Raw genomic sequence first — 115,343 nt, 5'->3', positions numbered from 1 at the left:
CTTGACGGCTTCTGTTATTTTAATGATATCATGAATAAAATTAGCTCCTCTTGATATTATTATGCCGGTAAAAACCATCCCCAGATAAGGTATCATAAGGGGTACACCCATAATCCTGAAAAAATCTACCTGAGCCGCTACTGCAAGTATAACACCTGTAATTATGGCTCCTAACCTTTCCTTATTTATTCCTCCATTTGATTTAACCATCAGCAGGGTTTCCCATATAGCTTCCGCGGAAACCGCCAAAAGCAGAAGAGATGCTACCTCCTGCATATTTTTTCTCCTTCTTTAAAAACTATTATTTTTATACATGATTATTCATACATATAGGTTTTAGAATTGCTTTTTTTCTGTTAATCTTAATATTATGGGAAATCACATATATTCGGGGAGAGAAAAAATGCGCCTTAAATATAAATGGCAGGTACTGTTTATAGTAAATATTGGAATTTTTATGTCTACCCTGGATGGAAGTATTTTAAATATTGCCAATCCTACCATTGCTAAAAGCCTTTCTGTATCATTATCTCAGATACAATGGCTGGTAACCTCCTATATGCTGGTAATAACAGCTACTCTTCTATTTTTTGGGAAGCTTAGCGATCAAGTAGGGAGGCATAAAATATATGCCTGCGGTTTTTTAATTTTTGCTTCAGGATCTCTGCTCTGCAGTCTGGCCCGCAGCCTTTATCTTCTGATCGGTACCCGTATAATTCAAGCTATCGGTGCAAGTATGATGATGGCAACTGGTATGGCCATAGTATCTACTACTTTTCCACCTAATGAGCGAGGCAAAGCACTAGGATTTACTGCCAGCATGGTAGGAATAGGTAATATGACGGGCCCCAGTCTGGGAGGTCTTCTGGTGGCCAATTTCCCCTGGCCCGTGATATTTCTTATCAATGTTCCTATAGGCTTTACAGGTTTCTACCTGGCACAAAAATTTTTTAAGGCACCTCAAATAAATAACCCTGGTCAAAGGCAAGATATAACTGGTACCATAATCCTCAGCTTGTCTCTTATTCTCTTCATGCTTTCCCTGTCAGCAGGTGGGAAAATAAACGGCATATTTTTAGTAAGCAGCCTGCTGTTATTTTCTTTATTTATTTTTCTCGAAAGAAAAATACCTAACCCTCTGCTTGACTTCGAACTATTTAATAATAAAAACTTTGTCGCTGGTAATATAATGGCACTTTTGGCCTACACTACCCAAACTTTTGTCGTTTTTCTGCTGCCTTTTTATTTTGAAAACATACTTTCCTTATCCCCGGCTCACTCTGGATTTTTAATGACTATTCCTCCTGTAATCATGGCTCTCATTGCTCCCATAGCGGGCAATCTTTCTGATCGTATAGGAGCTATGCCTCTAACATCTATCTCTTTTTTGATGTTAGCTGCTGCCCATGCCGTTTTTGCCTGCTCCACCTTAAATCTTGACCTCCCCTTGACTATAACAGGTCTCATAATGCTCGGCATAGGGATGGGAAGCTTCGGCTCCCCCAACAACAGTTCCATATTAGGTTCAGTCCCCCCTGAGAAATCAGGCTACACAGGAGGTTTTATATCTACCGTCCGCAATTTTTCTTTTTCTTTAGGAATAGCAATATCAGTAAGTATATTCATATTTTTGCTAAATCATTTTAGACTATCGACATCGTATAATCTCGCTTATGCGAAAGCATTACACTATGTGTATATAGTTTCATCTGGAATAAACTTGCTGGGACTTTTTACATCCATATTCACACGTAAATATCGCCATAGCGCATCCTCGATTACCAAAAATGAATCAATATCATGATAATCAAAAAGTTTTTTTAAAAATCTTGCCTTCTCTTATTTTGACTTCTGCTCTTTTTTTTGTTATACTTATATCGCGATGTACGCCTGTAGCTCAGTGGATAGAGCGCCGGCCTCCGGAGCCGGGTGGGGAGGTTCGATTCCTCTCAGGCGTACCATTTTTATATGGCTGACTTTACCTCTGCAGGTACTGCAAAAAGTACTGGTACTCTGCAGAGGTTTTATTTTTTCATCCTGCCTGCAGCCTCAATCTCCACAAAATCAGAACCCGTTCTAAAATTCCCATCTTAGTTCGCCATTTACAAATACATGGAATATTTTGGAACAAGAATAAATAATATTATAATAAAAACATTGACAGAACTTTTGTTTGATATTATACTTCTATTCAAGAACATTAGTTCTTTAATTTGCGGAGGTGGCGAACTTATGTTTCAAAATTTTACTAAAAAAGAAATTTTACAGACCCTGGCAGGTTCTTTGGGAATGATTACATTGAGTTATTTTCTGGCAGTAGGCTTTTTTCTCCTCTTTAAATAAAAAAGCTCCCTTATGAAGGAGCCGTTTTATCCAATTGCACAGTATTCAGTTTCATAGACATTTATTATTGCCTTTCCTTTGGAAATTGACACCAGGTTTTTCTTAAATTTTTCTGTTTTATCCAGCGGAACCAAAAAATCCGCCTTAACCGAAACATCAAATACAACCTTATCAATAAATACATTTTCTTGATTACATAAATATTCTATTTTGCCCCAGCAAACATAATCCGTTTCAATCCCTAGCCTCTGACATAATACAAAAAGCTGTTTTTCTGCTTTTTCCAAAACATCTAAAGCAGCCGATGAATAAGCTCTTACTAAACCAGAAGCTCCTAAAAGGATTCCGCCAAAATATCGTGCTACCACCACCAGCACATTAGTAAGATTATGATACTTGATTATATTTAATATAGGCAATCCCGCCGTTCCGGAGGGTTCACCATCATCACTGTATTTCTCCTGAGGAGGGTTTCTTAGTATATAAGCATAGCAATAATGATTGGCACCTGGCCATAATTGGCGAGCTTTTGCCAATAAATCGCCAACTTCTTCTATGTGGTTAACTGGAATTGCCCAGGCAATAAAACGCGACTTTTTGATAACCAGCTCACTAACTTTCTCTGATTTAATGGTATAAAAACTGGACATAAACTATCCCTGCTTTATATCTGGAAGTTTTGTCTAAGCCAATTTATAGTATAATATTCTCGTTTTTTATAATCATTAATAAACTTGTGATCGGCTCCTTGAAAAACCTTCAAGGTACAGACAGGTATTTTACCGGTAAGATAAAAAGCATTTTTTAGAGGAACAACTTTATCTTCTTCCCCATGAATGATCAAAGTTGGTCTTCTGCCAATATTCTCGATATATTTATCCATATCATGATTGCTAAAATCTCTTATCAAATCCGGGCCTAATTTAAAAATCCCGCTTTCATCAGCTATTTCTATTTCATACCCCGACCTTAAAAGTTTATACTGCTTTTGAGGTATAAGTCCGGCAAAAGTCAGGTGGAGAAAAACAGGTGCTGACCATAGAATAAAGCCTTTTACATCCGGTTCTCCTGTTCCTCCTGCCAGAACCGTAGTCCCTCCGAAGCTTCGACCCAAAAGAATTATCGGAAGAGATAAATTTTTCTTTACATAATTTATAACTGTTTTTAAATCTTCTGCCTGCCTGGTTAAAGTAACTTTGGCAAAATCCCCCGGACTTTCACCACTTCCTGTAAAATCAAAAGCCAAAACGGCAAAACCAGCTTCCTGTAAGCTGTCAGCAAAATCAAAAATCCTGCCGCCATTTTCCTTGCTTCCTCGAAAGCCGTGGCATACCACTACCATATGAGAGGCAGCAGGAAATATATTAATATATGCCTTAATCTCTTTTTCTCCATCCTTTATGCAGATTTTTTCCATAAATTTTAGCACCTTCTACATAGGTTTCTTAGGTTTTTGTTCTTCCTCGCTATCATACCGCACCTTATAATTGCAGAGGTCGCACACAAAAACTGCATCTTTGGCCTGTACAAGTTTAGGATAATCTTTGTGATCTTCCGCTACATTATAAGTTTTACCGCACATAATACATCTGGCCTGCACCTGATTCATTGCACATTCCCTCCCCGCATAAAATGCTGCCTCTCCTTTTATGAGTATTATAGCTAAATTTTAAAATAAGCCATAGCTTCTTCTAAAGAAGCTACTATATCATCAAGCCGCTCTATGGCTGCATTTATCTCCTCGACCCCCGCCATCTGCTCCTCGGCTATTCTGTTTATTTCCAGGGCAGCCTGAGCATTATTATTTGCTGTTCTGGTGGTTTCCTCAACGGCTACTATAGCTGTTTCGGCACTGGCTGCCATTTCTTCACTGGCTGCAGATATCTCCTGTATCTGTTCATTTACCACGGAAACCGCACTTATTATCTGTCCGAAAAATTCTCCTGCTTTGGCAATTATCCCGGTTCCGTTATTTACTTCCTGGGTTCCTTTCTGCATAGATGCTACTGCATTTTGCGCCTCATTCTGGATTTCTCTGATCAATTGAGCTATCTTCTTGGCTGCCTCTCCTGATTCCTCTGCCAGTTTGCGCACCTCTTCCGCAACTACTGCAAAGCCTCTTCCGGCATCTCCAGCCCGTGCAGCTTCAATCGCCGCATTCAAGGCTAAAAGATTAGTCTGGTCAGCTATGCTGGTAATCAGGTCTACAATCTGCCCTATTTCCTGAGATTTTCTTCCCAAGCCTTCCACTATTTCTGCGGTATGATCAACTGCATCCTTTATGGCATTTATCTGGTTTATAGCTTCCCTTATCCTGTTTCCTCCCTCTTCTGCCTTAGCATTAGCTGTCATGGCTGAGGAAGAAACTTCTCCTGCATTGGCTGCCAGCTGTTCTATGGCACCTGACATTTCAGTTATGGCCATCCTGGATTTTTCAGTAAGCCTGGCCTGCTCAGCAGCATTGCTGCTCATTTCCTCAGCCTTGGCCACCATTTTTTCCATAAGTGAAGAACTCATCCGGGAATTTTCAAGCAGCCTTTCACTAGATTCTTTTACCGTAGTGCTCAATTCTTTCGTCTTGCCAATTAACTCACTTATTCTGTCTATCATTACATTTACCCTGGCTGCCAGCCTGCCAGGCGCATCATTGGCCCTTACCGGTATCCGGTGCGTAAGATCTCCTTCACTGGTTCTGGCCACCGCTTCACCTATGCGCCTTAAAGGCATATAAACAGTATAAGAGATAAGAAAAGCAGCTATTAAGCCTATGGCTATCCCAAAAGCCGAGTAGCCAATCATATTTAACCTGAATCTGGCTACCATATTATCATAAGTTTCCGCCGGGATACCAACATAGAACATGCCTATTATATTGCCATCTTTGTCTTTTAACGGCTCATAGGCAGTGAAATGCTTTATTCCTACTACATCTGCCTCTCCCAGATAAGGCTTTCCCTGTTTGAGAACCGTATCAACAACATAATCAGCCGCTTTCGTATTAATCATACGCTGGTTATCCCGCATGACATTGGTAGCTACCCTGGTGTCACCTCTGAAAACAGTCACCGTATTACCGGTAACCCTGCCAATCTGGTCAACCAGTTCATAATTTTCTTCCATAAGTACATTTCCTTTGTAAAGTTTGCCATCAATTATTTCCCAGTCTCCGGGATATCTCTGGTCAATCAGTTCGTGGGCTAAAGCCAAATCTGACTTTAGTTTTTCTTCGGCAGCAGCCATCATTTTTTCACCCATAATATAAGTAGCATAAATCCCCATCAAGCCGGTTACTCCTGCCAAAACCAGCGTAAAAGCAGCAATAAGCCTTAATCTTACATCAAATATGCGCAAAAACCTTTCAAACCAGTCAAGAAATCCCTGCACCCCTTTTCTCCCCTCTCCTAAAAAATATCCCATTTTATTAATATCTTACTTTATCTTATATACAAAAACCGTCTATTTATGTCACTCTTTTTCCGGCAAAATCTTTATATAGAGTACCCGCTGGTAATTATAGGAACCTATAATATTGCCGTTCTTATCATAAAGATAATTTACCGAAGCCCCCCCTACATATACCTTGGCATCTTCTTCAATCCCCAGGCTTTTTATATAACCAGTTAAGGACTGATTATCGGTAAAAACTATCTGTACCTTAATAAGCTCCGGTTTAGATTTTTTTTTCATTTCCCATTTGGAAAAATCAGCACTGCATCCGCTGCTGCTCAAAAGAAAAGCCAGAACCAGAGTTATCAGAAGATATATAAATCCCCGCGCATTCACCATTCACTCCTCCTGTGAACCCTTTTTTTCCCTTTATTTTCTGTTTTAGGAACCCTATTCTGCTTGCGGCTCCAGGATCTTAATTTATTATCCACCAAATAATGTACAGTACCAGGAGGATATTTCCCGTTCTTATCCTTTTTGCCAGCCGGCATGCCTGTTAATATTTCCAGTCCTTCATCGATATGTTCCACTGCCCATATATTAAATTTTTTAGCCTTTACTGCCTCTATAACTTCTTCATCCAGCATAAGCTGAGCTATATTTTGTTTGGGAATAATAACCCCCTGTTTTCCATTCAATCCCTGCTCTTTGCAAACCTTAAAAAACCCTTCTATTTTCTGATTTACCCCCCCTACCGGCTGTATTTCTCCATTTTGATTTACCGAACCGGTAACTGCAATTCCCTGATAAATAGGAACTTCAGCCAAACTTGACAGCAGGGCATATAATTCGGCACTGGAAGCGCTATCCCCTTCAATACCTGAATAACTCTGTTCAAAAGTTAAGCTTGCCGAAAGGGATAACGGCTTATCCTGGGCATACTTGGCTCCCAGAAAACCGCTTAAAATAAGTACCCCCTTGCTGTGAATGCTTCCACTTAAATGTATTTCTCTTTCTATATTTACTAATCCTTTCTCCCCCATAAAAGTTTTGGCAGTAATCCTTACCGGTTTGCCAAAACTGTAATCTCCCAGTTCATAAACCGCAAGGCCGTTAATTTCTCCCACTCTCCAGCTTCTAGTATCAATAAGCAGAGTACCTTCTTTTATATACTCCTGAATCTTATCTTCCAAAATAGAAGAACGGTTTCTTTTTTCTTCGATAGCCTTTTTCACATGTTCCCCGGTAACCAGTTCGCAATTATCATATCTGGCCAGGCAGTCAGCTTCATATATTATCTCTTCCAGTTTATTAAACAAAGTAGTGAGTTTATTCTGGTGTTCCACCAGCCTGCTTCCATATTCAACCAGCTGCGCTACAGCTTCCGGCGTGAAATGCCGCAAACCTTTGCTCTCACATACTGAACAAACAAAACGGGCATAATCATACATATGTTTGCGGCTGCGCTCCATTTCTGTATCAAAGTCAGCCCTGATTTTAAAAAGCTTCTGAAAATCATTATCATAGTTGTAAAGGAGATAATAGTATATAGGTTCCCCTATGAGAACAACTTTTACCCGGCAGGGAATAGGTTCCGGCTGCAGGGTTTCCGTATTCGTTATACCTATCATCTTGCCAATGCTTTCAATAGTTATTTCCTGGTTTTTTATAACCTTTTTCAGCTTATCCCAGATATAAAAATTGTTCAAAATATCGTCTACATTTAATACCAGATACCCTCCATTAGCCTTATGTACAGCTCCTGCCTTTATCTTGGAAAAATCAGTAGACAATATCCCAAATTCGCCTTCATACTCAATCTGTCCAAAAAGATTCGCATAAGTCGGGTTTTTTTCAAAAATCACCGGAGCATGTTTAAGATGGGAATTATCAACTATAAGATTGACCTGATATCTCCTCAGCAAGCTCCTCCTGCTCACATGAGTAAAAAAGCCCAAAGGAGAATCATCATGTTTTATAAAACTATCTTTATTTTCCAGAAGATCTTCCTGCATATCTTTTAAGTATGCTACAACCCCGGAAAAATTTTGGTACTTTTCTATCAGCTTCTTAAAATAAGGTTGAATAACTTCCCTGGCCGTTTCATCTTCCAAATTTTTTATCTGTTCACGTACATTCTTCTCCAGTTCCCGGTACTGCCGCAAAGCTTCATTTAATTTTTCCTGTACCATCGCTCCCTTCTTCATTATCTCGTCTCTTTCTTCATCAGAAAGACGCATAAAATCTTCCTGGCTCATTATCTGGCCATCTTTAAGGGGGATGGTAGTTACTCCACCTTCATTCCTGGCTATCGTAAAACCGTAAGTCCTGGCTTCTTCCTCCAATTTAAGGTAGCGGCGGTTGGTTTCTTCCATGAAGCTGTTTAATATCTGATTTTTTTTATTTTCAAATTCTTCACTGTTTAAGGCCTTAATCATACTATCTATAATCTTCTCAATATTTTCAGCAACTGCCTTTTGAAAAATCTTGCCCTGTCCGGCAGGAAGTTCCAAGGCCTTTGGCATGTCAGGATTTTTAAAATTATATACATAGCACCAGTCAGAAGGCACTGGCTCTTTTTTAGCCTTGTTTTTCAGAACCTGTCTGGCCAGAGTCATCTTGCCACAGCCTACCGCTCCAGACAGATAAACATTATAGCCTGGATGGTCAATATCTATTCCTAAGGATACTGCTTTTAAAGCCCTTTCCTGAGCAATAATTCCCGAAAGAGGCTTTAGTTCAGCAGTACTCTTAAATTTAAAAATACCCGGATTACATTTTTTTCTTAAATCTTTGGTTTTTATTTTATATTTACTATTCTCCAAATATAAACACCCCCAAAACCATTACATTAGAATGTAAATATCATGCCCGTTTCTCCCTTTATTAATTTATAACCCAGCCTGGTATGTAAAATAGATGCCGCATAAAAACCTGTACAGTGGCAAACTATGATTTTCTCAATATCATAATTTTCTAACCTGGCTATCGTTTTATCTATTCTCTCCCTGGAAGCGCTCATAAGATGAGTTCCGCCTATATAAGCTTTTATTTTGGATTTACCGGTTTTTTGCATCACATAGTCGATAGTGTTAATCATTCCTGCATGGGCACAACCGCTTATTATTATAAGACCATCTTCGTCATCTATAACTAAAGCCATATCATCCAATAATTTATCATCTACCAGTTCATCACCAGCTTTAACCTTAAAACTGCCGCCCACATCTTCAAAATCATTTTCTCTGGGTATTTCACCTGTTAAATAAACCCCTGGATTTATTCTGGTAAATTCATTAATAAAATACAATTCTGCCCCTTTCTTTATAAGCTCATCCTGGCTAACTTTACATCCTATTTCTCTAAAAATCCCCGGCCCCAGCACAAGAGGACGTTGCAGGAAAATATCCCTGTGTGCATATACCTTTTTATTAGGAATTGATTCAATTACCGGAAGCAGAGCACCTGTATGGTCAAAATGGCCGTGACTTATTATTACACCAGCTATCTCTCTCAAATCAACCCCCAGGAGCTGTGCATTTTTCATTAAAGCATTATTAGATCCGGTATCAAAAAGATATTTAACCCCTTCATATTCTACCAGGGCAGCAAAGCCATATTCCCCTATCAACTCAGGTACCGGTGCAGTATTTTCGACCAGAATAGTAACCTTGGCAGCCATCTGAATCCCCCCATATCCTTTTTAAAACATAAAAAAATTATAAATAACTGCCATCGTTAAAATACCTGTAAGCAAAGTAAAAAAAAGGCTTTTGGTTTTTACAGCCACTATAATGGTAGGAATAAAAGCCCAAACATAGTAATTGTGCAGGCTTAAATCAATAAACCCTTTAGGTGCCATTACACTCAGCACCGTCAAAGCCCCCAGAACAGCAGGGGCTATATAGGAAAGCCACTCTTTTAAAACTTCGGGAAACTCAAATCTTGAGAAAAAAGCCACCGGCAAAATCCTGGGCAGTATGCTCACTATCGATACTCCAATAATCATTATCCATATTTCAGTGTTTCCCATTTATAATCACCCCTATAGTGGCAGCAACTATGGTTGCTATTATTATGTTAAACAGATTGTGCATGGAAACAGGCCAGATATATCCTATACATAAGCACAAAGCTGCAGCCATAAGGGCCACTATAAGCTCAGTCTTTTTGCTTATGACCAGAACTAAAAGGCAGGTATACATAGCAGGTAAAGCAAAGCCCAGGCCTATTTTATCTGTATTGGCAATAAGAGAACCTGATAAGGCACCTATAAAAGTGCTTGTTATCCAGCCTAAATGGGAAGTTAGGTTCAACCCTGCCATATAAGAAACCGTAGGCGCTTTTTGTTTATAATGGTTAAAAGCTACGGCATAAGTTTCATCTGTAAGCCCGTAGGAAAGAAGGGTAGCCCATTTGTTAGGCACATTATCTTTTAAAAAAGGCACCAGAGAAGTGGCAAACAAAAAGTAGCGCATATTGACCAAAATATTAGCAATTACTGCAGTAGCAACTGCTCCTCCTGCTTTCATTACTCCAATAGCTATATACTGTCCAGCTCCTGTAAAACATAAAATAGACATAGCTGTAGCCTGGATAACTGACATGCCTGCCTCACTTGCCAGTATTCCAAAAGCAAAACCTAATGGTACATAACCTAATACAATAGGAAACGCGTCTTTCATCCCTTCCCATAATTCTTCCTTCTGCATTTTTCTCTCCCCGTACAGCTTTTAATATGTCACATATAATAAAATTTTAGCATCCAGGCCACATATAAGCTAGACATGTTTGCTATTATTTAAAATTTATATTTTCCTTAACTATATATTTTCCGGAGGTAGATTGTTGTTGTCACCCTGCTCAGCAGGTTCATTTTCCTCAGGCTGGTTGTTTTCCTCCTCAGAAGGAGCTTCTTTATTCTCCTCGGTCTCTTCTGTTTCTTCATTATACATATGCATATAACAAACCTCAGAAGGAGCTGTCCCTCTTACAAAAGCGGTAAAAGATGTGCGCGGGCAAAATTCAGTAGCAATAAGCCCGGTATCCAAACACATATTTACAATCTCTGTATCAGCTGGTTTTTTGAAATCATTCCTGCCCAGCTTAAAAGAAGCCTGTCTTATAAAATTAGCCCATATAGGTCCTGCTATACTGCCTCCTGGCAAACCCACGCTCCTGCCGTCATCATATCCTACCCAAACAGCACAACAGATTTTGGGAGTATAACCGACAAACCAGGCATCCCTGTATTCATCAGTAGTTCCAGTTTTCCCGGCTGCATTGCTGCCAGCTATAGCCTTTAAGTGGGCTCCAGTCCCTCCAGGCTCCAATACTCCTTTAAGCAGATTGGTAATTATATAAGCATTTTCCGCCGATATAACTCTTTTTCCCCGGCTTCTGTTTTCTTCCAGAATCCTTCCCCTTTTATCTTCTATACGCAAAATGTAAACAGGTTCATGATAAAAACCTCCGCTGGCAAAAACAGAATACCCGGCAGCCATTTCCAAAGGAGTAACCTCATTTGATCCTAAGGGTAAAGACAAAACCGGTCTGATATTCTTAAACCCAAACCTTTCGCAATACCTTGCCGTAACTTTAGGATTCAGCATATCATTAACCTTTACAGCTACTACATTATCCGACTTCATGACCGCCTCTTTTAAAGTAAATTCCCGGTTATGATAAGGTATTTTCCCATAGTCTTTCGGAACGTAAAAGGTCCCATCCCCCATCTTAAACTGTACCCTGTCACACATTACCATATCAGCCGCCGTAAACCCTGATTCAATAGCTAATGAATACATAAAAGGCTTAAAAGTAGAACCCGGCTGCCTTTTAGCAAAAACGCGGTTGTAAGGTGAGGTGGTAAAATCTCTTCCCCCTATCAAGGCTCTTATTTGTCCATTTTGCGGATCTATGGCCACCAGAGCTGCCTGTAATTCAGGTGTTCTATATCTCATGACATTCTGGTAAGCCCGGTTAGCTGCCCTCTGCAAATCAAGATCCAGAGTAGTATATATCCTCAAACCGCCTGTGGCCATCGCCCTTTCTCCATATTTTTGGCTTATATACTTTTCTACCAGAGCCACAAAATAAGAAGCTTCTCCGCTTATATAGGGAGATTTTTGAAATACCAGTTTTTCGCTTAAAGCAGCATTTTTTTCTTCTTCAGTTATATATCCTTCCTCCTGCATTCTCTGCAAAACAGTTTCCTGCCTTTTTTTAGCAGCTTCTGGATTTTGATAAGGATCATAATAGGAGGGCCACTGGGGAAGCCCAGCCAAAAGAGCTGCTTCCGCCAGAGTAAGCTCAGAAGCATGTTTGGCAAAAAAAGTGCGCGCTGCTGCTTCCAGCCCATAAGCACCATGCCCAAAATATACATTGTTGCAGTACATAGTTAGAATTTCATCTTTGCTGTATTTGCGCTCCAATTGAAAAGTATAGTAAAGTTCCTTGATTTTTCTGGCTAAAGTCCTTTCATTGGTTAAATAAAGATTTTTGGCAGTTTGTTGAGTTATAGTACTTCCTCCTGCCACAATTTTTCTCGCCTTTAAATTAAGCCAAACCGCCCTTATAACTCCTGTCAAATCTACTCCATGATGTTTATAAAAGTTTTTATCTTCCACCGCTATAACTGCCTGTATAAAATAAGGCGGAATCTGGTTAAAGTTTAGGTTTATCCTGTTTTGCGTTGCTATCCCTTCCACAGGCTGACCATTTATATCATACACTATAGAAGGTTCAGGCTCTTCCGCCCGCGGAAGCACCAAAGCGCAGCCACTTAAATTGTTTAGTAAAATCAGAAAAACTAAAAAAATCAATAATTTACGCATATAACCCCTCCTAATTCCTAAATTACCCAAATTTTATAAATTTTATCCTTAAACCAGAATTACTTTCTCCCTTTTGACGAAAAATAACCATATAGTATATAATAAGGTGTTGAGAAATGATAAAAAAGGTGGTGGTAAAATGGACCCTATACCTGATTACCGATCGCGGTATTTAAATAACCGATCAATACAAAAACAAGGAGGGTTGCATTATACCACCAGGTTAATGGCTGACCCTCTTAAATAAGGAGGGATTTTAGCATGATCAAAACCTACTGGTACAACTATGTAGAAAACAAAATGTACCACGATGTAGACTTAAGCCAGCTCGATTTGCTTTTAGCTTCCCCCAACAGCCTTTTATGGATAGATATCTATGACTGTACTCCCAACGAACTTCATTATATAGGAAATATTTTTGGATTTCACCCTCTGGCACTGGAAGATTGCCTGCAGAGCAGTCCCCGTGCCAAGCTTGACCGCTATGACAACTATCACTTTTTTGTGTTTCATGCTCTTAGGTATTCAGAAGATGTTCTGGAAGAAGATGAGATAACCAGCATCGAACTTGATGTATTCATGGGGCCTAACTATATTGTAACCATTCATCCTATTGCCCTTTCCGCAGTGGGTAAAGCGGCACGTATATCGCTTAAAGAACCTACTTTAATGAATCGCGGTCCTGAATATCTTCTCTACTCCATCGTCGACAACATAGTAGACGACTATTTTCCCATCATCGAACGACTGGGAGAACGTATAGATGAATTAGAAGACGATATATTTATACTGCGCGGAAGGCAAATAACAGAAGAAATACTGGCTCTAAGAAGGACCATCATTCTGCTCAGGAAAGTTTTAATCCCCCAGCGCAGGATTTTCAGCAACATAAATGGCCGTTATTCATTTTTTGTAAAAGAGGAAAATATACCATATTACCTGGACCTGGTAGACCATCTGGACAGCATAATCGATGCAGCCAATGCGTATCGCGAACTGGTAAACAGCTCCCTGGAGACCTATTATTCAATAATCAACGGCAGAACCAGTGAAATTATAACAGTATTGACTATTATATCAGTAATTATGATGCCGCTTACGGTTATAACCGGATTTTATGGCATGAATGTAGACCTGCCTGGCCAGGCAAACCCGCTTACTGTATGGTATATATTAATTGGTATGATAGCTTTATCACTAGGAATGCTGTTTTCCTTCCGCCTCAAAAAATGGCTCTAATGAAGAAATATAAAAGCCTTGCATGTTCTTTTTATATGCAAGGCTTTATATTTTGATTTTATGAATATTTAACTACTATGCCACTTAAAAGTTCTGCCACATCCTGCACATAATCCTGTGCCATCTCAATATGTTCATAAATTTCACGCCACTTTATTATCTGCATGGCATCGTTTTCATTTTCAAACAACACAGCTAATCCATTTCTATACAGGTTATCCTGCTTTCTTTCAAGGCCAGTTATCTTTTCACAACATTCAATTATCTCTTTTTTGTTCTGCTCTACTCCATGCAAAAGATTAAAAGCCTTTTCCTGCAGCTTAATTGCTTCCAGCAATACATCTACCATCTCTTTTACCCTTTCATCAGGTTCTCCAGCTTTATATAATATCATGCGGTCGATAATTCCTGTTATGTAGTCTAAAACAACAGCCAACGACTGTACCAGAGCAAAAGCATCCTCCCGGTCAAAAGGAAGAATAAAGGAAGTATTGAGCCTTCTTACCAATTCTTCAATAATACGATCACCTTCATGTTCCAGAGCGGTAAGTTTGGCCAATTTTAATTCTAAATCCCGGTAATCATAAACTACTTCCCTTAAAATCTCTCCACCTCTTACTACTACCCTGGCACTTTCACTTAACAGCAAAAAGAGTTCCTTATCTTTTCGTCCAAATAGCTGCAAAACATTCACCCTTCATACGATTTTTATTAATTATAACATAACAAATGGACAGCTTATAAAGCCCTCAGGTAATCCGGCCTTAGATACCTGCGGTCATTTTTCTCAATAATAGTCTTAATTAAAGTAAGCATCTTTTCTTTATCATCAGGGAGCCTCCCTTTTATTGGCAGATAGTTGGAAGCATGATTGCTTCTAAATTCAGTTCCCTGACATTCCAGATGCTGTATCATTATATACATTTCTTCCAAAATTTCAAAAGGCCCTGGCAGTTCAAATTCCCCTCTCTGCTGACGGCGAAACAGTTCTGTATTGGGAACTATCATTAAGGTTAAAGCCCCTATATAATCAGGATTTATATCATTCAATATTTTAGCAGTATTTTTAGCATGTTCTACGGCTTTAGGAGTTCTTCCTGCCAGCCCTAAAAGTACAGTGACCGAAAGCTTTATCCCGGCTCTCCTCACACGTCTTCCTGCTTCTACCATTTCATCATAAGTTACCCCTTTACGAATATCCTTTAACAGTTCAGGATCTCCAGTTTCTACCCCTAAATAAGCTATAGAGAGACCAGCCGCTTTTAAAGCCGTAAGCTCAGTTATATCTTTAGATAATATACTGTCAGGACCCGCATATATCCCTACATGCCTCAAACTGGGGAAAGTCTTGTACAATGTTTCCAGTACCTCGAGCAGCTGATCGGTAGGCATAGCCAGAGCATCGCCGTCAGCCAGAAAAACTTTTTCTACATCCCCATAATAAAGTTTGGCCATACGGATATCCGTCTTTATCTCATCCAGGGAACGTACCCTGAATTTTTTATCTTTGTACATAGCACAAAAAGTACAACGGTTATGGGTGCAACCTATGGTAACCTGCAAAATATAGCTGTTAGCCTCACTTGGCGGTCTGAATATATTCCCCTCATATCTCATATATACCTTCAACCTCCCTTATAATATATTATTTTATTACAAAATACGCTAACAGGCGAAATAGTTTACAAATTATAAATTATAATCTAGCTATATTAAATTATCATTTTACTCAAAATAATAACAGGTGCGAGTTAATCATCAAGGAGGTATTATAATATGTCCAGACGAAAAGGTATTATGTCTGAACAGTTAAAGTACGAGATTGCCCGCGAGCTCGGAGTGGACCACATCGTGGCTACTGAAGGCTGGGGGGCAGTAAGCTCCAGGGACTGTGGTAACATGGTCAAAAAGGCTATTGAAATAGCCGAAAGGAGTTTAGCTAACCGTCAGTTTTAACTCGCACCTGACTTATTATCAAAGAGGGGTTTATCCCCTCTTTGTTTTAACTACAAAATAAAGGGGAAACCCCCTTTATTTTGTATTGTAAGTTTTATTGCTATATTTTATAACCCGGTTTTCCCAGGTGCGTATAGTTATTTCCTCTTCTCCCATTGATATTAAATATTCGGGAAGCATAGGCGTTTTACCATATCCTCCCGGAGCATTTATTATATAAGTAGGTACTGCCAGACCTGAAGTATAGCCTCTAAGTTTTTCCATAATTTTTATCCCTGTCTCAACTTTCGTGATAAAATGGGAAGTCCCTCTCACCTGTTTGGCATGGAAAATATAATAAGGCCTTACTCTTATCTTTAATAATTCCTGATTTAGTTTTTTCATAATATGTTCATCATCATTTACCCCTCTTAAAAGAACAGCCTGGTTTCCCAGTACTACCCCGGCTTTTATAAGCATATCACATGCTTTTTTGGCTTCCGGAGTAACTTCCAGGGGCGAATTAAACTGGGTATTTATATAAATAGGAGGATGTTTTTCCAGAATACTGCAAAGCTCGGGAGTAATTCTCTGTGGTAAAGTCACAGGCACCCTGGTTCCTATACGTTTTATTTCTACATGGGGTATAGAATCAAGCTCAGTTAAAATCCAGTCCAACATAAAATCACTTAAAAGCAGAGCATCTCCCCCGGTAATAAGAACATCCCTTATTTCTCTATTTTTTCTTATATAGTTTAAAGCCTCTTTTATCTGTTTTTTGGTGGCATGTTCATCTTTTTCACCAAAATTGCGCCTTCTCTGACAATGCCTGCAGTACATGGCGCACTGGTTAGTAACATTTATTATAAGCCGATCCGGATAACGCCTGGTAATAAGCAGTGCTGGATTAGTATAGCTTTCTCCCATCGGATCATCACAGCCATTTTCATCCAGCAACTCATCAATTACCGGTACAGCCTGTTTATATATAGGCGAATCTTCAAATTGTTCAAAATCGATTAAGCTCAAGTAATAAGGCGAAATAGCCCAGCGAAAATGTTTAGATAGCTCTACCAGTTCCTCATACCTTTTTTCTCCCAGCGGCAAAAAATGTATCAATTCTTCTGGCCTGCATATCCTGTGCTTCATGTGCCAGATCCAGTTATCCCAATCCTTCTCTTCAGCATTAAAATATTCCAAAATCTTTTTCTTATTGGCTTCAGTGCGCTCTACAACTCTAAATCCAGTTTCAATAAAAGGCTCCTTTTCCAAATAATCACTTATACTCTGTTTAAGTTCATAAGCCCTCTTAAGCGCAATGTCCCTTCTTTCCTCTGCCAGATTATAAATCATGCACTATTCCCCTCCTTAATGATAGATTATGCTGAGTATGTTCCTTAATATAAAATACCAAGCATAACTCTGGAGGGTTTTTTAACCTGTTCCCTCCCTTAAAACGCTTACGAAGTTAGCTGACGGGTTAGGGCCTTAAGGGTAGCCCCTCGAATATAAATTCGATTCACCCCAAGAAAGTGGTTCCCCCGCTCCAGATTTTTAAACCTGGATTCAGCGTTTACTAAACAGGTATACAAGCATAATATTATTTTAAACCATAATGAAAAATTTGTTAATAACTTACCGCATCCCAATCACTATACCTATTATAGCTACTATCCACAAAGCAGCCGCTTTATTTAGGCCCCTTATCTTTTTATCTTCTCCCAGCCAAATAAAACCTGCCCCAATAAAACCCAGAGCACTAACTATTTGCGCCGATAACCTGCCCGGATCAGCATACCAGGGAAAACCGGAAACCTGAAAAAAATATACTGAGGTTATAGTTATCAAGGTAGAACCCAGACATACAAAAGCGAAAATACGCGCCGTACGTCCGTTATACAGGAATAACCCCAGCAAAAATGGAAAAACAGTAGCAAAAACAAGTTTCAGGATTACTTCAAGCATACTACCCCCTGTAATTAGGCGCCTCTTTAGTAATATCGACATCATGCGGGTGGCTTTCAATAAGTCCGGCATTGGTTATTTTTATAAACCTGGTTTTGGTCTGCATTTCCTTTATATTTCTTGCTCCACAGTAACCCATGCCAGCTCTTAAGCCTCCAACTAGCTGGAAAATAGTATCTGCTACACTTCCCCGATAGGGAACCCGGCCTTCTATCCCTTCGGGCACAAGTTTTTTGGCATCTTCCTGGAAGTAGCGATCACTGCTGCCCTGAGTCATGGCTCCCAGTGAGCCCATACCTCTATAAACTTTGTAGCTCCTTCCCTGCCATATAACAGTTTCTCCCGGAGCTTCATCAGTACCAGCCAAAAGATTACCAAGCATTACCGAATCAGCCCCAGCAGCAATCGCTTTAGCTATATCACCTGAATATTTTATACCTCCATCAGCTATAACGGGAATATTATACTTTTTGGCTGCCTGACTGCATTCATACACAGCCGTGATTTGCGGCACACCTATACCTGCTACTACCCTGGTAGTACAGATAGATCCAGGTCCAATTCCTACCTTAACCGCATCAGCACCTGCTTTGATAAGTTCTTCTGTAGCTTCTGCCGTAGCCACATTCCCGGCTATAAGGTCAACTTCAGGAAATTTCTGTTTTATCTTTTTGACCATATTGATTACACCCAGCGAATGTCCGTGGGCGGTATCAACCACAATAACATCAACTCCAGCCCTTACCAGAGCTTCTACCCTTTCCAGGGTATCTTTAGCTGTACCTACAGCTGCCCCGGCAAGAAGCCTTCCTTTCTTATCTTTGGCAGCATTAGGATACTTGTTAGCTTTTTCAATATCTTTTATGGTAATAAGACCCATAAGGTTAAAGTCTTCATCTACCAGGGGCAGCTTTTCAATCTTATATTTCCGCATTATCTCCCGTGCCTTTTCCATACTGGTCCCTACTGGAGCTGTAATCAAGCCTTCACTGGTCATAACATCGCGGATAGGTTTGTCGAAATCAGTCTCAAATCTTATATCCCGGTTAGTTATGATGCCTACCAGCTTGCGCCCTTCCGTAATAGGTACTCCCGAAATATGATAATGTTCCATAATAGCTAAGGCATCTTTTATTTTATCATCAGGCGATAAATAGAAAGGATCAGTAATCACACCATGTTCAGACCGCTTAACCCGGTCTACCATTCTAGCCTGCTCTTCAATAGACATATTCTTGTGTATAATCCCTATTCCACCTTCGCGCGCCATGGCAATAGCCATTTTGCTCTCGGTAACCGTATCCATTCCCGCACTCATTATGGGGATTTCCAGCCTTATATTTCTGGTAAGCCAGGTGGAAACATCAACTTCACTGGGCATTACTTCTGAATACCCAGGAATCAAAAGTACATCATCAAAAGTAAGCCCCTCTTTGGCAAACTTATCATCCATTTCTTAACTCCCCTTTTTTAAATTTTAAATATCTTATAATAAATAATTGCAATTTGCAAGATAGTCACAGCTAATTTTGTACACAGTGTACAAAATAAATTAATCTCCTCCCATGGTTGAATTTACACCATATTTAAAAAAATGTTCTTTGAGAAGCTCTATAGTCTTGGGGGTCACCTTGAACCTGGCAGCCATACTTTCAGTATTTTCCCCTTCTTTCAAACAGGCAATAAATTGATCAAAATCTACTCCTGCTTCCCTGGCCATCTTAGCCAGATCATCTATTCTGCTCCAGGGCGGGAAAGAACCTCCATGTTTCATAATAAACCAGCACTCCTTTTTTCTTTTATCTTTCCCGCTTTCTTATCCGTTTTTCTGGTAAAAATATCCTCAGATATATAAAATTTAAGCCAAGATATAATACATATCTTGGCTTAAAATATATCTTTATCTAAATTATACATTAAGATAACTTATGAATAAATATGCCACTTCTAAGTTTGGGTTCAAACCAGGTGGATTTGGGAGGCATTACTTTGCCAGCATCGGCAATATCCATCAAATCATCGATAGTGGTAGGATACATAGAAAAGGCTACTTTCATTTCCCCACTATTTACTCTTCTTTCTAATTCTTTCAAGCCTCTTATTCCACCTACAAAATCTATCCTCTTATCAGTTCTGGGATCAGCAATCCCTAGAATAGGCGCCAAAAGGTTATTCTGCAAAATAGAAACATCCAGGCGGTCAACCGGATCCTGCGGATTGAAAGTACCTTCTTTAGCAGTAAGTTTATACCATTTTCCTTCCAGATACATGCCAAAAGTATGCTTGGCTTCCGGTTTATAGGGAGCTTTAGGGGCTTCTTCCACTATAAATTTTTCACCAACTTTATTCAAAAACTCATCTACTGAATAGCCGTTCAAATCTTTTACCACCCGGTTATAGTCCATTATATACAAATCTATATCCGGGAAAATAACGGAAAGGAAATAATTAAACTCTTCTTCTCCTGTATAATTGGGATTAGCCTTACGCCTCATCTGCCCTACTTTAACGGCAGAAGCACAGCGGTGATGCCCATCGGCAATATATAAATAGTCTACATTTTTAAACATATTAGCCAGTTTATTTATAGTCTCTTCATCATCAATAATCCATACCCTGTGAGCCACACCGTCTTCAGAAACAAAATCATATAACGGCTCTTTTACGGTCCAGCCCTTAACTATTTCGTCTATTTCCGGCTTAACCCGGTAGGTCAAAAAGATAGGCCCGGTATTAGCATCACAATAATCTACATGATTTATGCGGTCCTGTTCCTTTTCCGCCCTGGTATGTTCATGTTTTTTAATGATATCGTTCATATAATCATCGATGGAAGTACAGGCAACCAGGCCAGTCTGTACCCTGCCATCCATTACCTGCTGATAAATATAGAAGCAAGGCTTTTCATCCTGAATAAAAACCCCTTCCTCTATCATGCGGTACAGGTTTTCCCTGGCTTTTTCATAAACCCGCTTATCATATATATCTATACTCGGATCTAAATCGACTTCCGCCTTGTCAACATGTAAAAAGGAATAAGGGTTTCCTTTCACCATTTCTCTAGCTTCATCACTATCCATAACATCATAAGGCAAGGCTGCTACCTTGCTTGCCAGCTCTTTTACAGGCCTTATGGCCTTAAAAGGACGCACAATTGCCATAATTACTCCTCCTAAACCAGATTAAAATTGATAATTCATTATTATATCTACAATTTCTGCTCCAATACGCTGTTGAGCCTCAATCGTAGAAGCTCCGATATGAGGTGAAACTGATACTTTGGGATGGTTTACCAGTTTTTCATTATGGGTAGGCTCCTCTTCAAAAACATCAATACAAGCTCCCGCCAGCTTACCAGATTCTAACGCTTCCAAAAGGGCATCTTCATCTACTACGCCGCCTCTGGCCAAATTCACAAGATAAGCGCCGTCTTTCATCATTTCCAGCTGCTTTTTGCCGATAACCGGGCCATATTCACAGCTGTACGGACAGTGGAGGGAAACAAAGTCACTCTCCCGCAGAAGATCTTCAAAATCACGATATTCATATTCGCCAGCATCGTCTAATTTTCCTCTAATATCAGTATAAATTACTCTCATGCCTAAAGCCTTGGCTCTCTTGGCTACTTCCCTGGCAATGCGTCCAAATCCTACCAATCCCAAGGTTTTTCCATTAATTTCTATACCATTGTAGTTTTTCTTATCCCACTTACCCTGGCGCATAGTTACATTGGAAAGATGCAAAAATCTTGCTACTGCCAGCATGTGAGCAATAGTAAGTTCAGCTACCGATGCACTGCTGGCATTAGGAGTATTTAAAACCTGAATGCCGTTTTCCATAGCATAAGCTACATCTATATTATCTACACCAACTCCGCCGCGGATAATGAGCTTAAGCCTTCCTGTTTCTAAAGCCTTGTCTATATGTTCTTTCCTTATTTTGGTGGCAGAACGGACAACTACTATATCAAAATTTTTAAGAGCCTCTCCCAGTTCTTCCGGCGCATAGTGCTGTTCCACCACTTCAAAACCTGCTTTACGCAAAGATTCTACTGCAGTTTGCTCCATTCCATCAGTAACCAGTATTCTGACCATTACTGTTCCTCCCGTTTCTATCTATGATATTTTGACTCGCCTCACAGGATTATAATTTTAATATATCTTCAATATGGCCTAAAACTTCCTTAATATCATCCAAAGTATAATCAGCCATATGAGCTATGCGGAAAGTCTTGTCTTTCATCTTGCCATAACCGTTGGAAATCTGGAAACCTCTCTTGCCCAGTTCCTTATTTAATTCAGCTATATCGATATTCCTGGTATTGCTGATAGTGGTAAGGGTGTTAGAAAGATAACGTTCATCAGCAAAAAGAGCAAAATGCTTTTTAGCCCATGCTCTTACATATTCAGCCATTTCAATATGACGGGCAAACCGGTTATCCAGGCCTTCTTCTAAAATCTTGTCTAATTGATAATCAAGGGCAAACATGTGAGAAAGTGACGGGGTTGAAGGATATTGATAATCTTTTTTCTGAATGTAGTCATACAAAGATAACAGGTCCAAATAATAGCCACGGTGGGGTACCTGTTTAGCCCTTTCCACTGCTTTTTTGGAAAAAGTGCAGATAGCAAGTCCCGGCGGCAGTCCTAAGGCCTTTTGCGTAGAAGTTATGCATATATCAATACCTAATTTGTCTACCTCTATTTTGCTGCCACCTGCAGAACTTACTGCATCAACACACCATACTACATCGGGATATTTCTTTATAACTTTGGATATTTCTTCTATGGGATTCATTATACCGGTGGAAGTCTCGTTGTGAGTAATAGTTACCAAATCATATTTACCCGTAGACAGTGCTTCATCTACCATCTCTGGGGTAGTAGCCTGTCCCCATTCAACTTCAAAAAGATCAGCAGGAACATTGTTGCTTACCGCCATTTCATACCATCTTTTTCCAAAGGCTCCTACCGAAAAAACTGCAGCCCTTTTGGCGGTACAGGAACGGATAGCCCCTTCCATAAGACCGCTTCCCGAAGTGGTAGAAAGGAGTATTTCCTCTTCGGTATAAAACAGTTTTCTAAGTTTATCACTTATTCTTCTCTGTAATGCAGAAGCATCCTTACTGCGATGCCCTATCATGGGAGTTGCCATTTTTTCAAGTACATCAGGTTTTACTGATACAGGTCCAGGTATAAACAACTTTTTATGCATAATTCAGCCCTCCAAATATTTTTATTTTTATACACCACAACAAATAAATTTTAATAAAAATTATAACATCTAACCAGCCTCATATTTAGGATTTCTTTAAATAAACCCCATTATTATTAGCTATAAAGTTCATCAAAGATATTTATTCCGACATAAATCGAAAAATCAGTTTTTATTAGTATTCGTACCTTCTCTGTTTTTAAACCAAAAAAAAGGATGTTTTTTAAAAACATCCCCGTTTTTATGTATTTAATTAATCCTAAATAGAGTTATTCTTAAGCCTCATATGCGTGTGGTCCAGATCAACCACAATCACTTCCCGTCCTATTTTCTTTACTGCCTCCCATGGTATAACCAGCTTCTGCCTGTCAGCCCAGAAGTTAAACATATTTCCCCGATTAGGCAAAATTATAGATATTATCTTTCCCGTCTGATCATCAATCAGCATGTCTGATTCGCCTACCGTCCCCATGCGCATGCCATCATAGATATTTATCATCTCTTTACCCACCAGGTCATTAAGTTTCATCAAATACCTCCCTTATACTCCGGTATGGCCAAAACCTCCGCTTCCTCTCTCAGTTATTTCCAGATCATCCGTTTCTTCCAGTTCTACCTTTTCCACCCGGGAAAAAACCATCTGCGCTATACGTTCTCCTCTTTTTAAAATATACTCTTTGTCCCCCAGATTTATAACAATAACTTTTATTTCTCCCCGGTAATCAGCATCAATAGTTCCGGGAGTATTTAGAAGAGTGATGCCGTGTTTTAAAGCCAGTCCGCTCCTCGGCCTTATTTGTGCCTCATAACCCTCCGGAATAGCTATGGAAAGTCCTGTAGGGACCAAACATATCTTACCTGGTGGTATAATTACTTCATCATCTACAGCAGCATAAATATCTAATCCGGAAGCACCAGGAGTCATATACTGCGGTAAGGGAAGATCATGGCTGTGCAGTCTCTTTACATATATTTTCATAATGCTACTCCTTTTTAAACCATTTTTCATATTCGTGCCTTACTTCATCAAGCACCTTTTCAGGCCCAATCGCAGCTAAAGAAATAACTCCCGGCCTCCACAGCTTATATGCCAGCTCCTTCACCATTTCAGGAGTTACCTTCAAGACTTCCTCCATTACTTTCTCTACGGGAACTACTTCTCCATACATCATAACCGATTTACCCATCCGACTGCTCCGGTTGGTTACACTTTCCTGCCCCAGATACATATTAGCCTTAAGAAGCTGTTTGGTACGATAAACTTCTTCTTCACTAACCCCTTCATTTATAAAACGATTCAATTCTTTATGCAGAGCAGCAAAAAATTGTTTTATCTTGTTAGCTCCCGTGCCTATATATATGGAATAAGCACCCGTATCTGAATAATTGGAAGGATACGAATAAACCGAATAAGCTAAACCTAATTCTTCACGCATAGTCTGAAAAAGACGCGAACTCATGCCTCCGCCCAAAATACTGTTCATCACATGCTGGGTATACCTTTCTTTTGCAAAATATGAAATACCTGGAACCCCCAGGCATATTTGAATTTGCTCGGTATCCTTGGGCAAAAGGTTAATAAAAGGCACTGTTTCATAAGGCTTGTCCTTATTATCCATTAAAAGAGAATTTTGGCCAGCAAAGGCACTTAAATAAAGCTCCACCTTTTCTTTAACTTTATCAGCTTTAACATTGCCAGCAACAGATATCACCATATTAGCAGGAATATAATGCTGTTTATAAAAATCATATATTTCATCCCGGGAAAAATTTGAAACTGTTTCCAAATTTCCCAGTATAGGCCTTCCCATCGCATGGTTCTGCCATAAACCTTTAGTAAAAAGATCATGTATAAGCTCATCCGGAGTATCTTCATACATATTTATCTCTTCTATGACTACCCCTTTTTCAGTATTAAAATCTTTGCTGGCAAAACGGGAATTAAAAATCATGTCAAATATAATATCCATCGCTTCATGCAGGTTTTCATCCAGGGTACGGGCATAAACACAGGTATACTCTTTAGAAGTATAAGCATTAAGCTGGCCGCCGATAAGCTCAAAGCTTTCAGCAATATCCCGGGCACTTCTCTTTTCTGTCCCTTTAAAAAGCATATGTTCTATAAAATGGCTGGCTCCTGCCATATTTTCTTTTTCATGCCTTGAGCCTACTTTTATATACACGCCAATCGCCGCTGATTTGACATAAGGTATCTCTTCAACTACCAGTCTTGCCTGATTAGGTAGAATCCAATAGTTAATCAATTTAATACCTCCAATTTAAAACTATTTTATTAATTTAACCATTCCCGGTATAATTTTTCTACAAGATTACTTCTCTTCTTTACTGTTTCTCCACATATCAAATCTACGCTGGTCACCGGCTTCCCATCTGCATATACGGTAAGTCTCCCAATTTTTTCCCCCATTATTACCGGAGCAGTAAGATTATATTTAAGTTCTACTTTTTTTTCAATATAAGGTGTATTATCCCCTATCCATAAAGATATCTCATTTTTAGGATATACATCAACATAAGTTTGGGCACCATCTGCTACTTTAAGCTGTTTAAAAGGAGTTGCTTGATCTATTATTTTTACTTTTCGCGTATTATTATAGCCATATTCCAACAATCTTCTGCAATCACCGGTACGGTCTCCTGATTTTAAGACTACCGCAATTAAACCTCTTCCATTTCTTTTTGCAGAAGCCACCAGACATTTTCCTGCCGCATCAGTAGTACCCGTTTTTATACCATTAACCCCTTCATAAGCTCCCAATAGACCATTAGTATTAGTGATACTTATAGGCTCTCGATAACCTGGGTGTTTAAATTTAGCAACTTTAGTAGCCACCAGTTCACTGCTTACTTTTTTGGATAAAAGGTAACGTCCTATAAGTGCTAAATCATAAGCAGTACTAAAATGATTAGAAGCTGGGAGTCCTGAAGAGTTAACAAAGTGAGTATGAAAAGCTCCTAATAAAAATGCTTTTTTAGTCATAAGGTGAGCAAATAATCTTTCTTCTCCTGCCACATGTTCAGCCAGCACTACCGCTGCATCATTGGAAGAACGAATTAATAGCGGCTTTAAAAGTTCTCCCACTTCAATTTTTTGTCCTTGTCTAAGTCCAATAGTAAACTCAGGTGTTCTGGCTGCATTATAACTTACTACAGCCATTTCGTCCAGATTACAATATTCCTCTACTAATATGGCAGTCATCATTTTAGTAGTGCTGGCCATAGGACGCATTTTATCAGCATTTTTAGAAACTATAATCTGTCCGCTTTCACTGTCTATAAGGCAATAATAATCTGAATAGACAGCAGGCCTTGCCCCTGCCTTTGCTACATATACAAATAAAATTAAGCTGACTATAAACCAGAAAAGGCCTTTTTTCATCAGATTATAAGCCATCCTTCTCATCTACTTATCGCCTTTTTCCTTTACTAATATCTCCTCAATAGTTACCATTTTATAACCTTCGCCCTTAAGCCTGGCAATCAGTTCAGGCAAAGCCTTAATGGTAGGCTCAGTCGGATGCATAAGAATTATCGCATCATTATGCGCTTTATTTACTACTCTCTTGACAATAGTTTCCGGACTGGGCCTTTGCCAATCTATAGTATCAACACTCCACATTATAAGCTCATAGCCTATATTAGAAACCGCAGTCAATATCTTATGATTCTGTTCTCCATAAGGAGAGGCAAAAAACCTGGTTTTTTTACCTGTAACCTCCTCAATAATCTTTTCGGCTTTTTTTATCTGCTCTACTGACTGTTCAACTGAAAGAGAATTAAAATGAACATGTTCATAGCCATGATTTTGGATACTATGTCCTGCTTCACTCATCTTTTTTAAAAGATCTCTGTTTTTCTCTGCCCATCTGCCAGTAACGAAAAAAGTTACTTTTACATCTTCTTTAGCCAATATCTTAAGCATTTCAGGTATATATTCTTCTCCCCAATCAACATTAACGGTGATAGCAACTACCTTTTTTCCGGTATTGCCCTGATATATAGGTTCAGCCATACGTACAGCTACCGTATTCTGGCTGTAATAAATTAAAGAAAAGGTTAAAAAAGAAACTAACAATATAAAAACCGTTCCCATTAAAAGCAAATTTTTTTTAGTAATAAAATAAATCCTCATTTAGCTAGCCTCCCCCCAAATCTCTACTATCAATTTTCCACCTCGTACTGCCGATTTGATAATTATCGGACCAGGTGTATCATTTTCAAATTTCAAATCTAAAGAGCCATAATCTACGGTAGCATCCATTCCTTCAGGCACATAATGTATGCGTTTGCTGTGCATATGCCTTTCTATAATTTTTAAACCAGCCCTCAATACTGCATTATACAGCGTGCTTGATACCTGACATACCCCCCCTCCATAATCAAGATCCATCGCTCCCATCATTATAACTGGTGCCGGCATATAACCACGCTCTGGAGTCCTGGGCCCTACCGCATTATTGAAAGAAAAAATTTCCCCTGGCCAAACCACAGTATTATTTATAGCTTTACTGGCCAAAGATATGTTGTTAAAACGAGCATAACTGCCAGAAATAAAAGTATAGTAACTGCCCAGTATCGTATTAGCCCTTCTAAGATCATCAGCAGAATAACGAGGTTTAATCTTTATTATTTTTAAACTTACCTTATCATTTTCATTAGCTTTTAAAACCTCATTTACTGTACCTTCTATGTCAACAATAATACCATCCTCTTCCGGTATAATTTCTCCGGTAACCTTATCAACAGTTGGCTCTACCGGAACTCTTTGATATCTAACCGCCAATTCTTCGATTACTTCCTGCAGTTCTTCCGGCAAAAGTCTTCCTACATCTTTTCCCGCTACCTCTACCCCCGGTTTTACCCCCCAAAAATGCCTTTCCACTCTATCTACCCAGCTGCTTATAAGAGGCAGACTTATCAAAAAAGCAAACAGAATTATAGTTCTCCTATTAAACTGCCAAACATAAAATCTTTTTCTATAAAATATGGACCACCCCTCATACTTACTCATAAATTTATATTCAATAAAAACCATCAGTATTCAAACAAAACTTAACAAGAGGCCATCTCTAAAAAACCCAGAAAACACAAATAAACCGAGGTAGCTCGGTTTACTTGGAAAATTAATTGGTAAAGCCCTAAAGCTTTACTATTTTTTTACATTTTTCAAAACTGCCTTGCGGGACAGATTTATCCTTCCCTGCTTATCTATATCCGTAACTTTTACCAAAATCTGATCGCCAATATTTACAACATCGGTAACTTTATTTACTCTTTCTTCCGCCAGCTGCGAAATATGCACTAACCCTTCTTTGCCCTGAGTACCTAAAACCCCTGGTATTATTTCCACAAAAGCTCCAAAGTCCATAATCCTCTTAACAGTACCCAGATAAGTCTTACCCACTTCAACATCAGCCGTTATAGCTTCAATATAAAACTTGGCCTTTTGCCCTGATTCCTCATCGGTAGCCAGTATAAATAAGGTTCCATCATCTTCAATATCTATCTTGCAGCCAGTTTCTGCGATTATGCGATGAATCGTTTTACCACCAGGTCCAATAACATCACGTATCTTATCAGGATCAATCTTCATCCTTATCATACGCGGAGCATAGGGAGAAAGCTTTTCATTAGGCTTATCAATAGCTTCCAGCATTTTACTCAGAATATACATGCGGCCTTCTCTAGCCTGAGCCAGGGCCTTTTCAATTATTTCCCTGTTAACTCCAAGTATCTTGATATCCATCTGGATAGCTGTTACACCTTTTTCAGTTCCGGCAACTTTAAAATCCATGTCCCCCAGAGCATCTTCTATTCCCTGAATATCACTCAATATAGCAAACTTGTCCCCTTCTTTGACTAAACCCATAGCAATACCAGAAACTGGGGCTTTTATAGGTACACCTGCATGCATAAGGGAAAGCGTACTTCCGCATACACTGCCCATAGAAGTAGAGCCATTAGATTCCAGAACATCTGAAACTACACGAATGGTATAAGGGAACTCTTCTTCACTAGGTATTACAGGAAGAAGTGCCCTTTCAGCCAAAGCGCCATGTCCTATTTCTCTTCTTCCCGGTCCCCGCATAGGCCTGGTTTCGCCTACACTGTAAGGTGGGAAATTATAGTGATGGATATACCGTTTAGATTCTTCAATTCCCAGTCCGTCTAAAATCTGTTCCTCTCCTATGGAGCCCAAAGTAGTAACAGAAAGTACCTGAGTTTGTCCCCTGGTAAAAAGCCCTGAACCGTGAGGACGCGGAAGATATCCTACTTCACAGCTTACAGGCCTTATCTCATCAAGCTTACGCCCATCAACCCGTTCGCCTTCTTCCAAAATCATTTTGCGTACAATTTCCTTTAAAACCCTTTCCAGAATCTCGCTTATTACCTTTTCCTGTTCCGGATATATTTCGGCAAAATGCTCCAGGGTAAGCTTGTTCACTTCTTCTACTTTGCTTTCTCTAGCCTTTTTATCTGGATTCTTTACAGCAGCTTCCAGTTTAGCAGTAGCAAACTCACGTACAGCAGCTTCAATTTCCGGATCGGTTTCCTGTAATTTAGGTATTGATTTTTCCGGCTTAATTTCTTCTATGATTTTTTCCTGGAACTCTACCAATTTCTTTATTTCTTCATGAGCAAAGAAAATCGCATCGATTACCTGGTCTTCAGGAATCTGGTTCATTCCGCCTTCTACCATCATTATTGCATCTTTACTGCCTGCAACTGTCATGTGCATATCGCTTTTTTCCATCTGTTCTACAGTAGGATTAATTACAAACTTCCCGTCAACCCGGCCTACTACTACACCTGCAATAGGCCCGTTAAAAGGTATATCAGATATGGACAGCGCAATAGAAGCACCAGTTATAGCAGTAACATCAGGTGCATTATCTTTTTCTACTGACAAAACAGTAGCTACTATGTGTACATCATTGCGATATCCTTTTGGAAAAAGCGGTCTTATAGGCCTGTCAATAAGTCTGGCACTCAAAGTAGCCAGTTCCGTAGGTTTTCCTTCGCGTTTTATAAAACCTCCCGGAATTTTTCCTACTGCATAAAGCCTCTCTTCGTAATCAACGGTCAAGGGGAAGAAATCTATACCCTCACGTGGTTCTTTTGAAGCAGTAGCTGTAACCAGGACTACCGTTTCGCCATAGCGCATAACAACAGCACCATTGGCCTGTTTAGCTACTTTGCCAATCTCAGCTACCAGCTTTCTTCCTCCTACCTCTGTTTCAAAATACCTTACCAGATAAAATTCCTCCTTTCTTAAGAAGTTTAAAATAGCTTTTCATAAAGTTAAAGAGCGGCATTTCCGCTCTTTATCTACGTAGTCCAAGCTTGTTGACAATATTGCGATAGCGCTCAAAGTCGTTTTCTTTCAAATAATCCAGCAGGGCACGGCGTTTACCTACCATCTTTAAAAGTCCCCGTCTGGAATGAAAATCTTTTTTATTAACCTTTAGATGTTCATTCAAATAATTAATCCTTTCGGTAAGAATAGCTATCTGTACCTCAGGTGATCCAGTATCATTTTCATGAATCTGGAATTCCTTAATAATTTCCTGCTTTCTTTCCGGTGTTAAAGCCACTCCTTTTCACCTCCTCCTCTTAACTAATCGCCAAATACCAAGAAAAGCGTCGGAGAACTCGCATTTCCTAGTAAATGGTTCTCTACTATTACTACGGCTTGACTACAATATTATTTTATACAAGGCTAACCCTTGCCGCTCTTTACAATTTAAAAATAATCCTTCAAACAACAAAATAAATTTTAGCACAGACCAGGCAAAAAGTAAATGTTATGCGTGTTGCTTAAAAAGCTACTATCTTACTTGCCTGTTCGCGGTCTAATTTAAGCTGTTCAATTAGTTCTTCCATACCTTTAAACTTCTTCTCATCCCGGAGTTTTTCCAAAAAAGATATATTTAATAACTGTCCATATATAAATCCGCTAAAATCTAATATATGAGCTTCAATAGAAACCGGGAAATGTTCATGAAAAGTAGGTTTACTTCCTATATTAACCATGCATTTATATTTTTGGCCGTCTATGTCAGCAATAGCTGCATAAACTCCCTTACCAGGTATCATTATATCCTCATCTACCTCTAAATTAGCAGTAGGAAACCCAATCTTTCTCCCTCTTTTTTCTCCTTCTACTACTTTGCCTTCAATAAAGGGATAATAGCCCAGAATTTTCCTCGCCTTTTTTACATCACCTCTGGCCAGCAGCTCCCTGACTAAACTGCTGGAAGCTATTTCACCTTCCACTTCTACTGGGGGAATAATATTAACCTTAAATCCATATAAATCCCCCAGGTCTTTTAATAAATCAGGATTTCCTGCTCCCCGGTAACCAAAAGAATAATTAAATCCTACAAAAACTTCTCTGGCTTTTATACGATTAACAATAACCTTCTCCACAAACTCCTGTGGCTGCCATTTAGAAATTTCTTCAGTAAATGAGTTGTATATCAGGAGATCCAAACCCATGCTGCTCAAAAATTCAGCTTTTTTTCGTGAACTTATTAATAGTTTGGGAGCTTTAAGCGGATTGATTATTTTAGACGGATGCGGATCAAAAATAAACGCAGCCGCCAGTCCTCCCTCACGGTGAGCTTTTTTAATCATGTCTCCTATTAACTTTTGATGCCCTACATGAACCCCATCAAAATTGCCCAAGGCTAAATATACAGGCTTATCATATACAGGCAGATTCTCTACTTCTCTTACTATTTCCATATGCAAACCCCTTGTTTTTTTATTTTAGATAACTTTTTCGGGCTGTAAGAAATATTTATCATCAACTTTCTGCAAATTGGCAATAGCCAGCAGCTGATTATCCTTATATAATTTTACCCTATCTGTTCCCGGCCTAAAGCTTCTACAGGGTATGCGATTGCCGTTCTGAACAGCTCTTATTTCTTTTTCGGAAGTAAGATAATAGGCTTCCATATTTTGCAGAGGATAGTCAAGAGGCAAAATAAGAGTTTCCAGTCTATCTATATCAGTAATATCTTCTAAACTGCAAGCATCTTCTAACCTGAAAACTCCTGACCTTACCCTGACCAAATCAGCCATATAAGCCCCTGTTCCCAGTTCAAACCCTATATCATGACATAAAGTCCTTATATAAGTACCTCTTGAACATTCTACATAAAGCTTTATAACAGGCAAATCCCTTTGTTTATCAATATCTAAAAGCTTCAATTCCTTAATAAAAACCCGGCGGCTTTTTCGCTCAACTACTATCCCTTCCCGTGCCAGCTCATAAAGCCTTTTTCCATTATAGTGGACTGCTGAATACATAGGTGGAATCTGTTCGATAAATCCGGTGTACCTTTCCAGGATTGAATAAAGATCATCTTCCTTAAAACACGTCTTTCCTGTATAAGTTATGCGCCCCCAGGCATCCTGAGTGTCAGAAAAGCCGCCTAAAACCATTTCTGCTATATAGGCTTTATCTTCATCTTCCAGGTAAGTTATCAGTTTAGTAGCCTTACCTAAAGCAATCGGTAAAACTCCTTTAGCCATAGGGTCAAGGGTTCCCAGATGCCCCATTTTGGTAGCAGAAGGAAGCACTTTTTTTAAATAGCGTATAACATCAAAGGAAGTCATGCCTGAACTTTTATTTACATTTAAAAATCCTTCCATTATTTCACCACTTCTTCTACCATAGCTAAAACCTGGCTTTTTACCTCTTCCAGGGTTCCCTCCCGGGAAGCTCCAGCTGCCTTTTTATGGCCGCCTCCCCCTATTTTAGAAGCCAAAAAAGCTACATCAACTTCTCCTTTAGATCTGAATCCTATTTTTATCATGCCCGGACTTACTTCCCGGAACAAAATACCTACTTCTACCCCTTTTATCATACGGGTATAGTTTATTATTCCTTCCGGATGCAACCCTAAAGCCCCTATGCTTTCTACATCTGTATAAGACAGTGTCATCCAGGCTATCTTACCGTCTGCGCTAAAATTTATACTCTGCAAAGCCTTGCCTAAAAGCAAAATTTCTCTTTTATCTTTAGATTCAAAAAGATTAATGCGCAGTTTATCCAAATCAACCCCTTTATCCAAAAGCCTGGCAGCAATTTGCAGAGTGCTGCTTTTAGTATTGCTGTATTGAAAACTCCCGGTATCCATCAGCATACCTGTGTATAATGCTTCTGCTATTCGGGAGTCTATATTAACCTGCATACAGGACAGTATATTATAAATTATTTCGGCAGTAGAGGAAGCATCTGCATCAACATAATTATAATGGGCAAAAAAATCATTGGTGGCATGATGGTCAATATTAAACGTATATTCAGGCACAGTAAAATTTTTGATAACCTCTTCCCCCGCCCGCTTTAAGTCGGAACAATCCAAAAATATTAAGTTATACTCTGAAGATTCCGGAACGGCAGAAGATTTTATCAAACATGTCCCATCTAAAAAAAGATATAAATCAGGAACTGCATCCTCAAGTACCATTTCTACTTTTTTTCCCAGCGACTTTAGTCCCAGATAAAGAGCAAGCATAGAACCTATACAGTCGCCATCAGGAATAATATGACCAATTATAAAATAGTTATCTTCCTGAAGAAGCTGATCGCTTATTTCTTTAACCGTACACTTTTTCAGCATAGATTAATCCTGCCTCTTCTCCTCTTTGCTCAGTTCTTCCAGAATAGAAGCTATCCTTATTCCGTGTTCAATAGATTTATCCAAACGAAGATCCAGCTCAGGGGCATGTCTAAGCTGGATTTCTTCTGCCAGCCTGCTCCTTATAAAACCTTTAGCTTTCTGAATAATTTTCATAGTTTCTTCCTGCTTGGTCTCATCACCCAGAATACTTATATTTACCCGGGCATGGCTCAAATCATTGGTCAAATCAACCCTGGTAACTGATATACCCGTAAAATCAATACGCGGGTCTTTAAGTTCCTTTATTATCATAGAAATGGTACGTTTGATCTCCTCAGCCAATCGTTCCTGTCTGCGTCTGCCCATAAAAATCCTCCTAATTATAAAAGAATAAAGCATGAGGGCAATAACTGCCCTCTTACTTTAAACTAAAGCTGTCTCGGTACTGCTTCCAGGGTATAGGCTTCAATAATATCATTTACTTTTACATCATTGAAATCTTTTATACCTATACCGCATTCATAGTTTTCGGCAACTTCTCTTACATCATCCTTAAATCTTTTTAAAGAGGAAATAGTTCCTTCATAAATTACTACTCCATCCCTTAAAACCCTGACATTAGCATTTCTCTGTATCTTGCCTTCTACCACATAACAGCCAGCAACAATCCCTACATTAGGAACTCTGAAAGTTGCTCTGACTTCAGCACGTCCCAGATATTTTTCCCGGTATTCCGGTTCTAAAAGACCAGCCATAGCTTTCTTGACATCATCAATTACTTCATATATTACCCGGTAAAGGCGAACATCTATCCCTTCTTCTTCCGCATGCTTGCGAGCCTTACTTTCAGGCCTTACATTAAAACCTATTATTATAGCATTAGAAGCAGAGGCCAGCATAACATCAGTTTCCGAAATAGCTCCTACTGCAGCATGTATGACATTAACCTTTACTTCCTCAGTGGATAAACGCTGCAAAGACTGAGACAAAGCTTCAATAGAACCCTGTACATCACCTTTAATAATAACATTCAGTTCTTTTACCTCAGCATCCTGCATATGTTTGAAAAATTCATCCAAAGATACACGGCTGCTTTTTTTCTGTTCTTCCAGTTTCTTTTCATTAAGCCTGAGTTCTACCAGCTGTTTGGCAATCTTTTCATCACAGGCGATGACTTTGCCTCCAGCTTCCGGTACATCTGACCAGCCCATAACTTCAACCGGCATAGAAGGCAAAGCTTTTTCTACCCGGCGGCCTTTATCATCCATCATAGCCCTTACCTTACACATGTTGCTGCCGCACACCAGGCAATCTCCCACATTTAAAGTACCTTTCTGCACCAGTACGGTAGCCACCGGCCCACGCCCTTTATCAAGTTTGCTTTCTATAACCACACCTTCTGCCGGACGGTCAGGATTTGCTTTCAATTCCTGCATTTCCGCTACCAGCAGTATCATCTCCAGGAGATTGTCTATCCCCTGTCCGGTTTTGGCGGAAACCGGAACAAATATAGTATCTCCGCCCCACTCTTCAGGCACTATATTATATTCTGTAAGCTGCTGCATGACCCTTTCCGGATTGGCTTCCGGCTTATCAATCTTATTTACAGCTACAATAAAAGGAACATCAGCTGCCCGGATATGGTTTATCGCCTCTACCGTCTGGGGCATTACCCCGTCATCAGCAGCCACTACCAGAACAACTATATCAGTAACATTAGCTCCTCTTGCCCGCATAGCGGTAAATGCTTCGTGTCCTGGAGTATCAATAAAAGTAATTTTATTATCGTTTATGTTAACCTGATAAGCACCTATATGCTGGGTAATACCTCCTGCTTCCCCTAAAGCAACATTAGATTTTCGTATTTTATCTAAAAGAGAAGTCTTTCCATGGTCAACATGCCCCATAACCGTTACTACAGGAGGCCTGGGTTTAAGCTGGCTCTCATCATCGACTATTTCCTGCAGAAGTTTTTCTTCTTCTGGTATCTCCCTTTGCACTTTTACTTCATATAGACTGGCTACAATTTCAGCCGTATCAAAATCAATAACCTGATTGATAGAAGCCATAGTACCTAATTCCATAAGCTTCTTTACAATTTCGGCAGGAGTTTTATTTAATTTTTCTGCCAGCTCCCGTACAGTTATATTATCCTCAATAGTTATAACTTCCGGGGTAGCTTTTACATTATCCTCTTTTTTCTTTTTATGTTTTGATTTTTTCTGAGGGCGGCCATAATCCTTATGGGATTCTATCCTGGTTTCATCTTTTTTGAATTTGGTAGGTTTTATCTTAACTATTTTTCCACCCAGTTTTTCCTCATCAACTATTTTATCGGTATAATCAATTATCTCCGGACTGTCAGATTTTATAAAATCTCTATCTTCAAATCTTTTTTCAGGTTTCTTGTTCCTATCTTTCATGCTACTTCCTTTGCCGTCACGCTTTTGTTTTATATTCTGAGAAGAGACAGTACTTCTTTCCCGGTTATCTTTCTTAGAGCTAAAGGGGACATTTGGGGCCGAAGCAGAGGGGAAAACATCTTTTTTACCTTTTTCATAAGATGTGTGAGGTTGTTCAGGCCTATCATCAGGTTTCGTTTTTTCTTCTCCAGAAACGTTTGCGCTTTGTTTTTCCTGCACTCCCGTTTTATTTTCAGTCGGCCTTAGCTGTTTTTTAACCCAAACCACCTGGGAATCTTCCATAGTACTCATATGATTTTTGACATCAATACCCATATCCTGTAATATATTAACCATTTCCTTACTTGAAAAACCTAATTCTTTTGCCAGCTCATGTACTCTTATTTTGGCCATTCAAACACCCCCATACTATTTGCTTCGTCTCCCATCCCTTTGGCCACTTTTAAAATCTCCTCGGCTATTTTTCTATCATTTATAGTTAGAGCTACCCGATAAGCTTTTCCAACACAGTTTCCTAGCTCATACTTGTTGCCTAAGAAAACAAAAGGAATACCTTTTTTTTCACATAAAGAAACCAATGCTTCCTTATTATTGGCAGCTATATCATTACTCATTACCAGCAAACAAGCCTTACGCCTGGTTATACTGGACCTGGCTGCCATTACACCTGATGATACCTTACCTGCCCTTTGTGCTAAACCTATTATATTATAAACTTTTTGCAATGTATCACACACCTTAAAAACTATAACTCTATTTCAACAATCTTTTTTTGCAGTGATGCAAAAACTTCATCCGGAATATCATGTTCTAGAGCCTTCTGTAGCCTTTTGCCTTTGATAGCCTGGTTCAAACAATCCAGGTTTGGGCAAACATAAGCTCCTCTCCCTGACTTTTTACCTGTATTGTCTATCTCAATCTGACCGTCAGGGGTCCTTACTACTCTTATCAAATCTCTCTTGTTTTTCATTTCACGGCAACCTACACACATTCTCTGCGGAATTTTTCTAGTTCTCGCCATCGTTCCCCTCAAACTCCTCATTTACTTGACTTTCGCTCTTGATATCAATTTTAAAACTGGTTAACTTGGCAGCTAATCTTGCATTTTGTCCCTCTTTGCCAATAGCTAACGAAAGCTGATTATCCGGCACTATAACCCGTGCCCATTTTTCAGCTTTATTCACCGAAACTGCAATTACCCGGGCCGGACTTAAAGCATTAGCAATATATTTTTCAGGATCGGGATCGTATTTGATAATATCAATCTTCTCCCCATTCAGCTCATTTACTACATTTTGTACCCTCAACCCTTTAGGCCCTACACATGATCCTACTGCATCCACCTTATCATCAAGCGAATAAACCGCTATTTTGGATCTAAAGCCTGCTTCACGCGCAATAGATTTAATCTCTACTATACCATCATAAATTTCCGGCACCTCAAGCTCGAAAAGACGGCGTAAAAAATAAGGATGAGTTCTGGAAACAAATATATTAGGTCCTTTAGGGCTGTTTTTAACTTCATAAATATAAGCCTTTACCCGCTGTCCCAGCTCATACCTCTCGGTCGGCATCTGGTCAGGGGGCAGCATTATCCCTTCTGTTCTGCCTAATCCTATAAACAAGGTTTTATTCTCTATGCGTTCAATAATTCCAGTTACAATTTCTCCTTCTCTTTCTAAAAATTCCTCATAGATTATGCTGCGTTCTGCTTCTCTCAGCTTCTGTATTACTACCTGTTTAGCCGTTTGTGCTGCAATCCGCCCGAAATTTGAGGGGGTAGCTTCGACATAAACCATATCTCCCAGCTTGCAATTAGGATAAAGCTCTTTAGCTTCTTCTACCGATATTTCCAAACGCGGATCCTTAACGGTTTCTACAATAGTTTTCTGGGAAAAAACCTTAACTTCACCTGTTTCTTCATTAAACTGTACACTTACATTTTGGGCCGTGCCGAAATTTTTTTTGTAAGCAGTATTTAACGCTGTCTTGATAGCATCGATAAGGGCAGATTTTGGAATTCCGCGCTCCCTTTCTATCTCATGCAATGCCTGAATTAAATCACTGGACATTGTTTTTCCTCCTCATCAAATATCTGGATATAGTCTCACCGTCGATGTCATTTCCCAGGGAATTTCTACCAGTTGTCCATCCACCAGCAATTCTATTTTTTCCCCATTTACCCCTTGTAATATGCCGGTAATATTCTTAAACGGTTCATAATCTTTTTTCATCTTGATCTTTACTTTTTTACCCACAAACCTTTCCGGTTTTTTATCTTTCTTAATTACCCTGTCCAAGCCTGGTGAGGAAACTTCCAAATGATCATAAAAAATATCTTTTTCATCAATAATATCTTTGACCGCACGAGTAGCCCGGGTACATGCATCAATGTCTACCCCTTGAGGCGTATCAATAAAAATTCTTAGTATCTGCTCCTTATTTTCTTTCCGATACTGTATATCAACTAACTCCATGTTGATATCATTCAGTACAGGTTCAATCAGGGCTTCAATTTCCTGTACAGTAATTTTTGGCATTAAACTACCCCCTGAAAAAATGAATATTTACAATAGAAAAAGTGGGCACGAACCCACCTTTTCTTTAAAGAATATTACTTCGCTTATTTAAAGTATAACACATCAGCGCAAATTTATTCAAGTAAATACAAATAATAAGTTTTTAAGCAAAAAGCGTCATCTGGCTGCTTTCCGGCAGACCTTTGAAACATCCATGTTGTTTTAAAATTTCCATAGCTGTCTTATTAAGTTTGGTCCTGGACTGAAAATCTTCAATAGATATAAATTTCCCTTCCTTTCTCGCTTCCAGAACCCCCTGTGCTGCAGCTTCTCCTACATTGGGAAGAGCAGAAAAAGGAAGTATAAGACCATCTTTATAAACTTTAAATTTGGAAGCATCAGATTCATATATATCCACCGGATAAAATTTTATCCCTCTAGCATAGGCTTCCATAGCCAGCTCCAGCACAGGCACCAATTTCTTATCTTTTTGTGAAGCAGCATTCCCCATTTTATCAATTTCTTCAATCCTTCTTCTTACCGCATCATAGCCTTTAAGAATCGTATCAGCTTCAAAATCTTCTGCCCGGATGCTGAAAAAGCTGGCATAAAATTCTTTAGGATAATAAACTTTAAAATAAGCTATGCGGAAAGCCATTGTTACATAAGCCACCGCATGGGCCTTGGGAAACATATATTTTATCTTTTTGCACGACTCTATATACCAATCCGGCACCCCATGTTTCCTCATCAGTTCTTCGTCTTCTGGATTTAATCCTTTTCCTTTACGCACCTGCTCCATTATCTTAAAGGCCCTCTTCTTCTCCAGACCTTTATAGATAAGAAAAACCATAATGTCATCACGGGTACATATTACTTCACTTAAGGTTGCTATCCCGTCCTGAATAAGATCCTGCGCATTATTAAGCCAAACATCAGTACCATGGGAAAGTCCGCTTATCCTGACCAGTTCTGAAAAACTGGTTGGTCTGGTTGCTTCCAGCATCTGCCGTACAAAACGGGTGCCAAACTCCGGTATACCAAAAGTTCCGACTGATGACCCTATATCTTCCGGTTTTATTCCCAGGGGATCCACGCTGGAAAATATCCGCATAGTCTCTTTTTCGCTGAGGCTTATGCTGCGGGCATTAACCCCTGTTAACTCTTCCAGTTCACGGATAACGGTAGGGTCGTCATGTCCCAGTATATCAAGCTTTACCAGCTGGGCATCGATAGCGTGATAGTCAAAATGAGTTGTTATAACCCCTGCTTCCTGGTTGTCAGCTGGATACTGTATAGGAGTAAATTCAAAAATGCTTTTATCATGTGGAACAACAATCATTCCTCCCGGATGCTGCCCGGTCGTTCTTTTAACTCCGGTTATCCCCCGGGCTAAACGAAGTATTTCCGAATTCTTTAAAAATATCCCACTATCTTCGGCATATTTTTTTACAAACCCGTAAGCAGTCTTTTCCGCAATAGTTGAAATAGTACCTGCTCTAAAAACATTTTCCTTGCCAAAAATTTCTTCCACATATTGATGAGCTCTGCTCTGGTAATCACCCGAAAAGTTAAGGTCAATATCCGGAACTTTATCCCCTTCAAAACCTAAAAAGGTTTCAAAAGGTATATCAAATCCATTTTTACCCAGTTCTTCCCCACAATGGGGGCACATTTTATCTTCCAAATCAGCTCCGCATCCTACCGAACCATCTTCAACAAAATGGCTATATTTGCAGTTAGGGCAAAGATAATGCGGCGGCAGGGGATTAACTTCGGTTATTCCGCAAAAATAAGCTACCAGAGACGATCCTACTGAACCTCTGGAACCTACCAGATATCCATCCTCATTTGATTTTTTAACTAACTTATGAGCAATCAGGTAAAGTACACTGAAGCCATGAGTAATGATGGAATCCAGCTCTCTTTTTATCCTTTCTTCGACAATGGAAGGCATATTTTCACCATACATATCTCTAGCCTTATTCCAGGTCAAATTCATGATTTCCTGTTCGGCACCTTCAATTTTTGGAGGATAGAAGCCTTCCAAAACTGGTTTTACATCTTCTATCATTTCCATAATCTTATGTGTATTATAAATAACTACTTCTTTGGCTGCCTCTTCTCCTAGATAGCTGAATTCTTGCAGCATTTCCTCCGTAGTTTTAAAATATAGAGGAGCTTGCGCCTCCGCATCGGCATACCCCTGTCCTGCCTGAATAACACGCCGGAAAATCTCATCTTCAGGATCCAGGAAATGAACATCACCCGTAGCTACTACCGGTTTTCCCAGTCTATTTCCCAATTCATAAATGAAGCGGTTAATCTCTTTCAACCTTTCCTCATTTTCAATCCAGCCATTTCTTATCATAAATTCATTATTTTTAAGGGGCTGAATCTCAAAATAATCATAAAAGGAAGCTATCTTTAAAACTTCTTCTTCACTTGCTCCACTGCGGACAGCCGTAAAAAGTTCTCCCGCTTCGCAGGCACTTCCTACCAGTATGCCTTCCCGGTGTTCTACAAGATCCGAACGCAGTATTTTAGGTTTGCGGTAAAAATTATCCAGATAAGATTTGCTAACCAGTTTATATATATTTTTGATACCTGTGCGATTACAGGCCAGAAGTACTACATGATACGACTTCTCCTTTTTGTCGCTTTCTACCATATAGCCTTCTACACCATAAATAATCTTGATTTTATGCTTTTCAGCAGCATGCCATGCTTCTGGATAAGCCTGTACACATCCATGATCAGTAATCGCAATTGCAGGATGCCCCCATTCGGCTGCCCTTTTTACCAGATCAGAAGCTTCTGTTAAACCGTCCATGGAACTCATTTTGGTATGAGCATGCAGTTCAATCCTCTTTTCTGGACAGCTGTCCATTCTCCGTACCGGCTCCACTTTCTGGTAAACTTCCATAAAAAGCACCAGTTCGCGGGCAAAATTATCATAACGTACACTGCCGCCTGCTTTTATCCAATCCCCGGTTTCTATCTCGTCTTCTTCTAAACTATCAACAAAATATTTAATCAAAATAGTATCAGTATAATCGGTAAGCCAGTAAGTAACAACATAGCGGCCATCACGGAGGGAAGTAACTTCTTTATTCCAGACCTTGCCCTTTACTACTGCACTTTTCAAGCCTTCTTCCAGCTCACATACCTTCATCACATCATCAGTATCAAGGCTATTATTTTTCTTTTTTACTCTCCTTATATTTTTGTTTTCCTTCTTTTGTAAAAAAGTTTCCTTTGGAGAAGGTGAACATTTGATATCCATGATGTCTATTTCGTCAACCGTAAATATCTTATCTGGCAATGGCAAAACATTTTGCTTGCTATTATCAAACACTGCCCTCACCAGAAGGCGCAGAAAATAATGTTGCCAGAACCAGTCTGACAGCTTGTTCAAAATCTGATTCTTTATTATATAATCATAAATTTCCCGCTCTTTAACTATAAGATTAATCCTGCCTTCTTCTATCTGCCAGTTAATTCGGTCATAAAAATTAAAACCAGCAAAAAAAGCCTTTATAAGTTCATCCTTTTTGTCCTGCAAAATCTTCTTTATATTATCTTCAAAACATTCTAAATGAGGTATTATCTGTATATTATCTAAAAAGGGGAATACCTTGCTATTAAGCCTTCTGGCGGTTTCATTTATTATATCAGCAGTTACCGGCTTATTTATGTTTACATACAAACGCCAGAGCCGGTTTTTATGATAAACCTCTATGCGGGAAACAACCGCTCCTTCCCACAGCGTTGAGTAATCCATACCAAGATTTTCCGCCAGAAATTTATCAAATCTTTTGTTCATTAATCCCTCCCCCTTTTAGCATCATAAAAGCAGGCATGACAAATAATAAACCCTAATTAAGTCTGTCCACACTCTTTATACCTCTAGCCCCGGAAAGCTCTTCCATTACTTCGCCGATAGTAACATTACCTGGTAAGCTCACCAGAAGCTCAATCTCCAGTTCATCATCTTTTTCCATACGATTCAGTTGAATATTCTTTATAGAAACTCCCATTTCTCCTAATATAGAACCTATTATACCTACCTGTCCTGGTCGGTCTTCAACTACCAAAACCAGGCCTTTATATTCACGGAGGCCTGTAAACTTCCGTTCAAATTTTATGAAATATATTAAAACAAATAAAATAAGCAAAGTAGTAGCAATGGCCGGCACATAAAGCCCTGCCCCTACGGCCAGCCCGATACATGCTACTACCCATAGTCCAGCTGCGGTAGTTAATCCCCGAACAGTAGCTCCTTCTCTCATTATAGTCCCGGCGCCCAGAAAACCTATCCCGCTTACTACCTGAGCTGCAATCCTTCCCGGATCAGCATTTACCGTATGATAATAAGCAAAATACATATCCAGGGAAACGATCATAGCCAGAGCTGAACCTACACAGACCAGTGTATAGGTCCTGAGTCCAGCCGGGCGGTTTAAACTTTCCCTCTCCAACCCTATTACCCCACCTAAAATACAGGCCAGAGTAAGTTTAAAAATAATTTCGTAAATAGACATCTGCCTTCACTTCCCGCTAAACATGTAAAATTTCCTTTATCTCACATAAAACATCCGCAAGCGGTACCAGTTTAGCTTCTTTTTCCCACCTTTTCTTTATTTCCACCTTATTTTCCTGCAAAGATTTTGGACCTACCGTTATCCTCACCGGAATACCGATTAAATCAGCATCCTTAAACTTTACCCCCGCTCTTTCATCACGATCATCAAGTATAACTTCTATCCCTGCCTCCAGCAAATTCTGATATATTTCTTCTGCTGCCTTGCGCAGTTCATCATTTTTCACATTTACAGGAACAATTATGACATGGTAAGGTGCAATAGGAATCGGCCATATGATCCCATCTTCATCATGATTCTGCTCTACCGCTGCCGCCATGGTTCGTGAAACCCCTATGCCATAACACCCCATTATAAAAGGTTTTTCCTTTCCATCCTGGTCCAAGAAAGTAGCTCCCATTGCTTCTGAATATTTGGTCCCCAGTTTAAATATGTGTCCTACCTCAATTCCCCGTAAAACATCAAGTTCTTTTCCACAAACCGGACATTTATCTCCCTTGACCGCATTGCGCAGATCAGCAAATGCTTCTGGAACAAAATCTCTGCCGATATTCACATTTACAAAATGAAAACCATCTTCATTAGCTCCACATACAAAATTGCGCATACGGGCAACTTCCAAATCTGCATATACTTTACATTCAAGACCCACAGGTCCTAAAGATCCAAAACCAGCACTACAAATCTTTCGCACTTCACTTTCATCTGCCATAAAAAGATGGGTACAATTAAGAAAATTCTTCAGTTTAGTCTCATTTAATTCTCGGTCGCCTCTTATTACTACTGCAATAATTTCACCATCTGCTTCGTACATTAAAGTTTTTACATGTCTGCTCTCCGGAAGACCTAAAAACCTGGCCACTTCTTCAATAGTCTTTTGTCCCGGAGTTGCTACCTTAGTAAGTTCCAGCATGGGATCAGTATCAGCTTCTCCACTTTCCACGCAAACTGCTTTTTCTACATTAGCTGCATAATCACAGTTATCACAATATACTATTTCTGATTCTCCGGTATCAGCCAAAACTACAAATTCATGGCTTTCATTCCCACCAATAGCTCCACTATCCGCTTCCACTACCCTATATTTAAGATTTAAACGGTCAAAAACCCGCTTATAAGCCTCATACATTTTATTATAGGAAATATCAAGGCCTTCATAATCAGCATCAAAAGAATATAAATCTTTCATGATAAATTCCCGGCCCCTCATTAACCCAAAGCGAGGGCGAATTTCATCACGGTATTTATTTTGAATCTGATACAACATAAGCGGTAAATCGCGATAAGAATGTACATCAGCATTTACCAGGCTGGTGATAAGCTCTTCATGAGTAGGCCCCAGAGCAAAATCACGACTATGTCTGTCTTTTAATCTGAACATTTCCTCGCCATAAACCGCCCACCGTCCTGACTGTTCCCAGAGTTCACGAGGTTGAATAATAGGCATAAGTAACTCCTGAGCCCCTGCCCTGTCCATCTCTTCTCTTATAATATTCATAATTTTCCTTAAAACCCGGTTAGCCAAAGGCATATATGTATATACACCAGCTGTGGTCTTGCGAATAAAACCTGCCCTTAAAAGTAACTGGTGGCTTATAACTTCCGCCTCACTTGGAATTTCTCGTAATGTTGGACAAAAAAGCTCTGAATACTTCAATTTTTATACCTCCTCTGACCTGGTAGTTTTCAATCACCATCTTTAAGCATTTCCTGGATATGATCCATCAACTCTTCTACCATTTTTTCCTCACTTACTTTTTTTATTATTTCGCCTTTTTTAAAAAGCAAACCAAAACCTTTCCCTCCAGCAATTCCTATATCTGCTTCTCTTGCTTCCCCCGGGCCGTTTACTACACAACCCATAACTGCTACCTTTAAAGGCTTGTCTATGCTGCGCAGCCTGTAATCTATCTCTTTTGCAATCTTTAGCAAATCAATTTCACACCTGCCGCAGGTAGGGCAGGAGACTAGTTCCGCTCCCCGGCTTCTAAGCTCCAAAGCACGCAGTATTTCATAAGCTGCCCAAACTTCATCTACCGGATCTGAAGTTAAAGAAACCCTTATTGTGTCACCAATACCTTCATTAAGCAATATGCCAATTCCCAGAGCAGATTTTATAAGCCCTCTATCCTTGGTCCCAGCTTCCGTTATCCCCAGGTGCAGGGGATAATCAACCATACCTGCAAGCATACGATAAGCTTCCACTGTCAAATTTACACTGGAAGCCTTAATAGATATTTTTATATCTCTAAAATCCATATCTTCTAAAATTTTTATACTATTCACGGCACTTTCTACCATAGCCTGCGCAGTGGGTTTGCCATATTTCTCCAGGATGCCCTTTTCCAGGGAGCCTGCATTAACACCTACCCTTATTGGAACCCCTTTTTCCCTGCAGGCTTTAACTACCTCGCGCACCCTTTTTACATCACCTATATTTCCGGGATTAATACGTAAACCATCTGCGCCTGCCTCAACACTTTTAAGTGCCAGCTTATAGTTAAAATGAATGTCAGCTACCAGGGGAATGGAAATTCTCTTTTTTATCCTGGCAATAGCCTCTGCTGCCTCTTCATCCACTACTGCCACTCTTACAATTTCACAGCCTGCCTTTTCCAGAGCATGTATCTGGTCAACCGTAGCTTCAACATTCCTGGTATCGGTATTAGTCATAGACTGCACTACAATTGGATTACCTCCACCGACCTTTACCTTTCCTATCTTTATTTCCCGGGATATGCGCCGCATGTCATCATCCTCTTATAAGCTTTACTATATCATTATAAGTTACAATTATTATCAAAAGCATAAGGAAAATAAAACCCAGCCAGTGAATAAACCCTTCTTTATCCGGTTCAATCGGTTTTTTCCTTATAAGCTCAAGCAGGGCAAAAACAATCCGGCTTCCATCCAGAGCTGGTATAGGCAGCAGATTTAATATGCCTAAATTTATGCTTAAAAATGCGGTAAAACTCAGAAGAAATACAGTTCCTACCTGAGCTGCCTCCCCTACCAATTTGGTAATACCTACGGGACCTGCCAGATCGGCAGCCGAAGCTCCCCCTGTAATCATAAGCCACAAACCGGAAAGCAAAAGAACGGTGAGCTGATAGGTCTGTTTTAAACCGATAGCAATAGAATCTATAATATTCTGCCTGGTATAAGTCATTTTATTCATAACCCCTATAATAGGAGTCCCATTAGCTTCATTCCTTATTGGCTTTACTTTTACATTTATAAATTCATTCTGCCTCTTTACCAATAAATACACATAACTTCCTTCTGGTGTCGAAGCTACTTTTTCAGTAAATTCTTCCCAGGTTTTAATCCTCTCCCCGTTTACTTCAATTATGCGGTCATTTTCTTTTAAACCTGCTTTATAGGCCGGTTTTCCAGCTATTACTTTACCCAGCACCGGTTCATCTGAAGCATGTGGTATACCGATAAAAGTATAAATATATACAAATATAAGGACAGCTAAAATAAAATTCATAAAAGGCCCGGCAAAAGCTACCCCCATCTTTTCCAGAGGAGTCCGGTTGCTGAATCCGTTAGGGTCGCTGTGATCACCCGGCTCTTCTCCAGCCATACGCACAAATCCTCCTAAAGGTATAAGCCTTAATGAATACTCTACCCCTTCTTTTTTAAAAGAAAAAAGTTTATAACCAAATCCCAAACTAAATTCATATACCGGTATTCCAATACGACGGGCAACTATAAAATGTCCCCATTCATGTACCAAAATAAGAACCGCAATAATAATTAATGTAGTTATAACTGTCACCTTGCAGCCTCCTTAAAAACCAGATATTCAGCTTCCTTACGCGCCCATTCATCAATCATAAAAATCTCTTCCAGGCTGGGGCTTAAAAGAGGGTTATGTTTTTGCATAACCTTTTCTACTATGACAGGTATTAAGAGAAATCCTATTTTCCCCATAAGAAATGATGATACTGCAACTTCATTGGCTGCATTCAAAACCGTCGGCATACTTCCCCCAGTTATTCCCGCCTGATAAGCCAAATCCAGAGCCGGGAACCTTATCCGATCAGGCCTTTCAAAATGCAGTGCTTTAACCTCAAAAAAGTCTAGAGGATCCGCACAGGAAACAAGCCTTTCCGGATAAGTCAAAGCATACTGAATAGGTATACGCATATCAGGAACTCCCAGATGAGCAATGAAAGAGCCATCTATTAGTTCTACCATAGAATGGATTATACTTTCTTTATGAACTAATACTTCAATTTTATCATAATCCAGGCGGAAAAGGTGATGAGCTTCTATAACCTCCAGCCCTTTATTCATAAGGGTAGCTGAATCCACTGTAATCTTGGGCCCCATTTTCCAGTTCGGATGTTTTAAAGCCATATCAACAGTTACCTTTTGCAAATCTTCCTGGCTGAAATCCCGAAAAGGTCCTCCTGAAGCAGTGAGCCAAATCTTTTTTAAATTGTTCTCTTCCCCTTTCAGGCATTGAAAAATAGCCGAATGCTCACTGTCCACCGGTATAATCTTTACTCCTTTTTCCGAAGCTTTCTGCATTACGATGTCTCCAGCTACTACCAGGGTTTCTTTATTGGCAAGCCCGATACGTTTGCCGGCATCTACAGCAGCCAGGGTTGGTCTTATGCCTACTGCTCCGCTTACTGCCACCAGGACAAAATCAACTTCTTCTAAACTTGCCAGCTCACACATGCCTTCTATTCCATATTTTAATTCTACTTTTTTAGAAGGGCAGAAAGCTTTTAACTCTTGATAAACATAATTATCATCGACGGCAACTGCCTTCGGTTTATACTTTACAATCTGTTCCTCCAGTTGCAAAAGCTCGTTTTTGGCAGCCAGGGCCACTACTTTAAATCTTTCAGGATATTTATCAACTACCTCCAAAGCCTGCCTGCCGATAGAGCCAGTAGATCCCAGGATAGCCAAGTTTATTGCCTTTTCGCTTTTCATGAAGTCGGCCTCCATTTAATATTATCAAAAACCCCTGCTTTATAACTGGCAATCAGCACCACCATTAAAACAGGTCCCAAAATCATGCCCCCCACTCCACCTAATTTCAGCCCTACATAAAGGGAAAATAAAGTGGCCAGAGGATGCAATCCTATATTGTCTCCTACAATTTTCGGTTCCAAAAATTGCCTTACTGCCGAAATAACTATATATAACAGCAAAGCACCTATGGCCAATTTATTGCTTCCAGTAATAAAAAGCCATATTATCCATGGTACAAAGAAAGCGCCTGGTCCCAATACCGGCAAAATATCTAAAAGTCCCACGATTATTCCTATTGTAATTATATACTTTACCCCTAAAATTTTAAGCCCTATCATAGTAATAATGGCAGTTATAGATATCAAAATACTGTAAGCCTTTAAAAAGCCAGTCAAAGCAGTAAAAAGCTGGGCTACCACACTTCTGGTTTTGGAATGGGCTCTGCCTGGAATAAACTTGAAAAAGAATATCCGTATAAGCGCTCTGTCCTTGATAATAAAATAAGTAGCCACCATAGCGATTATTAAAAAAATAAAAAAGTCAGGCAGCATAGTAAGTATTTTTACCAAAAAATTAGCACTTTGCCCCATTAAGTTTTCCAGTACCTTTAAACTGTTTTGCAGATTTTGCTGGATAGAACTTTGTAATTCGGGAGGGATATTCAAGCGCAAATACCAGAGCCGTATATCACTTACAGCATTAACTACATTATTGGTTATCTGATCAGAATATCCGGTAAGCTCAGGAAGCATACCTGAAATTTCCCTTACTATTTTAGCAATTAATAAAGAAATTATATATATAGTACCACCTACTACCAGCAGCAGGCTCATTATTACCGCAATGCTCCTTTTAAACCTGAACTTCGTCTCAAAAATATTTACCACAGGTTCAATTATTACTGCCATTACAACTGCAATTATAAAGGGCATAAACAAAGCTGGAATATAAGAAAGAAGTCTCCCCACTACCGGGAAAATATAAACAAACAGCAAATAAAAGGCTACCAGCCCCATTACAAAAATAGCCAATTTGGTAAGGATCTTCAGATACCTTAAAAGTTCAGGTTCCAAACTTATCCCCTCGCTTTCAGCTCAGACCCAAAAAAGTAAAAAAATAATAAACTACCGGTAAAACCAGCATAAAACTATCAAATCGATCCAGCACCCCGCCATGTCCAGGAATGATATAACCTGCATCTTTTACGTCAAAATATCTTTTTATGCTGGAGGCAAAAAGGTCACCAAACTGAGCCATGATGCTGGATAAAAACCCCAATAGAAAAATATAACCGTAAGAAAATTTATGATAGGGAACAAATTTAAAAAACAATAAAGAGGCTAAAACACATAATACTATTCCCCCCAAAGCTCCCTCCCATGTTTTCCTGGGGCTTAATACAGGAGTCATCTTATGTTTTCCCCATTTTTTCCCAAAAATATATCCTCCAATATCACTGCACCAGGTCAAGATAAAAGTTAGGAGCATAATAACAAAACTTTGTTCAAAAGACTGTATTTTCAAAGAATAGCTAAGTAAAATCCCGACATATGCAGCAGCAAAAAAACTTAAAGCAGCAGCATCAAAATTAATACGGGAGAAATTTGTCACACTCCATATGATAGTTATTGCTAAAACCAGGGTAACCAAAAATATTAATTCATTATAATCCATCCTGCTCTGCCAGAATAAAACTAACATACAAAGATAACCTGGAATCCATAAAGGAGTAAGTCCTTTCCTTTTCATCATCCGGTATATTTCCCAAAGTCCAATAATTCCAAGCAGCAGGAAGAAAGATTCCCACCATATACCTCCTAAATAAAGAACCCCTATTATCAGCGGAATGCCTATTATAGCACTTATTACCCTTTCTTTAAGCATTTTCTTCACCTGTTTCCTTTGTATTTAGTCCTCCAAATCTTCTTTCCCTTTTTCCATAGTCATCTATAGCTTTTAGCAGGTCTTCTTCTGAAAAATCTGGCCACAACTTATCGGTTATCCATATCTCGGAATAAGCAATCTGCCATAATAAAAAATTGCTTACCCGCATTTCACCTGCTGTACGTATAACCAAATCAGGATCCGGCATCCCCCTGGTGAATAGAAAATCAGAAAATAAATCTTCATCAATATCCTCTGGGGAAAGCCTTCCTTCTTTAATAAGCGCACCTATTTCTTTTACAGCTTTTATTATCTCAAAGCGGGCACCATAGTTTAGGGCAATATTTAAAGTCATGCCGCTGTTGTTTTTGGTCAAATTTACTGCCTTTTCTATCGATATCCTGCACTCAGCAGGAAGCGGCAAATAATCTCCTAAAACATTAATACGAATATTTTGCTCATGTAATTCAGCCAATTCTTTATTTACAAATTCCACCAGTAATTTCATTAAATAATTAACTTCTTCCGGAGGCCTTTTCCAGTTTTCAGTAGAAAAAGCAAAAACCGTTAATACCGGTATATTTAACTTAACACATGCCTTTACTACCCTTTTTAGAGCCCCCATGCCTGCACGATGCCCCATAGTACGCGGCATCAGCCTTTTTTTAGCCCAGCGCCCGTTTCCATCCATAATTATAGCAATATGTCGGGGTAATTTATTTTCCATATTTAAAGTTTTTTCCTCTTTCGGCACTACCATTACCCATCTTCCCTCATTTCAAATTATAAAACCCCCATTACACTGGGGGTTTATTATAATTATAACCTTGTTTATATTTTAAGCAAACTACTTCTTATTTAAACTTCCATTATATCTTTTTCTTTGGCCTGGAATATAGTATCAATATCTTTAATATACTTATCGGTAAGCTTCTGGATATCATCTGCTGCTTTTTTAGCCTCGTCTTCCGAAATAGCTTTTTCTTTTTCCTTGGCCTTTATTTCATCATTAGCCTCACGTCTTATATTACGTACCGCAACCTTGGCATCTTCTGCTCTTTTTTTAGCCACTTTGACTAACTCTTTTCTTCTTTCCTCAGTAAGCTGGGGAATAGCTATTCTAACTACATTACCATCATTGGTAGGAGTAACCCCTAAATCAGATTTCATAATAGCTTTTTCTATTTCGGGAATAACACTTTTGTCCCACGGCTGAACCACAAGAAGCCTGGCTTCAGGTACTGTAATATTGGCCAATTGATTTATGGGAGTAGGTGCACCATAATAATTTACCATAACTTTATCAAGCATAGCTGGATTAGCCCTTCCTGCACGCAGGGAAGCCAAATCCTGCTTTAAATGTTCAATAGCTTTTTTCATCCTTTGCTCAGCATCATTAATAATATCTTTTACCATAACCTTACCTCCCAACATACGTACCTATCTCTTCACCCATCACTGCCCTTAGGATATTCCCGTTCTTGGTCAAATCAAATACGATTATAGGAATCTTGTTATCCATACACAGTGAAGTGGCAGTAGAATCCATAACCCCTAAGCCTTTATTCAAAACTTCTATATACTCTAAGTCCGTAAACTTTTTGGCATTCGGATTTTTAAGAGGATCAGAATCATATACGCCATCAACTTTTTTAGCCATTAATATTACTTCAGCTTCTATTTCAGCTGAACGCAAAGCAGCTGCTGTATCCGTGGAAAAATAAGGATTGCCAGTCCCTGCCGCAAATATGACTACCCGCCCTTTTTCCAGATGGCGAATAGCTCTACGCCTTATATAAGGCTCAGCAATTTCTTTCATTTCAATAGCTGACATAACCCGGGTTTCCATACCCAGTTTTTCCAGAGCATCCTGCAGGGCCAAGGAATTTATAACCGTAGCCAGCATTCCCATATAATCAGCCGTGGCTCTATCCATTCCCCGGGCACTGCCAGCTACTCCGCGCCAAATGTTGCCTCCACCAACTACAATAGCTACCTGGACACCTAAACGTACTACCTCAACTACCTGTTCAGCAATGGAATTTATTATCTCATGGCTTATTCCATATCCTTGATCCCCAGCCAGAGCCTCACCACTTAATTTCAAGACTACTCTTTTATATTTAGGCTTTTGCAAGAGATTACCTCCCAAGCGTTTTTAATCTACTTATATTTATTATCATATATGGTTTACTTATTCACCCTTAATCTGTGCCATCACTTCTGCTGCAAAGTTGGTTTCTTCCTTCTGTATACCTTCTCCTACCTCATAGCGCACAAATCTTCTTATGTTGATATTTTCTCCAATCTTAGCAATATGTTCATGTACCAGTTCCTGAACTGTTTTGTCAGGATCTTTTATAAAAGGCTGCTCCAAAAGGCATTTTTCTTTGAAGAACTTTTCTAAACGTCCTTCAATCATTTTTTCGATAACCTTTTCCGGTTTGCCTTCTTCGAGGGCTTGAGCTTTCAAAATCTCTTTCTCATGGTTTATTACTTCTTCCGGAACCTCTTCGCGTCTTACATATTCAGGACTGGAAGCAGCAATCTGCATAGCAATGTCATGTACCAGACTCTTGAATTCATCGGTTTTGGCCACAAAATCCGTTTCACAGTTTACTTCTACTAAAACTCCTATTCTGCCTCCGCCATGAATATAAGAAGCTACTATTCCTTCACTGGCAATACGGCCTGCTTTTTTAGCCGCTTTAGCTAAACCTTTGGTTCTAAGCTCATCAATAGCCTTCTCTATATCTCCATTAGTCGCAATTAAGGCCTTTTTACAATCCATCATGCCTGCGCCTGTTCTTTCCCGCAGTTCTTTCACCATTGCCGCTGTTATTTCCACTATTATTTACCTCCCAGTAAAATAAAATTTAATCGTAAGAAAAGGGGTGCATAAGACAAAACCTACTCACCCCTTAAAACCTTAAAAAACTAAGCCGTAACTTGTTCTCCCTGTTTAGCTTCCAGAACAGCATCCGCGATTTTAGAAGTAATAAGCTTAACCGCCCTGATAGCGTCATCATTGCCAGGGATTACATAGTCCACTTCATCTGGATCACAGTTAGTATCAACTATCGCAACTACAGGAATCCCAAGTTTACGAGCTTCAGCCACAGCAATTTTTTCCTTCCGCGGATCAACAACAAAAAGAGCTCCCGGAAGTTTGTCCATATTTTTAATACCGCCCAAAAATCTTTCTAATCTTTCCCTTTCCTTTAACAGTTTGGCAACTTCTTTTTTGGTCAGAACTTCAAATGCGCCTTCTTCTTCCATTCTTTCCAGTTCTCTAAGACGCTGAACCCTTTTTTGGATAGTCTTAAAGTTGGTAAGCATACCACCCAGCCAGCGCTGATTAACATAGTACATGCCACAGCGTTCAGCTTCTTCTTTTACACTTTCCTGAGCCTGCTTCTTGGTACCAACAAAAAGGATTGCTTTGCCTTCAGCAACTACGCTCTTAATAAATTCATAAGCTTCATCAAACTTCTTAACCGTCTGCTGAAGGTCAATAATATAAATTCCATTTCTCTCCATATAAATATATGGAGCCATTTTAGGGTTCCATCTGCGCGTCTGGTGTCCAAAGTGAACTCCTGCCTCCAGGAGCTGTTTCATGCTGATTACTGACACCGACCGCACCTCCTCTCTTTTTGTTTTTATCCTCCGCACAAATCATCCTTCCTGAAGACTTCCTACGCGAAAGCACCATTCAGGAAGTCATCGGCGTGTGTAATACCAAAAGATAATATACCACAAGCCTTCCGTTATTTGCAATATAAAAGCCTCTTATTTTAGCTTTTTTATACTAATAATATACCCTTTAAAATCATTATTAAAACAAACAGGTGAAGCTTAAAATCAAACTTCACCTGTTAGATAGCCTTATTTTTATAAGCTAAATTTAATAAAATCTGCACTTCCCCCTGTCCCCGGCCTAAAAATTTTGCTATTTCCTTTATAGTATAACCTCGCTCATGCAATACGCGAACAGCTATATAAGGATGAGCATTTTTTAACTCATTTAATATATCATCTTTTTTATCTGGCAAATCATACCTATTACCTGTTTCTTCCGCGCCTCTGCCATCCAGCGTACCCTTTCCAGCCATAAATTCTTTTATTTCGTTCAATACTCCAGCATCTATCATATTAAGTTGACTAGTGACTTCATATCCCATTTCCTTAAGTATTCCAAGCAGCCTCCTGCTATCCATGCCTAAATATTGTGCTGCTTGATAAACTCTTATCCGTTCAGCTTTATTATCTATAACTTCCTTTCTTTCAATCTCATATCCACTTTCTATTTTCTCTTGCTTACTAATAAACTCTTCTTTATATCTTATTTTTTCTTCCAGTTCACTATTTATCTTTTCCGATATTTTCACCGCATTATCCAAAAGAAAATCCAGGTCTTCCTTTACCCTTCTGGCATCATTAAGAGTGTTTTCCAAATCTTTAGCATACTTCTCCATAAAATTTTTTTGCCTGCTTAAACTTATAAAAGCCAAAACTAACAGGACTATAGCCAATGAAAGCACCCAGATAACGATAACCGCCACCACCTTATATCTTGATATCTATATTGCTTCCTTTCTCAGTTAATCTACAATCTTTTTTATCATCTTTTTTATCCTCTTCTTTTTTTTCTTCTTTTCTCTTCCTTCTTCTATCCTTTTCCTCATTATCATTCACAATCTTCTTTTCCCCAGGCAGCGTTTGATTTACCGTTTTACTGTACTTTACCGTATCCTGAGTTATTCCGTTTATAAAATCCTGCTGCCGGTTATTGGATGCTGACTGCTCCGCCTGTTTTATCCTGGCCACCTCACCTATTTTCTGCACCAGGACCTGCATATCTATACTCCTTATTGTCATACTCTCATCTCCTCTCCCTAACTAAGCGGAGCCAACCTCACTTCCCCTTCCTCCAGAACAAAAGCAGAGTATTTTATCGGATTGTCAACTATATATATGGACTGCCCCAAAGTAATACGAACACCAGGATATACAATCTCCCACACCTTTACTTTTGCTTCCGCCACCTTCTGCATTTCTTCACTCAAAAAGGCAAGCCTTTCTTCTATCTCCGCTATTTCTTTTTTCAAGGTTTTAAATTCTTCCAATAATCTCATAAGCATAATTCTCCGTTTGGGATCCAGTTTATCAGGTGATATATTCGATTTTTGGATAATCTGCAGGTTGTGGCTTATATTTTCAAAGGTATTCCTTTTCTGCGGCAAACTTTTGAAAAGCTGCTGGTATTCCTGCCTGTATTTAGGGTTAACCCCTACTTCTATTACCGTCTGCGTAGCCAGTTGAGAACCTATATACTTGGCCTCCACTTCCCTGCAGGCCTGCACTATTCCTCCAATTATAGATGCCCTTTTGTCTGTTACCCGTACACTGCCTCCTGCCTTTACCGATGATTGTATTATAGCTTCTCTAACTATTATGTCATTTTCCGCTTCTACCCTGGAATTCTCAATAAACCTGGCATATACATTTCCGCCTGCCTTCACAAAGCCGCGCTGGCCAGTAGTAATACCTCCTTTTACTACCACATTGCCGCCAGCCACAATTTCCGCTCCTTCTATAAAACCCTTAATCTCAATATCCCCGGCAGCATGCACTTTAAAACCTGTATTTACATTGCCGTTTACAACCACACTGCCTACAAAATCTATATTTCCGGTGGAATAGTCTATATCGCCATTAACCTGAAAAACCGGCGAAACAGTAATCTTATTATCCACAATAGTTACATTCCCGTCTATAGCGGCAAACAGGCGGAGGTTCTCCTCATCAGCAATAGTATTTTTCCCGCGGGGGAGGGGTATATCTTTTCCTCTCCTGGCTGGAATTTCCTTACCGGTTATATCCCTTCCCGCTATCCCATCAGTGGCGGGAATCTTTTCTGCCAGAAAATCTCCCATTTTAACATTATGTATAAGCCCTAAATCATAATAATCAGCTCGCCCTTTTTCGTCAATTTTAGGCCCCACTCTCTCTGCAGGCAGAGGAAAATGGTAAACAATCCTGGCATTACTGCCGTCGCGCGCAGCTTCCCCCTGGGCTATCAAAATCCTCTTTCCCCAGTTTTCAGGCTGTAAAGCCTTCTCTATATTTTCTTCAATAATGCCATAAACTACATTTTTTCCTGCCAGCAGTTCTTTTACTTTTTCCAGAGTGCAGGGCTTTCCATTTCCCAGCGGTGGGGATATCTGCAAAAAAGCCTGCAGTTTGTCTTTAGTTATAAATATTTCCGCCTCGCCATCCCTGTCTATTTCTTCATTCATATTTTTTTCCAGGTTTTCTGACATACACCATCCCCACCCTCATTATATTATCTGCTGCTTTTTCTTGCTTAAACTCCCTCTCAGCCTCAATATAGCTTTGGTATGCAGCTGTGATATGCGGGATTCAGAAAGATTTAAAACTGCCCCTATCTCTTTTAAAGTCAATCCTTCATAGTAATAAAGGTATATAACCAGCTTTTCCTTTTCCGGCAACCGGGCTATAGCTCTGGCCAGTATCTCCTTGGTTTCCGTCAGTTCAAGAATTTCTAGAGCATTTATGCTGTCTGCATCTTCAATAATATCAGAAATCCGTTTTTTCTTTTCGTCCCCTTCTTCTCCTGTTAAAAAATCATCTAGTGATATTATCGTAGTAACTGCCACTTCTTTTAACATTTTATTAAGCTTTTCCAGGTCTATTCCCATTTCTTCTGCTACTTCCTCATCCGTAGCTGCCCGGCCCAGTTTAGCTTCCAGCCTGCTGTATACCTTTTCTAATTCCTTGCTTTTTTGTCTTATAGAAACAGGAACCCAGTCCATAGACCTTAACCCATCAATCATGGCTCCCCTTATGCGGGTAATCGCATAAGTCTCAAATTTAATATTGCGCTTATGGTCAAACTTCTCAACTGCATCAATCAAACCTTCTATGCCATAAGAATAAAGTTCATCTATTTCCACCAGAGAAGATAAATTTACCGCCAGGCGATTAGCTACATATTTTACCAGACTGGCATAATGCAAAATAATTTCTTCCCTGGCTGCCAGATCACCATGTTCTTTATAGCGAATCCAAAGTTCATTAAAATAAGCGGGGTTCATCTAAATTATTCTCTCCCCATGTCCAATAGTCCTGACCAGCAAATCTCCCGTAGCTGGATCATAAGTTATAGTTCGCCCATAGTTGCCCCCTACATCCTTGGCCAGTATCTTTATTCCATATTTTTGGAGATATTCTTCTACTGCTGCTGCATTGCGCTGCCCTATTTTCATAATGTCACTTTCCCCGGAAAACTTGAACATCTGGGCTCCTCCGGCAAACTTGGCTTCCAGCCTGGAAATGTCAGCCCCATTTTTTTTCATCTCTTCTACCAGCAGCTCTATGGCGGTATCCGCAAATTTGGCCCTGTTGTCTGCATTTCTGGCCTGGCTACTCAAAGGCAGCATAATGTGAGCTAAAGCGCCCAGCTGCTTATTTTTATCCCGTACACATATGCCTATACAGGAGCCCAAACCTGCAGTCATAAGTTTATCTGGAGCTTTGGCTAATTTTAAATCTGCCATCCCTACCTGGATAATCTTGCTCATCACATGCTCACCCCAAGCGATTTTAGTATGGTATCAAGTGCTCCAGGCTCAGGAAGCAGAATGAAATGGCCTATCAAGTCTACAGATTCCCTTTTAAAATCAGTTTCCAGCACCAAAACATGATCAGCCACTTCGCCAAACTGAGCCAAAATAGCATCCATAACGGCTCCTGCCATATCTATTCCCAAAGCAGGAACTGATGGCAAAAGCTTTAATCCGGTAAAAGCTGCCAAAGCATTCAGATAAGTTGCCGAAATTATATTACCTAATTCCATCATAGCCGACATTTCCATATCCCCAAAGTTTTCCATGGTGGTAGTGCCCAGAGGTTTATACATAAGCATGTCAACCAGCAAACAGGCCTGTTCAACTGGTATAACAAACAGGATACTGGCCGGTGCTGATCCTTCTACCCGCAGGTAAATACCCACCACATGTTTGTCAGCTCCTCCTACCAGTTCTGAAACTTCAGAAAAAAGCATTATCCTGGCTTGGGGAACACTCATATCTATTTTGGAATTCACCATCTGAGCCAAAGCCGTAGCTGCATTTCCGGCTCCGATATTGCCAATCTCTTTTAAAGCATCCAGCTGCAGTCCAGATAATTTGCTAAAATCATCTACCATTCATATTTCACCACCTAAAAATCTAAGCTTCCAGAATCCTGGCTATATCAAGCAGTATTAAAAGCCGGTTGTCTACCTTTGCTATTCCTTTAATATGTTCAGTATTTATGGAACTGTAAACCCTTGAGGTTTCTTCAATATACTGCTTATTAAGCCTTAACACTTCCGATACTTCATCTACAATTATACCAGCTTTAGTATCATCAAACTGGAACACAATAATCCTCTTATCTTCTTCATCCCCTACCGGTTCAATATTAAAGCGGGTATGTAAATTTATTATAGGAATAATATTCCCTCTTAAATTTACTACCCCTTCAATATATTTGGCTACCCTTGGTACACGGGTAATATTAAGCAGCCGGTTGATTTCCTGCACACTTAAAACATCTACCGCATACTCTTCCTTTCCCAGTTTAAAAGCAACTACCTGAATTTCCTCATTTTCTCCATAAGTATTTTTTAAATCTAAATTAGCATGCATATCCATGATTTCACCTCACTAAAATAATGTGGCTACATCCAGAATCAGCCTTACATTGCCATCTCCCGCCACAATAGCACCTGCTATCCCTGGTATACCTGATAAAAGCTTGCCCAGAGACTTTATCACTATTTCCTGCTGTCCAATCAATGTATCAACAACCAATCCTATCTGACGATCGGCCTTGCGTACTACTACTACATACATTTCTTCCTCATTTTCAGCTTCTCCAGGAGTCTCCAGAAGTTCAGCCAAACGGAATATGGGAAGGATATTTCCCCTGAGCATCATTACTTCCTGTCCCTGAATAACTTTAATATCATCCTTAGTTATCATGGTAGTCTCGTCAACTGAACTTAAAGGTATCGCATATATTTCATCACGTACAGCTACCATCAGTGCCTGTATTATAGCCAGGGTCAGAGGCAGCTTGATCTTAAACTTGGTGCCTTTATCTGGCTTAGTTTCAACCGCTATCTCCCCATTTAGGGATTCAATTTTGGTTTTAACTACATCTAATCCTACACCACGGCCTGAAATATCAGTTACCGTTTTAGCAGTACTGAAGCCTGGATAAAACAGAAGTTCTATGGCTTCATCCCTCTCCATCTTTTCAGCTTCTTTTTCAGTTATAAGCCCTTTTTCTACTGCTTTTCTTTTTACTTTTTCAATATCAATCCCTGCTCCATCATCCTCAACCTCTATATAGACATTGTTCCCTTCATGCCTGGCTCTGAGCATTACTGTACCTGTCGCCGGCTTGCCTTTCTTTATTCTTTCCTCAGCTGGTTCTAAGCCATGATCTACTGCATTGCGCAGGAGGTGTACCAGGGGATCACCTATTTCATCGATTACCGTACGGTCAAGTTCTGTTTCTTTTCCTTCCATGAGAAAATCTACTTCCTTGTCTAATTCCTTAGCCAGATCCCTTACCATGCGCGGAAAGCGGTTGAACACCTGTTCAATAGGAACCATGCGTACCTTCATTACTACAGACTGCAGATCAGCAGTTACGCGATCAATCTGTTCAATAGTCTCATTTAGTTCCACTATTTTCGCATCAGCCCCGATTTGTTCCAGACGGCCTTTATGCATTACCAGCTCGCCAACTAAATTCATCAAATTATCCAAACGCTCAATATCTACGCGCACCGTCTGCCTTACCTTATGCTGCTGTTTTTTCTTATCCACACTTTCCGCAGATAGTCTATCCCCTGTTTCACCTTCTGGTTCTGAGGTATCATGCATCTTAACCTCTGCTTTGCTGTCACCTGCTGAAGAAGACACGGTTTCTATATCTATTTTCTCAATCTCGGCTATCTTAACTTCGGATATAATATTTAAGTTGTTAACTAATTTCTCTTTATCTGCAGAAGTTATCACAAAAACCTCAAAACCCTCATCAAACTTTCCTTCTTCCAGTTCCTGGGCAGCAGGAATAGACTTTATTACTTCCCCTTCTTCTTCCAAAGCCTTAAAAACCATAAAAGCCCGCACTGATTTCATAAGACAGCCGGGATCAACTGCTATCTTTATATAATATATCTTCATGCCTTTGCTGCTGGCTTCGCGCAGGACGGTTATATCATAGTCATTAAAAGCAAACTTACTGCTTTTATCGCTCCCCTCAGGCTCAGCAGCCTTTTCTGAAAAATCAGCTGCCTTTATTATCTCTTTTTCTACTGCTGCTTCATAAGAACCGCTTTTGACATTTTCCAGAACCGCAATTAGATCACTGTTATCCATTACTCCGGAACCTGTAGATTCAATCTGTTCCACAATTAACTGGATACGATCCAGGCATTTAAAAAGAACATCTACTATATCTGAGCCAACTTCCATTTTCCCCTCTTTTAAATCTGACAGAACATTCTCCATATGATGGGTAAGGTCAGCCAGATCTTCAAAACCCATGGTAGAAGACATGCCTTTCAGGGTATGAGCAGCACGAAAAATTTCGTTTAAAGCCCCTATATCATTGCGATTTTTTTCTAACTGCAAAAGTTTTTGATTTAGATTCTCCAGATGTTCTTTGCTCTCTTCCAGAAAAACATCCAAATATTGGGACATATCCATATTCACATTTACCACCCCTTTAAAATACTTAAAACCTTTTTAGAGCATTTTGACTATCTCATCACTTATATCATAAAGTGGTACGATTTTATCAACTTTTCCGGTCTCTACAGCTGCCTTGGGCATTCCGTAGACGATGCAGGTCGATTCATGTTCGGCAATTATTTTGCCTCCCTTTTCTTTTATAAGCGGCAGTCCTGCTGCCCCGTCATGTCCCATACCGGTCATAATAACAGCTACTATATGCCCCCAGTAATTCCTGGCTACTGATTCCAGAGTTACATCAACAGCTGGCCTTAAGCCCCCAACCGGGGGGATAGTCCTATCAGTCGCTATCAAAAGCTCCTTCCCTCCTGCTGTACTTCGCACCTTTACACACAAATGATGGTCCCCCGGTGCTATATAAGCACATCCAGGTACAATTTTCTCGCCATCCTCTGCTTCTTTTACCTTTATTTCTGACACAGAATCTAATCTCTCTGCCAAAGACCTTGTAAAACCAGGAGGCATATGCTGTACTACCAAAATACCTGCGTCAATACCAGCGGGAAGCTTGGGAATAACCTGGTGCAAAGCTTTGGGACCACCGGTAGAAGTTCCGATTATTACCAGCTTATTTAAGGTTTTGTTATAGTCCGTAAACTTGTCTTTAGATACAGAATCTTTTTTTTCTTTTACCTGTATTATATTATTCAAATTCGCCAGATTTTTCTTAGTACCTGCCGCAATTTTTATTTTTCTGACAATATCTTCTCTTACTTTATTAATATCCAGGGATATTTGCCCGGACGGCTTAGTAACAAAATCTACTGCTCCTAACTGCAAAGCTTTCAAAGTCTGCTCGGCTCCACTTTTAGTTACACTGCTCAGCATGACTACCGGGGTGGGAGCTTCCTTCATGATCTTTTCCAAAGCCGAAAGCCCATCTAAATTGGGCATTTCCACATCCATAGTTACTACATCCGGTTTAAGCTCTTTTACCTTGGCTACTGCTTCATTGCCATCCCTTGCTTTGTCAATGACTTCCATATCTGGTTCGCTGTTAATTATGTCAGAAATTACCTTGCGCATGAAAGCAGAATCATCTACCACCAACACCCTGATTTTTTTCAAGCTTTTTACCTCCTCTTCTCATTTAAGAGGCCCTTTTTAATCCACTCCCGCTGTTTTTCAAAAATAAAATTAAAAATTTGATCTCTCTGGTTTTCTGTTATATCTTTAAATTCCACCGCAATTTTGTAAGTGTTGGCCCCTCCTGTTTCAGGTGGAATAAATCTTTTGACTTCCGCCTGACACACCACCTTGGGCCGGTTGGGAAGACAAATCTCCACTTCCAGTATCTGTCCGGGTTCTAATTTAGACTTGGATAAAAAAAGAGTTCCACCCCCACTTATATCAACCGTCATTCCGGATTCAAAACTTTGCCCCTGGGGAACCAGCCGGTAATTTATAGGAATAGAGGCTGGTATCCTTACATAGGCTCTTCTCTGAATCTTCACAATCTTTTCCGGCTTATTGACAATAAGGACCGGTATCGGTTCCCTCCTGCGGGCTATTATATTGGTAGTAAAAGCATAAGAATTATCTTCTCTGGTAAAACATACTTTTATTTTCTGCCCAATATGCATAGGCACCAGCTGTCCTCTACGTATCGGAACTGCCAGGTGCAGATAATCTCCATCAATCTCTTCCACCCTGCTGGATAGATACTCTACTTCATCCTCATCCTGATACTCTATTTCTACCAGCTGGTTAAGCCGTATCTCCTCCATAAAAAATTTATTCCCCCTGTAATTTACTGAAATTTATAAGCTTCCTAAAGAAGCCCCTTATACCGCTTTTAGGCATCTCCCCTTTGTCTAAACTCACGCCGCTGCCTACCAGTTTATAGGAAATATCATAAATATTCTGGGCAGCTAAACTCTGTGGAAAAGCACTCAAAAAACAAGTCTGTCTCTTTATAGCCTCCTTAATCATAGGATCATTTACCACATACCCCAAAAACCTTATATCTAAATTCAAAAACTTACTGCAAACCATTTGAAATTTCTCAGCAACCAATAAGCCTTCACTTAAGGCTTCCACCCTGTTGACTACTAAAAATAAAGAACCTGAAAAATTGTGCTGGCTTAAGCCTTTCACAACTCCATAAGCATCAGTAATGGAAGTAGGTTCCGGGGTGGTTATCATAAGCACATCATCCGCAGCCAGCAAAAACGATAACACATTATCGGATATCCCGGCTCCTGTATCAATGATCATGAGATCATATTCCCCATCCAGAGCTCCAAGTTCAATCAGTATCCTTTTTAGCTGGTCCCGGTTCAAATTAGCCAGTTCCGTAATCCCAGAACCTCCTGGTATAATATCAATACCTGTGGGATGGGATAATATTATCTCTCTAAGCGATTTCTTTCCCTGGACAAAATGGTAAATATTATAGGTAGGGACAATACCCAGCATAATATCTATATTAGCCAGACCCATATCCGCATCTAACAGGATAACCTTTTTCCCCTGCCGGGAAAGGGCAATAGCCAGGTTTAAAGCCAAAGTGCTCTTGCCGGTTCCCCCTTTGCCGCTGCTTACTGCAACCACCCGGGTATGTTTTATACTGGTATATATTTCGTTTTCGATCTGCTGTCTCACAGTTAAGGCTAATTCTCTTAACCTGTCGGCTTGACTCTTCATAATGCTTCATCCTTCCCCAGAAGCATTCTGGCTAAATAAAGAGAATCGGGAACCTTTATATCATCAGGTACATTTTGGCCATTAGTTATATAGGCAATAGGTTTTCTTATTTCATAGATGGTATTTAAAATTTGCCCGTAGCTTCTTGCTTCATCAACCTTGGTAAATATTACCTTATCTATATCAAAAAGGCTGAAACGGTTGTATATATTTATAAGTTCGCTGCTCTGAGTGGTAACACTTAATACCAGGATAATCTCATCAGGAGAAGCAGCTTCAATATATTCCTTTAATTCTGCCATCTGTTCATCATTGTACGGACTGCGGCCAGCTGTATCTATAAAAATCACATCTTTTTCCCGATATTTTTCTACCGCTTCTTTTAGTTCCACCTGATCAAAGACTACACTTATGGGAATACCAATAATTTCCGCAAAGGTGCGCAGCTGTTCAGCAGCTGCTACCCTGTAGGTATCCAGGGTTATAAGAGCTACCTCTTTGCGGTCCATGAAAGTAAGATTAGCAGCCAGCTTGGCAATAGTAGTAGTCTTTCCTACTCCCGTAGGGCCAACCAGCATAATTACTGTTCCTTTGCGGCAAATATCTATTTCGATAGGTCTTATCTCTTTTACATACTCTTCCAGAGCATCAAGTACCAAATCTCTTATCCACATTTTGTCATGTATTTTTTCCCGCGGCAACCTGTTTTCAACCTTGTTTATGATATTGATGGCAATATCTTTGTCGATATTATTATCAAGGAGCATATTAAAAAACCTCTGTAATTCTTCCGGCATCCCTTTTACCAGCTCAACCTCATACATTTTATTGCGTATCTCTTCCATCATCGATTTCATGATGTTTAGCTCTTTCAACAGGCTTTCATTTTGTCCCTGGTTTTCCTCCATTCCTGCAGCAAAAACCCACCTCTTTTCAGGTTCTTTATGCATTGATACACTATCTCTTATTTTATCGGTCCTTACTTTTATAGTTTCATCAACCGCTACCGTAATTTGGACCTGGGGTGGGGAAAATAAGCCTAAAATACCTTTCTTCTTTACCTTTTCTGTGTGCAGTATTATAGCATCAGGTCCCATTTCTGCCTTAGCCATCTTAAGAGCCGTCTGATAGTCTTTGGCCAAAAACTTTTTTATCTTCATACTGCCACCATCCCCACCACTTCTATATTAACACTATTATCAATCTCATTATAGGAAAGAACCGTAAAATTACTTATAAACCTTTCTAACATACGTTTAAAATAAATCCTCAAGACAGGAGGGCATAACAGGACGGGATTTATTCCCCGCCTCATCATATCCTGATAATACAGGTTTAATTTCTCTATAAGCATCTGGGCCAGTTCAGGTTCCAAAGCCAGATAAGAGCCGAACTCACTCTGCTGCAGTGATTCCCTTATTTTATCTTCCAGAGCTGGATCAAGGGTAAGAACTTTTATAACGCCATTTTGGTCCGCATACTGCCTGGTTATTTGCCTTCTTAAAGCCTGCCGCACATATTCAGTTAACACATCCGTATCCCGGCTCAGTCTTGCATAATCTGCCAGGGTTTCCAGTATAGTTACCATATCCCTTATAGAAACCTGCTCTTTAAGCAAATTGGCCAGCACTTTCTGCACTTCGCCTATACTCATAAGATCAGGTATAAGTTCTTCTACCACTGCCGGGTTCTGTCCTTTTACAAAATCTATCATATTCTGAACTTCCTGCCTTCCCAAAAGCTCATGGGCATAAGCCTTGATAACTGAAGTAAGATGAGTAGCCAGGACGGAAGGAGGGTCTACTACTGTATAGCCTCTCATCTCTGCCAAATCTTTGTGTTCAGAGGCAATCCATTTCGCCGGCAGCTTAAATGCCGGTTCCACAGTATCTATACCGGGAAGTTCAGCATCATTTTCTATATCAGCCCCTATAGCCAGATAACTGTCCAGCACCAATTCTCCAGAAGAAATTTCCATGCCTTTAATTTTTATTACATAAGCATTAGGTTTGAGCTGCATATTATCCCTTATGCGTATGGGAGGCACAATAAACCCAAGTTCCAGAGCACACTGTCTTCTTATCATGACTATACGTTCCAGGAGATCTCCTCCCTGGTCAGCATCTACCAGAGGTATTAAGCCATAGCCAAGTTCCAGTTCCATTTTTTCTACCTGCAGAAGTTCCATGACATTTTCGGGACGCTTGATTTCCTCAGCCTCCCTGACCTCTTCTTTTTCCGTTTCTTCAGCTACTTCTGCCGTAGAAGCCCTGAAAGCAAAAAACAGCAACCCGAACAGAAGAGCCAGGGAATACATAGGCACTTTGGGCAAGCCTATAGTCCCCAGAACTGCCAATATTACTGCTGCTACCCCCAGCGCTTTGGGATGGCTGAAAAGCTGGGAAGTCACTTCTTTCCCCAGGCTGAATTTAGAAGCGCTTCTGGTAACTACAATACCGGTAGCAGTTGATATTAAGAGAGCTGGTATCTGAGTTACCAGGCCATCCCCTACTGTAAGTATAGTATAGGTCTGAATAGCTTTATCGAAAGTAAAACCTTTTTGAGCCAAACCAATAATAAGTCCACCTATGATATTGATAAGGGTTATTATTATACCGGCAATGGCATCCCCCTTTACAAACTTGCTGGCACCATCCATGGCACCATAAAAATCAGCTTCTTTCTGTATCTTCTGTCTCCTTTCTTTGGCTCCCTGTTCATCAATAAGCCCGGCATTAAGGTCAGCATCAATAGCCATCTGTTTTCCCGGCATAGCATCGAGAGTAAAACGAGCTGCTACTTCCGCTACCCTCTCAGCTCCCCTGGTTATAACAATAAACTGAATCACTACCAGTATAAGGAAAATAACCATGCCTACTACCATATTTCCGCCTACCACGAAAGAACCGAAGGTATAGATAACCTGCCCGGCTTCCGCATTGAGCAAAATCAAGCGTGTTGAAGAAACATTAAGGGCTAAACGGAATAAAGTCATAATCAAAAGCAGGGAAGGAAAAACAGAAAATTCGAGAGGATCAGTATTAAACATAGAAACCATAAGTATTATAAGGGCAAAAGATATGTTAAAAGTAAGCAATATATCAAGCAAAGCTGGCTTCATGGGAATAAGCATCATTAAAACAATGCCTACTACCAGTACTGCTATCACTACATCGCTTCGTTCCTGTAAAACAGTCATCCAACCTGCTCTTGCTTCCATAAGGACAAATCCTCCAAAATGCTATGCTATACAACCTTCTTCTGTTTATATACGAAAGCTAATATTTCCGCTACTGCCTGATACATTTCTTCCGGAATCTGTTCCCCTATATCCACAGTATAATAGAGAGTACGGGCCAGGGGAGGATTTTCCACGACTATGATATCATGCTGTCTGGCCACCTCTTTTATTTTTAAAGCTATAAAATCCTGACCTTTAGCTACCACCACAGGAGCATCCATCTTCTCTGCCTCATACTTTAAAACAACTGCAAAATGGGTAGGGTTAGTTATAACTACATCTGCTTTGGGCACTTCTGCCATCATTCTTCGCATAGCTGCTTCACGCTGAATCTGCCGCTGTCTGGACTTTATCTGGGGATCTCCTTCGGTTTCCTTGTATTCCTGTTTTATATCATATTTGCTCATCTTAAGGGATTTTTCATATTCATACCACTGATACAGGTAATCCAGTACTCCAATGATTATAAAAACTATCCCCACTTTGAGAGCAATTTCAAAAATTATGCTGCTCATGGCTTTTATACAGGCCACAAGCTCCATATCTATCATGTGGGCAAATATAAAAAAATCTTTTTTTATAACTGCATATACTATATATCCGGTAACCACAACTTTTAAAATAGATTTTACAAGCTCTACCAGAGCCCGCTTGGAAAAAATGCGCTTAAAGCCTTCTACTGGATTTAATCTTTCCAGCTTTGGAATAAGCGGCTCACCGCTCATTACAAAACCAACCTGCAAATAAGTAATCAAAAGGGCAGCCAAAAAAGTAGCCAGGAAAACAGGCCATATCATTTTTCCGGTAGCCCACAGAGTCTCTACCAAAAGCTGATGGGCATAAGGATTGGAAAACTCTTTTAAGCCTCTCTCCAATATAAAAACAGTCGCAAAAGCTTTAAAACTTTCCAGCATATAAGGAAAGGTTAAAAATACTGCTACAGTACCTACTACCAGTACCACAGCAGAGTTTAAATCATTGCTTTTAAAAACCTGGCCTTTTTTGCGGGCTTCTTCCCGCCGCCTGGGAGTAGCCTGTTCTGTCTTTTCTCCGGTATCTCCATCAGCAAAAAGCTGAAGGTTTATAAGCAATAACTCTTCTGACTTCATAACTATAACCCCATGGCCATAATAACATTATCCAGATATTCAAAAAACCTGGCAAAAAGTATCCCATAAACCCATATATAGAGAGGAAGCAAAACCAAAAGGGTAAATAATCCCAAAAGTATTTTCAAAGGCAAACCAACAATAAAAACATTCATCTGCGGTACCGTCCGAGCTATAAACCCCATAGCCACATCTGCGGTAAGCAGGGCAGCCAGAAAAGGCAAAGCAATCTTCACTCCGATAACGAACATATAAACACTTATTTCCAGCAGCAGATCCCACAAACCTCTATTAAAGTGAAAGCCAAGTACAGGAATTACCTTATAGCTTTGGGCTATCGCCTGTAACAGATAATGATGTCCATTAATGCCAAGATATATCAACAAAGCCAGCATCTGGGTCAAGTTTCCCATTAAGGGGATTTGGGTGCCTGTCTGAGGATCTACCACATTGACAATTCCAAATCCCATCTGCATATCCATAATCTGCCCCGCCAGCTGAATGGCGGCAAAAACTACATAGGCTACAAAGCCTACAGTAAAACCGACTGCCATTTCCACTATCAAGGCAGCAACAAAATAAGCCCCGTTAGGAATAGTAAAAGCATATTTTACAGGTATAAAATAAGCCATGGTAGCCGATAATACTACCAGCAGCAAAATCTTTACCCTACCTGGTATCTGGCGGCTGCTGAAAATGGGGGCTATCAGAAACAAACCAGACAGCCTTGCCAGTATCAACAAAAAGCTTTCTAAAGAAAAAGCCATAATAACTCCTGCCCATTAAAGAGAAATAAACTGGGGTATAGCTGCCCAAAGATTATGGGCAAAGCTGGTCAAAATATTGAGCATCCAGGGTCCAAATAAAACAATTACCAGCAGCACCACTATTATTTTGGGAACAAAAACCAATGTCATTTCCTGCATCTGGGTAGTAGCCTGCAGTATACTTATAATAAGGCCGGTTAAAAGAGCTGCTCCCAGTACAGGAGCTGAAACCAAAAGTACTGTCATAACTGCTTGATGAGCTATGCCTAAGACAATATCTTCGTACACCAGCAAGCCTCCTTATTTAAAACTCATGATAAGAGACTGAATAACCAGGTTCCAGCCGTCTACCAGCACAAAAAGCAATATCTTAAACGGAAGGGAAATCATCATAGGAGGCAGCATCATCATACCCATGGACATCAAGGCACTCGCCACCACCATATCAATTACCAGAAAAGGGACGAATATTATAAAACCTATCTGAAAAGCTGTCTTTAGCTCACTTATAACAAAAGCGGGTATAAGCACATAATTGGGTATATCATCAAAATTGCGCGGCCTTTTCATGCCGGACATTTTTACAAAAAGAGCCAGGTCTTTTTCCCTGGTCTGTTTAAGCATAAATTCCCGCAGAGGCTCCATCCCTTTCTTGAAGGCTTCTTCCTGATTTATTCTCCCCTGTAAGTAAGGATTTAAAGCCTGTTCGTTTACTTCCCTGAAAGTAGGAGCCATAACAAAAAAAGTCAAAAAAAGCGCAAGGCCAATTAACACCTGATTGGGCGGCATCTGCTGCGTAGCAAGCGATGTACGGACAAAAGACAAAACTACTATTATCCTGGTAAAAGAAGTCAGCAAAACTGCTATGGCGGGAGCTAGAGACAGTACCGTAATCAATATTATTATTTGCAAAACAGTAGATAAGTTCTGCGGATTATCAGTCCCCCCGCCGATCTGCAGATTAACCTCTGGAATGGTTAAAGGCTGTGCTGAAGCAGGAAAAGCAAAAAATAAAACTCCTCCCAGCGTTAAAAGGGAAACTGTCCAAACTACTTTATATTTCAATAATTTATTCATGGTTATCACTTCTTCTGTAAACATCTTCTACATCATTCTGGGCATATTGCTTGCTCAATTCCTGCATTTTTCTTATCTGTTCTCCCATTAAACTGGAAAAATTACTGGTTGCTGCCTTATCTTTTCGCCTCCTGTTAGCCAGACCATCTATTATAGATTTAATCTGCTGATAAATATTATTAGCATTATTGGCCAGCTGAATCTGGTAGTCCATCTGGCTAACTTCTTCGAGAAGCTTTTGATTATTCACCTCAAAAAGCAGATTTATGTTGTGGTCAGTTACGCCCAAAGCATAAAGCTTTTCGCCTATTTCACAGAGTATAATTCCTCTGTTTTGCCCCAGAACCACCTGGTCAACTACATTAATCCAGGTACCCTGGGTTCTTAAATTCATCTGGCGGTTAAAAAGCTGCAAAACTGCCCAGGCAGCCCCAATAATAAGCCCTAAAGCTACAATCAGTTTTAAAAAACTTAAAAACAAACTCGGGCTTTTAACCTGCATTTGATCTTGCTTATCCAGTTCCTGGTTCAGTTTTTCCATATCAGCAGCCAGAACATCAGCTGCCAGAACACAAACCAAAACCAGAACTCCTATTAAAACAAAATACTTCTTATATTTGGGGGATAACATTTTATTCACATCCAGGCATCAAATTAGTCAATAGCTTTGCTTACCGCTTCCAGTACTCTTTCAGGCTGGAACGGCTTAACTATAAAATCTCTTGCTCCTGCCTGAATGGCATCAATAACCATAGACTGCTGCCCCATCGCACTGCACATAATTATCTTGGCATTAGGATCAATAGCTTTTATAGCCTTCACTGCAGCTATGCCGTCCATTTCCGGCATGGTTATATCCATGGTAACCAGATCGGGTTTTAATTCCTGGTATTTTTCTACTGCTACCTGTCCATTTTCGGCTTCTCCAACTACTTCATAGCCATTTTTGGTTAAGATATCCTTAATCATCATCCTCATAAATGCTGCATCATCAACTATTAAAATTCTTTTACCCATGATTTTCCTCCCCATTTATTATTGTAATTTATTCATCCTGTCCATCGGACTTATTATAGTTGTAATTCTGATTCCATAATTTTCGTCTATAACTACTACCTCACCTTTGGCAACAAGCTTACCATTTACCAAAAGATCTACCGGTTCTCCCGCCATCTTATCCAGCTGGATTATAGAGCCCTGCCCCAGCTCTAATATTTCCCGGATAGTCTTTTTGGTTTTTCCGAGTTCCACAGTAACTTCCAAAGGTACATCCATAATCAGGCTTATATTGTTAGGCATCTGGCTGGTATAGTTTTCCCGCAGAGGAGCAAACTGCGCTGGTTGTACCACAACCCCCTCCCCTCTTTTTACCCCGGAAGGGATATCTCCTGCTGCATATAAAGGTTCATTCCAAACTTCCTGGCGCGGTGGCGGAGGCGGCGGTGAAGACAAGTTTGCTGCTATTGGTTCAGGTGCAATATAGCTTCCCTTAAGCATCTGATCCTGGGTTAAGGAAGAAACTGGTTCTTCCAATTCTAAAACAGCAGCAGCGGTAGACTCTTCAACTGTTCCTCCCATTAACATATTAACCATATTTTTAGCTGCTTCCAAAGGAATAATCTGGATAATTTCACTGTCCACCAGCTCTTCTATTTCCATTTTAAATTTAATAGCTACTACCTCTTTATAATCAGTCGAAAGTTCTAAATTTTCCTTGCCAAAATCCATAACCATAAGTTTGGGAGGTGCTATATCAATCCTGGTGTTGAACATAGATGACAGGCTGGTAGTTGCAGACCCCATCATCTGATTCATCGCTTCCCCTACTGCGCTAAGCCGCAGTTCATCAAGGCTGTGATCCGCTACCTGTCCTGTTCCTCCCATCATCAAATCTGCAATAACTGCAGCATCTTCCTGCTTTATAGTTAGTATATTGGTACCGCTTAAACCTTCAGTATATCTCACTTCTGCCACTACATAAGGCAGAGGATAATCAGACTGCAGTTTTTCCCGCGAAGTAATCATAACATTGGGTGTGGTTATGGAAACTCTCTTTCTAAGCAGCGTAGAAAGGGTAGTAGCTGCCGTTCCCATAGTTATATTCCCGATTTCACCTAAGGCATCTTTTTCAAAACTGCTGAGCTGGGAACTGGTATCCTGCCTCTCCCTATTTAAGTTTCCGCTCAACAGAGCATCTATTTCCTCCTGGGACAAAACCCCGTCATTATTCATCATCATTTCCCTCCTTTACCACCTGGGAAATCTGGACTGCATAACGATTGTTGTAGCTTCCCGGTTTGCCCAAAAACTTGGCACGCTGCCCGATCATCACTTCCAGATCATCATTTATGCTTCGTTCCAGTGGTATTACATCGCCGGGAGCAAGTTCTAAAAGATCCTTTACCGTAATAGTTGCCCTTCCTAAAACAACCCTGACTGCCACCTGGGTACGTTCCAGCTTGTTCTTTATAAGAGCCGTATTTTCCGGAGAAAATTTCTGACCTGAAGAAGCATAGTAATAATGGACGCTTAATTTATCAACTACCGGCTCTAACACCAGAAAAGGTATACATATATTTATAAGTCCTAAAACATCCGCCATCTTGGTTTCCAGGGACACTACCATTACTATTTCGCTGGGGGAAACCAGCTGGGTAAACTGGGGATTGGTTTCGATTCTCTCAATAGCAGGATCCATTTCAATTATACTGCTCCACGGCTCCTGCAGGTAATCAAGCATCTTCTGAGCCAATCTTTCCATTACTGTTTGCTCTATTTCCGTTAAAGGCCTGGTTTTTTCAGGAACTGTACCTGGCCCTCCCAGAAGCCGGTCCAAAAAAGCAAAACCAAGCTTCTGGTTTATCTCCATAATCGAACTGCCTTCCAGGGGATATAGAGAAAAAATGTTAAGTATGGTAGGATTGGGTATAGACCTCATAAATTCATCATAGGTAGTCTGTTCAACCGAAAGCAGTTCGATCTGCACAGGAGCCCTCAGCTGTGCGGACAAAAAAGTGCTCAAAGAGCGGGCATAGTTTTCATAAATAACCTGCAGGGTATGTATCTGATCCTTGGAAAACTTGTTGGGACGTCTGAAATCATAAACCCGCACTTTCTTCTTGCTTTCTTCTTTTTTTAACTCATCAGCATTTACCGCTCCACTGGTCAAAGCAGCTAAAAGCTGATCTATTTCACTCTGGGACAGGATTTCGCTCATGCCATTATCCCCTTCTTTAAAAACACTTACTGCATGATAAAACTCGTAAAATATACTTCTTTGATCATTTCCTGGCCTAATCTTTTATTAAGCTTATTCTTCATCTCGGTCTTCAATTCCTCCCTGTACCTTACATCCATATCAGCAGGTGTTTTGGAAGACAGGATATTAAGAATCGTATCCTTCATTATCGGCATATATTCTTTTAATTCTTCCTCTTTTTTCTTTTCTCCTGCCATTTCTACATATATCTCGACTTTTACAAAGCGGGAACCGCTCGGATCATTAAGGTTAGTAGTAAATTCTCCAATAGATACCACAGTTCCTGCTGATTTTTCTTTAGTCTCCTTTTTCTGTTCTTCCGGCATAAAAGGCGCCATCAAGCTTTTCAGCATAAAATAAGATGCTCCCATAGCCACCAGAAATATAACAAGTCCTACCAGAACTATCTTAAAATCAAAACCGGACTTTTCTTTAACTTCTGCATTTTTTTCGTCTGCCAACAATTTTCACCCCTTGTTTATTCCTTGAGATTCAAAAAAACCTCTTTTTTAAATTTTATAATCTCTTTTCTTATCTCTTCCATGGTTTCTTTTACCACAAATTTGCGTCCGGTAGTCAGGGTTATAACAGTATCCGGGGTTTCTTCCATAAATTCTATCAAATCAATATTAACTGCAATTTTGCCGCCATTAAGGCGGGTAAGATAAATCATCAAATCACCTCATAACAGGTGGCTCAAAGGGGGAATATCCCCCTTCAAGCTGTCCCCAGGTTAGCGCTTAAGGTTTACCAGTTCCTGCAGCATTTCATCAGAGGTAGTTATGATGCGGGAATTAGCCTGAAATCCTCTCTGGGTTACTATCATCTCCGTAAATTCCTCGGAAAGATCCACATTGGACATCTCCAGGCTGCCCGGAAGAATGCCTCCCATTCCCTGGTCTCCAGGGGCTCCCACCAGGGGATCACCAGAGTTGTTGGAAACCTGGAAAAGATTGCTTCCTGCCTGCAAAAGCCCTGCCGGGTTCTGGAAGTTAGCCAGGGCTACCCTGGCCAGGTTGCGGGTTTCTCCGTTGTCATAAACCCCGGAAATGGTGCCATCTATACCTATGGTAAAACTTACCAGGTTGCCCATGCTGTATCCATTCTGATGCTCTGCCCAGGCAGTCGACTTGCTCTCCCACTGGGTAAGCTGGCTGAAATCAACTTTAAAATTAATATTATTGGCTCCATTAGTCATGACCGCGGTTAAATTCTGTACCGGAGGATTGGGAGTTGTAATAATATTACCATTCTGATCAAACTTAATAACCCCGGTAATCTGCACGGTCTGCGTACCGCCACCTATACTGTTGCCTGCAGCTGGATTGGGAAATGCTGGATCAAAAGATACATCACAGTTCCAGTCACTAACTACATTGGGAGGGGTTCCAGTTACCCCCACTTTATAAAATCTAAAATAAATAGTATGCTTATTTCCCAGGGAATCATAAATCTCCTTGGAAGTAATAACCGTATTGTCTGAAGTAAATACTGGCGGACTTCCAGTTACCGTAGGTATATTGGAATTTAAATTCCCAGAAAACCTTACTTCTGTCGTCGCATTCGGCTCTATCGTCTTAAAAGAAGATATATCTATAGGCTGGGTAGCTTTGACAGTATCGATCACCCAGTTGCCGGTGGGAGTAAACTGGGTTTTATCCGCCATCCAGCCGTGTACCCGGTAGCCGTTGGAAGTATTAACCAGATTGCCCATCTTGTCAAAGTCAAAATTGCCGGCCCTGGTATAAAACAACTGTCCGCCATTATCCAGAATAAAGTAACCGTTTCCATCTACTGCCATATCAGTGATCTTGTTGGTGGTAGCAGCTGGAGCTGGGGTATGAATCTGGTCAATACTGCTAAGAGTCATCCCCAGCCCTACCCCCATGGGATTAGTTCCTCCACGGGCATCCGTAGGCCGGGAAGCTCCGCGTATAGTCTGATACAGGGTATCCTTGAAAACTACCCGGCTTTTCTTGTAGCCGGTAGTATTAACATTGGCAATATTGTTGCCTATTACATCCATACGGGTCTGGTGATTCTTAAGGCCAGAAACACCAGCATACATTGAGCGCATCATTGATTATATGACCTCCTTTAGAGCTTCTACCCTTTTTGATAAAAAATATAATGTTTTAAACTTACATGGGATGCTTCGGTCATTCCACATCCCGGGGCTTCCTCTAAAGAGGTCCAGCCCTAGATTATTACTGCACTGTCAATATTGGTAAAAACATTTTCTTTCAGGTTTTCCCCATTTACCGCGGTGATAACAGTGTTATTCTTCACACTGACAACCAAAGCCAGATCATTAATCAGGATCAGCGAATCCCTGGCTCCTTTGCTCCTGGCCTTGGCCACAGCATCCTCCAGCTTTTTCAGATCATCGGGACTTAATTTTATATTACGCGATTGCAGACGCTGCTGCGCATGGCTGGAAAACTTCAGGGGTTCGTTAAGCTTTTTCTCCAGTATCTGGCTGAAACTGCTCCCTTTAACTTCCGGTTTAGGAGCTAAACCCCCATTCTTTTTTGGAGTCAAAGGGGCTACAGGATGTCCGGTAAAAAATATTTTATTCTCCATTAGCCTCACCTTCTTCTAAGCTGCTGCCTTTAAATCCAGACATTTTTTCAAGGATTTCATTGAGTATGGGAATGGCCTCATCCTCATACTTTCCGAATTCCAGTATCTTTTCCGGCTCTACCAGTTTGCCACCTATGTGGTAATAAAATTTCCCATCTTTTATAAACAGGGAATCAATAACTCCTATCTTGACTTCCTGTCCCTTCTCATCTTCCTTATAAGCTACCTTTCTTCCTATCGCAGAACTCATCTGCTGCCATTTATAATAGCTTTCCAGCTGGCTGCCTATCTTTTCAAAACTGGTGTTCAAATTTTTCATCTGTTCCAGTTCGCTGAAAGTAGCCATCTGGGCTATAAATTCCTTGTCATTTACCGGTTCCAGCGGATTTTGATATCTAAGCTGGGTAAGCATAAGTTTCAAAAAATCATCTTTGCCTAAAATATTTTTATTTTTTGCTTCCTCTGTCTTGCCGGTTTGCTGTGCCTTTCCACTCCAGGGTACAAAAGTATAATTACTTACAGATGCCAAATTTTTCACCTCCCTTTCATTAAATCAGCCAGCTAATGGTGCTTCCTAATATGCCTTTTTCATAAACTTCCTTTTCCCCTGGAATATACGCATTTTCATTACCAGATAAAACCTGTCCAGTATCGGCTAAATCACGTCTAACGACAGCTGCTGAGAATTCTGGCTTTTGCCATAAAAATTGCCGGCTGTTTTCGGAGCCATCGAACATGCCGCCATTATTGAGCTGTACATTAACTTCGGTCTTTTCTACTTTAAGCCCTTGATTTTCCAGCGACTGTTTAAGATTAGCCATATTGCTTTCCAGCATCTGCTTTACCCGCAGGTTTTCTGCCAGAAACTTGGCAGTTACTGCTCCTTCTTCCACCACAATCTTAATTGTCATTTTACCTAGAAATTCAGGCTTCAGTTCTATCTTCATTTCTGACAGACCCTGTTTTACCAGCAGCTCCGCCTTTTTGACAATCTGGTCCACTACTTCTTTAGGATTTACAGGCACCTGCTTTTGAGTATTCAAAAGGAATACCGTCCTTTTAGCATCCAGCATTGGCCGATTATTTTCGCTGGCAAAAGGAATATCTTTCTTGTCAGTTAAAGATTCATCAAGCTTAATCTGACTTTTATCATCTTTTTCCATCTTTTTGCCAGCCATTTTCATCTGCTCAAACTGGATCAGTTCCCTGACATCCTTTTTAGGGGAGCTTTCTTTATCGGGAAATAAAATAACAGTTTTTTCCTGAATATTTTTTTCATCTGCAGTCTTCATATCCCTGCTGTCAGCCAATAAACCTGGTTTATCTTCCAGCAATTCCAGTTTAGACGGCAAAACCTTATCGTTTTTTTCCTGGCCATTTAATAAATCCTGCACTTTTTCCAGAACAGCATCTTTTAATTGGGCAGCCGTTTTGGCATCCAGAACTGCTTCTTCTGCCATTGCTGCAAGCTGGCTTTCCAATCTAACTGCCAGCTCACGCAGGGAGAGGTTTTCTTCCTCAGAAACAGCAGTAAAAGCCGGCATTTTTTCAGTAACATATGTTTCTATTCTGGCTAGAATATCCTGCGGTATTGCAAGCAGTTGCTGATTCAGAATACTGTCAATAATCTGCTTCCATAAAAAATCTGCCTCGGTACCGGAAAGGCTTATAACTTCTTCTGCTTCAATAGTTTCATCCTGACTGGCTAAAACAGCTTTCTCATCTGCCAGCCTTAGCTGCCTATCCCCACTACCAGAACGACCATCAGAAACTACATTTTCTTCCAAAATCCTGGCAAATCCTTTATCCTTAGCGTTGCTTGGCTTCTCGGCAGAGCAGGCAGGCTTAATGCAGGCTTTCATATCTCCCCGGCACGGTATTTTAAGTCCCTCAATCACCTTCTCACCTCCTTTCCGTAATTCATATATCCCCCTTGCTCCAGGAATAATTTTTTTATCATTAACCCCTGAAGGGTTACGGGCTTACCACCAGCATCTTTTTGGTAATATCTGCTGCTCTTTTCCTGTCCATATTTTGCATTATCTGAGCAGCAGTCTCATCATCCATCTGGGTTAAAATGCCTATTATATCTTTGTCCTCCAGCCTGCTCATTATATCTGCAGCTTCTTTTACCTTCATGGCCGCAAAATAATTGGCCATATCCTTGTAAACCGCTTCCTTACTTTCCCTGGCATTATCTGCTTTTTTTAGCTCATCATTCAATTTCAGAATCTCCTCATTCATCTGCAGGCTGGCTTCTTTTTCTTTTTCCAGCTCCTTCTTGAGCTTGTTATAATCGCTCTGCACCAGCTTAATTTCTTCATCTTTTTTCTTTATCACTTCTTTAAGCCTGTTATTTTCTTCCCTGAGCAGTTCAAGCTCACTCTTGGCTGTCTTCTTTTCGACTGCAACATACTTGCCCAGAACCGGCACCTTCTTTAAAGAAGAGGGCACCTTCACTATATCAAAAAATACCAACCCATACCCGGCACCTGCAATTATAACCAGAATTAAAATGACAACTGCTATTGTCTTTATTTTCTTTGCCATAGCCTCACTCCTGGTGATAACAAGTATTACTCATCTTTCTCTTTTTGCCTGCGAAAATATCTGTTGCCGGCCACTTCATCTATAAACTTCTGCTCTTCAAGATTTGTCTCATACAAATATTCCTCCCACGCTTTTTCCCTTAGCTTTTCCAGGGTTTTTACCTCTCTCCTTTTTCTCATCAGTTCCTGTCTTAACCTCTCCAATTCCTCCTGTGCCATGCTTAACCTTTGCCGGCATTTTTCAATATCCTCTTTTAAAACCGGCAGATAATCACTTATCAGCCTGGCAAAATATATATTGCTTTCCTGCCAAAATTTTCTGGCCATATTTTCGGCTTTTTCCAGATTACAGTAGAGGTTTATAAGTTCACTTTCTATCTCTTCTACCTCTTTTTCTTTCGTTTTTACTCTGGCTTTTGCCATTTCCTCTTCTCTTTTGCTTATATCAAGTTTAGTCTGTAATCTAAAAACAAAAGGCTTCACCTCTATGAATCACTATCCTTCAACTGTTTTCCTGAGTTCATCAAGAATCTGTTCAAAAACTGCCTCTTCATAAATATCCTGCCGGGCAAAATCCCAGCATCCTTCAATCAGTCTTATAGCTTCATCTATTTTAGGATTAGCCCCTTTCCGGTAAGCCCCAATCTCTATAAGATCCCTTGCTTCTTCATAAACAGCAAGTATGCTGCGGTACCGGTTGGCCAATTCCAGGTGCTCTTTGGAAACAATATCGATCATAACCCGGCTTATACTGTTATTTATGTCTATAGCTGGATACATATTCATGGCAGCCAGCTTGCGGCTTAAAACTATATGACCGTCCACTATCCCTCTTACCGCGTCAGTTATCGGTTCATTCATGTCATCCCCTTCTACCAGAACCGTATACATGCCGGTTATAGTCCCCTTCTCGGAATTTCCTGCCCTCTCCAGCAGCATGGGAAGCTGGGCAAAAACGGAAGGAGTATATCCTCTGGTAGCAGGAGGCTCTCCTACTGCCAATCCTACTTCACGCTGCGCCATCGCAAAGCGGGTAAGGGAATCCATAAGCAAAAGGACATCTTTGCCCTGATCTCGGAAATACTCAGCAATACTGGTAGCCACAAAAGCGCCTTTTAATCTTACCAAAGCTGGCTGATCAGAAGTTGCTACCACCACTACCGACTTTTTAAGCCCGTCTTCCCCCAGATCTCTTTCCAAAAAATCCCGCACTTCACGTCCACGTTCGCCAATTAAAGCTATAACATTTATATCAGCAGCAGTATTGCGGGCTATCATTCCCAGCAAGGTACTTTTGCCTACTCCGCTGCCGGCCATAATCCCTATCCTTTGTCCTTTGCCTATAGTTATTAAACCATCGATAGCTTTTACCCCTACAGGAAGGACTTCAGTAATCCTGCGGCGGCTTAGCGGATCCGGTGCCTTGTTCATAACCGGATAAAAAGCTTCCTTCTTTATACTTCCCTTGCCATCAATAGGTTCTCCCAGCCCATTCAAGACCCTTCCAACAAGATCAAAGCCAACCCCTACCTCCAGGGTTCTTCCAGTAGCAATCAGTTCACTTCCGGAACTTACCCCTTCCATGCTTCCCAGAGGCATGAGGATTATCTTATTTCCCTTAAAGCCTACCACTTCCGCAGGCAGCATTGCTTCCCGGGAACTTCTGGTCCTTATATAGCATAATTCGCCCAGTTTAACTTTAGGCCCGTAAGCTTCCAGGGTCAATCCTATCGCCTGTGATACCCTGCCTTTGAGCTTGTAAGCCTGTGTATTCTCAATAATTTTCAGATAATTGTCGACCTTAAAATCAAGCATAATATCATTCTCCGGTAAATTCATGCTCCAGGGCTTCTTCTATACTTAATATCCTGGTTTCCAGCTGAGCATCAACAATACCTTTATCACTTTCAATAACTGCTCCTCCAGGATTTATGCGAACATCTGATTTTAATTCCAGGCGGGAAACCTCATTTTCTATATCGTTTAAATCACCTTTTTCCCTTAACAAATTTAATATTTCAAAATCCTGCGGATTTACTCTAAGAGTTACATTTTCCGGCTGATCTATAAAGCTTATAGCTTCCCTTACTACCTCCAGAATACTTTCCGGATTGGACTTAAGTTCAGCCACGATAATTTTACGGGCAATAGCCATGGCCAGCCTCACAATATCTTTTTCCACTGAATGCAGTATGGCAAGCTTTAGCTGTCTGGCCTCTTCCACCATCTGACAGCTCTGTCTCTCTGCTTCTGCCAGATGCTCCCTCATTTCCTCCTCAGCTCTTTTTAATCCTTCTTCATATCCTTCCTTTTCTGCCTGTTTTCTTATCTCCTGAGCTTCTTCATAAACGCGAGCTCTTATATTGTCTGCCTCTTCTTCAGCTTCCGCAATAATGAGTTTGGCTTCCTCCTTAGCCTTGTTAAGGAGCTCAACCACCATCGCCTCTGTCTCTTTGATTATCTTTTCACTTTCATCCTTGAGCTGTTCAACACTTAATTTTTCCTGTTCTATTTCAGAAAAAGAGGTTGCCGTTTGGGCCTCTTTATCATTTAAGCTTTCCAAGTCAGGAAGGAAGGCTGCTTTAATAAGGCGAGGATTTGAGGTTATCTGAGAATTTTTTATTATCCTAGACAATTATTTCATCTCCTCCACCCCGTGCAATCACTATTTCTCCAGCTTCCTCCAGCCTTCTTATTACATTGACTATCCGCTGCTGTGCTTCCTCTACATCACGCAGCCTTACTGGTCCCATAAATTCTATATCTTCTTTCAGCATTTCCGCAGCACGGGAAGACATGTTGGAGAATATCTTCTGAGCCACTTCACTGCTCGCTCCCTTAAGGGCCAGAGCCAGATCCTGGCTTTCAACTTCGCGCAGTACCCTCTGTACGGAACGATTGTCAAGCATAACAATATCTTCGAATACAAACATAAGTTTCTTTATCTCTTCTGCCAGTTCGGGATCCTGCACTTCCAGAGCTTCCATAATCGTCTTTTCGGTTCCTCGATCTACCCGGTTTATAATTTCCACTACCGCTTTTACCCCTCCCGCACTGGTCATCTCCTGAGGAGCAATTGAAGAAAGCTTGCGTTCCAGAACCCTTTCCACTTCTTTTATAACTTCCGGTGAGGTAGTATCCATAAGGGCAATCCTTTTTGCTACATCTGCCTGCTGTTCAGGAGGAAGTGCTGATAAAACACTGGCAGCTTTCTCGGGATCTAAATAAGCCAGAATTAAAGCAATAGTCTGAGGATGCTCAGACTGAATAAAATTCAACAGCTGAGAAGGCTCAGTTTTGCGAACAAAATCAAAGGGTCTAACCTGCAGAGAAGCTGATATGCGGCTTATTATCTCCATGGTTTTTTCCGGTCCATAGGCCTTTTCCAGAACTTCCTTGGCATAAGCTATGCCTCCCTGGCCTATATACTGGCTGGCCAGACACATTTCATAAAATTCGCGATATATTTCATCCATTTTTTCCGGTGTTACCTGCCTTACACTGGCAATCTCCAGGGTAAGCTGCTCTACTTCTTCTTCCGTCATATGCTTAAAAATTTTGGCTGACTTTTCCGGCCCCAAAAAAATAAGCAAATTGGCTGCCTTTTGTTTGCCGCTCATACCCTTTTTCGGCATTTTTCCTATCACCTCGCATCTTCAGCCAACCAGGCCCTGATGACCTGTACTGCATCCTCCGGACTTTCATCGATGAGTTTTTCAATTTCATGCCTGATCTTCTGTCTTTCTTTTTCTTCCGGAGTAAGGTTTTTATCCAGCAGTTCCTCTAACTTAATTTCTTCTTCTACTACCGCTTCAAAACCTGCCGGTTCTTCTACCAGCGATTCTTCCTCTTTACCCCTGCGCATAAGCATCCAGGCCAGGATTACAATAAGCAAACCCGATATGCCCATTACCAGAGGAAGGTAAGGCCCTTTTAGCAAACTTTCCAGCAAAGAAGGTTTTTCTACCTCCGGTTCAGGTTCAGTATAAAAATCTATAAAGGCTACTGATATGCTGTTTTCTAGATTTATGTTCTTATCCTGCAGGTCTTCTTTAAGCCCACAGGCAGTAGCTACTATATTCCTTATTTTTTCAATTCTCTCTTCTTCAGTTTCACCCAGGTTTACTTTATCGACAATAGCATTATTCACCAAAACAGAAACCGTTAAATTTTCGTATTTGACATCCCCTCTGGAAAACCTGGTAACCGTTTCTGTTTTATTTATCTCATAATTCCGGGTCTTTTCACTTTCATCATAACTTGTAACACCGCTTCCAGTTTCAGTCTGGGCATACTGGGGAATGTTAGTATCTGTCCCCGGCTCTCCAGCTACTGCTGTTTGTCCCCCAGTGCCTGATTTTTGCACTATCTTCTCACTGCGCACAAATGGCCCTTCCGGGTCATGGCTGTATTTTTCATCTACCTGTTCTTTTTCATCAAAATTAAGCTCAGCATTAACCCTTACCACTGCATTGTCTTTACCCAGAGTTTTATCCAGCATACTCTGTATGGCATTTTCTTTTTCCTTTTCATACTGCCGCTTCATTGCCAGCTGCATTTTTACTACATCTGTAGTATCAGCATATTCCATATTTACACCATCAGAAACCAGATTGCCGTTCTGATCTACTATCACTACATTTTCTGGTGTTAACCTTTCTACACTGTTGGCCACCAGGTTTACTATACTTCTTACTTCTTTCGGTGTTAAAGGATTATCGTCTTCAGTCCTGATAACTACTGAAGCCTTGGGAAGTTCTTCGTTTTCAGAAAATAGAGAAGGTTCAGGAAGAGCCAGATTTACCTTGGCTGCCTTTATCTTATCCAGGCTTTGAATGGTACGGGCTAATTCTCCCTGCAGTGCTCGCTGATACTTTACCTTTTTATCAGTCTGGGTTTCCCCAAAACTGCTCTCCTGGAAAAGTTCAAACCCGGACTCGCTGCGCGGAAGATTTTCAGCTGCCAGATTCAGGCGCAATTTATACTTTTGATCCGCAGGCACCAGTATAGTGCTCCCCTGATCTTCCAGTTTATAAGGCACTTTATATTCGTCAAGTTTAGCTACAATCTCGGCTGCATCTTTTTCTGCCAAACCGGTATAGAGAACATCAAATTTATTATCATCTCCACTGCCCAGAAGCAGAGCGAGCAGTGAAATCAAAATAAGAAGCGAAGCTCCTCCCAATAAAACCTTCTGGTTTAAAGTGAGCTTAGACCACAACTCTCCAATATTAGCCCCTATTTTTTTTTATCCTATCCCAAATAGTCTGCATCTCCTAACTCCCCAAACTTACATTTGCATACGCATTAACTCATGATAGGCTTCAATTATTTTATCTCTTATTTCTACAGTAAGCTGCAGAGCCAAACTTGCTTTTTCATAAGCTATCATTACATTATGTAGATATTCCTCTTCCCCGGTTAAAAGCCTTACTGCACTTTCCGAAGCACTTTTCTGCAAACTGTCCACCTGTCTTAATGCCTCATTTAAAAGATCAGCAAAACTTGTTTTATTTTCATATTCTTTAGTTTCTCTTACAGACTTTGATCCTATATTATTCAATAAATTCAATTCCAAACTGACAGGTTTCACTTTTTATCCTCCTATCCCCTATCTTCCGATGTCCAAAGCTCTTAAAGCCATACTCTTGGCAGCTTCTATCACCCTGGCATTAGCTTCATATGACCTGGTAGCTGAAATCATGTTTACCATTTCCTCTACTATATTAACATTGGGATAACTAACATATCCATTTTCATCAGCATCCGGATGGGACGGATCATAAACCCTTCGAAAAGGGGCTTCATTTTCACTTACCTCTCGAATTTCCTTAACCCTGACCCCCATACCAATTTTACTTCTTTTTTCATCCAGAATGGTACGAAAACTGGCCTTGCTTACATTGGGGGTCCTGGCTTCCAGAACTACCACCTGTCTTCTATAAGGTCCTCCCTTTTCCGTACGTGTAGTATCTACATTGGCCATATTGCTGGCTATAGTATCCATACGCAAACGCTGGGCAGTAAGACCGGAAGCACTTATATTTATACTGTCAAGAAAACCCACTTAGCCTTGCCTCCTTCCGCTTATTGCTATGCGCAAAAGCCTCAGTTCATTGGTGATGCTCTGAGCCAGAGCATCATACATTATCTTGTTTTTACTCATTTCTGCCATTTCTACATCAATATCGACATTATTGCCGTCATTCCTGAAAGTTTGCGTGTTAAGCTGCCTGATTTCCGGTTGCAAGGTATCAACACTTATATCCCCGGCTATTTGGATATGTCTGGCATCAGTAATCTTCAGGGGCATTTCCTCCTTTTTATCATTCTGCAAAATTTCCTTAAGCTTTTCTTCAAAAACAACTTCCCTTTTCTTAAAACCTGGTGTATCTACATTGGCAATATTATCCGCTATTACTTTCTGCTTGATTTCTGCCACATCCATAGTACGCTGCAGAAGTTTAATGGAAGGTGAATCAAAAATTCTGTTAAGCAAGCTATCACCCCGAATAAAATTCGCAAAATTATGTCATTTATTCTATTTCTTCCGCCATAATTCCTGCTTTTTTTTATAAAAAACCAAGCAAAAAGGCTAACCATATTTTTCTACCTCAGGTTAGCCTTTACTTTAAGTATTATATTACATATCAATTGAATTTGAACTACTTTTTATTAAGTTCATCAAAAAGGTAATCATTAAGAACTTTAATATAAGTCCCTTTCATCCCCAGGGAACGGGAATCTATCACCCCGGCACTCTCAAATTTTCTCAAAGCGCTTACTATAACTGACCGGGTTATCCCTACTTTATCTGCAATCCGGCTGGCCACCAGCAGCCCTTCCTTACCGTTCAGCTCAGCAATAATATGTTCAATGGCTTCCCGTTCTGAATAAGAAAGGGTAGCCAGCGCAATCTGCACCGCCGCTTTTTTGCGCGCCTCTTCTTCAATCCGCTCTGCCCGCATGCGCATAACTTCATTAGCTACAACAATAGCTCCATATTCAGCAAGCACAATTTCTTCGTCCGTAAATTCCTGGTTTTCCCTCATCATGATAAGGGTTCCAATTCTCTTGCCTCCACCAAAAACAGGAGTAATTGACCATATCCGGGTTGAACAGTCACAATCCACATTCTCCGGATTAAATATGCACCTGCGCCCTTCTGACATGCGCACATTGGTAGCTGTTTCCACAATATTCAAAAGCTCCTGGTTAAAACTCTCCGGGAATCTTTCCGCATGGCTTAAAAGCTCTTCAATACCACTGCAGGTTGCTCCTTCCGTAAAAGCATAACCTGCAATCTGCCCCCTGCGTCCTACCACAAAAACACTGCAGTTCAAGTTTTCCGATAAAACCTTGGCAATTTCAAAAAAGTCTACCGGATTCCCCCCGATTTTCTGCAGCATCTTTCCGATATTTCTGGATTTTTCTAACAATGTTTTTTCCACATGCCCAACCCCCTATAATACATATCTGCTGAGATCTTCATCTTCCACAATCTTCTTGAGCCTTTCTGCTACATAACCAGCATCAATAATAAGCTCCTGTCCGCTCATATCAGGGGCATCAAACAGCAAATCTTCCAAAACCTTTTCCATAACTGTATGCAGTCTGCGTGCCCCAATATTTTCTGTTTTAGCATTAACTTCATAAGCCATTTCTGCAATGTAATCAATAGCCTCTTCCGTAAAGGTTACCTTTACATTTTCTGTTTTTAAAAGCTCTGTATACTGCTTTATTAAAGCATTATTAGGTTCTACCAGGATGCGTTTAAGATCTTCTTTGGTCAGGCTTTCTAATTCCACCCGAATGGGAAATCTGCCCTGCAGTTCAGGAATGAGGTCAGAAGGTTTGCTGACATGAAAAGCTCCCGCAGCAATAAATAATATATGGTCTGTTTTAACCGGGCCGTATTTAGTCATTACCGTACTTCCTTCCACAATAGGCAAAATATCACGCTGTACGCCTTCCCGTGATACATCAGGCCCTACCGTATTCCCTTTACCGGCAATTTTGTCAATCTCATCCAGAAATATTATACCATCTTCCTCTACCCTTTTTATCGCTTCCCTGTGTACTTCATCCATGTCGATAAGCTGCTGGGCCTCTTCATGGGTCAAAATTTCCTTGGCCTCTTTTACGGTAACCTTGCGCTTCTTCTTGTTTTTAGGCATAAAATTCCCTAAAACATCCTGCAGGTTAACCCCCATTTCTTCTACGCCCGATCCCGAAAATATTTCCAGAAAAGGAGCAGCTTTCTCCTCAACTTCTATCTCGATAATCTCATCTTCCAGTTCATAACGCAAAAGCTTTTGCCTGATTATTTCCCTCTGCGCCTCAATCTCCTTTCTTCTCCGCTCAAAATCATCATCCCCGGCATTTTCTTCCCCTGTCTGATTAAACAAAAAATCAAACGGGTTTTTAGGCGATCTGCTCTTTTTCCTGGGCAAAGGCATAATATAATCTACTATCCGTTCATATGCCAGCTGTCTTGCTCTATCTTCCACCTCCTCCAGCTTTTCCTGCTTGACCATGCGTACTGCCGTCTCCACCAGATCCCGCACCATAGAATCTACATCCCGGCCTACATAGCCTACCTCAGTAAACTTACTTGCCTCTACCTTGATAAAAGGAGCTTTAACCAGCTTGGCCAGCCTTCTTGCTATTTCAGTCTTGCCTACCCCTGTCGAGCCGATCATAATTATATTTTTGGGATATATTTCTTCCCTCAGCTCCTCCGGTACCATCTTTCTGCGATACCTGTTTCTGAGTGCAATAGCCACCGCTCTTTTGGCATTTTTCTGTCCGACTATGTGCTTGTCCAATTCTTCCACTATCTGTCGTGGTGTAAGCGAGTGCATACATTCTGCCTCCTTATTCTATAACCTCCAGTGTGATGTGGTCGTTGGTATACACACATATCTCCGAGGCAATTTTGAGTGCCTGGCAGGCAATATCCCGGGCAGGCATATCGGTAAACTTGTACAGCGCCTTGGCAGCTGCTAGAGCATAAGCACCTCCCGAACCAATAGCCGCTATACCCTCATCCGGTTCAATCAGTTCTCCATTCCCTGAAATAATAAAAATCTTTTCTTTATCAGCCACAATAAGAAGAGCCTCCAGGCGGCGCAAGATTTTATCCGAACGCCATTCTTTAGCCAGTTCAACAGCTGCTCTGGTCAAATTTCCTCCCGCTGCCTTAAGTTTTTCTTCAAATTTGCCAAACAAAGTAAAAGCATCAGCTACCGATCCGGCAAAACCTGCCACCACCCGGCCGTCATAAAGCCTTCTGACCTTGGTAGCTGTATGCTTCATCACCATATTCTGCCCAAAAGTAACCTGGCCATCTCCCGCTATAGCTGTCTGGTTATCTTTTTTGACTGCCACGATAGTTGTTGCTGTAAACATTTTTTTACCTCCGAGGATGTGTATCATCATATATTTTCTTTATATTTTCCCTGGTTAAATGAGTGTATATCTGGGTAGTAGAAAGTTTAACATGTCCCAGCATTTCCTGTACCGAACGCAGATCGGCACCATTATTCAGCAGGTGAGTAGCAAACGAATGGCGCATAACGTGAGGGCTTATCCTTAAATTAGCAGCAACTTCACGCATGTATTTATCTATGATATTGCGTACACTGCGATCTGAAAGCCGCTTTCCCCTCCAGTTCAAAAACAGGGCAGTTTCGTCGGCTTTTTTAGATCTTAAAAGTTTCAGCCGCCCATCCTGTAGATAAATATAAAGCGCCTCCCTGGCCTTGCTGCCTAAAGGGACCAAACGTTCCTTATCCCCTTTACCCCTAACTTTTATAAAATCGTCATATGGGGAAAAATCGTTCACATTAAGGCTTACCAGTTCACTTACCCGGAGTCCAGAAGCATACAGGGTTTCCAGAATAGCTTTGTCCCTTTGGCCCAGAGGAGTTTTGGTGTCAGGGGCATTAAGCAAAGCTTCTACCTCAGCTGGGAATAAAAACTTGGGAAGCCTTCTTTCCTGCCGGGGGGTAGAAACCAAAAACAATGGATTATCATCCAGTATACCCTTGTTGTACAAATACCTGGCAAATGAACGCAAAGAGGCCAATTTTCTGGCTACTGAGGATTTTTTTATCCCTTTTTCCTGCAAATAGACAAGATATTCTCTTACTACCTTATGGTTCAAAAAATAGAGTTCTACTTCTTCTTTTTCTATGCCGTAGCGGGTAGTTATAAAATCGACAAACTGCTCCAAGTCCCCTTTATAATTGGTGATGGTAGCCGGGGAAGCATTTTTTTCGATATAAAGATAATCTATAAAATGCAAAATTTCTTCATAAACCGACATCATTAATTTCCTTAATGTATATTAATAATTTTTTCTTATTATTAAAAATGCTAACATAAGCCAGGTAAAATTACAACTGTTTAAAAAACAATTCTGAATATTTTTCTAGTTCGTTTAATGAACGTTCCAGGTATGCTTTATTACGCAAATTTTTATCTTTTATGTGATTTTTTAAGGGAGGCAATATACCAAAATTGGCATTTATGGGTTGGAAATTTTCAGATGGAGAAGAAGTTATAAAATCCAAAAGAGCCCCCAGCATAGTAACTTTAGGAGGCACAAAAAGATGTTCCCCTCTAATAATCCTTACTGCATTAATGCCAGCAATTATGCCGGTAGCTGCTGATTCCATATAGCCTTCTACTCCAGTTATCTGTCCAGCAAACAGCAGACAGCCATTTTCCCTGTACTGCAAAGTTGGATTGAGAAGAGAAGGGCTGTTTATATAAGTATTGCGATGCATAACTCCATAGCGGACGAATTCAGCATTTTTAAGGCCGGGAATAAGCCTGAATATTCTGTCCTGCTCTCCCCACTTGAGCCTGGTCTGAAAACCTACCAGTCCCCACACTTTCCCTTCTTTATCTTCCTGTCTTAACTGGACCACTGCATAAGCATTCTCGCCTGTCCTCGGATCCTTAAGGCCTACTGGCCGCATGGGGCCAAAACGCAGAGTATCCTTCCCCCGCCTGGCCATAACTTCAATCGGCATACAGCCGCTGAAAAAAAGGCTTTTATCTATCTCATGTCCTTCTTTTATATCAGCATTTACTAATTCATTATAAAATCTTTCATACTCTTCCTGGTTAAGCGGGCAGTTATAGTAGTCATCAGTTCCCTTGCCATAACGGGAAGCCTTAAAGACCTTGGTCAAATCAAGGCTCTCCAGGGCAACACTGGGAGCTACTGCATCATAAAAATACAGGTTTTCTTTTCCCGTCATTTTTTGCAAAAAAAGGGCCAGGCTATCTGATGTCAAAGGCCCGGTCGCTACAACAGTCACCGCATCATCAGGCAGAACAGTAATTTCTTCACAAATAACTTCAATATTAGGGTGACTTTTTAGTTTTTCCGTAACCAGCCTCGAAAAGAGGTTTCTATCTACTGCCAGGGCAGAACCGGCAGGAACCCTGGCTTCATCTGCACAGTTTAAAATAAGAGAACCTAACATCCTCATCTCTCTTTTAAGCATTCCCTGGGCAGTAGTTTCATCTTCCGACTTTAAGGAATTGCTACACACCAGTTCCGCAAAGTCACCCGTTCTATGCACAGGTGTCATCTTTTTAGGCCTCATTTCCCAAAGCTTTACCTTGATACCTGACAAAGCAATGCGAAAAGCTGCTTCACTTCCCGCCAATCCTGCACCTATTACATTGACATAAGGCTGCAAACTAATCCCTCACTTCTCTTTCATATTCGCATTTTTCTCCCTGACATACTATTTTGTTCCCATTGCCTTTGACTGTTTTTTCTACCAAAACATCGCCGCATACCGGACATCTTTCACCGGTCGGCTTATCCCAGGAGCGGAATTCACACTGCGGGTAATTGCTGCATCCATAAAATTTTCGCCCTTTCTTGGTTTTTAATAACAATATATTTCCTCCACACAGAGGACATTTTATACCGGTATCTTCATTTATCGATTCTGTATGGCGACATTCAGGGAATCCAGAACAAGCCATAAATTTCCCAAAACGTCCATACTTTATAACCATTGGTTTTCCACATACTGGACATTCTTTGCCAGCTTCTTCATCTTTTATCTCTACTTTTTCAATAGACATATTGGCCCTTTCCAATTCTTCTTTGAAAGGGATATAAAAATCCTTTACTACCTGTTTCCAATCTAATTTGCCTTCCTCAATCAAATCCAGCTCTTCTTCCATGCGGGCAGTAAATTCAACTTCAATTATATGGGAAAAATTTTCTTTTAAAAGTTCAACCACAATAAACCCCAGCTCTGTTGGCACAAACTGTTTATTTTGTCTTTCGACATAATTCCTCTTAAGAATAGTTTCAATTATAGGCGCGTAAGTAGAAGGACGGCCAATATTTTTTTCCTCCAAAAGCTTTACCAGGCTGGCTTCCGTAAATCTGGGCGGCGGCTGGGTAAAATGCTGTTCTGGATGTAAGCTTACCATTTTAAGTTCTTCTCCTTCTTCCAGATCAGGGATTGGATTTTTCACCTCTTCTTCTTCATTATCATTGTAAACCTTTTTATAACCCATAAATTTAAGCTGGGAAGAAGTAGCCCGCAAACTGTAATCACCTGCTTCTATATCAACAGATACCGTATCATAGACACTGGGTGCCATCTGGCTGGCTACAAATCTTTCCCATATCAGCTTATACAGCTTATACTGATCTCGTGTCAGATAAGGTTTTAAGCTTTCCGGGGTACGTTTTACAGAAGTAGGTCTTATAGCCTCATGAGCATCCTGGGCGGTTTTTTTTGTTTTATACTCATTGGGAACTTCCGGTACATACTCTTCCCCATATTCAGAGGCTATAAATTCGCGTGCTTCTTTTTGTGCCACTTCCGCCACCCGGGTAGAATCAGTTCTAAGGTAAGTAATAAGCCCCACGGTACCTTCTTTCCCTATCTCCAATCCTTCATAAAGTTCCTGCGCCACCCGCATAGTCCTGTTAGCATAAAAATTAAGCCGCTTGGAAGCTTCCTGCTGCAAGGTACTGGTAGTAAACGGGGGATTAGGCTTTTTGCGCCTTTCTTTTTTTTCAATTTTTTGCACTACCAGCAGCGAATTTTTCAGCTGTTTTATAATTTGATCTTTTTCATCTTCATTTTTTATATTGATTTTTTCTCCCTTATAACTTACAAGTTTGGCCTGAAAATCCTTTCCCTCTTTATTGGCTACCACAGCATCAATAGTCCAGTATTCTTCCGGCACAAAATTACGTATTTCCTCTTCTCTTTCACATATAAGCCTTACAGCTACCGACTGCACCCTTCCTGCACTAAGCCCCTTTTTCACCTTGTTCCACAAAAAAGGACTCAAACTGTAGCCTACCAATCTGTCCAAAACCCGTCTGGCCTGCTGGGCATTAACCCGATTCATATCAACTGGTCTCGGATTGGCAATAGCTTTTTTTACTGCCTCTTTGGTTATTTCATGAAATTCTATACGGCAGTTTTCATTTTCCGGTATATTCATTACATTTTGCAAATGCCAGGCTATGGCTTCCCCTTCCCGGTCCGGGTCAGTAGCCAGAAATATACGGGAAGCCTTTTGCGCCTCTTCCTTTATCTCCTTTAATATATTCCCTTTTCCCCGTATAGTAATATACTGAGGTTCAAAATCATTTTCTATATCTATACCCAGCTTGCTTTTCGGCAAATCTTTGACATGTCCTATGGAAGCCCTTACTTTATAATTTTTTCCCAAAAATTTGCTTAAAGTTTTAGCTTTAGCTGCTGATTCTACGATAAGTAAAGTATTGCCTGCCAAAAAACCCACCTCTTCTTAACTAAATTAGTTCTTTAAATAGTAATTACCGGGCATAGCTTTTATTAAACCTTTAAATTCCATCTGCAACAAAACCTGACTCAATCTTCCTATATCCATCCCGCTCATAGCCAGCAGTTCATCTATATGACAAGGCTCATATCCCATACATTGTATTATCAAATTCTCATCACTGTCCAGTAGTAAAAAATCATCTTTGCTTAAACTTGAACCAGCTTTCACATCATAAATTGAAGAATATTCTTCTAAAATATCCTCAACACAGGTAATTAATTTAGCTCCCTGTTTTATAAGATTATTACACCCTTCACTAGTTTTGGCCGTTACAGGTCCTGGAACAGCAAACACATCACGTCCCTGTTCAAGGGCAAAATCTGCAGTAATAAGAGCACCACTTTTGGCTCCTGCTTCTACCACCAGCACCCCATAACTTAATCCAGAAATAATCCGGTTGCGCCTGGGGAAATTTGCTGGTTCAGGAGGGGTATGTAAGGGAAATTCACTGATTACCGCACCATACTCAATTATCCTCTTAAAAAGCTCACTGTTTTCCCGCGGATAAATCACATCAACCCCGCTCCCCAGAACAGCAACTGTTTCTCCGGTTTCTTCCAGAGCACCCAGATGGGCTTCGGTATCAATCCCCCTGGCCATCCCGCTTACCACTACTACTCCATTCTGGCTCAATTCCCTGGACAAGCTGCGAGCTACTTTTTTCCCGTATGGTGTAGCACTCCTGGCTCCTACCACGGCTATACAAAATTTTTGCAAGACCTTCGTTTGCCCCCGGCAGTACAGAAGATAAGGGGGATTTGTAGTATTGCTTAACATAAAAGGATAACCTTCTTCTTCTACTGTTAATATGTTTATACCCTGGGAAGCAAGATATGCAGAATATTGCAACGGATCCTTTTCTCTCAGCTTAATAATCCTGTTTACCACTTCCCCGTTCAGAAAAGAATCAGCCAGAGTTTTATAATCAGCATGCCAGAAAGCCTTAAAACTGCCAAATTCTTTTTTTATCCTCCATAATGAGGCATTCCCCACTCCTTTTACTGTATGCAGGCTGCACAAAATAGCTTTTTCCAATTTATCCATCTTCATACCTCATTAATTCTTATAATTTTAAAAATATTTCTATTCATGGACTTTATTTCCTTCCTCTTATGGCATAAATTGCTCTACTTAAATCATTTGAGAGGGACAAAATATTAATACTTAAACCTATAAGAAAGGAGGAATAATTTTGCTTTTAGATCTGATGGATTATAAAAATTCTGTTGTAAAAAAAATACTTCACCGGGATAAAGTAGATCCGGGAAGTTTCAGTTTTCTGGAATCAGGATGGTGGGCACTGCATGCTGCCGCCATCACCGGAATTTTCATGCTGGGACATGAAATGGGCAAAAAAGACCATAAATATCGAAGATAAAAGTTAATTGAGGAAGGAATTATGGATAGAACAAATTATTCTAATCATTATGCCAAATCTAAAAAAATAACTTTAACCGGTGAAGATTTGAGAGACGAAAATGCTTTTGAAGAAATGTGGCTGTTAGGCGATGATAAAGAAAGGGATTTATCTAACCTTATAGAACAGAACCGGCTTAAGGGTTAACTGCTGCCATAGGCGAAAACCTTTCGCCTATGGCATTTCTTTTATGGCTGTTGCACTATCGCCAAAAACATCATAAATCCTTATCGCTATTTTAGAAGTATAAGACGGTACTTCTATACAGCAGGCAAGGCTTATATTCTCGTCAAAAACTGCTTTATCACGATATATCTGATAGCGGGAACAAAAAACCCTCCCGTCATAACAAGGGTCTATTTCCCAAAAATATATCAAGTTGTTTAAACAAAATTTTTCCAAACCCTTTTCCCTGTTCGCAAGAGCTGGCAAATAATCTTCCAGTTCAACTTTTATTTTTAATAAATCTTCATTTCTTTCTAATATAACCGGTTCTTTTACCTTCAGAACATTATCGCTTTTATCTTCCTTCATCTCACTTAATTTTTGTACTTTAAAAGGGCTGAATTTTCCCTTAATCATCCTGTACATACAGGTTTGTATCGCTATACTGCCTGCATCACATCCTATCCACCTTCTGCCTAATTCTTCACAGGCATGTAAGGTGCTCCCGGAACCAGCATAAAAATCTCCTACCAGGCTATCCGGTAAAGAAGCAGCTTTTACCAATCTTTTCATCAGCTCAAGTGGCTTCTGGGTAGGAAACTTCAGATTTTCCTGCGCTGTAGGGCTTAAAATTTTATTGATATCTGTCCACCAGTCCTGCATAATAGCCCCTTTTTCATTAAGCTTATACTTATCCCCTTTTATCCTGGTCAATCCTCTCTGCAAGGTTTTTTCAGTATAAGAGCGATATTGAGGATTAAAAATATAGTCTTTTCCTTTGGCATACCACAAAATAGTATCATGTTTGCGGTGAAAGTATTTTTTGGTTCCACTTCCTCCCCCATAACACCAAACTATTTCGTTAACAAAGTTTCTCATGCCAAACACTTCATCCAGAATAACCCTTATGTAATGATGGGCATGCCAATCCAGATGCACAAATATGCTGCCTCTATCTGATAAAAGCTCTCTCATCAAAACCAGAGCTGTATACATATGCTGAAGATAACTATCCATATTATTGCCCCACATGTCTTTAAAAACCTGGCGGGGCAAAAAAATCTTTTCCTTTTGATTTCTTATTTCTACTTTTGAGTAATAATTGCTTTCACTCAAATAAGGGGGATCTATATAGATAAGGTCCAATTTTCCCTGATAGCCTGCCTGCAGCAGTTTCTGGATAACCTTTATATTATCGCCATGTACAAGAAGATTAAACCCCTCTTCATTTATATAACCATTTTCCGGGGTTGCAAAATAGGGATACACATATTCCACATCAACCAGCTTACCTTCTCCTGCTCCCTTTATATCTGGCTTTCTTTTCCCTTCCCATACCAGCTTTACCTTGTTATTCTCTTCCACCACTAACCTCCTGTTTTTTAGCAAGTGCTTCTATAATAAATATATTACCTCAAAAATTAACCGCCAGCCCTCTTTTTTGATGGCTGACGGTTAACTATCACCTGGCAACTATATCCATTCTCACCAAATTATCAGGCGTAAATGCTTTTTCTATACTAAAAATATCGGCAGTCAATGGTATAAGCAAAGCTAAAATAACAGCAATCAATATAATTACTATTAAATTTTTATACATTATTTAACCCCCTTTTTATAAAGCAAAATCACATATTCTTTCTAAGCTGCTTTAAGGCGGCTTTTTCTAACCTGGAAACCTGAGCCTGTGATATACCTATTTCTTCTGCCACTTCCATTTGCGTTTTTCCGCCAAAAAACCTTAATGCTATTATGTGCCTTTCTCTTTCATTAAGTTTTTTCATAGCTTCTTTGATAGCTATTTCTTCCAGCCATATGTCATCAGTATTTTTATCATCACTGATCTGGTCCATAACTAATATAGGATCTCCTCCATCATTATAAATAGGCTCAAATAAGGAAACAGGTTCCTGAATAGCATCCAGCGCAAAAACTATCTCTTCTCTTGGAACCTGCAGTTCTTCTGCTATTTGGGCAATAGTAGGCTCGGATGAATTGTCACAAACCAATTTTTCCCTTACCTGCAAAGCTTTATAAGCTATATCCCTTAGAGACCGGGAAACCCTTACAGCATTATTATCCCGTAAATACCGTCTTATTTCTCCTATAATCATAGGTACAGCATAAGTTGAAAATCTTACATTTTGATTCAAGTCAAAATTATCTATTGCTTTTATCAGTCCTATACAGCCTACTTGAAAAAGATCATCCACATATTCCCCACGATTGCTGAATCTCTGAATTACACTTAAAACTAATCTTAAATTTCCCTGGATAAGTTTATCTCTAGCTTCCTTATCTCCTTCCTGCATAGCTTTGAAGAGGCTTTTCATTTCTTCGTTTTTTAAAACCGGCAGCTTCGATGTATTGACACCACAGATTTCAACCTTGTTCAGCAATATTCCACCCCTTCATCTTTATTCACTTTTTTAAATTATTCTCCAAGAGGGGCAACATTATTCTGACAAACAAAAAACTCAGATGCCAAACATCTGAGTTATAAAATCTACTAATTTTCAATTTTGCGCATTTCTTTTTTTAACCTTTTTAATATGCGTTTTTCCAGCCTTGAAATATAAGACTGGGAGATGCCTAATATATCTGCTACTTCTTTCTGGGTTTTCTCTTCCCCGCCATCAAGTCCAAAGCGAAGTACAATAATAGTCTGTTCCCGGGCACTCAATTTTTTCACTGCCTGCCATAAAATATTTTTTTCTACTTCTCCCTCCAGACGTTTATATATCATATCACTTTCCGTTCCCAGCACGTCAGAGAGCAGAAGTTCATTCCCATCCCAATCCGTATTCAAAGGTTCATCTAAAGATACTTCCCCTTTATTCTTATTCCTGCGCAAATACATTAAAATTTCATTTTCAATGCAGCGCGAAGCATAAGTTGCCAATTTTATGTTTTTCTTGGGCTCAAAAGTATTCACTGCCTTTATAAGTCCAATAGTGCCAATAGATATAAGATCTTCTATCCCTACTCCCGTATTTTCAAATTTTTTGGCAATATAGACTACCAGGCGAAGATTATGCTCTATTAAAATAGACCTTGCCTTAGCATCTCCCACTTCCAGCTTGCTTATAATCATATTTTCTTCTTCTTCACTAAGCGGCGGTGGCAGTATTTCACTGGAACCTATGTAGTGTATACTGCGAAGGATTTTTTGCCTTAAATAAAGATTGATAAGATAGGCTTTCCATTTACGAAGGAAGAAAATATGCATAAAATACCTCCTTTATGCTGCCTGCAGTATTTCCGCAGGTATAAGCATTTTATAATCTCCCTTAAGATTTAAACGATCTTTATAAATACCTACCACTGCATCTTTACAAATCAGAACATCATCTCCGGTATCGATTATAATTTCATCCACCCTTATACCTACTAAAAGACCTTTCTTTTTGCCTATAGAGGTAAAAGGTATTAAACGCAAACGGTTAGCTAGGCTTGATTGTACAAGCATTGCAAATATTGCATTCTCATCACTGTTTTCTTCTATAATCCGGCAAAAATCCTGCGGTAAATGATTTTTTAAAAAATCATATTCTGCCACCAGGACTGGCTTATTAGTCAAGGGATCACGCAGATTATTACCGGTATCGAGAAAACCTTTCCCTGAACAATAATCTTCTCCCAGTTTTATTTTTACCGGAAAACTTAGCAAATCAGGAATAATTTTTTTGCCTAAATAAATACTTCCATACCTTCCTATTAATACAATGCAAAATATGCCGCTTAATAAATATAAATAAGAAAAAGAACCTATATAGGCATTCTTAACTCCCAAATAGGAAAAAGCTATAGTAGCTCCCGCAGCCACAAAGCTTATACCATAAAAATACAAAAAAGCCTTCTTAAATTCCGCCAGACCTTGTGGATTTAAGCCTATAACCAGCAGTACAGCAGAAAAAAGTATTTTTATATAGATGCTGTAAAAAAGGGACAAATTAGGGAATAAATAACCCAGAGAATAAATCCCGCCTATAGCAGCACTTATAAAAATACGACTGTAAACTATCTTAAAACGTGCTAATTTGGCTGTTGCCCAGAGCAGAAAAAAGTCCATTATAAAATTAACTAAAAAAGTTACATCCAAATAAACACATTCCATCTAAATAAATCACCTTACACCTAGTCCTTTAAACAGCACTACTTAATCAATATGTCCATATCAGCACCAGTATTCATACCAAATTATACCAGATAGACGGTGCATAATTTGTTGTATTGCAGAAAATAAGCAAGCGGGATTTTGGCAAATCCCGCTTATAAACACTTAATTGTGGCAAATTTTGTAACGAGCCAGAAGTTCTATTTTCTTCTTAAAAAAGGAGGAATTTCTAAATCTTTATCCTTATCTAAAAGAAAAGAAGACGTATCTATGAGTTTTGGTCTTTCCTTGTTTATATCTGCAGATATAGTATTTATATTTTGCGCTCTTGAAGCATTAAATCCCGTAGCAATAACCGTTACCCTTACTTCGTCCTGCAAACTCTCATCTATATTGGCTCCAAAAATAATGTTAGCTTCTACATCAGCAGCTGCATGGATAATTTCAGCCGCTTCGTTGATTTCATATAATGTAAGGTCATTACCTCCTGTTATATTAAATAGAACACCTTTTGCACCATCAATAGAAGTTTCCAGCAGAGGACTGGAGATAGCCATCCTGGCTGCTTCAGCTGCCCTGTTTTCACCGGAAGCCCTGCCTATTCCCATCAAAGCAGAACCGGTATTTTTCATAATCGTCTGTACATCAGCAAAATCACAGTTTATAATGCCTGGTACAGCAATCAGGTCCGATATCCCCTGGACTCCTTGCCGTAAAATATCATCGGCAATCTTAAAAGCATCATTAAAAGCAGTATGTTTGTCAACTACCTGCAGCAGCCTATCATTCGGTATAGTTATGAGGCTGTCCACCTCTTCCCGCAAAGCTTGAATACCTTTTTCTGCCTGAGCACTCCGCTTTCTTCCCTCAAAAGTAAAAGGCTTGGTTACTACTCCTACGGTCAAAGCTCCCAATTCCCGGGCAATCCTGGCAATAACCGGAGCCCCTCCGGTACCTGTTCCTCCGCCCATGCCGGCAGTTACAAAAACCATATCTGCTCCCTGCAGCGCACGTTTTATCTCATCGGCACTCTCTTCAGCAGCTTTCATGCCTATTTCAGGATTAGCTCCTGCTCCTAATCCCTTGGTTAGCTTTTCTCCTATTTGAATTTTTTTATCGGCCTTGGAAAGAAATAATGCCTGGGCATCAGTGTTAACCGCAATAAATTCTACTCCTCTTAAACCGGCTTCTATCATGCGGTTTATAGCATTATTACCTCCCCCACCAACACCTATTACCTTGATATTAGCAAACTGCTGCATCTCAACATCAAATTCTAATGGCATTTAAATACCTCCTCTGCCCTCAACTAAATAAATCTTTGAAAAAATAACCCAGCTTGTCAAAAAGCTTATAAAATCCTTGATGATTGTTATTTACAGGTGTCCATGCCATACCCTTTGCCCCACATACCACAGCTCCAATAACCGCAGCATTCTGGGGGAGGGCGAAATCATGGGTAATCCCTCTTATACTATTCGGGACCCCTATACGGACTGGTACCCCAAAATATTCCTCCATAACATGGACTATTCCGGGAAGCATCGCCTCGCCACCTACCACGACAATCCCTCCCGGCATTTTGGAAAGGCATCCAAAATCAGTAAGCTGTGCCCGTATCAGTTCCATCATTTCCAAAACCCTGGCCTGAATTATTTCAGCAACTGTACGAGCTGAAACTTCTCTAGTCTCACTACCTTGTATATTCTTTATTTTTATCGTTATCCCTTCTTTTACTAAAAAAGGACTAGCCACTCCATATTGTTCTTTTATGCGCAAAGCTTCCCCTAAAGAAGTTTTCAGCACAATTGCTATATCCCTGGTTATATATTCCCCTCCTATAGGCAAAACAGCAGTATGGCTGAGGCTTCCTTTTTCAAAAAAGCTTATTTCAATAGTTCCCGCTCCTATGTCAACAAGAACTACCCCTATTTCTTTTTCAGCAGGCAAAAGCACAGCTTCTGCTGCCAGTAAAGAATTATAGAAACACCTTTCTATCTGCAAATTTATACGTTCCGCACTTCGATACAAATTTTGTACAGCAGCAGCCTTAGCTATAATAACTGCTACCTCGGCTTCCAGCCGGCTCCCCACCATGCCTACCGGGTCTCTAACCCCTTCATATCCATCAACTATATATTGTCTCTCTACTTTTTGTAATATTATTTTGTCAGGGGGCAGAGGTATATTTTGAGCAGATTTCAAAACCCTTTCCTTATCTTCAGGAAGTATTTCTCCTCCTGGATTACCAACAGCTATGACTGCTCTGTTATTCATAGAAAATATATCTGCACCAGAAAAACCTACCACCGCGCTGCCAATTTCTACCCCTGTAAGCCTCTCCAGTTCGCCAAGGCAGCCTGCTATAGCCTTGGCCGTATTTTCGATATCTATTATGTTTCCTTTACGCAATCCGGAAGAAAAAACATGGCTTACTCCCAGAATATTAATTTCCTGTCCGGAAACAAACTCTCCCACAGCTGCTTTTATAGTACTGGTACCTATATCTAAACCTACCGCCAAACCTCTCCTCTTAATAACTATCCGCCCCTTCTTAGTACTCTTAATTACAAATACCACAAAAAGGCGGATTTTCCTTTTTATTACATATAATTTTATTTAGTATTTTTTCAGGAGATATCGACGGATAATTCCTAGATTCTGGAATAAGCGCACGCCAAAAACGACAACAGCAGCCAGATATAGCTCCACTCCCAGCTTATCTCCCAAATACGCAAGTCCAGCAGCCAATAAAGCATTAACGACAAAACCGCTTATGAAAATCAGATTATCAAAAGTATCCTCCATATAAGCTCTGATACCGCCAAAAACCGAGTCCAGAGCTGCCAGCACCGCGATAGACATATATTTAGCATAAACTACCGGCAAAAGCGGCATTTGAAATCCTATGATAATTCCCAGCAGTAAGCAAAAAACAGCTAGTAACCACATCTCTTCTATTCCGCCTTTTCTTTATATTCTACAGGAGTACTGTATTCGAACTTTAGTTTGCCATTATAGGCAGGGACACTTACTTTGCTAACTTTTTGTACATTTACCTGTACCCCCCACACTTTAAGCATCTCTACCACTCCTCCTCTTATCATAAGCCCGCTTTCCAGCATATCAGGATTGCCTATGGCCCTTATTTCAAAAGGAGGGGAGATTTTATTCCAGTTCACCAGAATCATAGTTCCGGCACATCTTATTTCTGTCATGGCCGTTATTCTTTCTCCATTTATAGATATCGCTTCTGCTCCTGAAGCTTTTAACTCATTAACTACCATCAGCAAATCAGTATCATGGATCAATAAATCATTAGGATTCTCACCTGGCTGAAGAACCCGCTTGCTGTCATCAAGGGTAACTATTACCCCCGGCCCTTCAACGGGAAGCATGCAGGCCGCCATACTGACCCTCTGCAGCTCTTCCTGCAGATCAGCCATAGCCTTATTATAATCGCGGCTGTTCTTTAGTTTTTTCCTTAATTCTAAAACTTCTTCCGCCAGGGCATCACGTTCTTCAGTTACTGCAGTAAGCCTCTGCGATAACTCATTGATTCGGGAAGGAAGCAAAGACTGCTGGTAGCTCTGGGTAGTCTTAAATTGTATAGCCAGCATGATACCTAATACCAAACATACCGAAGCTATTGAAATCCAGGTTGCTTTATTGCCATTTTCCATAACTATCACCTGCTTTTAATCCTTGGTTTTTATTACTGGCTGTCCTTTGAAACGCAAATCTACATATTCTATGACCTCTGTCCCCTTGCGGCTGAATTCTTCTTCCAATTTAAGCACCTGTTCCAGCAGTTTAACCTTTTCTTCTAGCCTATCATTAGAGCCAAACTTTATTTCAGTTCCCAGTGAAGTATATATAACTATTTCTTTCTTGCTGTTCATATAGTGAAAATCTGACAATCTTTTTTTTACCTCCGGCTTAAAGGATTCCCAGACTTCATACATCATCTTCATTCCTGCAGGTTCAACTGCCTGTCCCAGATTTACTTTAGAAGGCATTTTTTCCATAGTTATGATCGGATAATCTCCCTTAGGAAAATTAGGCCTGCGGTCTATACATACACCTTCCCCATCTAAACAAAGTATAACATCATAATAAGGCATTACTGCCCATATGGTTCGCTCCTGTACCCTTATTTCAATACTGCGGGGAAGATGCCTTATAACCTGCGCTTTTTTAATCATGGGATGTAATTCAAGAGCTTTGGAACATATGCGGTTATTCACCTCAAATATATTAGTCCCGGGAGATATATCTGCTATATCCAAAATTTCCCCTTCTGAAACTTCCTTATTTCCCGTCACATATATCTTTTCTACATTAAAAAAAGAACTATGCAAAAAAAGATAAAAACATACAAGGGTTATTATGCTTAACAGGCAAGCAGTAATAATCTTGCGCATAAGCTTGTAATCTCTCCTATAACGCTAACTGAAACGATTATAGCAAATATTTGTTATAAAATCATTACAATTATTAATACAAAAAAAAAGCTTGAGATAAGCTCAAAGCCTTATTTTTCTATTCTTTCTATATCTGCTCCTAAATTTTTCAATTTTAAATGTAAATTTTCATAACCCCGGTCAATATGATGAATCTGTTCAATTTGTGACTCTCCCTCAGCAGCCAAAGCTGCCAAAACTAAAGCTGCTCCTGCCCTAAGGTCAGTTGCTTCCACCAAAGCTCCCTGCAGGCTTTTTTTACCTTTAACTATAGCTACCCTGCCTTCCACTTTTATATCTGCTCCCATCCTTCTTAATTCCTGCACATGCATAAACCGGTTTTCAAAAATAGTTTCTACTATAACACTGGTGCCCTTTACCGTCGACAACAGCGCCATTATCTGCGGCTGCATATCAGTAGGGAATCCTGGATAAGGCATAGTTTTTATATCTGTAGCTCGTAAATTCCTGCTCCCGGTTATTCGCAGCCCCATATTGCAGGGGAATATTTCAGCCCCTATTTCCCTTAACTTAGCTACAATAGGCTGAACATGCTCTATTATCACATTCTCTATGCATATTTCACCTCGGGTTATAGCTGCAGCCACCATAAAAGTTCCTGCTTCTATTCGGTCAGGAATTACGGTATGCTGTACTCCCCCTAAATAGCTTACTCCTTCAATTCTTATAGTATCCAATCCAGCTCCCCTTATTCTGGCTCCCATACAGTTAAGAAAGTTTTGCAAATCAACTATTTCCGGTTCCCGTGCCGCATTACGAATTATAGTTATTCCAGGCGTCATACTGGCTACCATCATAATATTTTCAGTAGCTCCTACACTTGGAAAATCAAGTAAAATTTCGTTTCCTCCTATATTGTTAGCTTTCCCTTCCATAAATCCTGCTTCTTCATTTATTTCATAACCTAAACTGGTAAATCCCTTTACATGAAGATCCATAGGTCTGGTACCAATCGCACATCCTCCAGGATGAGCTACCCTGGCTTCTTTAAAGCGTCCCAGCAAAGCTCCCATAACCAGATTAGAAGCTCTCATTTTCCGGGAAATACTTTCCGGAAGTTCACATCTCGATATGCTCTGGCTATTAATAATCAAGACATCTTTTTCCCTTTTCACATAAGCTCCCAGAACCTTCAAGGCTTCAGCCATAACATTTATATCTTCCAGATCAGGTACTCCAGTTAGTATTACTTCTTCATTGGCCATTATGCTGGCCGCCATTATAGGAAGGGTAGAATTTTTCGACCCGCTTACTTTAACCTGACCCTTAAGCGCTCTATTACCATTTATTATTAACTTGTTCAAAAAAACACCTCCGCCTAGGATATCCCCTTAAACGCGAGGCTTTCAAGTTCGCTTAAAAATTCCTCGCCTATTCTCCAAACATCTCCCGCCCCTATAGTAATTACCAGATCCCCTGCCCTGGTATTTTCTAACAGGTATTTTTTTATCTTTTTAAACGAATCCAGGTATACCGCATTACAACCTGCTCCTAAAGCAGCTTCATATACCAGTTTTCCATCAACTCCTGGAATAGGTTTTTCAGATGCTGCATATACTTCTGTAAAAATAGCTAAATCGCATTCAGAAAAAGATTCACCCAGTTCTCGCCATAACGCATGGGTACGTGAATAGCGATGAGGCTGAAATACAGCTATCACCCTCTCACGTTTTAATCCCAGAGCTGCTGCTAGAGTTGCCTTTATTTCAGTAGGATGGTGAGCATAATCGTCTACTACCATAATGCCAAACTTTTCACCCTTAATCTGAAAACGCCTTTTGGCTCCCTTAAATTCTTTAATCACTTCTCGCACTTTTGTAAAATCCAGGCCTAACTCTAAAGCCACTGCTATAGACGCTGCTGCATTCAGCGCATTATGCTTTCCGGGAACCGATAATTCTACCTGACCTAAATACACATCTCTTCTGTAAACCTTAAATACTGAGCCTATTTCTTTAGGTTCCCAATCTTTTATATAGTAGTCATTATCTGCGTTTTCTCCATAAGTTATAGTTTTAACCGAAATGTCAGACCTAATATCGGATATATATTTATCTTCCCCATAAAGAACCGCAAATCCATCAGGCCTTACCTGATTGATAAACTGCACAAATGCCTTTTTTATGTTGTCAACTGAGCCGTAAAAGTCTAAATGATCGTCTTCAATATTTGTAACAACTGCAATATAAGGAAAAATATCTAAAAAAGAAGCATCACTCTCATCCGCTTCGGCTACAAAATAATCACTGTTGCCCAGGTGTGCATTTATATGTCCATCCTTAAGCTCCCCTCCCACTATAAAAGTAGGATCTATGCCGCATCCCTGCAAAACCCAGTAAATCATAGAAGTAGTTGTAGTTTTGCCATGGGCGCCAGCTACTGCTATACCTTTTTTGGCATTAATCATATTAGCCAGCATCTGGCCCCGTTTTAAAACCGGAATATTTCTTTTAAAAGCTAAACCTACCTCTGGATTATCTTCAGGTATAGCAGAAGAAACTACTAAAAGATCAACCCCCTCCTTCAGGTTAGAGGAAGAATGCCCCTGAAAAATCTCTATTCCCATTTCTCTCAATCTTTGGGCAATACCATTCATCTGCAGATCGGATCCGGTAACCTTAAATCCCTGTTCAAATAATATTTGAGCTATGCCACTCATTCCTGCACCAGCTATACCAACCATATGAATCCATTTTTCCGGTATCGTGGCCATTCTTTCATCTCCTTCTCCTTGTAAATTACACTCTATACTATGCATAATTAATAAAAGTGGTTACAAAAATGATAATAACCTTAAAATTAGCCGTTAAGAATAGTCTCGACAATATCTTTTAGGGCATGTGGTTTAGCCTCTTTAAGCAAATTAGATCGCATTTCCGCTAAAAGATGCGGATTACATCTCAAATATTCAATTTTGTTATAAAGAGTATCTCCATCTAAATATTCATCAATAACCATCTCGGCAGCTTTTTTTTCTTTAAGAGAGCGCGCATTTTTTTCCTGATGTCCTTCTGCTGCATAAGGATATGGTATTAGTATGGCAGGAAGACCCAAAATAGCTAATTCACATAAAGTACTGGCTCCAGCCCGGCAAACAGCCAGATGCGCTACCGCCAAAGCCTCCTCAATGTTATACATATATGGGAATAACCGGAGGGTTAATTTCATTTTATCATCAATATTTTGCTTAAGTTTTTCTTTTATTTCTTCATAGCCTGTATGCCCGGTAATCCAGATTATCTGGATATTTTCATCATCTTTATATCTCTGTACCACTTCCAGCATGGCATTATTTATGCTCATCGCTCCCCGGCTGCCGCCAAAAGCAACCAGAGTAAACTTGTCCTCAAGCTCTAGATCATGAAGAGCTTTTTCCCTCTTCACTTCCATTATCTCCTGCCGCACAGGAAGACCGGTCACTTTAACGTTTCTGCCTCTTAAATATTTTTTGGTTTCTTCAAAAGTAAGAAAAACATAATCTACCCGGGAAGCTAAGTTGCGGTTGGCTAAACCCGGAAATACATTTTGTTCATGTATCATAGTCTTACAATTAAAAAAAGTACCCGCCAGAACTACAGGGAAAGAAACATATCCCCCGGTTCCGAGTACTACATCAGGTTTGAACTCTTTTATTATGCTGAATGCCTGAAAAAAACTTTTGGGGAACTTGATTAAAGACCTGGAAGCCTTTAGCATAGAAGAACGATCTATCCCTGATATATCAACAGCACGAAAAGGATAACCTGCTTTGCTGACAATATCTTTCTCCATGCCTTTTTCCGTGCCTACATAAAGTATTTCTGCCTTTGGAAACACTCTCTTTACTTCATCAGCGATAGCCAGAGCAGGGTAAATATGCCCTCCTGTACCGCCACCGCTCAATATAAGCCTCATAACCTCATTTTTCCTCCTATCTTATTGAACTGTATCTTGATATATTAAGCAGAATACCTACCCCCATCATAGTGAAAAGCAGTGAGGAACCTCCATAACTTATAAAAGGCAAAGTTATACCCGTAACTGGTAAGGCTCCACAAACTACACCTATATTTATAGCTGCTTGAAAAACTATCATCGTCGTTATGCCAGCTGCCAGCAAACTGCTAAAATTGTCAGGAGCATTTATGGCAATTTTAAAACCCCTCCAGGCTAGAAGAACAAAAAGGGAAATAACCAGAAAAGCGCCTATAAAACCCAGTTCTTCTCCCAGAATAGCAAAAATAAAATCGGTATGCTGTTCCGGCAGATAAAAAAACTTTTGCCGGCTGCGTCCCAATCCCATACCGAACAAACCGCCTGACCCTAAAGCATATAATGATTGTATAGTTTGGAATCCTTCATCACTGGCATATTTCCAGGGGTTAAGAAAAGCAATAAATCTTTCCATCCGATAAGGGGCAACTGCAATAGCGCCAGCCACTGCTACCATCCCCACCATCCCTATTCCTGCCAGATGGGACCATCTGGCTCCTGCTGCCAGCAACATAAAAAATACCGTACCAGCTATGGCAAATGAAGTCCCTAAATCAGGCTGCAACATAATAAGCCCACAAACTATCGCTAATATTACCAGATAAGGCAGAACACCTATCTTAAAAGATTTTATATGTTCAAGATTAGCATCCAGGTTTCTGGCCATAAACATGACCATTCCCAATTTGGCCAGTTCGGAAGGCGTAAAAGAAAGAAAACCTACCCCCAGCCAGCGGCTGGATCCTTTGGCGGTTATGCCCAAAGGAGTAAGCACTAGAATCAGGCACAATATAGCTAAAAGAGCTGCTGGATAAGATAAAGCCTTAATCTTTTCCAGGCTCATCCTCATTATTATTATCATTATTGCCAAACCAGCACCTGCCCACATTAACTGCCTCTTAAAAAAATAATAAGCATCCCCGTATCTTACATTGGCGGTAACCGAACTGGCACTAAAAACCATTATAAGTCCTATGCCTAATAAACCTAAAACAGTTAGAAAAAGCACAAAATCAGGCGGTCCCTTTTTCAGCCTCATTAAACCCCCCCTGCAGACCAGTTGTATAAAACACCAAATTATTAATCTATATTAACATTTTGTTATTAACTCCCTTACTACCGTACAAAAACAGTCACCGCGGTGTTCATAGCTTTCAAACATATCCCAGCTGGCACAGGCAGGTGATAATAAAACTACATCACCTCCGCCTGCTAATTCCCTGCTTTTAAAAACAGCCTCTTTTAAATCCTCAACTTCATATATATTATAAAATCCTTCTTTAATAACTGCCCTTTTTATCTCTTCTTTAGCTTCCCCTAAAAGTATAAGGCTTTTTACCTTATCCTTTATTATTCTGGCTAATTCATCAAATTTAGCTCCCTTATTGCGCCCTCCCGCAATAAGTATTACCGGGCTATCATAGGCCTGTAATGCCTTTATGGCTGATTCAGGATTGGTAGCCTTTGAATCATTAACATAAAGAACCCCATCTATATATTCTACTTCTTCCATCCGGTGCCTTACCCCTTTAAAAGTGCGCAAAGCTTCTTTTATTACTTCTGGACGCACCCCGGCCAGAAAAGCCATCGCAGAGGCACATAAAACATTTTCCAAATTATGCTCTCCTCTTAGCAAAATATCTCCGGTAGAACATATTATTTTTTCTTCTCCCTCAAATCTGGCTACTATATTCCTTTCTTTTACAAATAACCCTTCTTTTAGGTTATTATGCACAGAAAAAAACACTACCTGCCCTCTGCTCTTAGCAGCCAGGCTCTTTACCAGATCATCATCATAATTTAAAACCGTAAAGTCTTTTTCGTCCTGATAGGCAAAAATCCTAGCTTTAGCTTCAATATAAGCATCAAGCGTTTTATGTCTGTCCAGATGGTCAGGGGTTATATTTAATATTCCGCATATATGAGGCCGGAAAGTTACTGTAGTTTCCAGCTGAAAACTGGAAACCTCGGTAGCAATCACTCCCTGCCTTATTTCATCAACAATTTTGGTAAGAGGTATGCCAATATTGCCTGCTGCCCAGGCATTTTGCCCATCTTTTTCCAAAATAGACTTAAGCAGTGCAGTAGTTGTTGTCTTGCCATTAGTGCCGGTTACCGCATATATCTGCACATCCGGTGATTTTATCATATAGGCAAGTTCAAGTTCCCCAATAACAGGTATTCCTTCTCTAAAGGCCGCCTGAACCGGCTCTATGGAAAGAGGTATGCCAGGGCTTACTACCAGCAAATCAAAACTATCTTTCTTAATCAAAGGATAGCTGCCAGTAAATACCTGTACGCCTTTATCCCTAAGCATTCTGGATGCTTCCATTACTTTATCGGACTTGCCTTCATCAGCTGCAGTAACTATCGCCCCTCTTTTGAGCAATACATCAGCTGCCGCTAGCCCACTTCTCGCCATCCCTAATACCAAAACTTTTTTTCCTTTTAATTCTCCTATCATAATTTATATTCTCCCATTTCCAAAATAATATTTCTAAAACTAACCTATATAATAATTGCCTGCCCCTTTAAGAGCTAAAATCCCCAGCACGGCAAACAGAAATGACAGCAGCCAGAAAAAGCGAACAACTTTCTTTTCCGGCCACCCCTTTAACTCAAAATGATGATGAATAGGGCTCATAAGAAAAACCCTTTTTCCCGTGGTTTTAAAAGAGATTACCTGTATGATAACACTCAAGGCTTCTATTACATAAACTCCACCCATAATAATAAGCACTATCTCCATCCTGGTAAAAGCTGCTACAGCGGCCACAGCTCCTCCCAGAGCCATGGAACCAGTATCACCCATAAAAATGCGCGCTGGATGACGGTTAAAAACCAGAAAACCTGCACAGGATCCAGCCAGGGCCAAACAAAAAATGAGCAGTTCATAATGAGAGGTCATAATGCTTACTATAGCCAAAGCCAATGCCACAAAAAAAGTAACCCCGGCAGCCAGTCCATCCAGCCCATCGGTAAGATTTACCGCATTGGAAGTGCCCATTAAAACTAATACCAGAAATGGTATATAGAGATAACCCAGATCAATAAGCCCTACCCGGGGAATTATGATTTCTGTTCCCCGGTCAAAATATAAAAGCAAAAAAAGCCCAAAAATAATCCCCACCAATAATTGTAAAACGAGCTTTTCCCTGGCTTTTAACCCTAACGAACGTTTTAACACCACTTTTATGTAATCATCAAAAAATCCGATGCCTCCAAAAGCCAGCATAACCAGCATAGCTCCCCAGGCTTCCGTGCTTCTTCCTGCCATAAAAAAAACAGCAACCATAACAGCAGTAATCATCATTATCCCCCCCATGGTAGGGGTACCTGCTTTGACATAATGGCTTTTAGGCCCTTCTTCCCTTATACTCTGCCCTGCTTTTAAGCGAGTAAGAAAAGGTATCATAAAAGGAGCCAGCACCAAAACCACAATAAAAGCTATAATTCCTGCCATTAATGAACTTGTTACATATCCGGACATAAAACACCCTCCGTACTAAAATCACTACATCAAAATTATTCACCTTTATTCTCCACAAATTCTAAATATCCCTGTACCAGTACTTCCATCTTCATACCCCGGGAAGCTTTAAACAAAACTGTATCATCAGCATTTAAGCTGTAACATAAAAAAGAAAGCGCTTCTTCCTTATTCTGGAAACTATATATACGATCAGCAGGCATCCCGGCTCTTAACGCACCTTCAGCTATGTACTTGCCTAATTTCCCAACCGTAACCAGAATATCGACATCATTTTCAAATGCCTTTTCTCCCACCTTAAGATGCCCATCAATTTCATAGCTTCCCAGCTCATACATGTCGCCCAGAACAGCTATCAAACGTCCTTTTTCCCTCAAATTCCTGCCTGTTTCTAACGCTGCTTCCATAGATAAAGGGTTGGCATTATAGGTATCATTAATTACCTTTCCTCCACTGCTCAAGGTTATAACATTAAGCCGGTTGGTTTCAGGCTGGTAATCAGCCAAAAAAGACACCATTTCATTTATATCCACTCCTAAAAGATAAGCAACCGCCACCCCGGCTACCACATTGTACGCCATTTTCGAGGTAGGAACAGGGAAAAACATATTACACGACTTTTCAAAAATATCCGCTTCTATATTTATACCATTATTTTTATTTTCTACCTTTTTAATTCTAAAATCACAATCTTTATTATAGCCAAAGGTATACTTTCTACAAGAATAATCCTCAGCAGTTCTTTTAAGTATCTCATTATCTCCATTTATCAAGGCAAAACCATCGGAGTTAACATGCTTTAATACCTCACACTTAGCCCTGGCTATATTTTCCATGCTTCCAAGGGTTTCCAGGTGAACCGGTTCTACATTGGTAATAACTGCACAATAAGGCTGCACTATATAAGCCAAGCGGTCAATCTCTCCCCTGGCCCGCATAGCCAGTTCAACTACTGCTGCCTCATGATATTCTTCCAGTCTAAAAAGGGTTAAAGGTACCCCAATATCATTATTAAAATTGCCTTCCGTTTTTAAAGTATTAAATCTGCTTTTTAAAAGAGAGGCAATTATCTCCTTGGTAGTAGTCTTGCCTACACTTCCGGTAACCGCAACCACTGGAATATTAAACCTTTTTCGATAGCTTTTGGCCAGTATTTGTAATGCCTTAAGGGTATCGGCAACTTTTATAACTACTTTACCCGGCAGTATTTTTTTCTCATTCCAGCCCTTCTCTACAATTGCAGCATAAGCCCCTTTTTCAAAAGCTTCCAGAACAAAATCATGACCGTCAAAACGTTCTCCCCTTAAAGCAACAAACAAACTACCCGGAGCTATGCTGCGCGAATCAGTACACACACAGGATACGAAACCTTTCTTTTCCCCATATACAATTTTCCCATCTACACTTTTACACACAAAATCAATGTCCATTTTCATGTTTTATTATCTCCTCTAAAAATTCTTTTGCTACCTTACGGTCATCAAATTCTAAAACCTTATCTCCAATCAATTGATAAGTCTCATGTCCTTTGCCGGCAATAACCACCATATCCCCCGGTTTAGCCATATAAATAGCATGTCTTATAGCTTCCCTTCTATCCACAACTACAGCATAACGCGACCCTTCTACCCTTAAAAGCCCAGGGATAATGTCGTCAATTATAGCCTTCGGATCTTCACTGCGGGGATTATCGGAAGTTACTACACAAAAATCGCTGTATCTGGCAGCAATTTCCCCCATTAAAGGCCTCTTGGTCTTATCCCGGTCTCCTCCACATCCAAAAACCGTTATCAATCGATTTTGGGTAAGTTTTTTTGCGGTTTTTAAAACATTTTCCAAACCGTCCGGAGTATGAGCATAATCTACTACCACGGTAAAATTCTGCCCGCACTTTACCTGTTCAAATCTGCCTGCTACACTTGTTGTCCTGGCCAAAGCCTCCTGTATTATCTCCGGTTTTATACCCTCCCGGAGAGCAAAAGCGATAGAGGCCAGAGCATTATAAACACTAAATAAACCTATTAACTGCATCTCAACTTTAAAATCTACATCTTTATATTTAACCATAAAACTGGTACCTTTGGCAGTTATGTTAAGGTCATACCCTTTTACATCAGCATCATTCTCTACGCCGTAAGTTATTACTTCTGTTCCCGTAGCTTTTATAAAATCTTCGGCATACCTGTCATCATTATTTATAACTGCAAAATTGTTTCCTTTTTCAGATAGCATGGAAAATAGTTTAAGTTTGGCATTTTTATAATTTTCCATATTCTGATGATAATCAAGATGATCCTGCGTTAAATTGGTAAAAACAGCTACATTATAATCTATTTCCTTAACCCTATCCAAATCTAAAGCATGGGAAGAAACTTCCATAACCACATATTCTGCCCCTTTTTGCCGGCAAAGGCTCATAAATTCTTCAATTTCCAGTGCTTCAGGGGTAGTATGCCCCATCTCCTGTTTATAATCATCAATACGAGCATAAAGAGTGCCTAAAATACCAGCTTTAAAAGAAGCCTGGGTAAGGATATTTTGTATAAGATGAGTGGTAGTAGTTTTTCCATTGGTACCGGTAACTCCTATAACCCGCATAAAAGCAGAGGGACATCCATAGAAGTTGGAAGCAACTTTAGCCATAGCCGTACGTGTATTACCGGTAACAATATAGGTTACCCCGTCAGGTACCTTTTGCTCTTCTTCAGCCAGTACTGCTACAGCTCCCTTCGAAACAGCATCCTTTATATAGTTATGCCCGTCAGTTTTAAAACCTCTGACACATACAAATAATGAACCTGGTTTAACTTTTCTCGAATCATAATAAACACCAGTTATATCAATACAGTCACTTCCATTTATTATTCGATATTCTATTCCCCGTAAAATATCTTTAAGCTGCATCTTTTCTCTCCTTTCCGCCTATTTATTCACCAATAGGCTGAAACTTTACTTTGATACTCGAGCCAACCGTAACTATTTTTCCGGGTTCTGGAGACTGCTCATAGGCTAACCCATAACCTTCTGGTATAAGGTGAAGCCCTAAATCTGAAAGAATCTTCGCTACTTCCCGCATAGACTTCCCTTCTAAATCAGGTACCGTAATTTCACCTTCTGCCTGATTAGGCTTAACCTGGGAAAGATAAATAATAACCTGACTTCCCCTGTCAACTTTGGTCTGTGACCTGGGTGCCTGCTTCCATACCAGATTGCCTGTTCCTATGACTTTAACATTAAGGCCTCTAGAATTCATAATTCCGATAGCTTCTGAGAGCGGTAAATTTACGACATCAGGAACTACCACTTTTTCAACCTTAACCTCATTTTTGGCTTCCGCTTTATATAAAGGAACCTCCAAATAACGCAGTGCATCCTTCATTATTTCCCTGAAAACAGGAGCTGCCACCCATCCACCATAATAAGGATAACCCTGCGGAGCATCAACTACCACAATACAGGCCAATCTTGGATTATCAGCAGGAGCAAAACCAATAAATGAAGCTACATATTCATTGGGTAAATAGCCTCCTGCAGGGGATATCTTCTGGGCAGTTCCCGTCTTGCCTGCCACCCGGTAGCCTTCTATATAAGCATTCTTACCGGTTCCGTTTTCGACTACTCCTTCCAGTATTAAGCAAAGTTCCCTGGCCGTTTCAGGAGAAATAACCTTTCTTATCACCCTGGGTTCTATCCTTTTTATCACTTTTCCATCTTTATCTATAACACTTTTAACCAAATGGGGCTGCATTAAATTACCCCCATTGGCTACTGCTGATACAGCTGTAATAAGCTGCAGAGGGGTAACTGCATTAGCCTGACCTATAGACATGGTAGCCAGATCAATCTGCATAGCCCTTTCCCTGGGCACCAGTATTCCCTTGGCTTCCCCCGGCAGGTCAATACCGGTAGGCTTGCCAAAACCAAAATTATTTATATATTTATAATACCTATCTATGCCAATTTCTAATCCTACTTCTACAAAACCAACATTGCATGAATTAGCCACTACTTCCTTAAAAGTCTGGCTTCCGTGGGCTTTACGATTGGAACATCCTATAGTTTCCTTGCCTACTTTAACATAGCCCGGACAGAAAAACTTCCTTTCGGTGGAAACCAGTTTTTCCTCTAAAGCCATGGCCGCCGTAATAATCTTCATGGTCGATCCCGGTTCATAAACATCATTTATGGCAAAATTGCGCCGGTTAGAAGCAGGGTAATCATTGTAATTATTGGGATCAAAGGTAGGCCTGGAGGCCATAGCCAGTATTTCCCCCGTATTAGGATCCATAACTATAGCAGCAGCAGCTTTCGCTTTACGTTCTTTAAAAACCTTATCCAGTTCCCTTTCCACAATATACTGTACAGTCTCATCAATGGTTAATATGAGGTTCGCTCCATCCTGAGGCGGAATATATTTATGAGTAGCTTCTGGTATAGGCCGGTTGGCAGCATCATGTTCTATAATTATTCTTCCCTTTGTGCCTCCTACCAGATCATTGTAATAATAGTCAATTCCCTCTAAACCCGTATTATCAATACCTGATATCCCCAAAACATGGCTGGCCAGGCTGCCTTTGGGATAAAACCTTCTGCTCTCCTCGGTAAAACCGATTCCCGGCAAATCAAGTTCACGAAGCTTTTTGGTTATTTGAGGATCTACCTGTCTTTTTACCCACTCAAAAGAAGTATTATTGGTTATTTTTCTATAAACTTTTTCCTCATCCATATTTAATATTTTAGCCAGTTTTTCTGCAATCTCCCTTTCTTTTTTTGAAGCTTTAACCTCAGCAGGAATGGCATAAATCGAATCTACACTTACCGATATAGCCAGTTCATGCCCATTGCGGTCATAAATAATCCCCCGCTTGGCCTCTACCGGTATATCCCGCATCCTGTTCTGCATAGCCTTCTCGGAAAGCTCAGCCCCTCTTACAAACTGAACCCAGAATATTCTCAAGGTAAGCAAAAGAAATCCTAATGTAAACAAGAAAAAAAGCGTAGCTATACGCTTTCTTACTGCTAAGCTGGTAGATCTCACTATCATACCACTCCTACTTTATTTACCTGTTTTTATCAGCCAGAAAAGCCAGGTTAGAATATAACCTGTAAAGAGGTTTTTCCTTTCCATTCTTATCTTCACCAGTCTGTTCACCCGCAGCCATCCGCTTAAGGGGTGCCACCTTAACTTCTGCTGGTAAAACTGCTACATCTATTTCCTGTTCCGGCTTTACCATATGCAGTTCGTTTATCGCTATTTTCTCCACCATCTCTAAAGAACAGCTGTTTTCTGTCAAATATTGAATCCTTAAATTTTCATTTTCAATATTATGTATTTCTTTTTCCAAATCTACAATCTGATAGCCAAGTACCGCACTTTTCACACATAAATATACCAGAATAACTGCATATATGAAAAAAACCCCAATTACCTTGCAGAGCATCTTTTTCTTCTGGGCTCTTACCAGGTCTGCCCTGGAAGAACTGAAAGTCTTGCTGTAATCAGCCCCTTCTGACGCTATAGAATAATCCGAATAATAATCATACTTATAGCCTGCCTGTATCAATTTTATTCTCCCCTCCTGTTTTATAGAACTACAACTTTTCCGCTACCCGAAGTTTGGCACTGCGCGCCCGCGGGTTAATTCTGCATTCCTCGTCATCTGGAACCACCGGTTTGCGGCTTACAATTTTCAACTCTGGTTTATGATGGCACACACATACCGGCATTCCCGGCGGGCACAGGCATTCCCGCGCT

The 115,343-nt window shown here is 40.1% G+C and carries 119 protein-coding genes, 1 tRNA gene and 1 riboswitch (2 of these 121 running past the window's edge); of the genes, 6 read left to right on the top strand and 114 right to left on the bottom strand.

Annotated features, from left to right (window positions below; translation table 11 throughout):
- Positions 1 to 276 carry the 5' portion of a hypothetical protein gene (locus tag ACZ42E_RS04850; RefSeq protein ID WP_464893319.1) on the bottom strand. It extends 24 nt beyond the left edge of the window, so only the first 276 of its 300 coding nucleotides appear in the window; its start codon is at positions 274 to 276; its stop codon lies beyond the left edge, outside the window.
- A 127-nt stretch (positions 277 to 403) separates the two neighbouring features.
- Between ACZ42E_RS04850 and ACZ42E_RS04845 the strand changes: the two genes are divergently transcribed.
- The gene (locus ACZ42E_RS04845; protein ID WP_464893318.1) at positions 404 to 1,804 is read left to right on the top strand and encodes an MFS transporter; all 1,401 of its coding nucleotides are present in this window, start codon (positions 404 to 406) and stop codon (positions 1,802 to 1,804) included.
- Between the two features lie 82 nt (positions 1,805 to 1,886).
- Positions 1,887 to 1,961, top strand: a tRNA-Arg gene (locus tag ACZ42E_RS04840).
- Between the two features lie 408 nt (positions 1,962 to 2,369).
- Here the strand turns inward: ACZ42E_RS04840 and ACZ42E_RS04835 are convergent.
- The 10 genes from ACZ42E_RS04835 to ACZ42E_RS04790 form a co-directional block, all read right to left on the bottom strand.
- Complete coding sequence (locus ACZ42E_RS04835; protein ID WP_464893317.1) at positions 2,370 to 2,993, bottom strand: IMPACT family protein; 624 nt, start codon at positions 2,991 to 2,993, stop codon at positions 2,370 to 2,372.
- 14 nt (positions 2,994 to 3,007) lie between these two features.
- On the bottom strand, positions 3,008 to 3,760 hold the full coding sequence (locus ACZ42E_RS04830; RefSeq protein ID WP_464893316.1) for an alpha/beta hydrolase: 753 nt from the start codon (positions 3,758 to 3,760) through the stop codon (positions 3,008 to 3,010).
- 15 nt (positions 3,761 to 3,775) lie between these two features.
- Complete coding sequence (locus ACZ42E_RS04825) at positions 3,776 to 3,952, bottom strand: DUF2197 domain-containing protein (protein ID WP_464893315.1); 177 nt, start codon at positions 3,950 to 3,952, stop codon at positions 3,776 to 3,778.
- Between the two features lie 53 nt (positions 3,953 to 4,005).
- Positions 4,006 to 5,727: a methyl-accepting chemotaxis protein gene (locus tag ACZ42E_RS04820; protein ID WP_464893314.1), complete on the bottom strand. Its 1,722-nt coding sequence runs from the start codon at positions 5,725 to 5,727 to the stop codon at positions 4,006 to 4,008.
- A gap of 81 nt (positions 5,728 to 5,808) precedes the next feature.
- Positions 5,809 to 6,129 (bottom strand): hypothetical protein, encoded by a 321-nt coding sequence (locus ACZ42E_RS04815; protein ID WP_464893313.1) that lies wholly within the window; start codon positions 6,127 to 6,129, stop codon positions 5,809 to 5,811.
- Entirely contained in the window at positions 6,123 to 8,555 is a 2,433-nt protein-coding gene (locus ACZ42E_RS04810) for a Lon protease family protein (protein WP_464893312.1), read from the bottom strand. Before ACZ42E_RS04810 ends, ACZ42E_RS04815 begins: the two co-directional genes overlap by 7 nt.
- A 26-nt stretch (positions 8,556 to 8,581) precedes the next feature.
- A complete protein-coding gene (locus tag ACZ42E_RS04805) occupies positions 8,582 to 9,412 on the bottom strand; it encodes an MBL fold metallo-hydrolase (protein WP_464893311.1) in 831 nt (276 codons plus the stop codon).
- A gap of 21 nt (positions 9,413 to 9,433) precedes the next feature.
- The gene (locus ACZ42E_RS04800; protein WP_464893310.1) at positions 9,434 to 9,763 is read right to left on the bottom strand and encodes an AzlD domain-containing protein; all 330 of its coding nucleotides are present in this window, start codon (positions 9,761 to 9,763) and stop codon (positions 9,434 to 9,436) included.
- Positions 9,750 to 10,442 carry an AzlC family ABC transporter permease gene (locus tag ACZ42E_RS04795; protein ID WP_464893309.1) on the bottom strand — a complete coding sequence of 231 codons (693 nt, stop codon included), beginning with the start codon at positions 10,440 to 10,442 and terminating at the stop codon, positions 9,750 to 9,752. Before ACZ42E_RS04795 ends, ACZ42E_RS04800 begins: the two co-directional genes overlap by 14 nt.
- Positions 10,443 to 10,553: 111 nt before the next feature.
- Positions 10,554 to 12,566: a transglycosylase domain-containing protein gene (locus ACZ42E_RS04790; RefSeq protein WP_464893308.1), complete on the bottom strand. Its 2,013-nt coding sequence runs from the start codon at positions 12,564 to 12,566 to the stop codon at positions 10,554 to 10,556.
- A 261-nt stretch (positions 12,567 to 12,827) separates the two neighbouring features.
- Here ACZ42E_RS04790 and corA point away from each other — a divergent pair, with 261 nt between their 5' ends.
- A complete protein-coding gene (gene corA, locus ACZ42E_RS04785; protein ID WP_464893307.1) occupies positions 12,828 to 13,805 on the top strand; it encodes a magnesium/cobalt transporter CorA in 978 nt (325 codons plus the stop codon).
- 58 nt (positions 13,806 to 13,863) lie between these two features.
- Here corA and ACZ42E_RS04780 read toward each other — a convergent pair whose 3' ends face one another.
- Entirely contained in the window at positions 13,864 to 14,499 is a 636-nt protein-coding gene (locus ACZ42E_RS04780; RefSeq protein ID WP_464893306.1) for a DUF47 domain-containing protein, read from the bottom strand.
- A gap of 44 nt (positions 14,500 to 14,543) precedes the next feature.
- On the bottom strand, positions 14,544 to 15,422 hold the full coding sequence (locus ACZ42E_RS04775; RefSeq protein ID WP_464893305.1) for a radical SAM protein: 879 nt from the start codon (positions 15,420 to 15,422) through the stop codon (positions 14,544 to 14,546).
- A gap of 159 nt (positions 15,423 to 15,581) precedes the next feature.
- Here ACZ42E_RS04775 and ACZ42E_RS04770 point away from each other — a divergent pair, with 159 nt between their 5' ends.
- The gene (locus ACZ42E_RS04770; RefSeq protein WP_464893304.1) at positions 15,582 to 15,761 is read left to right on the top strand and encodes a small, acid-soluble spore protein, alpha/beta type; all 180 of its coding nucleotides are present in this window, start codon (positions 15,582 to 15,584) and stop codon (positions 15,759 to 15,761) included.
- A gap of 75 nt (positions 15,762 to 15,836) precedes the next feature.
- Here ACZ42E_RS04770 and eam read toward each other — a convergent pair whose 3' ends face one another.
- The 80 genes from eam to dprA form a co-directional block, all read right to left on the bottom strand.
- The gene (gene eam / locus ACZ42E_RS04765; protein WP_464893303.1) at positions 15,837 to 17,093 is read right to left on the bottom strand and encodes a glutamate 2,3-aminomutase; all 1,257 of its coding nucleotides are present in this window, start codon (positions 17,091 to 17,093) and stop codon (positions 15,837 to 15,839) included.
- Positions 17,094 to 17,181: 88 nt separating this feature from the next.
- A riboswitch (cyclic di-AMP (ydaO/yuaA leader) is annotated at positions 17,182 to 17,322 on the bottom strand.
- 53 nt (positions 17,323 to 17,375) lie between these two features.
- A complete protein-coding gene (locus ACZ42E_RS04760; protein ID WP_464893302.1) occupies positions 17,376 to 17,705 on the bottom strand; it encodes an MgtC/SapB family protein in 330 nt (109 codons plus the stop codon).
- A gap of 1 nt (position 17,706) precedes the next feature.
- Complete coding sequence (gene guaB, locus ACZ42E_RS04755) at positions 17,707 to 19,158, bottom strand: IMP dehydrogenase (RefSeq protein WP_464893301.1); 1,452 nt, start codon at positions 19,156 to 19,158, stop codon at positions 17,707 to 17,709.
- A gap of 99 nt (positions 19,159 to 19,257) precedes the next feature.
- Positions 19,258 to 19,479 (bottom strand): helix-turn-helix domain-containing protein, encoded by a 222-nt coding sequence (locus ACZ42E_RS04750; RefSeq protein ID WP_464893300.1) that lies wholly within the window; start codon positions 19,477 to 19,479, stop codon positions 19,258 to 19,260.
- 142 nt (positions 19,480 to 19,621) lie between these two features.
- The gene (locus ACZ42E_RS04745; protein ID WP_464893299.1) at positions 19,622 to 20,866 is read right to left on the bottom strand and encodes a DUF1015 domain-containing protein; all 1,245 of its coding nucleotides are present in this window, start codon (positions 20,864 to 20,866) and stop codon (positions 19,622 to 19,624) included.
- Positions 20,867 to 20,887: 21 nt separating this feature from the next.
- A complete protein-coding gene (locus ACZ42E_RS04740) occupies positions 20,888 to 21,799 on the bottom strand; it encodes a D-2-hydroxyacid dehydrogenase (RefSeq protein WP_464893298.1) in 912 nt (303 codons plus the stop codon).
- A gap of 49 nt (positions 21,800 to 21,848) precedes the next feature.
- On the bottom strand, positions 21,849 to 22,919 hold the full coding sequence (locus ACZ42E_RS04735; RefSeq protein ID WP_464893297.1) for a pyridoxal-phosphate-dependent aminotransferase family protein: 1,071 nt from the start codon (positions 22,917 to 22,919) through the stop codon (positions 21,849 to 21,851).
- 259 nt (positions 22,920 to 23,178) lie between these two features.
- Positions 23,179 to 23,448 carry a YlmC/YmxH family sporulation protein gene (locus ACZ42E_RS04730; RefSeq protein ID WP_464893296.1) on the bottom strand — a complete coding sequence of 90 codons (270 nt, stop codon included), beginning with the start codon at positions 23,446 to 23,448 and terminating at the stop codon, positions 23,179 to 23,181.
- Between the two features lie 12 nt (positions 23,449 to 23,460).
- Entirely contained in the window at positions 23,461 to 23,898 is a 438-nt protein-coding gene (gene dut, locus ACZ42E_RS04725) for a dUTP diphosphatase (protein ID WP_464893295.1), read from the bottom strand.
- 4 nt (positions 23,899 to 23,902) lie between these two features.
- Positions 23,903 to 25,183 carry a M16 family metallopeptidase gene (locus ACZ42E_RS04720; protein ID WP_464893294.1) on the bottom strand — a complete coding sequence of 427 codons (1,281 nt, stop codon included), beginning with the start codon at positions 25,181 to 25,183 and terminating at the stop codon, positions 23,903 to 23,905.
- Between the two features lie 29 nt (positions 25,184 to 25,212).
- On the bottom strand, positions 25,213 to 26,343 hold the full coding sequence (locus ACZ42E_RS04715) for a D-alanyl-D-alanine carboxypeptidase family protein (RefSeq protein ID WP_464893293.1): 1,131 nt from the start codon (positions 26,341 to 26,343) through the stop codon (positions 25,213 to 25,215).
- The gene (locus ACZ42E_RS04710) at positions 26,344 to 27,072 is read right to left on the bottom strand and encodes a polysaccharide deacetylase family protein (protein WP_464893292.1); all 729 of its coding nucleotides are present in this window, start codon (positions 27,070 to 27,072) and stop codon (positions 26,344 to 26,346) included.
- Positions 27,073 to 27,861 carry a VanW family protein gene (locus tag ACZ42E_RS04705; RefSeq protein ID WP_464893291.1) on the bottom strand — a complete coding sequence of 263 codons (789 nt, stop codon included), beginning with the start codon at positions 27,859 to 27,861 and terminating at the stop codon, positions 27,073 to 27,075.
- A gap of 228 nt (positions 27,862 to 28,089) precedes the next feature.
- Positions 28,090 to 30,195 carry a polyribonucleotide nucleotidyltransferase gene (locus ACZ42E_RS04700; RefSeq protein ID WP_464893481.1) on the bottom strand — a complete coding sequence of 702 codons (2,106 nt, stop codon included), beginning with the start codon at positions 30,193 to 30,195 and terminating at the stop codon, positions 28,090 to 28,092.
- Positions 30,196 to 30,265: 70 nt separating this feature from the next.
- On the bottom strand, positions 30,266 to 30,535 hold the full coding sequence (gene rpsO / locus ACZ42E_RS04695) for a 30S ribosomal protein S15 (protein ID WP_464893290.1): 270 nt from the start codon (positions 30,533 to 30,535) through the stop codon (positions 30,266 to 30,268).
- 223 nt (positions 30,536 to 30,758) lie between these two features.
- A complete protein-coding gene (locus tag ACZ42E_RS04690; RefSeq protein ID WP_464893289.1) occupies positions 30,759 to 31,688 on the bottom strand; it encodes a bifunctional riboflavin kinase/FAD synthetase in 930 nt (309 codons plus the stop codon).
- A gap of 24 nt (positions 31,689 to 31,712) precedes the next feature.
- Positions 31,713 to 32,600, bottom strand: coding sequence for a tRNA pseudouridine(55) synthase TruB (truB, locus tag ACZ42E_RS04685; RefSeq protein ID WP_464893288.1), 888 nt, complete (start codon positions 32,598 to 32,600; stop codon positions 31,713 to 31,715).
- Positions 32,600 to 33,574: a DHH family phosphoesterase gene (locus tag ACZ42E_RS04680; protein WP_464893287.1), complete on the bottom strand. Its 975-nt coding sequence runs from the start codon at positions 33,572 to 33,574 to the stop codon at positions 32,600 to 32,602. The genes truB and ACZ42E_RS04680 overlap by 1 nt, the downstream gene beginning before the upstream one ends.
- A gap of 3 nt (positions 33,575 to 33,577) precedes the next feature.
- Positions 33,578 to 33,940 (bottom strand): 30S ribosome-binding factor RbfA, encoded by a 363-nt coding sequence (gene rbfA / locus ACZ42E_RS04675; RefSeq protein ID WP_464893286.1) that lies wholly within the window; start codon positions 33,938 to 33,940, stop codon positions 33,578 to 33,580.
- 62 nt (positions 33,941 to 34,002) lie between these two features.
- The gene (gene infB, locus ACZ42E_RS04670) at positions 34,003 to 36,390 is read right to left on the bottom strand and encodes a translation initiation factor IF-2 (protein WP_464893285.1); all 2,388 of its coding nucleotides are present in this window, start codon (positions 36,388 to 36,390) and stop codon (positions 34,003 to 34,005) included.
- Entirely contained in the window at positions 36,378 to 36,722 is a 345-nt protein-coding gene (locus ACZ42E_RS04665) for a L7Ae/L30e/S12e/Gadd45 family ribosomal protein (RefSeq protein ID WP_464893284.1), read from the bottom strand. The genes infB and ACZ42E_RS04665 overlap by 13 nt, the downstream gene beginning before the upstream one ends.
- A gap of 20 nt (positions 36,723 to 36,742) precedes the next feature.
- Positions 36,743 to 37,018, bottom strand: a complete 276-nt coding sequence (gene rnpM / locus ACZ42E_RS04660) for an RNase P modulator RnpM (protein ID WP_464893283.1) — start codon at positions 37,016 to 37,018, stop codon at positions 36,743 to 36,745.
- Entirely contained in the window at positions 37,005 to 38,069 is a 1,065-nt protein-coding gene (nusA, locus tag ACZ42E_RS04655) for a transcription termination factor NusA (RefSeq protein ID WP_464893282.1), read from the bottom strand. Before nusA ends, rnpM begins: the two co-directional genes overlap by 14 nt.
- Before the next feature lie 15 nt (positions 38,070 to 38,084).
- Positions 38,085 to 38,537: a ribosome maturation factor RimP gene (locus tag ACZ42E_RS04650; protein ID WP_464893281.1), complete on the bottom strand. Its 453-nt coding sequence runs from the start codon at positions 38,535 to 38,537 to the stop codon at positions 38,085 to 38,087.
- Positions 38,538 to 38,679: 142 nt separating this feature from the next.
- On the bottom strand, positions 38,680 to 42,342 hold the full coding sequence (locus ACZ42E_RS04645; protein ID WP_464893280.1) for a PolC-type DNA polymerase III: 3,663 nt from the start codon (positions 42,340 to 42,342) through the stop codon (positions 38,680 to 38,682).
- Between the two features lie 52 nt (positions 42,343 to 42,394).
- Positions 42,395 to 43,060 carry an MgtC/SapB family protein gene (locus ACZ42E_RS04640; protein ID WP_464893279.1) on the bottom strand — a complete coding sequence of 222 codons (666 nt, stop codon included), beginning with the start codon at positions 43,058 to 43,060 and terminating at the stop codon, positions 42,395 to 42,397.
- Positions 43,061 to 43,076: 16 nt separating this feature from the next.
- Positions 43,077 to 44,777 carry a proline--tRNA ligase gene (locus ACZ42E_RS04635; protein WP_464893278.1) on the bottom strand — a complete coding sequence of 567 codons (1,701 nt, stop codon included), beginning with the start codon at positions 44,775 to 44,777 and terminating at the stop codon, positions 43,077 to 43,079.
- Positions 44,778 to 44,806: 29 nt separating this feature from the next.
- Positions 44,807 to 45,868 carry a flavodoxin-dependent (E)-4-hydroxy-3-methylbut-2-enyl-diphosphate synthase gene (gene ispG / locus ACZ42E_RS04630; RefSeq protein ID WP_464893277.1) on the bottom strand — a complete coding sequence of 354 codons (1,062 nt, stop codon included), beginning with the start codon at positions 45,866 to 45,868 and terminating at the stop codon, positions 44,807 to 44,809.
- Between the two features lie 4 nt (positions 45,869 to 45,872).
- On the bottom strand, positions 45,873 to 46,904 hold the full coding sequence (gene rseP, locus ACZ42E_RS04625; RefSeq protein ID WP_464893276.1) for an RIP metalloprotease RseP: 1,032 nt from the start codon (positions 46,902 to 46,904) through the stop codon (positions 45,873 to 45,875).
- Positions 46,901 to 48,076, bottom strand: coding sequence for a 1-deoxy-D-xylulose-5-phosphate reductoisomerase (locus ACZ42E_RS04620; protein WP_464893275.1), 1,176 nt, complete (start codon positions 48,074 to 48,076; stop codon positions 46,901 to 46,903). Before ACZ42E_RS04620 ends, rseP begins: the two co-directional genes overlap by 4 nt.
- Positions 48,073 to 49,191 carry a sporulation integral membrane protein YtvI gene (gene ytvI / locus ACZ42E_RS04615; protein WP_464893274.1) on the bottom strand — a complete coding sequence of 373 codons (1,119 nt, stop codon included), beginning with the start codon at positions 49,189 to 49,191 and terminating at the stop codon, positions 48,073 to 48,075. Before ytvI ends, ACZ42E_RS04620 begins: the two co-directional genes overlap by 4 nt.
- A 16-nt stretch (positions 49,192 to 49,207) precedes the next feature.
- Entirely contained in the window at positions 49,208 to 50,002 is a 795-nt protein-coding gene (locus ACZ42E_RS04610) for a phosphatidate cytidylyltransferase (RefSeq protein WP_464893480.1), read from the bottom strand.
- Positions 49,995 to 50,762, bottom strand: coding sequence for an isoprenyl transferase (locus tag ACZ42E_RS04605; RefSeq protein WP_464893273.1), 768 nt, complete (start codon positions 50,760 to 50,762; stop codon positions 49,995 to 49,997). The genes ACZ42E_RS04610 and ACZ42E_RS04605 overlap by 8 nt, the downstream gene beginning before the upstream one ends.
- Positions 50,763 to 50,860: 98 nt before the next feature.
- Positions 50,861 to 51,418 (bottom strand): ribosome recycling factor, encoded by a 558-nt coding sequence (gene frr / locus ACZ42E_RS04600; RefSeq protein ID WP_464893272.1) that lies wholly within the window; start codon positions 51,416 to 51,418, stop codon positions 50,861 to 50,863.
- 4 nt (positions 51,419 to 51,422) lie between these two features.
- Positions 51,423 to 52,139 carry a UMP kinase gene (pyrH, locus tag ACZ42E_RS04595; RefSeq protein ID WP_464893271.1) on the bottom strand — a complete coding sequence of 239 codons (717 nt, stop codon included), beginning with the start codon at positions 52,137 to 52,139 and terminating at the stop codon, positions 51,423 to 51,425.
- Between the two features lie 57 nt (positions 52,140 to 52,196).
- Positions 52,197 to 52,853, bottom strand: a complete 657-nt coding sequence (gene tsf / locus ACZ42E_RS04590) for a translation elongation factor Ts (RefSeq protein ID WP_464893479.1) — start codon at positions 52,851 to 52,853, stop codon at positions 52,197 to 52,199.
- A gap of 86 nt (positions 52,854 to 52,939) precedes the next feature.
- On the bottom strand, positions 52,940 to 53,638 hold the full coding sequence (gene rpsB, locus ACZ42E_RS04585) for a 30S ribosomal protein S2 (protein ID WP_464893270.1): 699 nt from the start codon (positions 53,636 to 53,638) through the stop codon (positions 52,940 to 52,942).
- A 242-nt stretch (positions 53,639 to 53,880) separates the two neighbouring features.
- Complete coding sequence (locus tag ACZ42E_RS04580; protein WP_464893269.1) at positions 53,881 to 54,570, bottom strand: hypothetical protein; 690 nt, start codon at positions 54,568 to 54,570, stop codon at positions 53,881 to 53,883.
- 1 nt (position 54,571) lies between these two features.
- Positions 54,572 to 54,883 carry a hypothetical protein gene (locus ACZ42E_RS04575; protein WP_464893268.1) on the bottom strand — a complete coding sequence of 104 codons (312 nt, stop codon included), beginning with the start codon at positions 54,881 to 54,883 and terminating at the stop codon, positions 54,572 to 54,574.
- Between the two features lie 17 nt (positions 54,884 to 54,900).
- A complete protein-coding gene (locus ACZ42E_RS04570; RefSeq protein WP_464893267.1) occupies positions 54,901 to 56,328 on the bottom strand; it encodes a DUF342 domain-containing protein in 1,428 nt (475 codons plus the stop codon).
- 18 nt (positions 56,329 to 56,346) lie between these two features.
- Entirely contained in the window at positions 56,347 to 57,123 is a 777-nt protein-coding gene (locus ACZ42E_RS04565; protein WP_464893266.1) for a FliA/WhiG family RNA polymerase sigma factor, read from the bottom strand.
- A complete protein-coding gene (locus ACZ42E_RS04560) occupies positions 57,124 to 57,609 on the bottom strand; it encodes a chemotaxis protein CheD (RefSeq protein ID WP_464893265.1) in 486 nt (161 codons plus the stop codon).
- Positions 57,609 to 58,235, bottom strand: coding sequence for a chemotaxis protein CheC (locus ACZ42E_RS04555; RefSeq protein ID WP_464893264.1), 627 nt, complete (start codon positions 58,233 to 58,235; stop codon positions 57,609 to 57,611). The genes ACZ42E_RS04560 and ACZ42E_RS04555 overlap by 1 nt, the downstream gene beginning before the upstream one ends.
- Positions 58,236 to 58,257: 22 nt before the next feature.
- Positions 58,258 to 58,725, bottom strand: coding sequence for a chemotaxis protein CheW (locus ACZ42E_RS04550; RefSeq protein WP_464893263.1), 468 nt, complete (start codon positions 58,723 to 58,725; stop codon positions 58,258 to 58,260).
- A gap of 12 nt (positions 58,726 to 58,737) precedes the next feature.
- Entirely contained in the window at positions 58,738 to 60,795 is a 2,058-nt protein-coding gene (locus ACZ42E_RS04545) for a chemotaxis protein CheW (RefSeq protein WP_464893478.1), read from the bottom strand.
- Positions 60,796 to 60,834: 39 nt separating this feature from the next.
- On the bottom strand, positions 60,835 to 61,908 hold the full coding sequence (locus ACZ42E_RS04540; RefSeq protein ID WP_464893262.1) for a protein-glutamate methylesterase/protein-glutamine glutaminase: 1,074 nt from the start codon (positions 61,906 to 61,908) through the stop codon (positions 60,835 to 60,837).
- Positions 61,909 to 61,913: 5 nt separating this feature from the next.
- Positions 61,914 to 62,567 (bottom strand): flagellar brake protein, encoded by a 654-nt coding sequence (locus ACZ42E_RS04535; protein ID WP_464893261.1) that lies wholly within the window; start codon positions 62,565 to 62,567, stop codon positions 61,914 to 61,916.
- Positions 62,568 to 62,574: 7 nt separating this feature from the next.
- Positions 62,575 to 63,486, bottom strand: a complete 912-nt coding sequence (locus ACZ42E_RS04530; RefSeq protein ID WP_464893260.1) for a MinD/ParA family protein — start codon at positions 63,484 to 63,486, stop codon at positions 62,575 to 62,577.
- Positions 63,483 to 64,646, bottom strand: a complete 1,164-nt coding sequence (gene flhF, locus ACZ42E_RS04525) for a flagellar biosynthesis protein FlhF (protein ID WP_464893259.1) — start codon at positions 64,644 to 64,646, stop codon at positions 63,483 to 63,485. The genes ACZ42E_RS04530 and flhF overlap by 4 nt, the downstream gene beginning before the upstream one ends.
- A complete protein-coding gene (gene flhA, locus ACZ42E_RS04520) occupies positions 64,643 to 66,706 on the bottom strand; it encodes a flagellar biosynthesis protein FlhA (protein WP_464893258.1) in 2,064 nt (687 codons plus the stop codon). The genes flhF and flhA overlap by 4 nt, the downstream gene beginning before the upstream one ends.
- Positions 66,707 to 66,732: 26 nt before the next feature.
- Positions 66,733 to 67,836: a flagellar biosynthesis protein FlhB gene (gene flhB / locus ACZ42E_RS04515; RefSeq protein ID WP_464893257.1), complete on the bottom strand. Its 1,104-nt coding sequence runs from the start codon at positions 67,834 to 67,836 to the stop codon at positions 66,733 to 66,735.
- A 2-nt stretch (positions 67,837 to 67,838) separates the two neighbouring features.
- Positions 67,839 to 68,603: a flagellar biosynthetic protein FliR gene (gene fliR / locus ACZ42E_RS04510; RefSeq protein ID WP_464893256.1), complete on the bottom strand. Its 765-nt coding sequence runs from the start codon at positions 68,601 to 68,603 to the stop codon at positions 67,839 to 67,841.
- A gap of 15 nt (positions 68,604 to 68,618) precedes the next feature.
- Positions 68,619 to 68,891 (bottom strand): flagellar biosynthesis protein FliQ, encoded by a 273-nt coding sequence (gene fliQ, locus ACZ42E_RS04505; protein ID WP_464893255.1) that lies wholly within the window; start codon positions 68,889 to 68,891, stop codon positions 68,619 to 68,621.
- 12 nt (positions 68,892 to 68,903) lie between these two features.
- Positions 68,904 to 69,704, bottom strand: coding sequence for a flagellar type III secretion system pore protein FliP (gene fliP, locus ACZ42E_RS04500; protein WP_464893254.1), 801 nt, complete (start codon positions 69,702 to 69,704; stop codon positions 68,904 to 68,906).
- Entirely contained in the window at positions 69,673 to 70,311 is a 639-nt protein-coding gene (fliO, locus tag ACZ42E_RS04495) for a flagellar biosynthetic protein FliO (protein ID WP_464893477.1), read from the bottom strand. Before fliO ends, fliP begins: the two co-directional genes overlap by 32 nt.
- 23 nt (positions 70,312 to 70,334) lie before the next feature.
- Complete coding sequence (locus ACZ42E_RS04490; protein WP_464893253.1) at positions 70,335 to 70,697, bottom strand: response regulator; 363 nt, start codon at positions 70,695 to 70,697, stop codon at positions 70,335 to 70,337.
- Positions 70,698 to 70,715: 18 nt separating this feature from the next.
- Positions 70,716 to 71,918 (bottom strand): flagellar motor switch phosphatase FliY, encoded by a 1,203-nt coding sequence (gene fliY / locus ACZ42E_RS04485; RefSeq protein ID WP_464893252.1) that lies wholly within the window; start codon positions 71,916 to 71,918, stop codon positions 70,716 to 70,718.
- Positions 71,905 to 72,897: a flagellar motor switch protein FliM gene (fliM, locus tag ACZ42E_RS04480; protein ID WP_464893251.1), complete on the bottom strand. Its 993-nt coding sequence runs from the start codon at positions 72,895 to 72,897 to the stop codon at positions 71,905 to 71,907. The genes fliY and fliM overlap by 14 nt, the downstream gene beginning before the upstream one ends.
- 26 nt (positions 72,898 to 72,923) lie before the next feature.
- On the bottom strand, positions 72,924 to 73,400 hold the full coding sequence (locus ACZ42E_RS04475; protein ID WP_464893250.1) for a flagellar basal body-associated FliL family protein: 477 nt from the start codon (positions 73,398 to 73,400) through the stop codon (positions 72,924 to 72,926).
- A gap of 17 nt (positions 73,401 to 73,417) precedes the next feature.
- Positions 73,418 to 73,612 (bottom strand): flagellar FlbD family protein, encoded by a 195-nt coding sequence (locus ACZ42E_RS04470; RefSeq protein ID WP_464893249.1) that lies wholly within the window; start codon positions 73,610 to 73,612, stop codon positions 73,418 to 73,420.
- Positions 73,613 to 73,672: 60 nt separating this feature from the next.
- A complete protein-coding gene (locus ACZ42E_RS04465) occupies positions 73,673 to 75,019 on the bottom strand; it encodes a flagellar hook protein FlgE (protein ID WP_464893248.1) in 1,347 nt (448 codons plus the stop codon).
- A 119-nt stretch (positions 75,020 to 75,138) separates the two neighbouring features.
- A complete protein-coding gene (locus ACZ42E_RS04460) occupies positions 75,139 to 75,522 on the bottom strand; it encodes a TIGR02530 family flagellar biosynthesis protein (protein ID WP_464893247.1) in 384 nt (127 codons plus the stop codon).
- On the bottom strand, positions 75,512 to 76,051 hold the full coding sequence (locus tag ACZ42E_RS04455; protein ID WP_464893246.1) for a flagellar hook capping FlgD N-terminal domain-containing protein: 540 nt from the start codon (positions 76,049 to 76,051) through the stop codon (positions 75,512 to 75,514). Before ACZ42E_RS04455 ends, ACZ42E_RS04460 begins: the two co-directional genes overlap by 11 nt.
- A 19-nt stretch (positions 76,052 to 76,070) precedes the next feature.
- Positions 76,071 to 77,420: a flagellar hook-length control protein FliK gene (locus ACZ42E_RS04450; protein WP_464893245.1), complete on the bottom strand. Its 1,350-nt coding sequence runs from the start codon at positions 77,418 to 77,420 to the stop codon at positions 76,071 to 76,073.
- 76 nt (positions 77,421 to 77,496) lie between these two features.
- Entirely contained in the window at positions 77,497 to 78,072 is a 576-nt protein-coding gene (locus ACZ42E_RS04445; protein WP_464893244.1) for a MotE family protein, read from the bottom strand.
- A gap of 26 nt (positions 78,073 to 78,098) precedes the next feature.
- Complete coding sequence (gene fliJ / locus ACZ42E_RS04440; RefSeq protein ID WP_464893243.1) at positions 78,099 to 78,554, bottom strand: flagellar export protein FliJ; 456 nt, start codon at positions 78,552 to 78,554, stop codon at positions 78,099 to 78,101.
- 12 nt (positions 78,555 to 78,566) lie between these two features.
- Positions 78,567 to 79,886, bottom strand: a complete 1,320-nt coding sequence (gene fliI, locus ACZ42E_RS04435; protein ID WP_464893242.1) for a flagellar protein export ATPase FliI — start codon at positions 79,884 to 79,886, stop codon at positions 78,567 to 78,569.
- A gap of 4 nt (positions 79,887 to 79,890) precedes the next feature.
- Entirely contained in the window at positions 79,891 to 80,706 is an 816-nt protein-coding gene (locus ACZ42E_RS04430; protein ID WP_464893241.1) for a FliH/SctL family protein, read from the bottom strand.
- Positions 80,699 to 81,706 carry a flagellar motor switch protein FliG gene (gene fliG, locus ACZ42E_RS04425; protein WP_464893240.1) on the bottom strand — a complete coding sequence of 336 codons (1,008 nt, stop codon included), beginning with the start codon at positions 81,704 to 81,706 and terminating at the stop codon, positions 80,699 to 80,701. Before fliG ends, ACZ42E_RS04430 begins: the two co-directional genes overlap by 8 nt.
- 8 nt (positions 81,707 to 81,714) lie before the next feature.
- Complete coding sequence (gene fliF / locus ACZ42E_RS04420) at positions 81,715 to 83,292, bottom strand: flagellar basal-body MS-ring/collar protein FliF (RefSeq protein WP_464893239.1); 1,578 nt, start codon at positions 83,290 to 83,292, stop codon at positions 81,715 to 81,717.
- A gap of 69 nt (positions 83,293 to 83,361) precedes the next feature.
- Positions 83,362 to 83,664, bottom strand: coding sequence for a flagellar hook-basal body complex protein FliE (gene fliE, locus ACZ42E_RS04415; protein ID WP_464893238.1), 303 nt, complete (start codon positions 83,662 to 83,664; stop codon positions 83,362 to 83,364).
- A gap of 18 nt (positions 83,665 to 83,682) precedes the next feature.
- Positions 83,683 to 84,138, bottom strand: a complete 456-nt coding sequence (flgC, locus tag ACZ42E_RS04410; protein WP_464893237.1) for a flagellar basal body rod protein FlgC — start codon at positions 84,136 to 84,138, stop codon at positions 83,683 to 83,685.
- Positions 84,139 to 84,570 carry a flagellar basal body rod protein FlgB gene (flgB, locus tag ACZ42E_RS04405; protein ID WP_464893236.1) on the bottom strand — a complete coding sequence of 144 codons (432 nt, stop codon included), beginning with the start codon at positions 84,568 to 84,570 and terminating at the stop codon, positions 84,139 to 84,141. It abuts the gene before it with no gap.
- A 166-nt stretch (positions 84,571 to 84,736) separates the two neighbouring features.
- Entirely contained in the window at positions 84,737 to 85,522 is a 786-nt protein-coding gene (gene codY, locus ACZ42E_RS04400) for a GTP-sensing pleiotropic transcriptional regulator CodY (protein WP_464893235.1), read from the bottom strand.
- A gap of 12 nt (positions 85,523 to 85,534) precedes the next feature.
- Entirely contained in the window at positions 85,535 to 86,935 is a 1,401-nt protein-coding gene (hslU, locus tag ACZ42E_RS04395; protein WP_464893234.1) for an ATP-dependent protease ATPase subunit HslU, read from the bottom strand.
- Positions 86,936 to 86,948: 13 nt separating this feature from the next.
- Positions 86,949 to 87,482, bottom strand: a complete 534-nt coding sequence (hslV, locus tag ACZ42E_RS04390) for an ATP-dependent protease subunit HslV (protein WP_464893233.1) — start codon at positions 87,480 to 87,482, stop codon at positions 86,949 to 86,951.
- 4 nt (positions 87,483 to 87,486) lie between these two features.
- Positions 87,487 to 88,404: a tyrosine recombinase XerC gene (gene xerC / locus ACZ42E_RS04385; RefSeq protein WP_464893232.1), complete on the bottom strand. Its 918-nt coding sequence runs from the start codon at positions 88,402 to 88,404 to the stop codon at positions 87,487 to 87,489.
- Positions 88,405 to 88,471: 67 nt separating this feature from the next.
- Positions 88,472 to 89,791 (bottom strand): methylenetetrahydrofolate--tRNA-(uracil(54)-C(5))-methyltransferase (FADH(2)-oxidizing) TrmFO, encoded by a 1,320-nt coding sequence (trmFO, locus tag ACZ42E_RS04380; protein WP_464893231.1) that lies wholly within the window; start codon positions 89,789 to 89,791, stop codon positions 88,472 to 88,474.
- A 1-nt stretch (position 89,792) separates the two neighbouring features.
- Positions 89,793 to 91,871 carry a type I DNA topoisomerase gene (gene topA, locus ACZ42E_RS04375; RefSeq protein WP_464893230.1) on the bottom strand — a complete coding sequence of 693 codons (2,079 nt, stop codon included), beginning with the start codon at positions 91,869 to 91,871 and terminating at the stop codon, positions 89,793 to 89,795.
- Positions 91,872 to 91,895: 24 nt separating this feature from the next.
- Positions 91,896 to 92,987 (bottom strand): DNA-processing protein DprA, encoded by a 1,092-nt coding sequence (gene dprA / locus ACZ42E_RS04370; protein ID WP_464893229.1) that lies wholly within the window; start codon positions 92,985 to 92,987, stop codon positions 91,896 to 91,898.
- Positions 92,988 to 93,135: 148 nt separating this feature from the next.
- Between dprA and ACZ42E_RS04365 the strand changes: the two genes are divergently transcribed.
- Both ACZ42E_RS04365 and ACZ42E_RS04360 read left to right on the top strand, forming a co-directional pair.
- Entirely contained in the window at positions 93,136 to 93,321 is a 186-nt protein-coding gene (locus ACZ42E_RS04365) for a hypothetical protein (protein ID WP_464893228.1), read from the top strand.
- 21 nt (positions 93,322 to 93,342) lie between these two features.
- Positions 93,343 to 93,507, top strand: a complete 165-nt coding sequence (locus tag ACZ42E_RS04360) for a hypothetical protein (RefSeq protein ID WP_464893227.1) — start codon at positions 93,343 to 93,345, stop codon at positions 93,505 to 93,507.
- Between the two features lie 27 nt (positions 93,508 to 93,534).
- Here ACZ42E_RS04360 and ACZ42E_RS04355 read toward each other — a convergent pair whose 3' ends face one another.
- The 21 genes from ACZ42E_RS04355 to rsmH form a co-directional block, all read right to left on the bottom strand.
- Positions 93,535 to 94,890: a DNA methyltransferase gene (locus tag ACZ42E_RS04355; RefSeq protein WP_464893226.1), complete on the bottom strand. Its 1,356-nt coding sequence runs from the start codon at positions 94,888 to 94,890 to the stop codon at positions 93,535 to 93,537.
- Between the two features lie 97 nt (positions 94,891 to 94,987).
- Positions 94,988 to 95,125, bottom strand: coding sequence for a hypothetical protein (locus ACZ42E_RS04350; protein ID WP_464893225.1), 138 nt, complete (start codon positions 95,123 to 95,125; stop codon positions 94,988 to 94,990).
- A 28-nt stretch (positions 95,126 to 95,153) separates the two neighbouring features.
- Positions 95,154 to 95,927: an RNA polymerase sporulation sigma factor SigG gene (gene sigG / locus ACZ42E_RS04345; RefSeq protein ID WP_464893476.1), complete on the bottom strand. Its 774-nt coding sequence runs from the start codon at positions 95,925 to 95,927 to the stop codon at positions 95,154 to 95,156.
- A 107-nt stretch (positions 95,928 to 96,034) separates the two neighbouring features.
- Entirely contained in the window at positions 96,035 to 96,754 is a 720-nt protein-coding gene (gene sigE / locus ACZ42E_RS04340) for an RNA polymerase sporulation sigma factor SigE (RefSeq protein WP_464893224.1), read from the bottom strand.
- Positions 96,755 to 96,766: 12 nt separating this feature from the next.
- Positions 96,767 to 97,642 (bottom strand): sigma-E processing peptidase SpoIIGA, encoded by an 876-nt coding sequence (locus ACZ42E_RS04335; RefSeq protein ID WP_464893223.1) that lies wholly within the window; start codon positions 97,640 to 97,642, stop codon positions 96,767 to 96,769.
- 200 nt (positions 97,643 to 97,842) lie between these two features.
- Positions 97,843 to 98,928: a cell division protein FtsZ gene (ftsZ, locus tag ACZ42E_RS04330; protein ID WP_464893222.1), complete on the bottom strand. Its 1,086-nt coding sequence runs from the start codon at positions 98,926 to 98,928 to the stop codon at positions 97,843 to 97,845.
- A gap of 19 nt (positions 98,929 to 98,947) precedes the next feature.
- Positions 98,948 to 100,165, bottom strand: a complete 1,218-nt coding sequence (gene ftsA, locus ACZ42E_RS04325) for a cell division protein FtsA (RefSeq protein ID WP_464893221.1) — start codon at positions 100,163 to 100,165, stop codon at positions 98,948 to 98,950.
- A 96-nt stretch (positions 100,166 to 100,261) separates the two neighbouring features.
- Entirely contained in the window at positions 100,262 to 100,594 is a 333-nt protein-coding gene (locus ACZ42E_RS04320; protein ID WP_464893220.1) for a small basic family protein, read from the bottom strand.
- Positions 100,595 to 100,599: 5 nt separating this feature from the next.
- Positions 100,600 to 101,325, bottom strand: coding sequence for a DUF881 domain-containing protein (locus tag ACZ42E_RS04315; RefSeq protein WP_464893475.1), 726 nt, complete (start codon positions 101,323 to 101,325; stop codon positions 100,600 to 100,602).
- 15 nt (positions 101,326 to 101,340) lie between these two features.
- On the bottom strand, positions 101,341 to 102,066 hold the full coding sequence (locus ACZ42E_RS04310; RefSeq protein ID WP_464893219.1) for a cell division protein FtsQ/DivIB: 726 nt from the start codon (positions 102,064 to 102,066) through the stop codon (positions 101,341 to 101,343).
- A 110-nt stretch (positions 102,067 to 102,176) separates the two neighbouring features.
- Positions 102,177 to 103,430, bottom strand: coding sequence for a UDP-N-acetylglucosamine 1-carboxyvinyltransferase (gene murA / locus ACZ42E_RS04305; RefSeq protein WP_464893218.1), 1,254 nt, complete (start codon positions 103,428 to 103,430; stop codon positions 102,177 to 102,179).
- 14 nt (positions 103,431 to 103,444) lie between these two features.
- Positions 103,445 to 104,839, bottom strand: coding sequence for a UDP-N-acetylmuramate--L-alanine ligase (gene murC, locus ACZ42E_RS04300; RefSeq protein WP_464893217.1), 1,395 nt, complete (start codon positions 104,837 to 104,839; stop codon positions 103,445 to 103,447).
- An 86-nt stretch (positions 104,840 to 104,925) separates the two neighbouring features.
- A complete protein-coding gene (murG, locus tag ACZ42E_RS04295; RefSeq protein WP_464893216.1) occupies positions 104,926 to 106,020 on the bottom strand; it encodes an undecaprenyldiphospho-muramoylpentapeptide beta-N-acetylglucosaminyltransferase in 1,095 nt (364 codons plus the stop codon).
- Positions 106,021 to 106,036: 16 nt separating this feature from the next.
- Positions 106,037 to 107,137 (bottom strand): putative lipid II flippase FtsW, encoded by a 1,101-nt coding sequence (gene ftsW / locus ACZ42E_RS04290; RefSeq protein WP_464893215.1) that lies wholly within the window; start codon positions 107,135 to 107,137, stop codon positions 106,037 to 106,039.
- 51 nt (positions 107,138 to 107,188) lie between these two features.
- Positions 107,189 to 108,562, bottom strand: a complete 1,374-nt coding sequence (gene murD / locus ACZ42E_RS04285; RefSeq protein ID WP_464893214.1) for a UDP-N-acetylmuramoyl-L-alanine--D-glutamate ligase — start codon at positions 108,560 to 108,562, stop codon at positions 107,189 to 107,191.
- Positions 108,563 to 108,601: 39 nt separating this feature from the next.
- Positions 108,602 to 109,588, bottom strand: a complete 987-nt coding sequence (gene mraY, locus ACZ42E_RS04280) for a phospho-N-acetylmuramoyl-pentapeptide-transferase (protein WP_464893213.1) — start codon at positions 109,586 to 109,588, stop codon at positions 108,602 to 108,604.
- A 35-nt stretch (positions 109,589 to 109,623) separates the two neighbouring features.
- Positions 109,624 to 111,024: a UDP-N-acetylmuramoyl-tripeptide--D-alanyl-D-alanine ligase gene (locus tag ACZ42E_RS04275; protein WP_464893212.1), complete on the bottom strand. Its 1,401-nt coding sequence runs from the start codon at positions 111,022 to 111,024 to the stop codon at positions 109,624 to 109,626.
- Positions 111,008 to 112,492: a UDP-N-acetylmuramoyl-L-alanyl-D-glutamate--2,6-diaminopimelate ligase gene (locus ACZ42E_RS04270; protein ID WP_464893211.1), complete on the bottom strand. Its 1,485-nt coding sequence runs from the start codon at positions 112,490 to 112,492 to the stop codon at positions 111,008 to 111,010. Before ACZ42E_RS04270 ends, ACZ42E_RS04275 begins: the two co-directional genes overlap by 17 nt.
- Positions 112,493 to 112,514: 22 nt before the next feature.
- Positions 112,515 to 114,626, bottom strand: coding sequence for a stage V sporulation protein D (locus ACZ42E_RS04265; protein WP_464893210.1), 2,112 nt, complete (start codon positions 114,624 to 114,626; stop codon positions 112,515 to 112,517).
- A 22-nt stretch (positions 114,627 to 114,648) separates the two neighbouring features.
- Entirely contained in the window at positions 114,649 to 115,152 is a 504-nt protein-coding gene (locus ACZ42E_RS04260) for a hypothetical protein (protein ID WP_464893209.1), read from the bottom strand.
- A 28-nt stretch (positions 115,153 to 115,180) separates the two neighbouring features.
- Positions 115,181 to 115,343, bottom strand: partial view of a 16S rRNA (cytosine(1402)-N(4))-methyltransferase RsmH gene (gene rsmH / locus ACZ42E_RS04255; protein WP_464893208.1) — the end only. It continues 755 nt past the right edge of the window; only the last 163 of its 918 coding nucleotides appear in the window; its start codon lies beyond the right edge, outside the window; it ends in the stop codon at positions 115,181 to 115,183.

This window comes from Thermosyntropha tengcongensis (genome assembly GCF_055381335.1).
The sequence above is the reverse complement of the archived record's forward strand: the minus strand, read 5'-3'. Positions and strand labels throughout refer to the sequence as shown.

What these genes read in the sequence shown, in the direction of transcription:
- ACZ42E_RS04845 (WP_464893318.1), top strand. Translation starts at nt 404, where the DNA reads ATGCGCCTTAAATATAAATGGCAGGTACTGTTTATAGTAAATATTGGA.
- ACZ42E_RS04835 (WP_464893317.1), bottom strand. Translation starts at nt 2,993, where the DNA reads ATGTCCAGTTTTTATACCATTAAATCAGAGAAAGTTAGTGAGCTGGTT.
- ACZ42E_RS04830 (WP_464893316.1), bottom strand. Translation starts at nt 3,760, where the DNA reads ATGGAAAAAATCTGCATAAAGGATGGAGAAAAAGAGATTAAGGCATAT.
- ACZ42E_RS04825 (WP_464893315.1), bottom strand. Translation starts at nt 3,952, where the DNA reads ATGAATCAGGTGCAGGCCAGATGTATTATGTGCGGTAAAACTTATAAT.
- ACZ42E_RS04815 (WP_464893313.1), bottom strand. Translation starts at nt 6,129, where the DNA reads ATGGTGAATGCGCGGGGATTTATATATCTTCTGATAACTCTGGTTCTG.
- ACZ42E_RS04805 (WP_464893311.1), bottom strand. Translation starts at nt 9,412, where the DNA reads ATGGCTGCCAAGGTTACTATTCTGGTCGAAAATACTGCACCGGTACCT.
- ACZ42E_RS04800 (WP_464893310.1), bottom strand. Translation starts at nt 9,763, where the DNA reads ATGGGAAACACTGAAATATGGATAATGATTATTGGAGTATCGATAGTG.
- ACZ42E_RS04795 (WP_464893309.1), bottom strand. Translation starts at nt 10,442, where the DNA reads ATGCAGAAGGAAGAATTATGGGAAGGGATGAAAGACGCGTTTCCTATT.
- ACZ42E_RS04790 (WP_464893308.1), bottom strand. Translation starts at nt 12,566, where the DNA reads ATGCGTAAATTATTGATTTTTTTAGTTTTTCTGATTTTACTAAACAAT.
- corA (WP_464893307.1), top strand. Translation starts at nt 12,828, where the DNA reads ATGATCAAAACCTACTGGTACAACTATGTAGAAAACAAAATGTACCAC.
- ACZ42E_RS04775 (WP_464893305.1), bottom strand. Translation starts at nt 15,422, where the DNA reads ATGAGATATGAGGGGAATATATTCAGACCGCCAAGTGAGGCTAACAGC.
- ACZ42E_RS04770 (WP_464893304.1), top strand. Translation starts at nt 15,582, where the DNA reads ATGTCCAGACGAAAAGGTATTATGTCTGAACAGTTAAAGTACGAGATT.
- eam (WP_464893303.1), bottom strand. Translation starts at nt 17,093, where the DNA reads ATGATTTATAATCTGGCAGAGGAAAGAAGGGACATTGCGCTTAAGAGG.
- ACZ42E_RS04760 (WP_464893302.1), bottom strand. Translation starts at nt 17,705, where the DNA reads ATGCTTGAAGTAATCCTGAAACTTGTTTTTGCTACTGTTTTTCCATTT.
- guaB (WP_464893301.1), bottom strand. Translation starts at nt 19,158, where the DNA reads ATGGATGATAAGTTTGCCAAAGAGGGGCTTACTTTTGATGATGTACTT.
- ACZ42E_RS04750 (WP_464893300.1), bottom strand. Translation starts at nt 19,479, where the DNA reads ATGAAACATGGAGGTTCTTTCCCGCCCTGGAGCAGAATAGATGATCTG.
- ACZ42E_RS04745 (WP_464893299.1), bottom strand. Translation starts at nt 20,866, where the DNA reads ATGGCAATTGTGCGTCCTTTTAAGGCCATAAGGCCTGTAAAAGAGCTG.
- ACZ42E_RS04740 (WP_464893298.1), bottom strand. Translation starts at nt 21,799, where the DNA reads ATGGTCAGAATACTGGTTACTGATGGAATGGAGCAAACTGCAGTAGAA.
- ACZ42E_RS04735 (WP_464893297.1), bottom strand. Translation starts at nt 22,919, where the DNA reads ATGCATAAAAAGTTGTTTATACCTGGACCTGTATCAGTAAAACCTGAT.
- ACZ42E_RS04730 (WP_464893296.1), bottom strand. Translation starts at nt 23,448, where the DNA reads ATGAAACTTAATGACCTGGTGGGTAAAGAGATGATAAATATCTATGAT.
- dut (WP_464893295.1), bottom strand. Translation starts at nt 23,898, where the DNA reads ATGAAAATATATGTAAAGAGACTGCACAGCCATGATCTTCCCTTACCG.
- ACZ42E_RS04715 (WP_464893293.1), bottom strand. Translation starts at nt 26,343, where the DNA reads ATGAGAAGGATGGCTTATAATCTGATGAAAAAAGGCCTTTTCTGGTTT.
- ACZ42E_RS04710 (WP_464893292.1), bottom strand. Translation starts at nt 27,072, where the DNA reads ATGAGGATTTATTTTATTACTAAAAAAAATTTGCTTTTAATGGGAACG.
- ACZ42E_RS04690 (WP_464893289.1), bottom strand. Translation starts at nt 31,688, where the DNA reads ATGGAAATAGTAAGAGAAGTAGAGAATCTGCCTGTATATGATAAGCCT.
- truB (WP_464893288.1), bottom strand. Translation starts at nt 32,600, where the DNA reads ATGGAAGGATTTTTAAATGTAAATAAAAGTTCAGGCATGACTTCCTTT.
- ACZ42E_RS04680 (WP_464893287.1), bottom strand. Translation starts at nt 33,574, where the DNA reads ATGCTGAAAAAGTGTACGGTTAAAGAAATAAGCGATCAGCTTCTTCAG.
- rbfA (WP_464893286.1), bottom strand. Translation starts at nt 33,940, where the DNA reads ATGGGCAGACGCAGACAGGAACGATTGGCTGAGGAGATCAAACGTACC.
- infB (WP_464893285.1), bottom strand. Translation starts at nt 36,390, where the DNA reads ATGGCCAAAATAAGAGTACATGAGCTGGCAAAAGAATTAGGTTTTTCA.
- rnpM (WP_464893283.1), bottom strand. Translation starts at nt 37,018, where the DNA reads ATGGCGAGAACTAGAAAAATTCCGCAGAGAATGTGTGTAGGTTGCCGT.
- nusA (WP_464893282.1), bottom strand. Translation starts at nt 38,069, where the DNA reads ATGTCCAGTGATTTAATTCAGGCATTGCATGAGATAGAAAGGGAGCGC.
- ACZ42E_RS04650 (WP_464893281.1), bottom strand. Translation starts at nt 38,537, where the DNA reads ATGCCAAAAATTACTGTACAGGAAATTGAAGCCCTGATTGAACCTGTA.
- ACZ42E_RS04645 (WP_464893280.1), bottom strand. Translation starts at nt 42,342, where the DNA reads ATGAACAAAAGATTTGATAAATTTCTGGCGGAAAATCTTGGTATGGAT.
- ACZ42E_RS04640 (WP_464893279.1), bottom strand. Translation starts at nt 43,060, where the DNA reads ATGTCTATTTACGAAATTATTTTTAAACTTACTCTGGCCTGTATTTTA.
- ispG (WP_464893277.1), bottom strand. Translation starts at nt 45,868, where the DNA reads ATGCGGCGCATATCCCGGGAAATAAAGATAGGAAAGGTAAAGGTCGGT.
- ACZ42E_RS04620 (WP_464893275.1), bottom strand. Translation starts at nt 48,076, where the DNA reads ATGAAAAGCGAAAAGGCAATAAACTTGGCTATCCTGGGATCTACTGGC.
- ACZ42E_RS04610 (WP_464893480.1), bottom strand. Translation starts at nt 50,002, where the DNA reads ATGCTTAAAGAAAGGGTAATAAGTGCTATAATAGGCATTCCGCTGATA.
- ACZ42E_RS04605 (WP_464893273.1), bottom strand. Translation starts at nt 50,762, where the DNA reads ATGGTAGTGCCGAAAGAGGAAAAAACTTTAAATATGGAAAATAAATTA.
- frr (WP_464893272.1), bottom strand. Translation starts at nt 51,418, where the DNA reads ATGGTAAAAGATATTATTAATGATGCTGAGCAAAGGATGAAAAAAGCT.
- ACZ42E_RS04575 (WP_464893268.1), bottom strand. Translation starts at nt 54,883, where the DNA reads ATGACAATAAGGAGTATAGATATGCAGGTCCTGGTGCAGAAAATAGGT.
- ACZ42E_RS04570 (WP_464893267.1), bottom strand. Translation starts at nt 56,328, where the DNA reads ATGTCAGAAAACCTGGAAAAAAATATGAATGAAGAAATAGACAGGGAT.
- ACZ42E_RS04565 (WP_464893266.1), bottom strand. Translation starts at nt 57,123, where the DNA reads ATGAACCCCGCTTATTTTAATGAACTTTGGATTCGCTATAAAGAACAT.
- ACZ42E_RS04560 (WP_464893265.1), bottom strand. Translation starts at nt 57,609, where the DNA reads ATGAGCAAGATTATCCAGGTAGGGATGGCAGATTTAAAATTAGCCAAA.
- ACZ42E_RS04555 (WP_464893264.1), bottom strand. Translation starts at nt 58,235, where the DNA reads ATGGTAGATGATTTTAGCAAATTATCTGGACTGCAGCTGGATGCTTTA.
- ACZ42E_RS04550 (WP_464893263.1), bottom strand. Translation starts at nt 58,725, where the DNA reads ATGGATATGCATGCTAATTTAGATTTAAAAAATACTTATGGAGAAAAT.
- ACZ42E_RS04545 (WP_464893478.1), bottom strand. Translation starts at nt 60,795, where the DNA reads ATGGATATGTCCCAATATTTGGATGTTTTTCTGGAAGAGAGCAAAGAA.
- ACZ42E_RS04535 (WP_464893261.1), bottom strand. Translation starts at nt 62,567, where the DNA reads ATGGAGGAGATACGGCTTAACCAGCTGGTAGAAATAGAGTATCAGGAT.
- ACZ42E_RS04530 (WP_464893260.1), bottom strand. Translation starts at nt 63,486, where the DNA reads ATGAAGAGTCAAGCCGACAGGTTAAGAGAATTAGCCTTAACTGTGAGA.
- flhF (WP_464893259.1), bottom strand. Translation starts at nt 64,646, where the DNA reads ATGAAGATAAAAAAGTTTTTGGCCAAAGACTATCAGACGGCTCTTAAG.
- flhA (WP_464893258.1), bottom strand. Translation starts at nt 66,706, where the DNA reads ATGGAAGCAAGAGCAGGTTGGATGACTGTTTTACAGGAACGAAGCGAT.
- flhB (WP_464893257.1), bottom strand. Translation starts at nt 67,836, where the DNA reads ATGAAGTCAGAAGAGTTATTGCTTATAAACCTTCAGCTTTTTGCTGAT.
- fliR (WP_464893256.1), bottom strand. Translation starts at nt 68,603, where the DNA reads ATGGCTTTTTCTTTAGAAAGCTTTTTGTTGATACTGGCAAGGCTGTCT.
- fliP (WP_464893254.1), bottom strand. Translation starts at nt 69,704, where the DNA reads ATGTTTACAGAAGAAGTGATAACCATGAATAAATTATTGAAATATAAA.
- fliO (WP_464893477.1), bottom strand. Translation starts at nt 70,311, where the DNA reads ATGTTATCCCCCAAATATAAGAAGTATTTTGTTTTAATAGGAGTTCTG.
- ACZ42E_RS04490 (WP_464893253.1), bottom strand. Translation starts at nt 70,697, where the DNA reads ATGGGTAAAAGAATTTTAATAGTTGATGATGCAGCATTTATGAGGATG.
- fliY (WP_464893252.1), bottom strand. Translation starts at nt 71,918, where the DNA reads ATGATGATGAATAATGACGGGGTTTTGTCCCAGGAGGAAATAGATGCT.
- fliM (WP_464893251.1), bottom strand. Translation starts at nt 72,897, where the DNA reads ATGAGCGAAATCCTGTCCCAGAGTGAAATAGATCAGCTTTTAGCTGCT.
- ACZ42E_RS04470 (WP_464893249.1), bottom strand. Translation starts at nt 73,612, where the DNA reads ATGATTTATCTTACCCGCCTTAATGGCGGCAAAATTGCAGTTAATATT.
- ACZ42E_RS04465 (WP_464893248.1), bottom strand. Translation starts at nt 75,019, where the DNA reads ATGATGCGCTCAATGTATGCTGGTGTTTCTGGCCTTAAGAATCACCAG.
- ACZ42E_RS04460 (WP_464893247.1), bottom strand. Translation starts at nt 75,522, where the DNA reads ATGGAGAATAAAATATTTTTTACCGGACATCCTGTAGCCCCTTTGACT.
- ACZ42E_RS04445 (WP_464893244.1), bottom strand. Translation starts at nt 78,072, where the DNA reads ATGGCAAAGAAAATAAAGACAATAGCAGTTGTCATTTTAATTCTGGTT.
- fliI (WP_464893242.1), bottom strand. Translation starts at nt 79,886, where the DNA reads ATGCTTGATTTTAAGGTCGACAATTATCTGAAAATTATTGAGAATACA.
- fliG (WP_464893240.1), bottom strand. Translation starts at nt 81,706, where the DNA reads ATGCCGAAAAAGGGTATGAGCGGCAAACAAAAGGCAGCCAATTTGCTT.
- hslU (WP_464893234.1), bottom strand. Translation starts at nt 86,935, where the DNA reads ATGCACTCGCTTACACCACGACAGATAGTGGAAGAATTGGACAAGCAC.
- hslV (WP_464893233.1), bottom strand. Translation starts at nt 87,482, where the DNA reads ATGTTTACAGCAACAACTATCGTGGCAGTCAAAAAAGATAACCAGACA.
- xerC (WP_464893232.1), bottom strand. Translation starts at nt 88,404, where the DNA reads ATGATGTCGGTTTATGAAGAAATTTTGCATTTTATAGATTATCTTTAT.
- dprA (WP_464893229.1), bottom strand. Translation starts at nt 92,987, where the DNA reads ATGGATAAATTGGAAAAAGCTATTTTGTGCAGCCTGCATACAGTAAAA.
- ACZ42E_RS04360 (WP_464893227.1), top strand. Translation starts at nt 93,343, where the DNA reads ATGGATAGAACAAATTATTCTAATCATTATGCCAAATCTAAAAAAATA.
- ACZ42E_RS04350 (WP_464893225.1), bottom strand. Translation starts at nt 95,125, where the DNA reads ATGTATAAAAATTTAATAGTAATTATATTGATTGCTGTTATTTTAGCT.
- sigE (WP_464893224.1), bottom strand. Translation starts at nt 96,754, where the DNA reads ATGCATATTTTCTTCCTTCGTAAATGGAAAGCCTATCTTATCAATCTT.
- ACZ42E_RS04335 (WP_464893223.1), bottom strand. Translation starts at nt 97,642, where the DNA reads ATGGAATGTGTTTATTTGGATGTAACTTTTTTAGTTAATTTTATAATG.
- ftsZ (WP_464893222.1), bottom strand. Translation starts at nt 98,928, where the DNA reads ATGCCATTAGAATTTGATGTTGAGATGCAGCAGTTTGCTAATATCAAG.
- ACZ42E_RS04320 (WP_464893220.1), bottom strand. Translation starts at nt 100,594, where the DNA reads ATGTGGTTACTAGCTGTTTTTTGCTTACTGCTGGGAATTATCATAGGA.
- ACZ42E_RS04315 (WP_464893475.1), bottom strand. Translation starts at nt 101,325, where the DNA reads ATGGAAAATGGCAATAAAGCAACCTGGATTTCAATAGCTTCGGTATGT.
- ACZ42E_RS04310 (WP_464893219.1), bottom strand. Translation starts at nt 102,066, where the DNA reads ATGCGCAAGATTATTACTGCTTGCCTGTTAAGCATAATAACCCTTGTA.
- murC (WP_464893217.1), bottom strand. Translation starts at nt 104,839, where the DNA reads ATGGCCACGATACCGGAAAAATGGATTCATATGGTTGGTATAGCTGGT.
- murG (WP_464893216.1), bottom strand. Translation starts at nt 106,020, where the DNA reads ATGAGGCTTATATTGAGCGGTGGCGGTACAGGAGGGCATATTTACCCT.
- ftsW (WP_464893215.1), bottom strand. Translation starts at nt 107,137, where the DNA reads ATGAGGCTGAAAAAGGGACCGCCTGATTTTGTGCTTTTTCTAACTGTT.
- murD (WP_464893214.1), bottom strand. Translation starts at nt 108,562, where the DNA reads ATGATAGGAGAATTAAAAGGAAAAAAAGTTTTGGTATTAGGGATGGCG.
- mraY (WP_464893213.1), bottom strand. Translation starts at nt 109,588, where the DNA reads ATGTCCGGATATGTAACAAGTTCATTAATGGCAGGAATTATAGCTTTT.
- ACZ42E_RS04275 (WP_464893212.1), bottom strand. Translation starts at nt 111,024, where the DNA reads ATGAAAATGGACATTGATTTTGTGTGTAAAAGTGTAGATGGGAAAATT.
- ACZ42E_RS04270 (WP_464893211.1), bottom strand. Translation starts at nt 112,492, where the DNA reads ATGCAGCTTAAAGATATTTTACGGGGAATAGAATATCGAATAATAAAT.